Below are 114461 nucleotides of genomic sequence, written 5' to 3'. Positions count from 1 at the left end.
GATCTGCCGCACTACGTGCCCACGCAAGACGCCATGGGCACGACGATCTCGCAGAGCGAGGCCGTTCCCGGCGATCTGGTCGTCTTCGACAACGAAGAGCACGACGGTATTTACGCGGGCAATGGAATGATCCTCGACGCGCCGAAGCCCGGTGGCTTCGTGACCGTCCGTCCCATCTGGGATCAAGCGCACCACTTCGTGCGCATCGCCGGCTAGGTCCGTCGACAGGCGAATTCGGCCGTGCTTGCCTATTTCGTGGCCTGGCTGACCTCGATCGCAGGCTGACGGCCCGACGTCTCGCCCCAGCGCACGAGAGTGCAGAAAACGGCCCCCGAGCAAGACTCGGGGGCCGTTTTGTGCACTTTCGCCGGGCGGGTTAGGCCTTCGGCTCGGCGTCGGGCTCGACGTCGGCCGCATGCGAGCCGTGCGTCGTCGCGGGCGCCGCGGCATGGGCCCCATGCCCGGCGTGGACGGGCTCGGCCGGGTGCTCGGGATCGGCCGCGTGGGCGCCGTGCGCGCTAGCACTGCCGCGCGCGTCAGCACGGCCAGCCTCGCCAGCGCTGCCGGCGTTGCCAGCCGCGTCGGCACCCGGCTTGTCGCCAGTACCAGCACCAGCACCGGCCCCGGGCTTCCCGCCGGCCGGAGCTCCGCCCAATCCGACGCGCTTCGGCAGCGCGAACACCAGCACGAACGCAGCCACGGCGAAGATCGCGCTGACCATCATCGCGTGCGCCGACGCGGTGGTGAACCCGGCTGCGAACTCGGCACCGGCGTTGGGCCCCGGCTTCGGGGTGACGATGCCACCGAACAACACCGAGCCGATGATGGCGATGCCGACGGCGGAGCCGATGCGTTGGATGGCCGCGATCACGGCCGAGCCGGATCCTGCGTCTTTGCGGTCCACCGTCGCGACGATGAACTGGGCGTTCGGGGCGATGAACAGCCCGTTGCCGATACCGGCGATGGCGAGCGGCGCGAGGAGCATCCAGTGCGAGAGGTCGGTGCCGGTGACGTTCAGCAGCAGAAGCCAGATCCAGATGAGGCCGATCGCGACGAGGGCCGTTCCTACGATGAGGACGGTGCGACCGAGGCGCTGCGAGAGACGGTTGCTCTGCGAGGATCCGAGGATCGACCCGACCGCGAAGGGGATCGTAACGGCGCCGGACGCGAGCGCCGAGTGCTGGAGGCCGGTCTGCCAGAGCAGCGAGATCGTGAAGAAGATGCTAGTGAAGGCCGCGAAGTAGACCAGCGCGAGGATCAGCCCGCCGGTGAACTGGGGGTGCTTGAACAGCGACGGCGGCACGAGAGGCGAGCCGTCGCGGCGGGCGACCCGGACCTCCCAGAGGCCGAATAGAGCGAGGAGTACGACGCCGCCGGCGAGGGTGAGGTAGGTCCAGAGCGGCCAGCCGGCGTCCTGGCCCTGGATGAGCGGCACGAGGAGGGCGACGAGGGCGGCCGAGACGAGGATCACGCCGAACCAGTCGAGACCGGCCGGAGGGCGCGGGGCGCTCTTGTCGCGCTTCGGCAGCCAGATGGCCGCGAAGATCAGGGTCGCTGCGCCGATGGGCAGGTTGACGTAGAAGACAGTCCGCCAGCCATCGGTGTCGCCGAACGCCTGGATCAGCAGACCTCCGACGATCGGGCCGAGCGCCGAAGAGACGCCGATGACGCTGCCCATGATCGCGAAGGCTTTACCGCGAGACTGCGGCGGAAACAGGATCTGGATGAACGCGGTCACGGCGGGAACGTAGATGCCGCCGGCGAGCCCTTGGATCACGCGGAAGACGACGAGCTGCTCATCGGTCTGCGCGATTCCACAGGCGAACGACGCGACGGTGAAGAGAGCGATGCCGGTGAAGAACACCCACTTGTGGCCGATCCGGTCGCCGATGCGGCCGGCCGGGATCAGCGCGAGACCGAACGCGAGCGCGTAGCCCGAGATGATCCACGAGATCGTCGACTCCGAGGCGTCGAGCGAGGTGCGAATGGTGGGGAGCGCGACGTTGACGATGGTCGTATCGAGCAGGGCGATGAACATGCCCATGAGGAGGACGACGAGGGATCGCCACGCCGTCTTCGAAATGGGCGGTGCGCTGGGCTTCGAAGCCGCTGCGGTCGCGGTGGTCATGATCGGGCCTTTCGTGCCGCGGTCCGGTAGGGGTCTGAGCGGCCGGTACTGGTGCGGGGGTTGCGGGGTGTGGGGAGGGGTTATGCGGTGGCGCGGTCGGGCTCGACCCGCGCGCGTTCGTCGTCGACGATTGCCGGAAGATGCTTCTGCAGTTTGTGGAGCCAGTCGATCTCCGAGCGGAGCCGGTGCTCACCGTGGGCGATCACGAACTCCTCGCCGACCGTGAGCCACTGCCGGGCCCGCTCGTTGTTCGCGACGGTCTCGTCGAGCAGGCGCTCGTACGCGTCGACGCGCTCCTGGATCGTACGCGGCAGTTCGTCGAGGCGCTCACGGTCGAGCCGGGCGAGTGCCAGGTCGAACGGGTCGGGCTTCGGCGAGACCTCGAGAAGGGTCGACCGGTGCAACGTGGCGAGGACGTCACGGCCCCGGTCGGTGATGGCGTAGACCTGGCGCTCGGGGAAGTTGCCTTCGCGCTCGGTCCGCACCTCGGTCAGCAGCCCGTCGGCCGCCAGCCGCTTGAGGGCGCCGTAGAGTGCCCCGACGCTGATGTCGGTCCACAGCGCGATGCGCTCCTGCTCGGCCTGCAGGCGGAGCTGGTGCCCGTGCATCTCTCCGTAGCGCGCGAACGCGTCGAGGATGAACAGGCGGATGGAAGACACGCGACTACTCTCGCGTGACTAGTGCTCCTTGTCAAGCCACGCGAAACCTCAGAATCGACGTCCGCGGCTACCTGAAACCCGTCGAATTCGAGGTCTCACACCTCGTCGACGTACTCGGCAGCGACCGTGTCGAGCGCCGCACGGTTGCCGCGGATCACACCCCATGCCGCGAACACCAGGAAGAGCACGATCACCGCGACGACGAAGAGCTCGGGCGTCGCGGGCCGCAGCAACAGCACGACGCCGCCCGCGGCCATGATGACGCCGCCGATCGTCACCGGCAGCAGCGCGGCGTGGTGCCCGGCCTGCCAGGCGCTCTCGGAGGCCATGAAGTAGCGGTAGCGGATGCCGGCGATGCTGTTGATCGGCAGCAGCCCGCCGGTCGCGGCAACGGTTACGCCGACGATCAGGAGGGCGGCGACGAAGAGGACGATAGCGGCGACGATCACCCGCCAAGCCTAGAGCCGGTACGAGACGACAGTGGGCGGGTACTGTCCACCGCATGCCCGAGCACGACGCGCCTCCGGAGGCCCCCACCCGCTGGCTCTTCACAGGCCAACTCGGCTCGCTGTTCGACGACGGCGGCCGGATCCTTCTGATCGAAGCGAAGTCGCTGATCTCGGGCCGTCCGATCCACCGGGCCAAGGCGCACCTGCTGCTCTCCGCGATGCGGCACCGCGCCCGCGAGCTCGGCGATCGCTGCGAGTACCACCGCGTCGACAGCTACGACGAGGCGTTGGCCGCGCGCACCGAGGCGGGCTTCGACAACGCCGACCTCGAGGTGATCGACCCGACCTCGTACGCGGCGAGGCGCTTCGTGCGGAACGTGGGGTGCAGGATCCTGGTCTCCCGCGGCTTCGTCACCGACGAAAGCGTCTTCCGAGAGTGGGCGGATGCACGCAAGCCGGGCACCAGGATCCTGTTGGAAGATTTCTATCGGACCGTGCGGGAGCGCACCGGGCTGCTGATGGAAGGCGACCAGCCCGTCGGCGGGCAGTGGAACTACGACCACGACAACCGGGCCGCTCCGCCGAAGAATGCCGTCACGCTGGGTCTGCCCGATCCGTGGTGGCCGACCGAAGACGGCATCGACGACGAGGTGCGAAGCGACCTCGACCGCTGGCAGGCCGAGGGGAGCGTGACGCTGGTCGGTGCCGACGGGCCGCGCCGGTTCGCGGTCACCGAGGCGGAGGCGACCCTCGCGCTCGATGACTTCGTCGAGTCGCGGCTCGGCGACTTCGGGCCGTTCGAAGACGCCACGTTGACCGGCGACTGGACGATGGCGCACTCGCTGCTGAGTGCGCCGCTCAACCTGGGGCTGCTTGATCCGCGAGCCGTCGTCGAGCGGGTCGCAGCCGAGCACGCGAACGGCAATGCCCCGCTCGCGAGCGTCGAGGGGTTCGTGCGGCAGGTCGCCGGCTGGCGCGACTACGTGTGGCACCTCTACTGGTATCTCGGCGAGGGCTACACCGCCGGCAACAACGCACTCGAGGCGCACGAGCCGCTGCCGGAGGCGTTCACCACGCTCACCCCGGACGCGATCGAGGCGAACTGCCTGCACCACGCCATCGACGGGGTGCGGGAGCACGGCTGGGCGCATCACATCCAGCGACTCATGGTGCTCGGCAACTGGGCCCTGCAGCGCGGCTACGACCCGAAGGCGCTCAACGACTGGTTCGTCGACATGTTCGTCGACGGCACGCCCTGGGTGATGCCGGCCAACGTCGTGGGCATGTCGCAGCACGCCGACGGCGGCATCGTCGCGACGAAGCCGTATGCCTCGGGTGGCGCGTACATCAACCGGATGACGGACTACTGCGGCGGCTGTCGGTTCTCGCCGAAGAAGCGGCTGGGCGACGATGCGTGCCCGTTCACGGCCGGGTACTGGGCCTTCCTCGATCGGAACCAAGCGCGGTTGTCAATGAACCATCGCATGGCTCAGCCGTTGGCCGGGCTGCGGGGGCTCGCCGACCGCGAGGCCGTCGTGGCGCAGGAGCGGGAGCGGCCGCCGCTCTAGGTCGGAGTGCCGCCCCGGCCCCGCCTACTTCTTCGCCGCCACGGTGAACGACCCCGCCGCCCGATGCGCCGACCCGTATCCGGTCGCCGTCAGCAGGTGCTTGCCCGCCTTAAGACTGGCCGTCTTCGTCACCGGAAAGCGAATCGTGCCCTTCGAGCCGGCCGTGATCGTCTGCAGGACGACGCGTCCGTCGATCGTCGCCTTCACTCGCTCACCCACCCGGAACCCGGCTGCGCTGAGTGCCACCGCTTTACCGGGCGTGACCGTCGCCGGGCTCGCGCTGATCGTCGTCGCCGGGGCCTGGGCCTCCGCGCAGGGGTCGCCGGCTTTGCCGACGGCCGGGGCCGACGCGACGGGGCGACCCTTGTCGGTGATCACCCCGTCGTCTTCGCGGACGGTCAGCTGGCCGATCGAGTCGCCGATGATCACGCCCCCCTGCGTGTTGCTGAGGGTCATGCCGTAGCCGGTAAGGGGCTGATTGGATGCCTTCTTGTCACCCAGCAGAGGAATGCTGACGGCCTTGCAGGTCTGCCCGGGCTGGAACGTGACCTTCTGCATCACCGCGCCGACCCGGTCGTCGTAGGCGTAGTCGAGGTCGAAGTAGACGGCCCCGGTCGAGACAGCCGGCTTCGACAGGACGATCGCGGCTTTGGCGCTGGCGCGCCCGTTGCCCTCATCGATGGTGCGGTTCGCCAGGCTGGCTGCGACTCGCGTCGCACCGCCCGGAGTGCCGAGGGTCGGGGTGGGCAGCAGCGACAGGTCACTGAGAAGGATCCCGCCGTTCTTGGCGGGCACGTCGATGGTGACCTCGGTCACGGCGGTGAGATCGACGGCACCCGCGCCGGCGCCCGTACCAGCGATCGCGAAGGCCGAGAGGGGGATTCGCGCCTGCTGCAGCAGGGTCTTGCGCGGTGCACCGGAGCTCCCCGGCAGCACCTGGCCGGCGTCGCTGAAGTCGGAGAGGCGCCTGGTCGACACCTTTCCGGCGGCGTCGTGCAGGCTGATCGAGACGTCGGCGGCCTTGGTCGCCTTATCGTCGGGAGTGAGTCGCAGCGAGAGTGTCGAGAAGCCCGAGAAGTCGCGAGCGGCCGCGGCGACGGGCACGTGCACCTCACCGCCGGTCTTCTTCGCCTTCGAAACGACGTGCAGCGACGGGGTCGACGGCACCGACGGTGCCAGGTAGGCCTCGGTGAAGTCGGGCACCGTCGTCACGTAGCCGTCGACGCAGGCGGGCAGGGCCGGCGCTGCGCCGTAGCCCATCGCGCTCGCGCAGGTGACGGCGGTGATGTCACCAGAAGTCGTCACCGAAGGATCCTTCGTGGTGAAGAGGGCGAGATCCCGCCGGGTGGCACCCGGGAGCGAGGCCGACACTCGCAGGTCGGCGTCGCTTATGCTCGCCGGCTGGCGGTTGCTTCCGTCGAACATCGGCAGGAACCGCTGGTCGCCGCCGAGGGTGAGGCGGAAGAATCCGCTGATCAGGGTGGTGCCGACCGCCGACTGGCGATCCGCCGACAGGCGCGTGGTCGTCGCCGACTTCGCCCCGCAGACCGCGTCTTCGTCGTCGTACCAGTCGTCGGACGACGCCAGCTTGTACTTGCTGGGCGTCCAGATCGAGTTGAAGAAGTTGTGGTCGGCGCCCATGACCAGCACGGAGGAGCGCAGCACGTCGTCGCCGAAGGCCGTCCGGGAGTCGTCGTAGAAGTGCTGCCCCTGCAGATCGGAGACGTCGCCGTCGCAGTAGGGGAGCACCACGGCCATGTTCGTTGCGGGAAGGGTCATACGCCCGAAGTCGGTCGGGGCGAGGGGGAGGACGGCCTTGATCCCGAACGGGGTGGCGCGCTGCTGGTTGAGCAGCGCAGCGCGGACGACGCCGTCGCCGCCGCGCGAGTGCCCCATGAGGCCGACGTCGTTCAGGTCGAGCTTTCCGGCGAGCAGGGGCGACAGGCCGGGGGCCGTGCCGGCGTCGGCGCGCTTGAGGAGGTCGAGGTGGTCGAGCACGAGCTGGCCTCGGGCCACCGCTCCGCCGTCGTCGGCGAGCGAGCCGTCGAGGGCATTGATGGCATTCGCCGAGATCGAGACGACCACGTAGCCGTTGCTCGCCAGCGCGTTGGCCGCCGAGTTGTAGCCGAGGTAGCTCGGAATCTCGGTCTGGTGGCGTGTGCACGGCCACGCCTGCTCGCTGGGGAGACCCCCGACGCAGGCTTCGTGGCGACCGTGCAGGAAGACGACGACCGGGCGTTTGCCGGGGCCATCCGTCGGCACGAAGACCGCCGCGCGCATCTCGCCCTTGCGACCGCCGAATCCGCGGAGGGTGACGGCCTCGTCGCCGAGGTTGTAGTCGGCGCGGGCGACGGTGTACTGCCCGGTGGCCGCCGGGTCGGTCGAGAGCGGTGTCGGCTTGTTGTCGGGGGTGACGAGGGGGGTCGCGTCGGCAGCCGCGGCACCGGTAGAAGACGCGTCGGAGTCGCTCGACCAGCCGAGATCGACCGATTGCGCGCTCGCGGCGGCGGGATCGGTGGTAGTCACGGTCAGCTGACGCCGGTCGAGGCTCTCGGCCGCAATTCCGACCGTCTGACCGTCGACCTTCAGCACGGGGGCGGCACCGCGCAGGGGCACCGGCGAGTCGACGTCGAGCTTGACCTCGTAGCCACCCGCCGTCTTGGTGACCGTCCAGTCGGAGCCCTCGGCAACGGGCGCACCCGCGGCGGCATGCGCCGGAGTGGCGAGCGCGGTGCCCGCCAGGGCCAGCGCGCAGGCGACGGCGGCGGCGCCGAGAAGCCGGCCCCGCATCCGTGTGCGGATTGTCGTCGTTCGACCCATGATCGTCCCCTCGTGCAAGCAGGGGGAGCGCCAGCGCGTCCCCCGCCGGTCACACTAGGGCACCGAGCGGCAGCGGCGCGAGCACCTTTCGGTGCGGTCGAACGCCGACCGGAGAACGGAGCGCAGGATCCTGCGGTTCGCCGCTCCGGCTTCGGTCGGGGGCGCTCAGCTCCCGGCCGCGTTGCGGACGAGACGCTCGGCGTACGACGCGAACCACACGCCGGCGTCGGGCCCGCCGTTGCAGTTGCCGTCGCTGATGCCGGGGGTCTTGACCCAGAGCAGTGCGTCGAGCCCGGTGGTGCCGTCGGTGGCGTGCGGCTGCTGGCCGAGCCCAGCGCCGTCGGGGTTGCACCAGGTGCCCTTCCAGCCCTGACCGTTGCGGGAGACGTCGATGACGTAGTGCGAGTCGCCGGTCAGTGCCGACACCTTCTCGGCGAAGGCCCGTTCGTCGTCGACCCCGTAGAAGCTGGCGACGTTGGTGAAGAAGCCGCGGGCGTCTTCGATGCCGGCCTTGTCAAGCCGATCGGCGATCACGTCGGGCTGGACCCAGTTCGAGTTGCCGGCGTCGAGGTAGGCCGGGATCTTCGCGGCCTTCAACTGCTCGACGGTCTTCTTGATGAGGGGGAGTCGCCGGTCGGTCTCATCGGGGCAGTTGCTCAGCATCGCGAGCGAGTCGGGCTCGATGAGCACGGCCGCGCGGTGGCCCTCGAGGGTGTCGGCGATCGCCTGCGTCCAGATCGGGTACTCCTCGGCGCTCCAGCCGCCGGCCGAGTAGTCGCCGCAGTCGCGGTTCGGGATCGCGTAGAGCACGAACACCGGGGTGGTGCCCTCGGCCTCGGCCGCTTTCACGTTCGCGCTCACGACCTTCTTCACCTTCTCGACGCTGTACTGGTCGCCGAGCCACATCGCGACCGGCGTCTGCGCGATCTCGTCGGCGGCTGCTGCGGCACGATCGTTGCCCTTGTCGCGAAGGCTCTTCGCCGCGCGAGCCGCAAGGCTGTCCTTTTCGCGGTAGAGGCCGCCCTCGAAGATCATCGACGTGGGTTCGTTCTGGATCGTCACGGGGGCCTTCGTGCTGCGTTCCGGGGTGGGCTCGGGGCTCGGCTGGCCCGCTGTGCAGGCGCTGGCGAGAAGGGCCAGCCCCGCGGCGATCGCGGCGACTGCGAGGGAGCGTCTGCGGTGCGGGTGGCGCGAGCGGCGCGTGAGGTGCGGTCGTGCGGTGCGATGAGTCATCGGGCCCCGATCGGCGAAGAGGTTCGGTGGGCGCCCTGCTTCGCACGCGCCTCCAGTTCACCACGCCCCCTTCGCCCAGGGCAATCGTTGCCGCCCGGCGAGACCTCGAATTCGACGTCCCGCCGGGGCGAAAACCCGTCGATTCTGAGGTCTCAGCGCCGCCGAGCTGCCAGGGCGAAAGAGGCGACCGCGATCACGGCAGCGGCCACCATCACGACGGCCAGCGGCAGCGCGGTGTGCTCGCCGCCGAGCCCGACGAGCGGTGAGACGAGCGCCGCGAGGGCGAACTGGAGCGCGCCGAGCACGGCTGAGCCGGTTCCGGCTGCTCGCGGCACGGCGGAGAGGGCAAGGGCTGTGGCGTTTCCGAGCACGAGGCCGAGGCTCGTGACCGCGACGAAGAGCGGCACGGGCAGCCATGCCGTGGGGGCGCCGAGCAACACCAGCGCGAGAATGGCGAGTGTCGCCACCAGGATCAGCGCGAGACCCACCCCGACCAGCGACCGCTCGGGCCGGGTCGCGGCGAGCTTGGCCGAGATCGCGCTCATTGCGACGAGCCCGACCGCGTTGAGCCCGAACAGGAGGCCGTACTGGGGTGCCGACAGTCCGATCATGGTCTGGTAGACGAACGGCGAGGCCGAGATGTAGGCCATCATGACGGCGAACGCGAAGGCGAACGCCAGCGTGTTGCCGACGAAGACGCGCGAGCGGAGATCGCGAAGACCCGAGGATCCGGCCGCCGCCGCCGACACTGCGGCCGCTCTCCGCTCGGGCGTGTGCGACTCCCGCACCACCGCCGCGACCGCGATCGCGCTGACGGCCACGATCCCGAAGACGACCCAGAGGATCCCGCGCCACCCGATGCTCGACACCAGCAGGCTCCCGACGAGCGGTGCGACGACCGGGGCGACTCCGCCGACGATCATCATGAGGCTGAACGCCTTCGCGGCGGCCTTGCCGACGGCGAGGTCGGAGATGATCGCGCGTCCGATCACCATGCCGGCTGCACCGGTCAGGCCCTGCACGAGTCGTGCGGCGATGAGGATCCCGATGGTTGGGGCGAGAGCTGCGACCGCGCTGGCGGCGATGCAGATCACGGCGCCGATGAGGAGGGGACGGAGTCGTCCGAAGCGGTCGGAGAGGGGGCCGAAGACGAGCTGGCCGATCGCGATGCCGATCAGGAACGCGGTCAGCGAGAGCTGCACGGCCGTAGCGCTCGTGTCGAGTTCACGGGTCATCACCGGGAACGCCGAGAGGTAGAGGTCGGTGCCGAACGGGGCGAGGGCGGAGAGGAGGGCGAGGACGACGAGGAGACCCGGGGTCAATCCCCTGTGGCCCGTGGGCTGCGCGATCGTGGCGGTGGTAGTCATAGTTATAGAACTATAAGGGAACGACGGCTAGTGTGTAAGCATGACTTCCGGATCCGTCGACGCGTCCACCTGGGCGGAGATCGCCGACCGCATTCTGGTCATCGCCCGCGAGCTCCAGACCCACGGTCTTCCCGACGATGTGATTCACCTCGTCGGCTCCGAGCAGAACGTCATCCGCTTCATCCACCGCAACCCCGGGTCGAGCCCGAGTGCCGTCGCGGCCGGAACGGGGCTCCAGCGCAGCAACCTGAGCTCGGCTCTCCGTGCCCTCGAAGCGCACGGCCTGGTCGAGCGTCGAGCCGACCCGGACGACGCCCGCCGCATCCAGCTCTGGCACACGGTCAAGGCCGATGCGAACCTCGCGCGCCTGCAAGACGGTCGCGCCGAAACCATGCTCAGCGCCGTGGCCGCGGCCGACGGGTCGCACCCGACAGCTACGGATGTCGAGCGGACGCTGGCCGTGCTCGACCTCGTCGAGGAGGGCATCGCGCACCAACGGCAGGCGTCGGCCGGGTTCGAGAGCCGGCCCGACGGATCCTGAGGGCGGCCCCGCTCCGCACCCCCGCTCCGAATTTGAAGGAAAAACCTGCACCGGCCGACGGTCTCATGGCGATCGGCCGGGGTGGCATGCCGGTTTCTCCTTCGAATTTGCAGCCGGCGCCGAACGGGGCGGCTACGGCGGCCCGGTCAGCCACAGCGTCACCGCGGCCGTGATCTGCAACCCCATGCCCGAGGCCAGCATGAGTCTCCGGATCGCCCGGTGGTGGGTGACGCTGTCGACGGCGAGCACCGGGGCAAGCGGCATGATCAACCGCGGCAGACTCCACTGCGGCAGGAACACGGCGAACAGGTAGAGCGCGTACGACGTCAAGAAGGCCCTTACGTCGAGCCCGAGTCGACGGAGCGACGGCTTGTTCATTCCCCAGAACCAGAGTGCGACGATCGCCAGCGCAACGACCGCGCCGAGAATGCCGAGCCAGTGGACGGTCATGAAGAACCACGGTGTGAGAGGGATGAAGGGCGGCTTGTAGCCGATCATGTCGGTCCACCACGACATCTCCGTCTCGAGGTAGGCGTCGCCTCGACCGGTGAAGGCGGCGGCGATGAACGGCCACGCCAGACCCGCCGCGGCAATTGCCAGGCCGCTGAGCACGGCGATCACGCGTTCGGCTCTCGGGAACTCGTCGCGGTGCTTGACGAAGCGGTACACGACGACGATCAGCAGGGCGAGGGCGAGGGCGACCGCTCCGGGGCGAGTGAAGGATCCGAGCACTCCGCACCAGGTGAGGATCCCGTAGCGGCGCTTCATCAACGCCCACATCCCGGCGAACAGGAAGAACAGGAACATGCTCTCGGCGTAGCCGGTCTGCAGGATGAATCCCATTGCGCCGAAGCAGAAGAACGTCGTTCCCCAGAGAGCTCCGAGCGCGTCGACGCGGAGACGCAGAAACTTGTGGAGCATGACGGCCGCGAGCCCGCCGAAGACCGTCGCGACGAGCACGGCGACCGTGCCGGTCTCCCATCCGGTGAGCTGGGCGATGAGCCGGTTGGTCCAGGGGAAGACCGGGAGGAACGCCCACGCATTCGACTGGACGGCGCCGGTCGCATCGACGGGGAGGTGCTGCGGGTAGCCGTGCTCGGCGATGCTCGTGTAGAAGCGGGCATCCCAGACGTTAAGAAAGCCGATCAGGCCGCCCGTCGGGCCCGCGTCGACGTAGCCGTTGCCGTAGTGACCGGGGTCGGAGGCGGCGATCCGGTACAGCACGAACATCAGTGCCGTGGAGAAGACCCGAGAGATGGCGTAGATGACGACTACGGCCACCCACGACGGCATCCGCTGGGCCGCGGCCAGGAGTCGGGAGGGAGCTGCGGCGGGTGCGGTCGACGCGGCTTCGACCGCGATGGGTTCCTGTGCCAGCACAAGTGATTGTAGGCAGGTGGAGCACGCGCCTTTCACTCACGAGCGAGCGGTGCCATGCTGAAGGCCCGAGCTGAGGAGGCGCCGTGGTCGGATTCACCGGTTTTGCCAGCAGGCGTCGCGCGGATCCTGCGCTCCCGCCCGGTCAGTATCTGGAGAAGGGCTTTCCGGTTCTCGCGACCGGCCCCGACCCCCAGATCAAGCGCTGGGAGCTGCAGATCGCGACCGAGAACGGCGCGAAGTCGCTCTCGTGGGACGACTTTCTCGCTCTGCCGCAGGAGACGATCGCGACCGACATCCACTGCGTCACGAGTTGGTCGAAGCTCGGCACGAACTGGCGGGGAGTCTCGCTCGACACCCTCTTCGACGGCCTCGAGACGACGCACGAGTTCGCGATGGCCCGCAGCTATGGCGGCTACACGACCAATCTGCCGCTCGCCGACCTGCTCGGCGGCAAGGCCTGGATCGTGCACGAGTTCGAGGGGGAGCCGCTCCGCAGCGAGCACGGCGGCCCGGCCCGCCTCTTCGTGCCGCACCTGTATTTCTGGAAGAGCGCGAAGTGGGTACAGGGCATTCAGACGATGCCGGTGAATACGCCCGGTTTCTGGGAGGGGCTCGGCTACCACGCGCACGGCGACCCGTGGAAGGAAGAGCGCTACTCGTGACGGCCGAGTGACGAACGCGTGGCGCCCAGCCGTGTGCGTGGGCGCTCGTGACGAGACCTCGACGGCGCGCAGCATCCGGCTCCGGGTGGAGGGCCTCGGCCCGGTCGTTCCTGGCCAGCACGTCGACGTGCGCCTCACCGCCGACGACGGCTACCAGGCTGTGCGGTCGTATTCGCTCTCGGCCGTTCCCGGCGGGCCGCCTCTCGTCTCGCCCCTCGCCGACGACGAGGTCGAGCTCACCGTCGAAGAGCTTCCCGACGGCGAGGTCTCCCCGTACCTCGTCGGCGGACTCGAACCGGGCGACCCCCTCGAGATTCGCGGGCCGATCGGCGGCTGGTTCGTCTGGCACGAGACTCAGCCGGAGCCGGTGCAGCTGATCGCCGGCGGGTCGGGAGTCGCGCCCCTCATGGCCATGCTCCGGGCGCGCTCGGCCGGTGCCGGCACCGCGCCGTTCCGGTTGCTCTACTCGCTGCGCGATCCCGAGGCCGAGTACTACCGTGCCGAGTTGGCCGAGCGGGAGCGGTCAGGATCCTTCTCGGTCGCCCGGGTCTGGACCCGTCGCGCCCCCGAGGGCGTCACCACGACGATCGGCCGCCTCGACGCCGAGCGTCTCGCGTCGCTCGTCTTCCCGCCCAACGCTGGCGCGTCGTTCTACGTCTGCGGCCCGAACGGGTTTGTCGCCGCAGTGTCGGAGGCGCTGGTCGAGCTCGGCCACGACCCGGCAACGATCCGCACCGAGCGCTTCGGCGGGGTCTAGGTCGTGCGGTGCCCCGAGTGCCGCCAAATGCCACGGCTCTTGCGCCGCTGCCGGCAATCGGCGGCACTCGCGAAGTGGCCCCGACCCTAGCGACCGCCTTCGATCTTCCGGTTCCGCTGCGCCGCGCCGGCCACCCCGTACGGGTAGTCGTCGGCCTGTGGGGCGCTCGCCGCGCTGAGCCGTGCCACGTCGTCGTCGCTGAGCCCGAGACCGGAGGCGCCGAGGTTGTCGACGAGCTGCTCGACCGAGCGGGCTCCGAGGATCACGCTCGTGACGGTCGGCTGGGCGAGCAGCCAGGCGATCGCGACCTGCGAGGCGGTTGCTCCATGCTCCGTCGCGATCGATTGCACGGCGTCGAGCACGTCCCAGGTGCGCGGGTCGGCGTTGCGGGCCTCCCACGCCTCCATGCCCCGTGCCGGGTTCTCGCCGAGTCGCGACGCACCGGTGGGTGCCTCGTCGCGCTTGTACTTGCCCGTCAGCCAGCCGCCGCCGAGCGGCGACCACGGGAGCAGGCCGATTCCGGCGTCGGCGGATGCCGGCACGACCTCGTGCTCGATGTCGCGCACGAGCAGCGAATACTGCGGCTGCAGGGTGACGGGCGGCACGAAGCCGAGCGCCTGAGCGCGGTGGACGGCTTTGGTGAGCTGCCAGCCCAGGTAGTTCGAGAAGCCGTAGTAGCCGATCTTGCCGGCGGCGACGGCGTCGTCGAGAAAGCGCAGGGTCTCGTCGATCGGAGTCAGGGCGTCCCACGCGTGCATCTGGTAGAGGTCGACGTGGTCGACGCCGAGGCGCGTGAGCGACGCGTCGAGCGCCGTGCGCAGGTGGCGGCGCGAGAGACCGAGGTCATTCGGCCCCTCGCCCATCGGAAACCGGCCTTTGGTCGCGATGACCACCTGCTCGGCCTCGGTGGGGTGTGCCTTCAGCCAGTGCCCGATGATGGTTTCTGACACACCGGACGAATACACGTCGGCGGTGTCGATGAAGGTGCCGCCGTGTTCGACGAAGGTGTCGAGCAGGGCGTGCGAGGTGGCTTCGTCGGCTTCGGCGCCGAACGTCATCGTTCCGAGTGTCAGCTCTGACACGACGGCTCCCGAGGAGCCCAGGTTTCTATAGTCCATGCGCGTGACGCTAGTCCGTGAGCGCTCACTCGGTCAGCCACGCGGAGAACTGCGGCCAATTGAGAACTCTCAGAGTCGCCGGAACAGCCGCCGCAGCCGCCCCGTCCACTCGTCCGTCAGCCCGTTCGACAGCGCCGCGATGCCCGCCGCGCCCTCCACCGTGGTGAGCTCAGGGAGCGACCGTTGCACGTAGTAGGTGCGCGCCGTCTGAAGACTCACGAACGTCAGGTCGAGTTCGACGGCGGCGGAGCGCAGGATCCTGAGCCGCTGCTCCTCGGGCAGGTCGCCGCTCTCCGCCAGCAGCGCGACGCTCGGCGACTCCACGCCGTCCGCGAGCCACGCCTGTGCCCGCCCGGCCAGCCCGTCGACGTCGTGGATGCCGAGCATCCGGGCGGCCTCGGCGAGCCGGATGTCGTCGAGGGCGCTCATGCCCGCGAGCCTACCCACGGGGCCGGGAGGCGGCCCGGCTAGCGGGGTCGGTACTCGGCTGCCATCGGGCAGTCGAACGGTACGCGGGCGGCGAGGCCGACACGGTTCAGATACGCGATGACCGTGCCGAATGCCTGGCCGATCGTGGTGCGCGTGTAGGGCACCTGGTGCTCGGAGCAGTGCTCGCGAACGAGCTTCGACGCGGCACGGAGGTGCGGGCGGGCCATGTTCGGGAAGAGGTGGTGCTCGACCTGGTAGTCGAGGCCGCCCATTGCGATGGTCATCCAGCGACCGCCGGTGATGTTGCGCGAGGTGAGTACCTGCTTCGAGAGGAAGTCGACGCGGCTCGACTCGGGGATGATCGGCATGCCGATGTGGTTCGGGGCGAAAGCCGAGCCCATGTAGAGACCGAAGATCGCCAGCTGCACGCCGACGAAGGCGAACGCCATTCCCACCGGCAGGAACCAGAAGATGAGGCCGAGGTAGATGGTGAAGCGTGCTGTGACCATCGCGATCTCGTGCCAGCGCTTGTCGACCTTCTTGCGACCGAACAGCGTCCTGTACGAAAGGAGGTGCAGGTTGACGCCTTCGAACAGCAGGATCGGGAAGAAGATGTAGCCCTGGCGCTGCGTGAAGAGGCGAGAGAGACCGCGCTGCCTAACGGCGTCCTGCTCAAGGAACGAGACCGTGTCGTAGGCGATGTCGGTGTCGCGACCGATCGTGTTTGGGTTGCCGTGGTGCTTGGTGTGCTTCGACGTCCACCAGGCGTAGCTCATGCCGACGACGCCCGAGGCGAGGATCCGGCCGACCCGGTCGCTCGTCACACCCGATGCGAACACCTGGCGGTGAGCGGTCTCGTGCGCCAGGAACGCGTACTGCGTGAAGATGAGGCCGATGCCGGCGGCGATGAGCAGCTGGAACCAGCTGTCGCCGAGCAGGACGGATCCGGTCACGGCGGCGGCGAGCAGCAGGGTTACGCCCACGAACATGGCGACATAGAACCCGGTGCGGCGCTCGAGGAGTCCGGCATCGCGCACTTTCGCGAGCAACGCCGTGTAGGTGCTGATCGGCTTCGAGGTCTCACCCGAGGTGGTGCCGCGGAACCCCGCGGGCAGCTCGGCGTGGTTTCGGACGCGCATCGGCGCCGGGGCCTTTGCAGCGGGCGCGGCCGCGGGGGAATCGAGAACGGTCAAAGTCATCTCCCAGAGGGGATCGACTTCTCAGTCGCGGGTGCGAGCGGGCGCTCGGGTGCAGATAAGCCGACCGTAGTGGCGGTTGCTGAGAAGGCATCGGGAATGGACGGTTGCCGTGCGCTCGACTCCGAGCGACACCGTGAGGCCCCAACGGCGCGCGGGGTAAACTCGATCGTTCCCCCGACCCCGGAAGAAGACACGTGACGGCCACCCACCACGACCCCGCGCTCGACGCGCGGTACTGGCCGGTCCCCGTTCTCCGGGCGGTGCCGCTCCTCGTTCTCGGCCTCGTCACGACGTTTGTCAACGATCACTCGGCCAGTGTCGGTCTCACCGTCTTCGGGTCGACGACGATCGCGGGCGGCATTCTGCTCGCTGTCGCCTCGTGGCGGTATCTCGCCGATGCGTCGAGTCGCACATTGGCCGTCGTGCAGGGCGTCGTCGGCGTCGTCTTCGGTCTCGTCGCACTGCTTGCCCCCTCGGGCGGGCTCCCGACGCTCGTGGCCGTCGTCACCGGCTGGGCCATTATCACGGGCGCCCTCGAGCTCTTCACCGGGCTTCGTCGCCGCCGCCAGAGCCAGCTCGCCCGTGACTGGATGCTGCTCGGCGGGCTCACCCTGGCTCTGGCCCTGGTCTACCTCGTGGTGCCAACCGACTACTCGAAGCAGCTCGGCGGCATCGAAGAGATCCGCGGCACGCTGACGTCGTCAACAATCCTGGTCGGCGTCGTCGGGGCCTACGGCGCCCTCGTCGGCGTCTTCCTCATCATTCAGGGGCTCTCGCTCAAGTGGCAGACCGGCCAGCCAGAGACGTATCGCGCGCCCGGCTCCGGCGCCGCAGAACCCCGCGTCTCGGGCGAGACGCACGACTCGAGCACCGACGGAGCACATTCCTCATGACCACACCCACCAGGCGCGAGCGCGTCCGCCCCGCCGAGCTGCTCGGGCTCTCCGCCGTCTTCGGCCTCTTCACCGGCCTGATCGTCTTGCTTGCCACCCGCGAGATCAACCTCGCCGGCATCTTCCTCTGCATCGCCTTCATCGTCGGCGTGGTGATCCTCGCCATGCTGGCGCTCGCCGCGAAGCCGAACGACGCCGAGCTCCACGAGATCCGCGACGAGAACGGCCGCGTCAAGGGTCTGCTCGAGAACGACGACTTCGACGACCGGCCTTCGCACCACTGAGTCTTCTGGCGCGGCGCGCGCCGGTACGCCGGGCCTCGGACAAGCCTCGTCCATCCGGCGTTCCGGCACGCGCCACGCGGGTACGCACCGCCCCGTCTGAAACAGCAGAGACGGGGCCGAGGATCCCGCCCGACCTACTTCTGCAGGAAGTCGACGAGCGAAGCCGCCAGCCCGACGTACCCGCCCGGCGTCAGCGCGACCAGGCGTGCCTTCGCGTCGTCGCCGATGTCGAGGCCCTCGACGAACGCGATGAGCTCGGCCTGCCCGACCCGGTGGCCGCGGGTCAGTTCTTTGAGCATCGCGTAGGGATCGCTGATCGACGAGCGGCCGGCGGTGATCTCGGCGCGCATGACCGTCTGGATAGCCTCGCCGAGCACCTCCCAGTTGCCGTCGAGGTCGGCGGCCAGTGCGGTGGTGTTGATCGAAATCTCGCCGAGGCCGCGGGTGATGTTGTCGAGCGCGAGGAGCGAGTGGCCGAAGGCCACGCCGATGTTGCGCTGTGCCGACGAGTCGGTGAGGTCGCGCTGCAGGCGGCTCGTGACGAGCGTCTCGGCGAGGGAGGAGAAGAGCGCCGACGAGATCTCGAGGTTCGCCTCGGCGTTCTCGAAGCGGATCGGGTTGATCTTGTGCGGCATCGTCGAGGAGCCGGTCGCGCCGGCGACCGGGATCTGGGTGATGTAGCCCATCGAGATGTAGGTCCAGATGTCGGTGGCGACGTTGTGCAGCACGCGGTTGGCGTGGGCGACTCGGCTGTAGAGCTCGGCCTGCCAGTCGTGCGACTCGATCTGGGTGGTGAGCGGGTTCCAGGTGAGACCGAGCCCCTCGACGAACGAGCGGGAGACGCTGACCCAGTCGACCGTCGGGTCGACTGCGACGTGCGCGGAGAAGGTGCCGGTGGCGCCCGAGAACTTGCCGAGGTACTCCGACGCCGCGATCTGGGAGCGGATGCGCCCGAGGCGGTACGCGTAGACGGCGAACTCCTTGCCGACCGTCGACGGCGTCGCGGGCTGGCCGTGCGTGTGCGACAGGATCGGCGTGGTGGCGTGCTCGCGGGCGAGACCTTCGAACAGGGCGATGACTGTGTCGAACTTCGGCAGCCAGACGTCTTCGACGGCGGCCTTCACGGTCAGCGCATACGAGAGGTTGTTGATGTCTTCGCTCGTCGCGGCGAAGTGCGTCAGCTCGGCGACCCCGTCGAGGCCCAACTCGGCGAGGCGCGCCCGCACGAAGTACTCCACGGCCTTGACGTCGTGGCGGGTGGTGGCCTCGACCACGGCGAGCTCGTCGATGGCGCTCTGGCCGAAGTCGGTGACGACCCGGCGGAGAGCGGCCTTCTGCTCGTCGGACAGCGGCGCGGATCCTGCGAATCGTCGATCGGTCTGATCGATCAGCCACTCGACCTCGACATGCACGCGAGCCCGGTTGAGGCCGGCCTCGCTCAGGTGTTCCCCGAGCCCTTTGACCGCCTGGCGGTAGCGACCGTCGAGAGGGCTGAGAGGCTGCATGGGAAGGCTCATGTGGTCGATCCTTGTCGGAGTGCTGGTTCGATCTGCCGAAACAGCGCGGTCGACGCGTGCTCGACCATGTCGAGCACGGTCTCGAACATCGCGTCGTCGGAGTAGTACGGATCGGGAACGTCAGTCCCGTCGCCGGCGTGAACGGCGGAGCCGTCGCGGTCGAATTTTAGCAGGAGCTGGACTTTCGACCGGTCGTCGTCCGAGGGCGCCCAGCCCTTCAGGATCCGCTCCTGACCGCGATCGAAGACGACGAGGAGGTCGTGCCTGTCGTAGTCCGCCGCCTCGAACTGGCGGGCCCGGTGCTGCGAGCCGTCGAAGCCCCGCCCGGCGAGTGCGGCCACCGTGCGTGAGTCGGCGCGTTCGCCGACGTGCCAGTCGCCGGTGCCCCGCGACGCGACGGTCACCCGATCGCCGTAGCCGGCCTTCTCGACGAGATTGCGGAACACGACCTCGGCCATCGGTGAACGACAGATGTTTCCGGTGCAGACGAAGACGACGCGGAACAGCGTCGGCTTATGGCCGACCTCGTCGAACTCGCTGACCTCGAACGCCATGGGTCAGCGACGGCCGCGCACGTCACCGAAGAGCGGCCGCAGCACGATTCCGATGAGCCAGGCGATGATCGCCAGAACGAGGGCCCCGAGGATCCCCCACCCGAGATTGTCGACGACCAGACCGAACCCGATGAGCTCCGAGACCCAGGCCACCACGAGCAGCAGAATTCCGTTCACGACGAGCGAGATCAGCCCGAGGGTGAGGATGTACAGCGGGAAGGCCACGACGCGGACCACCGTGCCGACGATGCTGTTGACGAGGCCGAAGATGAACGCGACCAGGAGGAAGGTCAGCACGGTGGGCACCACGGTGCCGTCACCGAACGACACGACGTTGACGCCGGAGACGAGAAGCGTCGTGAGCCAGAGGGCGAGCGCGTTGATCACGAGCCGGACGAAGAATCGCATGGGCACAACTATGCCCATCCGTGGGCCCGGGTGGTAGCCCGTAGTCTGGCTTCGTGACCGTTCCCGTACGTCTTCGCCCCGAGATCGCCGCCCTCCCGCCCTACCGCCAGGGCAAACAGGCCGACCCGGACGCCTTCAAGCTGTCGAGCAACGAAAATCCATTCGAGCCTCTGCCCGCTGTCATCGAGGCGCTCCACGGGGCTCTCCAGGTCAACCGGTATCCCGATGCTTCCGCTGCCGCTCTCCGCCAGATCCTCGCCGACCGCTACGGCGTCGGCCTCGACGAGGTGCACATCGGCGCAGGATCCATCTCGGTCCTGTCCCAGCTTCTCCTCGCGGTCGCGCAGACGGGCGACGAGGTGCTCTACTCGTGGCGTTCGTTCGAGGCCTACCCCGGTCTCGTCACCGTGACCGGCGCGACCAGCGTGCAGGTGCCCAACCGCGCCGACGGCGGCCACGACCTCGTCGCGATGGCGGCGGCGCTCACCGATCGCACCCGACTCGTGATCGTCTGCTCGCCCAACAACCCGACGGGGCAGATCGTCACGACGGCCGAGTTCGAGACCTTCATGGCCTCCGTGCCCGAGTCGGTGCTCGTCGTGCTCGATGAGGCCTACGCCGAGTTCGTCACCGACGAGGCGGCAGTCGATGGGGAGTCGCTCACCGAGCGTCACCCGAACCTCGTCGTGCTCCGTACCTTCTCCAAGGCCTATGGTCTTGCGGGACTCCGGGTCGGTTATGCCATCGGCCCCGCGTACATCCTCGACGCCGCCCGCTCTACCGCCATCGCCCTCTCGGTCACGGGCCTCGGGCAGGAGGCGGCGATCGCCTCCCTCGCTCACGAGGGCGAGCTCCTCGAGCGCGTGGCCCGCATCGTGCGCCTCCGCGACGACGTCCGCCAGGCGCTCCTCGACCAGGGCTGGGAGGTGCCGCCCGCTCAGGGCAACTTCCTCTGGCTCCCCACGGGAGAGCACACGGCCCACGCCGCCGGGGTGTTCGACAAGCACGGCATCGTCGTCCGGGCATTCGCCCCCGAGGGCATCCGCGTCTCGATCGGCGAGGCCGCTTCTGTCGACAAACTCCTAGCAGCCGCCCAGGAGGTTGTTCACGCCCTCTAGCTCTCTCGGAGCGGGTCGCAGATAGGCTCGATCGCATGTCATTCGACACCACGAGTCACGCGGCGCCCTCGACGGCGCCTTCTGCTGGGGCACAGCCCGAGACGGTTCAGCTCCTCGACCCCGCCGGGGTCCTCCAGGAGAACGACCGGACCGCCGAGTTCCTCCCCACCATCGAGGCGCTCTCCGACGAGACGCTCCGTCAGTTCCACCGCGACATGGTGCTCACACGGCGCTTCGACGACGAGGCCGGCAACCTGCAGCGTCAGGGTCAGCTCGCCCTCTGGGTTCCGAGTCACGGGCAGGAGGCCGCCCAGGTCGGGTCGGCCCGCGCCAGCCGCCCGCAAGACCACCTCTTCCCCTCGTACCGCGAGCATGCCGTCGGCATGGTGCGCGGCATCGACCCGGTCGACGTCGTCCGTCTGCTCCGCGGCAATACCCACGGCGGCTGGAACCCGGCCGAGCGGCAGAACTTCCACCTCTACACGCTGGTGATCGGCTCGCAGACCCTTCACGCCACCGGGTACGCGCTGGGCATCACCCTCGACGGCGACTACGCCACGGGCGACCCTGAGCGCGACACCGCAGTCATCACGTACTTCGGTGACGGCGCCACCAGTCAGGGCGACGTCAGCGAGGCCTTCGTCTTCGCGGCGAGCTTCCAAACGCCCGAGGTCTTCTTCCTCCAGAACAACCAGTGGGCCATCTCCGTTCCGGTCGCCACCCAGTCGCGCACGTCCCTTCACCTCCGCGGTGAGGGCTTCGGCATCCCCTCGACGCAGATCGACGGCAACGACGTCCTCGCGAGCTACGCGGTCACACTCCGCGACCTCGACGCGGCGCGTTCCGGCGGAGGCCCCCGCTTCATCGAGGCCCTCACCTATCGCATCGGCGCGCACACGACCTCGGACGACCCGACGAAGTACCGCACCGACGCCGAGCTGCAGTCGTGGATCGCGCGCGATCCGATCGTGCGGTACGAGGCCTACCTGCGAGGTCGGGGCGAGTCCGACTCGTTCTTCGCCGCCGTCGAAGAGGAAGCGAACGATCTCGCGAACGACGTCCGGGTGCGCACGCTCGCCCTCGAGAAGCCCTCGACCGACCTCATTTTCGACAACGTCTACAGCGAGCCCCACCCGCGCATCGACGAGCAGAAAGAATGGCTCTCGCACTACGAGTCGTCGTTCGGAGAATCAGCATGACCAACACGCTTCCCGGTACCGCCGAGACCGCCGCGCCCTCCACTGAGACGCTGCCCCTCGGCCGTGCCCTCAACGCGGGCCTGCGCAAGGCCATGAGCGACGACCCCCGTGTCGTTCTGCTCGGCGAAGACATCGCCACGCTCGGCGGCGTGTTCCGCGTGACCGAGGGCCTCAAGACCGAGTTCGGGGCCAAGCGCGTCATCGACACGCCCCTCGCCGAGAGCGGCATCATCGGCGCCTGCATCGGTCTGGCCATGCGCGGCTTCCGCCCCGTCGCCGAGATCCAATTCGACGGGTTCATCTTCCCCGGCTTCGACCAGATCACCTCGCAGCTCGCCAAGCTCACCGCGCGGCACGAGGGCACCATGCCCTTCCCCGTCGTGATCCGGGTTCCGTACGGCGGGCACATCGGCGCCGTCGAGCACCACCAGGAGAGCCCCGAGGCCTACTTCGCCCACACGGCCGGGCTCCGGTCGGTGAGCCCGTCGACGCCGCACGACGCGTACTGGATGATCCAGGAAGCGATCCAGTCGAACGACCCGATCATGTTCTTCGAGCCGAAGAGCCGCTACTGGCCGAAGGGTCCCGTCGACTTCACGGCGCCGGGAGCCCCCCTGCACGCGAGCCGGGTCGTCCGCACGGGCACCGAGGTGACCGTCCTCGGTCACGGGGCCATGGTCTCGGTCCTCCTCCAGGCCGCCGAGATCGCCGCCGAGGAGGGCATCAGCATCGAGGTCGTCGACCTTCGTTCGCTCTCGCCGGTCGATTACGGCCCGATCCTCGAATCCGTGCGCAAGACGGGCCGTCTCGTCATCGCCCAGGAGGCCCCGCAGAACGCCAGCATCGCCTCCGAGATCGCCTCGACCGTGGCCGAGAAGGCCTTCTACTCGCTTGAGGCCCCCGTCCTCCGGGTGAGCGGCTTCGACACCCCGTTCCCGCCCGCCAAGCTCGAATCGGTCTACCTCCCCGATGCCGATCGCGTGCTCGAGGCCGTCGACCGCGCCCTCGCCTACTGAGAAAAGAAGCCCGCGTGACCACCACCACAGCCAGCAACGAATTCCATCTTCCCGACGTCGGCGAAGGTCTCACCGAAGCCGAGATCGTCGAGTGGAAGGTGGCTCCCGGCGATTCCGTCGCCCTCAACCAGGTCATCGTCGAAATCGAGACGGCGAAGTCGCTCGTCGAACTGCCCTCGCCGTTCGCAGGTGTCGTTGACGAGATCCTCGTCGAGCAGGGGCAGACCGTCGCCGTGGGTGCGCCCATCATCCGGGTGGCCGGAGGCGACGTCCCCCGCACGCCGGCCGACGAGATCCTCGAGGCCGAAGCGGACGAGGCGGCCTTCGTGACCACGACTCCGACCTCGGCGGCGTCGGCCGAGGCGGTCGCTGACGAGGGGTCGGGCTCCGTGCTCGTCGGCTACGGCATCACGGGCGGGCACGCGGCGACGCGGCGTCGACGCCCGACCAAGGGCGAAGCCGACGCCCGGGTGCAACGCGTCGCGGAGGCCAAGAAGCGCCGCCCCGAGTCGGTGCCGGCGGCATCGGCACAGCCGGTCATCGTCAAACCCCCGATTCGCAAGCTCGCCAAAGACCTCGGAGTCGACCTGGCAGTGGTCGAGGCAACCGGACTCGCTGGCGAGACCACCCGCGACGACGTCATCCGGCATGCCAAGCAGGCAAGCGTCTTCCACAACATCGAGACGCCCGAGTGGAGCGAGGAGCGCGTCGAGCGGATCCCGGTCAAGGGCGTCCGCAAGGCCATCGCGTCGGCAATGGTGTCGAGTGCCTTCACCGCCCCGCACGTCAGCCTCTTCGTCGACGTCGACGCGACCCGCACGATGGAGTTCGTCAAACGGCTGAAAAACTCCGCGCAGTTTGCCGGGGTCAAGGTCTCTCCGCTTCTGATCATGGCGAAGGCCGTCATCTGGGCCGTCCGTCGCAACCCCACGGTCAACTCGGAGTGGACCGATCGCGAGATCCTGGTCAGCCACTTCGTCAACCTCGGCATCGCGGCGGCGACCCCCCGCGGCCTCATCGTGCCCAACATTAAAGAGGCACAGGCGATGTCGCTCCTCGAGCTGGCGCAGGCCCTGGAAGAGCTCACCCTGACGGCCCGCGACGGCAAGACCCAACCGGCTGACACCGCGGGCGGCACGATCACCATCACGAACATCGGCGTCTTCGGCATGGACACGGGCACGCCGATCCTCAACCCGGGCGAGGTGGGCATCATCGCCCTCGGCACGATCAAGCAGAAGCCCTGGGTCGTCGACGGCGAGGTGCGCCCGCGCATGGTCACGACCATCGGCGCCTCGTTCGATCACCGCGTGGTCGACGGCGACGTGGCCTCCCGCTTCGTGGCAGACGTCGCGAGCGTGCTGGAAGAGCCGGCGCTGCTACTCGACTGAGCCGCGGGCCGGGTTTGCGAGGCGGTGGGCGTCAGGCGGGCTCGCGCAGCCGCTGGGCGGCTTCCGATCGGACGGAGGCGTTGAGTCGTCTGGCCGCGATGACGCCGTCGGCGATGCCGAGGGCCATCGCCGCGAGAACGATCACGGTGCCGATGCCGGCGAGGAAGCCCACCGCCGGGAATGCCATGGACGTGGCCACCAGTACGACCGAGACCGCGATGGCGAGTGCGCGGAGGACGTCGTTGGGCAGCCGGGTGTCCGCACCGGAGGGCAGGAACGCCTGCAGCACCGCGATGGTTACGAGGACGATGCCCAGGCTGATCGCCAGGCTCAAGGGCGTGCGTCCGACAGCGGCGAGAGTCACCAGCATCGCCGCGGGCACGAGGCGGTCGACGAGCGGTATGCGTCGCTCGGCCCGACCCGTCGTCGTGATGATCGAGGAGCGCCGCGAGGCGAGGAGCGTCGGCAGGCCGGTGGGCAGGATGCAGAGCCCGACCAGGGCTGCCGTGATGGCGAGCCCGAGGTACCAGCCGGCGAGCGCGAAGACCGATGCGATCACGGCGAGTCCGAGGCGGATCGCCAGCCCGGTGGTCAGTGGTCGCCGCCGAATTCGGGCGAGAGTGCTGCGGCCGGCATCGGCGGCCGTGAAGGTGTCGGTCGAGCCGTCCCGTTCGCGACGCTTCGTGAGGATCCGACGCGCGACTGCCAGGAGGACGGCGAGCGCCAGCACCCCGGCGAAGAGGTAGCCGAACGAGCTCAGGTACTTCTCGACGGCGTTCAGCGAGGAGCGCAGGAGGTAGCCGAGCCCGACGTAGAGGGCGGACCAGATGAAGGCTCCCGAGAACGATGCGGGTAGGAAGCGGGGATAGGTCGCTCCTGCCACGCCGGCCGCCGTCGGGGTGAGGATGCGGACGATCGGGACCGGCCGGGTGAAGAGGATGGCCCGGGCGCCCTGCTTCTCGAGGAGGGCGATGGCGCGATCCCAGTGGTGCGGCCCGATCCTCTGGACGAGGCGCGTCTCGCGGATCCTCGGCCCGTGTCTCCTTCCGAGAAGATAGCCGACGTGGTCGCCCGCGCAGGCGAAGACCGTGACGAGCGCGAACATGACGACCGCGCTCCCCGGGGTGGTCAGCGCGGCGGAGACGATGAGGATCGCCGTCTCACCGGGGAAGAACAGACCGAGACCGAGACCCGACTCGGCGAAGGAGAGCGCTGATCCCAGAGCCCAGATCAGCCCTAGGGGAAGGGAGGAGGTCACATCGGTGATCCAGCCGAGGAAGTCCATGTGCGCCAGTCTCGCGTTTCGGTGTCGTGGTCGTCGTCCGGCCCCGGGATGATCCCGGTGGGCCCGCGGTGGGAGCGGTCGGGGTCAGCGTCGACGGGCCAGCAGCACTGTCGCGATGGCGCCGATCAGCGCGCCGGCCGTGAGTCCGGGTTTGCCGAACACGGCTCGCAGCAGCAGCAGGACCGGCATCAGGAGGACGACGAGGGCGAGGCCGACGAGGAACAGCACCGCGAGAACCGTCGCCCAGTGGAAGAAGAGGTACACAAGGGCAGCGACGATGGCGGCGGTCATCAGCGCGGGACGGAGAGCGGCGTGGATGCGGTGAGACCGCGGAGCGGGCGCCGTAGTCTCGGTCGGGGGAGCCAGGGTGACGACGGGAAGCGGTTGGGTGACAGGGTCCATGACTCGAGTATAAATATCAGACATGACGGGTGGTAATCCTGCCGGGTGGAACCCGATGGCACCCAGGTCTCAGACGAGGCCCTGCTGGTAGGCGTAGATGACGGCCTGGACGCGATCGCGGAGAGCGAGCTTGGCGAGGACCCGGCCCACGTGCGTCTTGACTGTCGACTCCGACAGGAACAACTCGGCGGCGATCTCGGTATTCGAGAGTCCGCGGCCGATGGCGACGAGCACCTCCTGCTCGCGTTCCGAGAGCGGCGACGGAGCCGCGGGCGCCGACTCGGGCATCTTGCCGCGATACATCTCGAGCATCCGCTGAGTGATGCGCGGCGACACGATCGCCTCCCCAGCCGCTACCGTGCGGATCGCCTGGATGAGCTCGTCGGACGGAGCGTCTTTCAGCAGGAAGCCGCTCGCACCCGCGTTGAGCCCGCCGAACGCGTACTCGTCGAGATCGAAGGTCGTGAGGATGATGACGCGAACGGACGGATCGGCGGCGACGATGCGACGCGTCGCCTCGATCCCGTCGACACCCGGCATTCGGACGTCCATGAGCACCACATCGGGAGAGAGATCGGCGGCGCGGATGATGGCGTCACCCCCGTTGCTCGCCTCGCCGATCACGCGGATGCCGTCAGCGGCGCCGAGCACCATGGCCATACCTGCTCGGAGCAGATCCTGGTCGTCGACGAGGAGCAGCGTGATGTCGGTCATTTCATCCCTTCCAGAGTTGTGGGGAGGCTCATACGCACCCGCCATCCCCCACCATCCTGCCCGGTCTCGGGGTTGATGGCGGGCCCGGCCTCGACTGTCCCGCCGAAAGCGGCTGCGCGTTCGCGGAGGCCGACGAGGCCGCGTCCGCTGCCGACCGACTGCTGCGCGCCGAGGAAGATGCCGTCATCGGTGATATCGACCGTGGTGCTGACCGGGCCGTAGTCGAGGACGACGAGCACCCGTGTCGGTTCTCGGGAGTAGCGAAGCGCGTTGGTCAGCGCCTCCTGCACGCCGCGATAGACGGCGACCTGCAGCGTGGAGTCGGTGGGGGGAGTGCCTCGTTGCTGGACGGCGACGGGCAGCCCGGCGGAGCGGTAGGTCTCGATGAGGTCGTCCAGCTCGCCGAGGGTCGGTTGCGGGGAGAAGCCCACTTCGTCGTCGTCGCGGAGCACTCCCAGAAGGCGGCGCATGTCGCGCAGCGACGCGCGTCCGACGCTGCCGATCTGCCGGACCGCTTCGCGAGAGCGCTCAGGATCCGATACGGCCACGGCTTCGGCGCCATCCGAGAGCCGGATCATGACGGAGAGTCCGTGCGCCACCACGTCGTGCATCTCACGCGCGATCCTCGACCGCTCCTCGACGGCCGCCAGCTGTCCGCGCTGATCGCGCTCGCGGGCGAGCTGCGCCGCCCGATCGAGCAGGGCTTGGAGGTAACGCCGGCGGTTGCCGATGGTGGACCCGATCAGCAGGGTGATCACGAACGCGACACCCACTATTCCCACGTTGCGCGGAGGTTCGCCGGCCACGGCGTACTCGACCGCGACCAACGCGGCGAGGCCGACGAGCGCCGCGATCCAACCGTACGACGGCCGGGAGTACACGGTCGCCGCGTAGAGGGCGAGCATGGCCGGGATCGGGAACGTGGTGTTCAGGCCGGTGAGGACGACCGCGCAGGCGAGTGTGACTGCGAGTACGACGATGGGGCGATCGCGGCGCACGACGATGGCTGCTCCGGCGATGACCGGCAGGCCGAACCAGGCCGCGACGGCGACGGGGTGAGACGTGCCGAGGCCGAGCCTGCCGTTGAAGGTGTCGAGGGAGCCCGCGAGCACGGCTGCGACGGCGAGGAGCACGTCGGTGAGGCGCATGTGTCGAGCCCAGAATCGACGGATCAGACCTGGCGACCTCGGAAGCAGGAGGTCGTCGTCCTGCGGGATAGACACGGAGTAAGGGTACGCCTCGAGCGCGGCCGGCCACGGCCTTCTCCGGGGTGAAAGCCGTGGCGAGGCCGACGCGTCAGGCGTCTCGTTTCTTGATGAGCGCGAATGCGACGACCGTGGGTGCGATGAGCCAGACCATCGTCAGCAGGACGTTGAGGCCGACGTGTGGCACGCCCTCTTGCCAGAGGCTCGAGGAGACGCTCTGCGCGGCGTACCCCAGGAAGTAGTCGCTCGGGTGGACGGTTCCGAAAGCCAGGAGCTCGCCGACGACCGGGATCACGAAGAAGACGCCGGTCATGATGGCGATTCCCGCAGCGGAGTTGCGCACGATGCTTGCAACCGCCGTCGAGAAGAGCGCCACCGTCACCAGATAGAGAGCCGATCCGATCAGGGATCCCATCACCTCGGTGTCGAGCAGGGATGCGGTCACGCCGCGGCCGCCGAAGATGAGGCTGACCAGCGCGAAGCTGACGAGAGACGAGACGAGCGAGAGGAGCACCGTCGTGACGACGGCGACGACCAGCTTCGCGGCCAGCACCGGCGCGCGCTTCGGGCTCGCCGCGAATGTCGACTGGATCATGTTCGTCGTGTACTCGTTCGACACGATGAGGACGGCGAGGACTCCGATCACCAGTTGCGCGAAGCTGACCGAGGATCCGGTTGCCGAGGCGTAGGCGCCCTCCGATGAGGCGACCGCGGGGATTTCTCCCCAGGTGGCGGCGAGGAGAGCTGCGAAGCCGGCCGAGATGCCGACCATCACGATCGCGATGACGAGGGTCGAGCGCAGGGTGCGGAGTTTGGTGAACTCCGACGAGACCACGCGGCCGAACGACCAGCGCGGAGTCGCGCGCATCGCCGACGATCGGCGGAGGGAACTGGGGGCCGTGGTGCTCATCGTGCGTTCTCCGTGTCTGCGTGATTCGAGGTGCGGTACTCGACCGCATCATGGGTGAGCGCGAAGAACGCCTCTTCGAGCGATGCCCGGACGGTCGTGATCTCGAACAGCACGATTCCGTCAGCGGCCGCGATACGGGCGATCTGCTCCGCCGTGGAGCCGGTCACCTCGGCGGAGTCGGCCGAGGTGCGCGCGAGGGTCGCGCCGAGCGGGCTGAGGGCCTGGGAGAGACGGTCGAGGTCGGTGCTCCGCACCCGTATGGTCTCCCCGCCGGATCCGGCGATGATGTCGTCCATCGAGGCGTTGGCGATCACTCGACCCCGGCCGAGCACGACGACTCGATCGGCCGTCTTGGCCATCTCGTCCATCAAATGGCTCGACAGCAGCACGGCACGGCCTTCGGCGGCGAGTGATCGGCAAAGGGAGCGAACCCACTGGACACCCTCGGGGTCGAGGCCGTTGACGGGTTCGTCGAGGATGACCGTCTGCGGATCGCCGAGCAGTGCGCCGGCGATTCCGACGCGCTGACCCATGCCGAGCGAGAACTTGCCGACGCGTTTTCCGGCGACGCTGTCCAAGCCGGTCATGGAGATGACCTCGTCGACGCGGCGGTTCGAGATGCCGTGCGTGCGGGCGATGCAGCGGAGGTGGTTGCGGGCGCTGCGGGCCGGGTGGGCGGCCTTGGCGTCGAGCAGGATCCCGACCTCGGTCAGGGGCGCCGAGTGGTCGGCGTAGGGCTTGCCGTTGACGGTGACACGACCCGAGGTGGGGCGGTCGAGGCCGACGATCATGCGCATGGTGGTGGACTTGCCCGAGCCGTTGGGGCCGAGGAAGCCGGTGACGTAGCCGGGCTCGACGGTGAAGCTGATGCCGTCGACCGCGGTCTTGTCACCGTAGGTCTTGGTGAGGGAGGTTGCTTCGATCATGGGGTCAACCGTAAATCAATCTGAAATGTTACACAATTGTGCGAGGCTAGCGAGGTTGGTCGTACTCGGGTACCAGGGTGGGCTCAGGACCGAGGGGTTGGCTTCAACTCGGCGCTCTTCCAGCCGTAGACGGTGTCGCCCTTCTGGGCGATGTAGCGGAAGTCGTCGGCGCAGTAGTAGTTCTGCGCGTCGATCGACGCGGGGATCCAGTCGACCTTCAGTGCGGGCGGGGCGGCCTCTGTGACGGGCTTGCAGTGGCTCGTCGCAAGAAGCTCCGGAGTCAGCCCCGTCGCCGAGTCGAAGCGGATGTCCCATCCCGGCTTGTCAGTCGTGTCGAACCGGAGGCGGATGTCGGTGGCGTCGTCGGCCATCCAGGCGGGCTGCTTGGTGGGGAGCATCGGGCCGTCCGCCTCGCGGAACTTCTCGAAAGCGGGGATGTCGGAGGCGGTGACCTCCTTCTCGTGGGTGAGGACCTCGTCGATCACGCCCCGCAGGCTGAACGCGCCGATGCCGGCGGCGGCGACGGCGACCACGGAGAGGGAGATGAATGTGATGACGACTGGCTTCTTCATGAGGTGTGACTTTCTCTCTAGGTGGTTATCTCTGGGGTGGGGATAATTCAGGCGACGCGGAGGGCCTCGACCGGACTCACGCGGGTGGCTCGGCGAGAGGGGGCGAGCGAGGCCAGGGCGGCGAGGGCGAAGGCCCCGACGGCGAGGCCGAGAATGAGGGGGAGCGGAACGGACGGGGCGACGATGGAGCCGGTGACGGAGCCGAGGGTCGCCTGCGCCCCGCACCAGCCGTAGAACGTGCCGAGCAGAAGACCGACGCCGACGGAGGTGATCGCCATCTGCGCTGACTCGGCCAGGATCATGCGGCGGACCTGGCGCCTGGTGAAGCCGAGCGTTCGCAGCAGGCCGAGCTCGCGACGGCGCTGGTGCACGCTGAGCGAGAGCGTGTTCACCATCCCGACGGCCGCGATGATGGCCGAGAAGCCGGTGAGACACGTGAAGACGACGATGATCGGCGTGAAGCTGTCGGGCGAGGAGCCTGCGGCGATGATCGACTTCTCGAGGGAGGTCAACGTCACTGCGAATGTGGTGACGAGCGTCACTCCGACGACCATTCCGATGGTCGACCGGGCGCTGCGGTCGGGGTGGCGCACCGCGTTGGCCGCGGCCAGGCGGGCGGGTGCGCTCCGGCCCAGCAGCCGGCCGGCCGCTCGCAGGCAGGCTGGCATGACGATGTCGGCAGCGGCGACGAGGCCCGAGAACGAGAGGATCCCGCCGACCAGCCCGATCAGGACACCGCCGGGGGAGACCAGCCCGACGACGATGCCGAGGGCCAGCAGGGCGACACCGGCGACCATGGCCACGAGTGCGACGACGTGTCGTCCGCGGCGCGATGTCGTCTCCTCAGGCGACGCCTCCTGCGCACTCGAGGTCGCCTCCATCGGGCTGACTCGGAGCACGTTCCGCGAGCCCACCCGGCCGGCGAGGACCGTGGCGACCACGACGGCGACGACGGGGAAGAGCATGGCGGCGTCGACGTACGAGTACGTCGCCTCGGGGGCCAGGTCGCGGAAGACCAGGATCCTGATGAATGCGACCTCGAGGACGAGTCCTGAGACGGCGCCCAGCGCGGATCCGATCACGCCGACGGCGAGGCTCTCCCGGACGACGGCACGGCGCTGGGAGCGAGCCGTGTCGCCGAGGAGGCGCATCAGCGCGATGCGGGAGGTGCGCCCCGCGATGATCGTGGAGAAGGTGTTGGCGGTGACTATCGCGCCGACGTAGATCGACAGTGTCAGGAACACCGCCGCCATCATCTGCAGAATCGCTGTGCCGTCGTCGGACGTGCTGAGGCCGGGGTGAGTCACCCGGCTGATCTGGTTGAGAAGCGACACGGTACCGAGGAGTACGACGCCGAAGGCTGAACCGAGGGCCGTGACGAGGATCGTGGCCCGGTGGTCGCGGGCAAGGGCGGCGATCACGCGGCACGCTCCAGGCTCAGCATGATGCGCGAGATCTCTTCGGCGCTGGAGTGTCCGAGCTCCCTGACGATACGGCCGTCGGCCAGAATGAGAACGCGATCCGCGTAGCTCGCGGCGACGGGGTCGTGGGTGACCATGGCGATGCTCTGGCCGAAGTCGCGCGAGGCGGCCGACAGGAGGGTGAGCACTTCGCGGCCGGTGCGGGAGTCGAGGTTGCCCGTGGGCTCGTCGGCGAAGATGAGTTCGGGGCGGGACGCCAGGGCTCGGGCGATCGCGACGCGCTGCTGCTGGCCGCCGCTGAGCTCATGCGGTCGATGTGTCACGCGGGGTGTCAGCTCGAGGATGTCGAGGAGGCGGTCGATCCAGGCGCTCTCGTCAGCGGTGGGCTTGCGGCCGTCGAGATCGAAGGGCAGCAGGATGTTGCTGCGGACGTCGAGGGTGGGGACGAGGTTGAACGCCTGGAAGACGAAGCCGATCCGACGACGCCGGAGCAGGGTCAGTTCGTCGTCCTTCAGTCGTGTGATGTCGGTCGAGCCCAGGTGCACTGACCCGCTGGTCGCGGAGTCGAGCCCGGCGAGGATGTGCATCAGGGTGGACTTTCCCGACCCGGAGGGGCCCATGACGGCCGTGAACTCGCCTGTGCGGAAGCCGACGGTGACGTCGGAGAGGGCGTGGACGGCGTTGTCGTCCGAGCCGTAGGACTTGGTGAGGCCCGAGGTGCGGGCGATGAATTCGGATGCGTTCATGGCACCGAGGCTAGAAGCCCTGGATATGTCACATCGTCATTCTGTGGTCGCCTCCCTTTGGTACTTCGGTGCCGGCCTTTTGACAATGATTATCGTTTAGAGGTAGCGTCGGGAATGTGAAAACCCGCCGCCTTGTGCCTCTGCTCGCCCTCGCCACCACGGGAGCGCTCGCGCTCGCCGGCTGCTCCGCCTCGGGTGGTGCCGCACCGGACGACAGCACGATCAAGGTCGTCGCGTCCACGAACGTCTACGGCGACATCGCAAAGCAGATCGGAGGATCCTCGGTCACCGTCACCAGCATCCTGTCGAACCCGAACCAAGACCCGCACGGCTTCGAGGCCGACGCCCAGACGCAGCTGGCGATCTCGAAGGCCGACCTCATCATCGAGAACGGCGGCGGCTACGACGACTACGTCGACACCATGCGCTCGTCGACGAACAGCAAGGCGACGCTTCTCAACGCGGTGAAGGTCTCCGGCTTCACCTCGAGCGACGGCGAGCTCAACGAGCACGTGTTCTACGATTATCCGACCATGTCGAAGCTCGCCAACAGGATCGCCACCGACCTGTCGACGGCGAACCCCGACGAGTCGAAAACGTTCTTCAACAACGCGGTGACGTTCAATACGGCGATGGAGAAGCTCGAGGCGCAGACGGCTGCGCTGAAGAAGACCTACGACGGCGATGCCGTCGCCTACACCGAGCCGGTGCCCGGCTACCTGTTCGACGCGATCGGCCTGAAGAATGCCACGCCGGGTGCGTTCTCGGAGGCGGTCGAGGAGGGCGAAGACGTGCCGCCGTCGGCCCTCAACGACACGCTGAAGCTGATGACCGGCAAGAAGGTCGCCCTGCTCGCCTACAACGAGCAGGCCGGAAGCCCTGAGACCGAGCAGGTGCAGAAGGCGGCCGAGACCGCGGGCGTTCCCGTCGTCCCGGTGACCGAGACCTTGCCGAAGGGCGACGACTACCAGACCTGGCAGCAGAGCAACATCGACGCGGTCAAGGCGGCGCTCGCCCAGTGACAGTGACCCAGCAGTGACGCCCGTCCTCAGTCTCCGGGGCGCCAGCCTGCGCTTCGGCGACCGCGAACTCTGGTCCGGGCTCGACCTCGACGTCGAGCCCGGCGAGTTCGTCGCCGTGCTGGGCCCGAACGGTGCCGGCAAGACGACGCTGCTCAAGGCGATCCTCGGGCAGCAGGAGCTCACGGCGGGGACGGCCGAGTTCCTCGGTCGGCCGGTCCGCCGCGGGCATCGGAGGATCGGCTACATCCCGCAGCAGCGATTGATGGAGTCGGGCACTCCGCTCCGCGCACGCGACATGATCGCGCTCGGTATCACGGGCCACCGCTGGGGCCTGCGGCGTGAGTCCCGTGCCGAACGGGAGCGCGTCGACGCCCTCGTCGCCGAGGTCGGCGCAACCGACTTCGCGCTGGCCCCGGTGGCCTCGCTCTCGGGCGGAGAGCAGCAGCGGGCGCGGGTGGGGCAGGCGCTGGCTTCGGATCCTGCGCTTCTGCTCTGCGACGAGCCGCTCATCTCACTCGACCTGCGCCATCAGCGCGGCGTCACCGACCTGATCGACGAGCAACGTCGCAAGACGGGTGCCGCGGTGGTCTTCGTGACGCACGACGTGAACCCGATTCTCGACGCCGTCGATCGGGTGGTCTACATCGCCGGCGGGCGCTTCACGATCGGCACTCCCGACGAGGTGCTCCAGGCCGACGTGCTGAGCGCGCTGTACGGCACCCCGGTCGATGTCGTGCGCACGATGGGGCGCATCGTGATCGTCGGCAGCAACGACGCCGCCCACGACCACGACGGCCACGGCCACCACGCTGACCACGGCGACGACCTCGACCCAGAAGGGCCCGTGCGGTGAACGCCGACATCCTCACTCACATCCTCTCGTTCGAGAACTTCGGCGAGCTCGTCGTGCTCGTGCGCAACTCGATCATCGCCGGAGCCGTGCTCGGCATCGTCGGCGGGCTCATCGGGCCGTTCGTCATCACCCGCAACCTGCCCTTCGCCGTGCACGGCATCAGCGAGCTCTCATTCGCCGGCGCATCGATCGCTCTCCTGCTGGGCATCAACGTGGTGACCGGCTCGCTCATCGGAAGTGTGCTTGCCGCCCTCCTGATCGGCCTGCTGGGCAGTCGGGCACGGGAGCGGAACTCGATCATCGCCGTGCTCATGCCGTTCGGGTTGGGGCTCGGCATTCTCGCGCTCGCCCTCTATCAGGGGCGGTCGGCCAACAAGTTCGGTCTGCTGACCGGCCAGATCGTCTCGGTCGACAATCCACAGCTCGGCTGGTTGCTGGCGATCTCGGCGATCGTGATCGTCACGCTGATCGTCGTCTGGCGGCCGCTCACCTTCGCGAGCGTCGATCCGGACGTCGCGGCCGCAGCCGGTGTCCCGGTCCGCACCCTGTCGATCGTCTTCATGCTCGCGCTCGGGTTGTCGGTGGCCGTCTCGGTGCAGATCGTCGGCGCTCTGCTCGTGCTGTCGCTGCTCGTGACGCCGGCCGCCGCAGCCCTGCGGATCACCGTCTCTCCGTTCTGGGTGCCGGTGCTGAGCACGGTGTTCGCCGTCGTCTCGGTCGTCGGCGGCATCCTGCTCGCCCTCGGGGGCGGCCTGCCGATCTCGCCCTACGTGACGACGATCTCGTTCACGATCTGGCTGGTGTGCCGCCTCGTCGGCGGCCGACGCGAGCGTCACGGCGGGCGCAGAACGAAGGATCCGACGGCTCGGCTCGCACCTCGACCCGCCGCCGCAGTGAACGAAAGGGTGCCCTCATGAAGCGCAACACCTGGCAGCGCGAGGCCGTGCGCGAGGCCCTGTCGACATCAGCCGGATTCGTCAGCGCTCAGGCGCTGCACTCGACCCTGCGGGAGAGCGGTTCGCCGATCGGCCTCGCGACCGTCTACCGAGCGTTGTCGTCGCTGGAGTCGGAGGGCGAGGCCGACAGCCTGCAGCAGGACGGCGAGAGCCTGTTCCGCGCGTGCACCCCCGGCACGCACCACCATCACCTCATCTGCCGCAATTGCGGAACCACGGTCGAGATCTCGGCCGACCCGGTCGAGCAGTGGGCGCGTCAGGTCGCGGCCGAAAACGGGTTCACCGAGGCGAACCACGTCGTCGACGTCTTCGGGCTGTGTGCGGTGTGCTCGGCGCAGGTTGCCCAGGCCGGGCGTGTCGTCTAAGCTTGCTGTTTGGTTGGGTGCTATCTGCGCCCATGTATGCCGAATCTCCTTCGCTGTCACCTCGGTGGCGGGCCGCTCTGGTGGCGGAGACGAAGCGTGCCGACAAGTGACCTTGGGTAGAACCCGTGTGTAAACGCGGGGCTTCTACGGTATTTACGGAGGAAAACCATGGCAGCAACCTGCCAGGTGACTGGAGCCGTTCCCGGCTTCGGGCACAACATCTCGCACTCGCACCGACGCACGAAGCGTCGTTTCGACCCGAACGTGCAGAAGAAGACGTACTACGTGCCTTCGCTGCGCCGTAACGTCACGCTGACGCTGAGCGCCAAGGGCATCAAGGTCATCGATGCTCGCGGCATCGAGAAGGTCGTCAAAGACCTCCTCGCACGTGGGGAGAAAATCTAATGGCAAAGAGCCAGGACGTCCGTCCGATCATCAAGCTCCGCTCGACGGCGGGCACCGGTTTCACGTACGTGACCAAGAAGAACCGTCGTAACAACCCCGACCGTCTCGTGCTGAAGAAGTACGACCCGGTCATCCGCAAGCACGTCGAATTCCGCGAGGAGCGCTAAACATGGCCAAGAAGAGCATGGTTGCGAAGAACAACCAGCGCAAAGTGATCGTTGCTCGCTACGCGGCGAAGCGACTGGAGCTGAAGAAGGCTCTGATCGACCCGAACGGCACCGACGAGAGCCGCGAGGCCGCTCGCGTGGGCCTGCAGAAGCTCCCGCGCAACGCGTCGCCGGTCCGCGTCCGTGGCCGCGACGCCATCGACGGCCGCCCCCGCGGTTACCTCAATGAGTTCGGTGTCAGCCGTGTCCGCTTCCGCGACATGGCTCACCGTGGCGAATTGCCGGGCATCACGAAGTCTTCCTGGTAGGTTCTGAGGCGGTTCCCCAGGGGTTTTACCCCTGGGGTCCACTCAGATCCGTCGGTCGCCGCCACCGCGGCGACTGCCCCAAAGAAGTACGCGTGCCACACACAACGTGTCCGAGGAGGACAACACATGGCTGACAAGTCACTGAACCGCACCGAGCTCGTCGCAGCTGTCGCCGCCGAGTCGGGCCAGAGCCAGGCTGCAGTGAGCGGCGTCGTCGACGCTCTCTTCTCCGTCGTCTCGAAGAACGTCGCTGACGGCACCAAGGTCACCATCCCGGGATGGATCGCCTTCGAGAAGACCCACCGCGCCGCACGCACCGGCCGCAACCCGCAGACCGGCGAGGCTCTCGAGATCGCCGCCAGCGACAGCGTCAAGGTCAGCGCCGGCTCGAAGCTCAAGGCTTCGGTCAAGTAACCTCCGCGCCCGCGAAGAGCGGATCACGGCTTCGGTCGTGGTCCGCTCTTCCCGTTAACGCCGCAGCCGTCCACGTCGCACAGTCGGACGCCCTAGGCTTTCCGAGTGCCCCGCCTCTCCCGACTCGCTGCCCCGGTGCTGCTGGTCGCGGCGGGCTTGGTCGCCCTCGTCGCAGCCCTCATGTTCGGCGGGGCCGCGGCACCGCTGCCGCTGTCGGATCCTGGAGCGGTCGTCCGGTTCGGCCTGCCGATCGCGACGTTCCTCACCGAGCTCGGGGCGTCGCTCACCATCGGCACCCTGGCGCTGGCCTGCTTCGCGCTCACGCCCGTTCGACCCGAGTGGGAGCGCTCGCTCGACATCGCGTCGGTCGGAGCGCTCTTCTGGACGCTCGCGTCGACCACCGCCGGGTTCTTCACGTTCCTCAGCGTCGCGGGAGTCGCCCCGGCTCTCGACGAGAAGTTCGGCCAGTCGCTCGCCTTCTTCCTCACCGGCACCGATCTCGGTCTGGCGTGGCTGGTCTCCACTCTGACGGCGGCCACCGTCACGGTACTGTGCTTTGCCGTCCGGTCGGTCGGCGGGGTGTTCCTCGTCGCAGCGATCGCGGCCGGAGCCCTCGTGCCGATCGCGCAGCAAGGGCACGCCGCCGGCACCGCCTCGCACGCGGCGGCCGTCTCGGCGCTCGGGCTCCATGTAATCGGCGCTGCTGTCTGGCTCGGCGGACTCCTCGCCCTCGTGCTGCTGCGGCCCGTCATCGAGCGGGCCCGTCTCTCGATCGTGCTCGAGAGGTACTCGTCGATCGCTCTCGTCTGCTTCGTGATCGTCGCGGTCTCGGGTGTGGTGAGCGCGCAGATCAGGATCGGCTCGTGGCCGGAGCTCGGATCGCCGTACGGCCTGCTGGTCGTGGTGAAAGCGGTGCTTCTGATCCTCCTCGGTCTGTTCGGCGTCGTGCACCGTCGCGTCGTGATCGAGCGCGTGGCCGGATCGAACGCCGGCACCAGCGCGGGGCGGCAGACGCAGAAGCCGTTCTGGCGGTTCGTCACGGCCGAGATCACGTTCCTCGGCCTCGCCTCCGGAGTCGCCGCGGCACTGGCTCGCACGCAGACGCCCGTCTCGCAGTCGGTCGCGAACGACACGGCCCAGCTCACACCGGCCGAGGTGCTGACCGACTCCCGCCTTCCCGCCGAGTTCACGCCCCTCCGCTGGCTGACGGCAGGGAACCTCGACCTGGTGTGGCTGCTCGGCGCCGTCTTCCTCGCGGCGTTCTACCTCATCGGGGTGGCCCGGCTGCGTCGGCGCGGCGATACCTGGTCGGGCTGGCGGACGGGTGCCTGGATCCTCGGCCTCGTCGTCTTGGTCGTCGCGACGAACGGTGCTCCGGCCGTGTACTCGCCGTACCTGATGAGTGCGCATCTGGTGCAGGTCGCGCTCGTGGCTTTCGTCGTTCCGGTGCTGCTCGTGCGCGCAGCGCCCTGGACCCTGGCGCTCCTTGCCATCGTGAAACGCACCGACGGCAGCCGCGGGCCTCGCGAGTGGATGCTCGGCATCGTGCAGTCGCGCGGCTCCGCCTGGCTTACCCACCCCGTCGTCGGCGGGCCTCTGCTGGCCGTGACGATCTGGGCCGTCGTCTGGTCGCCGCTGCTGCGCTGGACGGCCACGACCGACCTCGGGCGCTTCTGCCTGATCGCAGGCCTGGTGATGGTCGGCTGGCTGTTCGCCCAGTCGATCGTCGGTCTCGACCCCGTGCCGGTGCGACCGGGGGCGAGGCTCACGATGCTGCTCGCCGCCGTCGTGCTCGTCGCCGTGGGTGCCGTGGGCGCCGCGCTCGCCCTCGGCTCCGGGCTGCGTCTTGCGAACTGGTACGGCGCGATGGGCCGCACCTGGGGCCCCGCGCCGCTGGCCGATCAGGCGTCGGGCGGAGTCGCCCTCGCCGGGATCGGAATCGTCGTCTGTGTCGGGCTGGCGCTGGCCGCGGCCCGCCGGCGCAATACGGACTGACCGCCCGCGCTGCGTGGTTCAGGCCGCTGTCGCGGAGTCCCGGTCGCCGACTGGCGGCAGATGCCGGGATGAGGGGCGCCCAGGGCGTACTCGGTGGCGCTCGGTTCTAGCGCTGCGGCTTCCCGGTAGGGTCGAGCGATGATCGTGCTCCTCGTCGCGGCCGCATTCGCGGTGCTTTATGTCGTCTTCAGGATCCGAGATGCTCGCCTCCTGAGAAACGGACTCTTTCTCGTCGCGGCCGTGTTCCTGACGGTGATCGGACTGACGCTCGTCCTGGAGCCGGTCGTGCCATGGGTCGTGGAGGTCGTCAACGTCCTGATCGTCATGGCGGTCTTGAGCGTGTTGGTGCTGGGTGTGGCACTCGTCGCGAACGGCATCACCATGCTTCGACTGGAGGGCCGCAGCCTCGGCAACCTCCTGTCTCTCGTCGTCGGGGTCGCCATCTTCGCCATGCCGGTGGTGGCGGTCGCGCTCCTCTCGGTCGGAAGCCGCGTCACCGGCAGCCTTCTCGTCTTCCTCTCGCTGGTCGGTCTCTACTTCGGCGTCGCCTTCGTCTCGTTCACCGTGTACTCGGTCGTGTACGGGCTAAAGCGCAAGAAGGGCAGGCCCGCGGCGATCGTCGTGCTCGGCTCCGGACTCATCGGCGGGAAGGTGCCTCCGCTCCTGCGCAGTCGACTCGATCGCGCACTCCGGCTCTACCGCTCGGAGCGCGAGGCGGGCCGCCATCCGGTGCTGATCCCCTCGGGAGGCCAGGGGGCCGACGAACCGCGGCCCGAGGGCGTCGCCATGGCGGAGTACCTCATCGAGCAGGGGGCGTCGCCGGACGACGTGCACGCCGAGACGCAGTCACGGAACACGCGAGAGAACCTGCTGCTCTCGCGCGCCGTGCAGGAGCGCATCGACCGACCGGGGGCCGTGACCGTCGTGACGAACGAGTACCACGTGCTCCGCACCGCCTTCCTGGCGCGCAGCATCGGCAGCGACGCTCAGGTGATCGGCTCGCGGACCGCCACCTACTACGTGCCCAGCGCGTTCCTCCGCGAGTTCATCGCGGTGATGGTGGAGCACCGGCGGCTGAACCTGCTGGCTGTCACCTCGTTCGCGATCGTCCTCGTGGGTATCGCCCTGGCCACCATCTGGCAGATCGAACCCCTGAGCTGAGCCCGCACGATTTCGGATCGGCTGTTCGGGCGACCCCGATCGCCTCGATTCGCCGGAGGGTCAGATCGCGACCGTCGCGGGCGTCTCGGCCACAAGCTCGCGCACCATCGGCGCCACCTCGCGGCCGTAGAGCTCGATGCTCTTCATCATCTGCTCGTGCGGCAGGCTGCCCATGCTGTAGCGCATGTCGAAGCGGGTCGCTCCGAGCAGGCGCATGTTGTGCGCGATCTTGCGGGCAACGGTCTCGGGCGATCCCACGTAGAGGGCACCCTCGGGGCCGGCCGTCGAGAGGTACTGCTCGCGCGAATAGGGCGGCCAGCCGCGCTCGCGTCCGAGCTGGTTCGTCTGGGCCTCCTGGTACGGGTAGAGGATCTCGAGGGCTTCGGCATCGGTGGCCGCGATAAAGCCCGGGGAGTGCATGGCGATCGGCTGAGGAGCGTGCCCGAACTGATCGAGGGCTCGACGGTAGAGGTCGGAGTAGGGCGCGAACTGGGCCGGGCTGCCGCCGATGATCGCGAGGAACAGGGGGAGGCCGTAGTGCGCCGCGCGGATGACCGACTGCGGGCTGCCGCCGACGCCGACCCAGGTCTTGATGGTGCCGCTCTCGGGGCGCGGGTAGACCCACTGGTCGGTGAGGGCGCCGCGCTTGGTGCCCTCCCAGGTGACGGGGGCGTCTTTCAGCAGCTCGGCGAAAAGGTTGATCTTCTCCTCGAAAAGCACCTCGTAGTCCTGCAGGTCGAGGCCGAACAGCGGGAACGACTCGGTGAACGATCCGCGGCCGAGGATGACCTCCGCGCGCCCGTTCGACAGGGCGTCGACGGTGGCGAAGCGCTCGTAGACGCGGACCGGATCGTCGGACGAGAGCACCGTGACTGCCGAGCCGAGTCGGATCCTCGAGGTCTTCGCCGCGATGGCCGCAAGCACGACCTCGGGGGCCGAGACTGCGAAGTCGACGCGGTGGTGCTCGCCGACGCCGATGAAGTCGAGACCGACCTCGTCGGCGAGGACGGCCTGGTCGACGAGGTTGCGGATGGTCTGGGCGTGGGTGAGCAGAGTGCCGTCGAGCGGGGTGCCCGAGGTGGTCTCGGTCACGTCGCCGAAGGTGTCGAGGCCGAGCTGGATCGCGGCGGGATCGAGGGCGGGAAGCTCGCGCTCCGGGTTGGTGGCGGTGGCCATGGTGTCCCCATTTCTATGCGTATGCATATTCAATCACGAAGGGGGTCAATTTGTTCCCGATCAGCGCAGGGACGACACTGTGCGACCCACCATTCGCGCATCTCGGACGCGCCGCTCGTACGTCGCGGCGACCACGATGAGCAGAACTCCGCCGACGCCCGCCCACAGCCACCACGGCACCGATGTCGTCACGAGCACGAGTCCCGGCCAGAGCTGAGCGATCGCGTGCAACACGGCGACGCCGCCGCCGACCAGTAGCGGCGCCTGGAGCCGGAGCCGGGCACCGGCCAGGAGGCTCGCGACGGCGAGCACTCCCACGGCGACCAGGCGCGGAGTCTGAACGTCGATGTAGTCGGCAAGGAGTCCGGGCAGGAGGAGGACCAGGAGCCCGAATCGGAGGGCGCGCCACGAGCCCACGGCCGGATCTCGACGGAGCCGCAGGATCCCGGAGACCAGGGCGGCGACTGCCACCGGCGCGGTCACCGTCTCGAACGGGACCGAGGCCGTGAGGCCGCCGAGCAGGGCTGCCGCGGCGAGGACCAACGTGGCCACGAGGGCCGCCTGACGAAGGCGAATGGCCATCCGGCTCGTCGAGAGAGCCGGGCCGCCGAGCGCGCTGGCCAGACAGCAGACGGCGAGAGCGAGGACGGCGGTCACCGGTCGCTGCCAGTCGACGGCCGCGCCGAAAAGACTCGAGAGAAGCGGAACGAGCTCGGGAAGGGCGAACACGGCCACGGCCACCACGGCGAATGCGGGAGCCACGGCCGTCAGGCGGCGCCGAGGATCCCGCACGGCGTCGACCGAGACACCCCGGTCGCGCGACCACAGCACCGCGATTCCCAGCGCGAGAAGGGCCGCTATCGACGACCAGGCGTCGGGGTGGGCTGCGCCGATCGCTGCGGGGGAGCCCAGCGCCATCGTCAGACCGGTCGCGACGATGCCCACCACGGAGCCGGAGGCCAGCGTGTTGCGGACGTCGACGCGGGTGCGGCCGAGGGTCGCGGCGGCGATGCCGGCGAGGGTAGCCGCGGCGATGACCAGAATCGGTCGAACCAGAGTCCGCTCCGGAGAGGCGACGATCGACGGCAGGAGAGCGGTGGCGACACCGACGCCGAAGAGCAGGGGGAAGACCGGGTGCGGGTGCGCGGGGTGAGGGGCCGAGCCGTGCGCGAACCGCAGGGCGAGCGCGGGGAGCCCGAGGGCCAGAAGAGCCAGGAGTGCGGCCAGGGGAAGCGAGTAGGCCTCGACGACGGTGACACCGGCATCGGCCAGTACCGCCCACAGTGCCGTGATCGCGAGCACGGGTGCCGCCCAGGCCACGTGGTGTCGGAGGTGGGCGCCGGTCAGCGCGGCAATCGGCGACGAGCCCGGTGTCGACGCGATGACCAGGGCGGCGATCGCGAGGACTGCCAGCGTCGGCCACGCGGGCGCCGAGAGCAGCGCGGCGGCCGCGGTCACCAGCCCGGCGGCCACGAGGGGGGCATCCCAGGCGAAGCGGCGCGAACGCGTGCCGTCCGTCGAGGCTCGAAAGAGGAGGCGGGAGACGAGGGCGAGGCCGAGCACCGTGGCCGCGAGGAGCAGCCAGCGCGTCTCCAACCCGAGCGGACCCGCGGTCAGCAGGCGGTCGGCGCTGGCGATCGCGGCGGCCGGCGTCACGACGGCGGCGAAGACTCGCTCCGCCTCGCGCTCCCGCGCGGGGATGACCAGCCACGCGAACGCCGCGAGGGCGACCAGGGCGAGCAGCCCCGTGGCTCCGAGGCCGGCGCTCGCGGGAGAGGCTCCGAAGACGAAGCCGGCACCTGCGAGCGCGACGACGGCGGTGCCCGAGACGACCCGCAGATCGAGCAGCGGAGTCCGGCGAAGCAGCGGGACGAGCGGCGCGGCGGCCACCACGAGGAGGCTCGCGATCGCGGTGAGGATGACGGCGGCCGTGGCGGCGCGGGCACCGGGATCGCTGGAGGTCGGAGCGAGCCAGGCCGGGATCCTGAACGCCGCAGTCGCGACCACGACCGAGACGGCCAGTGTCACGAGCGGTGCGACGACCCGGGCGGTCGACTTCGGGAGCGATCGAGTCGACAGCACGCGGAGCCCGACGAGGAGAGACACGAGCAAAAGCAGCGCGGGGATCCATAGCGGCTGCGTCAGAGGGGACTGCGCGAAGAGCACACCGGCGGTCACCACGACTGTCGTGCCGGAGACGCCGCGCGAGACGCGCCCGTCTCGGAAGGCGGCCAGTGCCAGGCCGCCCACGAGAGCGGTCAGGGCGAGGTCGCCGAGCGGCAGGGACGTCGAGAGGGCGGCGCCGACCAGTGCGAGTGCCAGAACGGCCTCCGCCGTGGTCGTCACGGCGCGCCGCACAGCCGGCCGCGGACGGAGGAGGGCCACAGCGGTCGCGGCACCGAGGGGGGCGAGCGCGAGGCCGAGCGCCGACAGCGGCAGGATGTCACCGGACGACGATGCGGGCAAGGCGGCGGCGAGGTCGGTGAGGAAGGGCTTCCCGTCGAACCAGCCGGCGAGTCGCGCGACGACACCGCCGGCGACCACGGTGCTCAGCACCGCGGCGACGACCGCGAGCACGACGAGAGCGGCCCACGACGACCGGGCGAGCGCAGCCCGGACGACCGGACGGCGGTCTGAGACGGCCCGGGAGGCGATCGCGAAGGCGAGCACGACGAGAGAGATCGACAGGGGCAGGATCCAGGTGACAGCAATCTCTAGATCGGCTCGCGCAGCCACGGCGAACGGCAGCGAGGCCAGACTCACCCCGGCCGCGGCCGACGCGAATCGACCCGGCCCCGATCGCGAGCCGGTGACTCCGCGGACGGCGAGGACGATCCACAGTCCGGCTGACACGAGCACCGGAACGACGAAACCGAGGGCGGCGTCGCTCGGAACGGCGAACGCGGCCAGGGTGGAGACGACCAGCGGGCCGGTCGAGGTGATCCGGATCCACGCGCGATCGGTGCGGTCGCGAGCGAGCCGGGCCGTGCGGGATCCTGCGCTCCGGTCGAACAGCGTCGGGACGATCCAGACGGCGGCCGCGGCGGCCCCGCCCGCCCAGAACCGGGTGGCCGAATCGGCGGCGAGGCCGGACGCGAGACCCAGAGCGGCCAGCGGCAGGGCGACGAGCGAGGCGCGGACGAGCGAGTGGAGGCCGGTCAGGCGGGAGGTGACGAGGAGCGCGACCGCGGATCCTGCGCCGAAGATCCCGACGAAGAGGAGCGGGTCGAGGCGGCCCGATCCGAAAAGCCCCTGGCTGCGGATGAGAAGGCCGTCGAGGCCGAGGAGCACTGCGGCGAGCACGCCGAGGCCCTCCGCGGTTCCCGGGAGGCGACGGTGCAGGCGGGTGGCGATGCCGAGCACGGCGGCGACCACGAGCAGCAGCAGGCCCGAGCGGACCCCCGCCGACGTGACGAGGAACGCCACGAGCGAGAAGAAGACGGCCGTCACCGAGACGAGGACGATGCCGACGGTGAGGAGGAGGACCTGGACGCCGCTTCGACCGGACGGGGTCTTCTCGAGTCGGGTGCTGCGGGGCGGCGTCGGCGGGCGAAGCGACGGTAGCGGCGATGCGGGCGACGGGGCGGCCTCCGCGTCACCGGTCTCGGCGGCGCGCAGCAGCGACGACAGCCGGGCGATCTCGTCGGCGGCCTCGGCGTCTTGACGAGCCATGTCGAGTCGCAGCTGGTCGATGAGCGCGCGCCGTTCGAGGTCGGCCGCCAGCAGGCGATCCGAGTTATCGGCGAGCCGCGCCGCGACCGGACCCACGAGGCGGAGGCCGCAGTGCGGGCAGGTCGTCCCGTCGAGCGTCGTGAAGCAGGCGGGGCACAGGGTCCGATTGCTCAGCACGGTCGCTGAGGGGGGCCAGACCGTGGTCGGATGCTCGTCGATGTCGTCCTCCGAAGTGAAGCCCCAGCGGGAGGTGGGGTGGCGCAAACGTAGTGGAGGGCGGCGGGGCATATCGAGAGGCACTGTTGCCCCTACCCGGTCGCGGTGCGGCGGCGGGCAGGATCCTGAGCGGTCGACTTCGTGAGTGACCCCACGTCTGGGTCGCACGAGGACTGGGGGGTGAGGCAGGCCCGCGCTCCCTCTAGGATCATGCTCATGTCGACCAGCGACCCGTTCGCACAGGATGGCCCCTCCGGGCGCCACGCTGAGATCGACGCTGCCGCGCGCACGATCGCCTTCTCGTTCGGTCTGTCGGGCATCACGCTTCGACGCCTGGCATCGACGGCCGGTCTGAGCCCGGGTGACATCGCCGCGCACGAGCCGTCGATGACCGCGCTCGTCGCCCGCACGTTCGAAGAGCTCGCCGGGATCGAGCTCAACGAGGCGCGGCGCGACATCGCCGGTTTCGACTCGGCACTCGAAGCCCTCCGCCTCCTCGTCGGCAGCCTGCTCGAAGACACGCACGGCAACTTCAACTCCGTCTGGGCCGACGCCTGGTCGATGGGCCGCCACAACGTCGCCCTCGCGCGGGCCGCCCGCGACAACATGACCGCCTGGCACGAGCTGATCTGCTCGGTCGTGCGTCGCGGCATGGAGGGGCGCGAATTCGAAGGATCCGACTCCGACCTCGTCGCCCTGCAGTTCTTGGCCCTGATCGACTCCATCACGGCCTACTCGCTCGTCGACTACCGCACCGCGGCCGAGCGCTCGCACCTCATGCGGCGGACGCTCGAGGTGTCGCTGGGGTTGGCTGCGGGTTCGCTCTAGCTCCGGCCCTAGCTCTCACTCCCGTGTGTGCGGGGTGCCTCGATCGCGTCTGGGGTGCCAGAACGTCGCCGAGCACCGTCCGAGTGGGACGGAACGGCATTGACGGTCTCTGGCGTCTAACGATTGGGTGGGCCAACCCGTTCTTCCCGCTGCTGTTCCCGCACCGTGATGGAGACCCCATGACCACACCGACCACGACGACGCAGCCCGTCGACACCAAGGGGCTCAAGGGCGGATCGCTCGGCCTCGTCTCGAGCGTGGTCGTCGGCATCGCGTCGACCGCTCCGGCGTACAGCCTCGCGGCGAGCCTCGGGTACATCGTCATCGGCGGCACGCTCGTCGCGGGTGTGCACGCTCCGGGCATCATCCTGCTGGCGTTCGTGCCGATGTATCTCATCGCCGTCGCCTACCAGGAGCTCAACAAGGCCGAGCCCGACTGCGGCACGACCTTCACCTGGGCGTCGCGGGCCTTCGGCCCGATCACCGGCTGGATGGGCGGCTGGGGGATCATCGTGGCCGACGTGATCGTCATGGCGAACCTCGCCTCGATCGCCGGCTCGTATTCGTTCACGTTCGTCGGCAGCTTCGGGCTGCCGGCCGTCGCCGCCCTATCGAGCAACGTGTTCTGGTCGACCGCCGCGGGCATCGCCTGGATCGTCGTCATGACGTACATCTGCTACCGCGGCATCGAGATCTCGGCGCGGCTGCAGTACTTCCTGCTGGCGTTCGAGGTGATCATCCTCATCTTCTTCGCCGTCTTCGCGCTCGTCCGCGTCTACTCCGGCAACGCCGAGTCGTACTCGCTGATGCCGTCGCTCGACTGGTTGAACCCGTTCGCGCTCGGCCCGGGCACCATCGCCCCCGCGATGCTCACGGCGATCTTCATCTACTGGGGTTGGGACACCGCAGTCTCGATCAACGAAGAAACGAAGGATCCCGAGAAGACGCCGGGTCGCGCGGCCATCATCTCGACGGTGCTCCTGCTCGTGACCTACGTGCTGGTCGCCGTGGCCACCATCGCGTTCGCCGGAGTGGGCGACCAGGGTATCGGCCTCGCCAACGAGGACAACGCGCTGGATGTCTTCTCGTCGGTCGGGCCGGCACTGTTCGGGGGAGGAGCGGTGGGCTCGATCCTGATGGCTCTGCTCGGCTTCTCGATCCTCACCAGTGCATCGGCCTCGACGCAGACGACCATTCTGCCGACCGCGCGCACCTCGCTCTCGATGGCGGTCTACAAGGCCCTGCCCGAGCAGTTCGCCCGAATCCACCCGAAGTACCTCACCCCGACCTGGTCGACCATCGGCATGGGCATCGTCTCGGTGGCCTTCTACCTGATCTTCACTCTGATCAGCGTCGACCTGCTCAGCGCCCTGATCGGCTCGATCGGCTTGATGATCGCCTTCTACTACGGCCTCACCGGCTTCGCCTGCGTCTGGTACTACCGCAGAACGCTCTTCACCTCGCCGCGGAACTTCATCATGCGCGGTCTCTTCCCTCTGCTCGGCGGGCTGTCGCTGCTCGGTGTTTTCGTCTACGGGGTCTACGCCTTCGCGGCGCCCGACTGGCTGACCGACGCCGACGGCAAGAACATCACGATCATCGGCATTGGTGCGCAGGCGGTCGTCGGCATCGGGGGCCTCCTCGTCGGAGTGGTGCTGATGCTGCTCTGGCGGTTGCGCCGCCCCGAGTTCTTCCGCGGCGAAACACTCGTCAAGCGCAGCGACTACGTGCTCGCCCCCGGGGAGGGTGTCGTCGCGAACTTCGGTCTGCCCGACTCGGGATACTTTCCGACCGTCGTCGCCTCCGACCTGTCGAACCTGCCCACCGGAGCGATCGCGATCGACACCGAGACCGGCAAGCGAGTTCGCGGCACCCGTCGCACCGGTGTCGCGCCGGCGTCACCGAGCATTCCCACGAGCCCCTCCGATCCATCCGACTCCAACGAACGGCCCTAGCTCCTCATGAAGGTACTCATCATCGGCGCCGGCGGTGTCGGCTCCGCCGCCGTGCGCATCGCCGTGCGCCGCAACTTCTTCGACACGCTCGTGGTCGCCGACTACGACCCCGCCCGCCCGGCCGCTCTGGTCGCCGCCGTCGGTGACGCGCGTCTCGTCGCCGCCCAGGTCGACGCCTCGTCGGCCGCCTCGGTCGCCGAGCTCATCCGCGCGCACGAGATCACCCACGTGCTGAACGCGGTCGATCCGCGCTTCGTCATGCCGATCTTCGACGGCTGCTTCGAGGCCGGTGCGACCTACCTCGATATGGCGATGAGCCTGTCGACCCCGCACCCGACCGACCCGCACACCCAGACCGGCAAGAAGCTCGGAGACGACCAGTTCGCCGTGGCGTCCGACTGGGCAGACAAGGGAGCGCTGGCCGTCGTGGGCATCGGCGTCGAGCCCGGTCTCTCGGACGTCTTCGCGCGCTACGCCGAAGATGAGCTCTTCAGCGAGATCGACGAGCTCGGCGTGCGCGACGGGGCGAACCTCGTCGTCGAGGGCTACGACTTCGCCCCCTCCTTCTCGATCTGGACCACCATCGAAGAGTGCCTCAACCCGCCCGTGGTGTTCGAAAAAGAGCGCGGGTGGTACACCACGGCGCCGTTCTCCGAGCCGGAGGTCTTCGACTTCCCCGACGGCATCGGGCCGGTGGAGTGCGTCAACGTCGAGCACGAAGAGGTGCTCCTGATGCCGCGGTGGACCAAAGCGAAGAAGGTGACGTTTAAGTACGGTCTCGGGAACGAATTCATCGAGGTGCTCAAGACCCTTCACATGCTGGGCTTGGATAAGACCGAGCCGCTGGAGGTCAAGGGAGTGAAGGTGGCACCGCGCGATGTGGTGGCGGCCGGGTTGCCGGATCCTGCGACCCTCGGCGACAAGATGAGCGGCAAGACCTGCGCGGGCGTGTGGGTGAAGGGCACCGGCAAAGACGGAAAGCCGCGCTCGACCTACCTCTATCACGTGGCCGACAACGAGCAGACGATGGCGGAGTACTCGTCGCAGGCTGTCGTCTGGCAGACGGCGATCAACCCGGTGATCGCGCTCGAGCTGCTGGCGACCGGGGTGTGGTCTGGGGCCGGCGTGCTCGGGCCCGAGGCATTCGACGCGCGGCCGTTCCTGTCGCTGCTCGCCGCCGATGCGCCCAAGGGCTATGGCTCGCCGTGGGGGATCGAGGAGAAGGCGCTGTAGCCGCATCCGAGCTCGCAGGCCCTCCCCGCGGTGTGGCAATTCAGGACAGGGGCAGCTAGTCGCAGTGATGCCGGCGCCAGTCAGCGGCGAGTGCGTCTCTGGCCTGAATTGCCGAATGGCGACAAGGGCCCAGGATCCGACGCATCTCCTCTGAGGGCGGCCACACATGCGTAGACCCTCGCGGCCGGCGGTCGAGGTGGTCCTAGGACCACCTCGACCGCCGAACGCGAGGGTCAGATGCTGTCAGATAGAGCGCCGGGTCAGAGCGAGTGCTGCCAGCGCAAGCGCCGTATTAGGGCAGGTAGTACGTCGGGTTCGGCAGCTTGACCGTGCGCTTGGCGTGCCCGCCGATCAGGTCGCTGAACTGGTCGCCGTAGTTCGCCACCACGGTGTACCCGCCACCGGCTGCCGACTCGACGTGAGCTCGGGTCTGCGACTTGTACTCGATGGTGGTGCACTTCGCCGCGGCGCACGTGACGTACGACGGCTGCTGCGAGGCGCCTTTGCCGGTCCACTTGGTGTAGTAGTTCTCGGCCGTGAAGCCGGAGTAGCCCACCTTGGTGAGGTTCGCCAGCGTCGCGGTCTTCTGATCGTCGTTGCGACCCGTCAGACCGATCAGCGTGCAGCCCGCGGCCTTGGCGACGCCGGCCAGGGTCGTCATGCCCGGGGTGGCGGGGAACCGCTGGTCTTGCACCCACACGTCTTGCTCGGCGGGGTCGAACGTGAAGTGCATGTCGGCCACCTCCATGTCGTACGTCCAGAGCGTCGTGTCGTCGGCGTCGAGAACGATCGCGGGCTTCTGGCCCTTGGTGGAGGCGGCGTAGCACTGCGACGCGACGCGGGGGATCTCGCGCTTGAGGATCTTCTGCATCTCGCTGATGTAGGGCGACGAGGTCTTGTTCGACAGCCCGGTGCCCGTGTCGCCGTAGTAGGCGGCGATGGTCGACTTGACGCTGTCGATGTTGGGGATGCCCTCGCCCGACTGCGTCAGACCGGAGGAGCCGTCGGCCTTCATGACGAAGTGCGTCCGGGGGGCGAGACGCGGCTCTTTGACCCCGGGCAGGTCGGTCGACGGCAGGTAGTACGTCGGATTAGGGAGCTTAAGCACGCGGTCGGCGTAGCCGCCCTGCAGGTCAGACCACTGGTCGCCCACGTTCAGTGCGATGTCGTAGCCCTGCTTCTCGATGTGCTTGCGCGTGAGCGCCTTGTACTCGACGGTCGTGCACTTGGCAGTTGCGCAGGTGACGTACGAGGGCTGCTGCGAGGTGCCCTTGCCGGTCCATTTCGTGTAGAAGTTCTTCGACGTGAAAGCGGTGTAGCCGACCTTCTTCAGGTTGCCGAGGGTCGCGGCCTTCTGATCGTCGTTGCGACCGGTGAGACCGAAGATCGTGAAGCCTATCTTTTTGGCGGTCTCGACCATCGACACCATCGACGGGGTGGCGGGGAACCGCTGGTCTTGCACCCAGACGTCTTGCTCGGCGGGGTCGAAGGTGAAGTGCATGTCGGCCACCTCCATGTCGTAGGTCATCAACGTGGTGTCGTCGGCGTCGAAGACGATCGCGGGCTTCTCGTGGTGGCGGATCGCCTTCTGGTAGATCGCCTTAAGGCTGCGCGTCTGCTTCGCCACGATGCTCGACATCTCGCTGATGTAGGGCGACGAGGTCTTCGAGGCGATGCCCGTGCCGGGGTCGCCGTAGTACTTCGCGATCGTCGACTTGACGCTGTCGATGTTGGGGATGCCCTCACCGCCCTGCGTGAGCCCGGACGACCCGTCGGCCGCCATCGTGAACTGGCTGCGCGGCGCGAGTGTCGAGCTGCTGCTGCCGCCCCCGTGCCCGCTTCTGGCCGTGTGTGCGGGCCCCGCTGCCTGAGCGGGGCCGGCGCTGATCAGAGCTGCCCCCAGTGCCAAGGCCGCGACCGCGACACCGGCCTTCAGTCGATTAGTCGAGTGGAAAAACATGTCGTCCCCTTGCGTGATCACGACCCCCCTCATCGGGGGTCACAGATCACCCTAATCAGACGGTGCGGGGTCTGCAGACTTTATCCACAAGCCTTAACGAGCGCGTTACACGAGGGGCACGCCACACCCTTACAGCCGTCGGTACGACGTCTCGATCACGTAGTCCTTGCTCGGGCCGGACGCCGCCCAGCGCATCCGCCAGCCACTCGCGTCGCCGTCGAGCCGCCCCGAATAGAGGTCGGGCGCGCAGTCGTGCACGAGTTCAGCGCCCCAGCGCCAGTCGTGGAATCCGCGGCCGTCCGCGAAATTCGTGGCCCAGGATCCCTCGGGGCCGCGTTCCAGCACACGCTCGGTCGAGATCGGAACCTCCCCGCCCGGCAGGCTCATCGTGCCCGACTCCACCCACACGATTCGGTCGGGGCCGGAACGGGAGAAGGTCGCGGTGCCGTGCACCGGGATCCTTCGGTCGTCTCTTCGGTCGTCGACCATTCGGGTGAAGTGCCACGTGCCGAGCAGCTCGTCAGGGGTCACGCTACTTGCCGACCGCCGCCGCCTGGCGCCGGGGCAGGATCGACGTCAGCGACACCTTGCGGGTGTACTCGATCGAGCCGTAGCGGAAGAGGCGCACCGCGACCTGCAGCACGATGAGACCGAGCACGAACTGCTCGGCGACGACACCGATGGCCTCGGCCGGCGACAGCGACGAGAAGCCGTTGCGCAGCAGCGCGGTGACCGGTGCCGAGTACGGGAACCAGGTGAAGATCTGCACGATGAACGAGTGCGGATCGGAGACGATGAGCGTGACCGCGTAGAACGGCACGAACATGAGGGCGATCATCACGCCGAAGATCTGGCCCGCGTCTTTCGCCGTCGGCATGATCGCACCGACCGCGACGAGGGTGCCGGTGAAGAGGATAAAGCCGCCGATCAGGAGCAGAGCCCCGATGACCATCTGGAACGGATCGATCTGCAGATTCGAGAGGTCGAACGCGGGGATGTTCAGGGAGCTCCGGAAGAAGAGGAAGCCAATCACGATCGGCAGCGCGAACACGAGCATCTGCGCGATGCCGACGACGAAGAGCGAGATCACCTTGCCGATGATGAGGGTCGTCGGGTTGAGCGTCGTCAGGATCATCTCGGTGACACGGTTCTCCTTCTCCTCCAGCGTCGAGGTCAGCATCTGATTGCCGAGCAGCAGGATCACGACGTAGAACAGCGCAAGGAACAGCAGCGGCGGGATGACGCTTCCGATGCCGCCCGAGAGGTTCCCGGAGGAGTCATAGGTGGTCGCCTCGACCGGCCCGGTGCCCTGGACGAGGCTCGACAGCTTCGCGTCGCCGACCTTCGCCTCGGCGCTCGCGGTGAGGATGCGCGTCGCGACCGACGAGTATTTGCCGTTGTCGAAGATGCCCTTGTCGACGCCGTAGACCTTGGTGGCCTGCTTCGCGGGATCGGCCGGGTAGGCGAAGTAGGCGTCGAGGTCGCCGCTCTTGACCGCGGCGATGGCATCGGCGCCGGAGGAGGCCTCGGTGCCGCCGAGCGACTTCACGATCGCCGGGTCGACCACCCCGGAGGCGTCGCTGTACGAGAAGCTGAACTTCTGGTCTTTCTGCGACGTGACGCTGTTGTCGGTCGACGTGTTGGCGGCGACGATCAGCGCGACCACGATGCCGATGATGACCGGCACGATGAGGGTGGTGATCCAGAACCGGCGCTTGGTGAGCGTGCGGGTGATCTCGAACGAGACGACCGTCGAGAGGTTGTGGCGGGCCATCAGGCAGCCACCCCCGCGGTGGGCTGGGCCGGATCCTTGGCAGTATCAGGATCCGACGCGGTGCCGGCCTCGTCGCCATACACCCGCAGGAAGATGTCGTCGAGGCTGAGCTTCGACGTCTCGAAGCCGCGCACCGCGACTCCGGCTTCGACCAGGTCGCGAAGGATCGCCGCTTCGTCGGCGCCCTCGGTCACGGTGAGCTCGGCGTAGTTGCGCTCGCGGAGCGTCACCAGGTATTTCGACGACTCGGCGATGTCACCCGAGTAGCGGAGGCGCACCATCGTGCCGCCGAACTGATCCTGCACCTCGGGGATGGTGCCGTACGCCTCGCTGCGCCCGTTCTTCAGCAGGATCACCCGATCGCAGAGCCGCTCGACCTCCTCCATCTGGTGGGTGACCATGAGCACGGTGGCGCCCTGCCGCTTCTGCTCTTCGATGATGTCCATCAGCAGACGCCGGTTGACCGGGTCGAACCCCTTCGTCGGCTCGTCGAGGATCAGCAGCTCGGGCTGGTTCATGATCGTCACCCCGAGCTGCACCTTCTGCTGCTGGCCGCCCGACAGCTTGTCGAGCCGCGTCGCAGCCTTATCGGCAAGGCTCACCCGCTCGAGGTAGTTCAGCGACCACCGCTTCGACTCCGTCTTCGACAGGCCCTTGAGGCGTCCGAAGTAGGTCATCACGTCGATCACCGACTCCTTCTTGTAGAGCCCGCGCTCCTCGGGCAGGTAGCCCAGCCGGGACCCCCGCTCGGGCGAAAACGGCCGACCGTCGATGTGCAGCGTGCCGCCGGTCGGCTGGTAGATGCCGAGCAGCGCGCGGATGGTCGTCGTCTTGCCCGACCCGTTCGATCCGAGAAAGCCGAAAGTCTCGCCGGCCTCGATGTCGAACGACAGATCGTCGATGACTGTCGTGCGGCCGAAGACCATTCGGAAGTTCTGGATGTGGACTATTGGTGAGATAGCTGCCTGATCCATGCCACGACCCTAGCGAACAGTCTCGTTTGGCCGCTTGTCCGTTGTCGAAATCGAGGTGTCAGCGGGGCGTGATGGTCAAGCCGTTGTCCGACCCGATCGTGACCAGGTACTCCACCTGGAACGGCACGTCACGGCTGATCGGCACATCGCTGCCGTCGTACAGCGACTGCGTATCGACCTCGAGGTGGGCGCGGCCGGTCGCGCGAGTCACGAGCCAGACCCCCGGCGTCGCTGTTGCTCGGAGCGCCACGGGCGGGTAGGTCGTCATGCTCCACCGAGGATCCGACGTGAGTCGATCGTCGACCTCCTCCCCGAATGGGCAGCCCGCCGGGAGCAGCACCCGCTGCGGAAGGCACGTGGTCTTCAGGTACTTGGTCACATCGACTTTGACTTTGCTGAGGAAGCTCGCCTTCGGCGCCACCGACACGGTCGCTCGCGCGACAGTGCCCGGGCTCGCCGCCACGACGGTCGTCGTCTTGGCGGTGAGGTAGGTGCTGTCGTGCGTCAGGTCGAACACGGCGGGAGCCAGCACCGTGTAACGGGTGGCCAGGTCGGCGCTCGCGGCGCGGATGTCGACGCCGTTGGCCTCGAAGCGCGGATCGTGCAGCGGAGTGACCTCGACGGAGGCGGTCGGCGCCGTGGTGAACTTCCAGCCCGAGAAGAGGCCGCCGATCGTGCCGTCGCGTTCGACCGCGAAGGTGGCCCGGCGGATCTCGCTCTGGCTGTTCTTACTGTCGTTGCTGTCTTTGCCGTCTTGTCCGCCCTCGTCGCGGCCGAGCCGAAACTCCGCCGCCACCCGGTGCACCCCACCGGACACGACGTCGCGGGTCGTGTGGAAATCGCGGACTCGGCCCTCCTCGGGCACAGCGAGCAGATCGTCTTCGGCTCCCGGCTGGATTCCCGCGAGATGCAGAGCGCTGTTCGTGTCGCCGCGATCGAGGGCACCGAGGTAGCCCCGCACAAAGCCGGAGGCGCTGTAGACGGTCGCATTGAGGATGACGACCGTTGCGATGAAAGCCACGACGACGAGAGCGAGAAGGCCGCCCCAGATGAGGAGGGCACGCTTCGTCGTCCCCCCAGGCGCCAGCATGTCCACATCCTAACTTCGTGCGGCCGTGCCCCTCGTGGGCGCCGGGTAGATTGGAGGTGTGAACGAAAGGGGTGACGCATGAGTCCAGCCCCCGAGCTGTCGGCCGAGCAGGCCGCGGTCTACGACGCGATCGAGAACACCCGCGAGCACATCTTCGTGACGGGCCGGGCCGGCACCGGCAAATCGACGTTGCTCAACCACCTGTCGTGGAACACCTCCAAGCAGATCGTCATCTGCGCCCCGACCGGTGTCGCGGCGCTCAACGTCGGCGGCCAGACGATCCACTCGCTGTTCCGACTGCCGATCGGCCTCATCGCCGACCACGACATCGAGCAGAACGCCGAGCTGCGCAAACTGCTCAACACCATCGACACCCTCGTGATCGACGAGGTCTCGATGGTGAACGCCGACCTCCTCGACGCCATCGACCGGTCGCTCCGCCAGGCTCGACAGCGACGTAATGAGGCCTTCGGCGGAGTGCAGGTGGTGCTTTTCGGCGACCCGTACCAGCTCGCGCCGGTGCCCGGCGATCCCGAAGAGCGCGCCTACTTCCGAGATCACTACCGCTCGATGTGGTTCTTCGACGCGCACGTCTGGGACGACGCGTCGCTGCGCATCCTCGAGCTTGCGTTCATCCACCGACAGAGCGACGCCGGATTCAAAGAAATGTTGAACGCCGTGCGTCACGGCCGTGTCACCGCCGAGATCGCCGGCGCACTCAACCAGGCCGGCGCCCGCGAGCTGCCCACCGACGGCGGTGCCATCACCCTCGCCACGCGCAACGACACCGTCGCGCGCATCAACAAGCTCGAGCTCTCGCGCCTCCCCGGCACCATCAAGACCGCCAAGGCCGATGTCACCGGCGACTTCGGCGGTCGTACGTTCCCGGCCGACGACGCCCTCGAACTCAAGCCCGGGGCGCAGGTCATGTTCCTCCGCAACGACTCCGAGCAGCGCTGGGTCAACGGGTCGGTGGGCGTCGTCACCCGCATCCGCGACACCGTGTTCGTCGAGCTCGACGGCGAAGAGGTCGAGGTGCAGCCCGCGGTCTGGGAGAAGTACAAGTACAGCTACTCGGCCACGACCAAAGAGCTCAAGAAAGACATCGTCGCTGAGTTCCAACAGTTTCCTCTGCGCCTGGCCTGGGCCGTGACGATCCACAAGTCGCAGGGCAAGACCTACGACCGAGCGATCGTCGACCTCGGATCGCGCGTCTTCAGCGCCGGGCAGACCTACGTCGCGCTCAGCCGCATCACCTCGCTCGACGGCCTCTACCTGTCGCGGCCTCTCCGGCCGGCCGACATCATCGTCGACCTCGACGTACGGCGGTTCATGTCGCAGGCGACGAGGGTGCCGGCGATCCAGGCGGAGACGATAGCGAAGTCGTAGCGGCGCGGGGGTGGCCGGATCCTTATGGGCTGGCCTGCTCTGGTGTGGTTTGATCTGGACTGGCCCGCTCCGGCGTGCGGTGCTTGCCGGGCGTCGCTTCAGGCGGCGCGGACAGCCCGACCGTCGAGCTCGGCGAAGAGACTCTCGGTCAGGTCGTGCGCCGTCTGCGCCTCGTCGATGACGAGCTGCTGCTCGTTCGCCGACCATCCGACATTGTCGAGCTGGCGACGGTAGGTCGACTTGAATTCCTTCGGCTTGGCGATATCGGCGAAGACGTAGAAGCCGATGCCGTTCGTGTCGAAGCCGAACTGCCGCTGCATGATCGAGCGGATGATCGCGCAACCCGACAGATCGCCGAGATAGCGGGTGTAGTGGTGGGCGACGAAACCGCCGGTGCTCACGGCCGCAACGCGCTCGATTCGGTCGACGTACCGGAGAGTCGTCGGCATGGGTGCGATCTCGCTCTGCCAGCCCTCGCCGAGCAGGAAGCGAAGGTCTTCGCGGATCGCCGGCAACCGGGTCAGCGACGGCGACATGAACATCGCCGCGACCGGATCGGAACGCCTGGCCTCCGCCGCGCGCTCGAGGGCGCCGTAAACGAAGAAGTTCTGAGCGACCATCGCGATGTAGTCATCGCGGGTACGGCGGCCGGTGAGCAGATCGGACATGAAGCGCTCGGATGCCCCGGGGCCGGACGCTCCCACCCCGGACACGGGGCGCGTGCCACGATCGCGCAGCGCCTGGGAGAACGGGATGGTCGACATGGGCCCTCCTCGGTCGGGGTTAGGTGACCCTAACCTTAGCCCGAGTGGACGTGTGGCACCAGACCTCAGAACCGAGCGTTTCAGGCCTTCGCGACAGCGGCGGACGGGGCCCGCAGAATCACCTTGTCGGCACCGAGACCGGCAGCGAGGAGGGCAAGGCCGACGACCAGGTGGAGCAGGATCGTCGGGGTGTTCAGCGCGAAGATGTTGGCACCCGTGTGAGCGATGCCGAAGCCGACCAGCGCGAAGACGACCAGGCCGAGGCCAAACAAGATGTTGAAGACCTTCGCCGGACGGACCCCGCCGAGACCCGCGAGGAGAAGGACTGCCCCGAGGAGCACGTGGATCAGGCTAAGGAAGCCGTTCGCGGCGAAGAGGCCGATCAGAACGCCGCCCTCTGCGGTAGCGAACGGGTACGGCGTCGCCAGGAAGAATCCGAACAGCCCGACCAGCAGGAGGACGATACCGAAGATCGTGCTGAGCAGGCGGTTGGGCGAGTGGATCATTGGTCCTCCAGAAAGCGGTGTGGGGAAAGCCTACTTGGCGGGGTCGGCGTCAGGCGACGCCTGGGGTCGACGTGCGCGGCGCCGGTGGTTGCCGTGCCACGGCGCCTCGGGTCGGCGTCAAGCGACGCCCTCGCCGCGCGGGGTCTTGGCCCAGTCACGGCGACGGGTTGTCATGTAGCCGACCATGACGGATCCTGCGATTGCCAGCAACGCCGGCACCAGAATCGCCTGGCCCTGACCGGTGAACTCGACGACCAGAACGAGGGCGGTCAGAGGAGCCCGCATCGACCCGGCCAGAAATGCGGCTGCCGCGACGAACGCGAACGCCGAGATGCTCGAACCCGGCCAGAGCAGCAGCCAGAAGCCGCCCAGCCCGGCGCCGAGACCCGCGCCGAGAGCCAGTGACGGCGTGAGGGTGCCGCCGGCCGCGCCCGCGCCGATCGTGCTGATGGTCGAGATGAACTTGAGCGCGACGACCAGCAGGATCAGCAGCAACGGAGCCGTGCCGGTGAAGCCCAGCTGGCCGAGAGCCCGACCGTTGCCGAGGATCTCGGGGAACCAGATCGAGAGCACGCCGACCAGGGTGAAGATCACGGGCATGACGATGAGGATCAGCCAGTTCTTCGGGCGGATGGCTCCGGCCCACTTCGCCAGGACGACGAAACCCAGAGCGGCGAAACCGACCACCGGGCCCGCGATGATCGACCAGACGATGAGGCTCGGGCTGAGCTCGAGAGGCGGAACGGTATAAAGCGGCGCCGGACTGGTGACCAGTCGAGCGACCAGCGCTGCGATGGCCGACGTCGCGATCGCGGGGAGGACGGTCGCGATACTGAGCTCGGCCAGAAGGATCTCGACGGCGAAGACGGCCCCGCCCAACGGCACGTCGTAGACCGCTGCGAGTCCCGCGCCCGCGCCGCACGCCACCAGGATCTTCGCTTCGCGGGCCGTCACGCCCGTCTTGCGCGTGATCCACTGCGCCACCAGGGCGGCGAGCTCGCGCGGCGCCACCTCGCGCCCGATGCTCGCACCCAAGCCGACGATGATGATCTGCAACGAGATGTTGCCCAGGCTCGACCACAGGGGCATGCGCTTGCCGGTGACTGCATCTTCGACGCTGACCACCTTCGTGCCCCACTTGCGGAGGGCCCACCAGCCGAAACCGCCGATCGTGCCCGCGAGGAAGAGCGCGAACACCTTGAGCTCGCTGCTGGGCGTGGGCAGCTCGTCGAGAAACGAGCCCTCGCCGAAGCCGTAGGTCACGTGCTCCAGCAGATGTAGCAGCCAGCTGACGACCATGCCGCTCAGGCCGCTGCCGATGCCGACGAGGACGGTGACGAGGGCCAGGCGGAGCAGCCAGCGCGAGGGGGAGGTCACCAGACGATGGTAGCGATGCGCGAGGGTGCGCTCCGCCGCGAGCGGCCGGGGCGGCTGGTGCCTGTGCCAGCACCCGCGCTGGCGCCCGGCGGCAATTCAGGCTTGGGGCGCCTCCGGCAAGGCAGGGCCCAGAGGCGCGGGCCTCTGCGAGGCGGCCGCGGCCCCGGGCCTGAATTGCCGACGCCGACGCGAGCACCACTCTCGCGGTGGTTCGAGGCCGCTGTCTCGACGGCGAGCAGCACGCGCTCCCACCCGTGACGGACCATCCGGTAGCTGGCGCGGATGGCCGCCCGCCCCTCGATGATGATCTCGAGATCTTTGCAGCGATCCTTCTCGAACGAGTCCTGATGGAACGACCGGCCATCCAATTCGAGGCCGACGACACCGTCGACCACGATGTCGATGGCCTTGTTCCGGTCGACGGGCACCTGGGTCTCGACGTCATGGCCGGCTCGGCGAAACCGAGTGCGGCTGATGCTCTCGATGATGCTCTGGCACTTCTCGTCGACCCAGTCGACGATTCCCTGCACGTCTCGCGGGAGCCCCTCGACCAGCGCAGAAATCTCGCCGATGCCGAGATGCTCGGTGTACAACGCCCAGTCGAGAACGGCGACTACCTCCTCGAAGGGCAGCTCGAGAAGGGCCTCACGCAGGGCATCCCGCAGCCCCACGGAGTGGTTGGTGCCTCGCTCGGCGACCTCGGGGGGATCCCACACCACCCGAACCCGACTCGCCCGACGCAGGCGACTCGCGTTCTTCGGCACCGACACCGTGATGCGGGGCTCGTGCCACAGCCAGGCGCCCATCGATTGAAGAGCTGATGCGCCGGTCAGGCGACCACCGACCTGCACCGCGATGAACCTCGGGTCGTGAGGGGGCCAGGTCGAGTACCAGCCGCGCCTCGGCCGTCGCACCTCACCCTTACGGACGGCCCAGGTGAGGTGCCGATCGTGAGCGCCCTTCTCGACGAGTTGACGTTTGTGCAGGAGGCCGCCGTGCAAGTGGACGAGCCCGGAGATGGAAGTCATGCATCCACGGTGTGGGAACGGCGTCCTTCTGTGCCGCGGTGACGTTGATCTGGGGAGAACGGCGTCGAGGGAGGGCCCTGGGGAGGCGAGGATGAGGCCGCCCCGACGCGGCCCCGGCTGGGTGGCCCGTTGGCAAATCAGGCCATAAGCGCGCCGCTGCGGAGGCGGGCCCAGGCTCGCGGGGGTGTGAGGGCGGCACGCTGCATATGGCCTGATTTGCCGACGACGGGGGTGAGGGCTGAGGTGCCACGGGGCTGACAACGGACGCGAGGCGGGAGGCGCGAGGTGCCGCTGGGCGGTGTGTCGCGGGGCCGACGAGACGAGGGGCCGCGATTGGCGAGGGGGCGTGTCAGGGCCAAGGCCCACGGCGCGCGGTCCCCCGAAGTGCGGCTACCCGGCCCCCTCGCATAGTGCTGAGGTGAGCTCACCAACTTGGCCTTTACACGATGCGGACCCCCATGCCACGCCTGATCGCAGCTCTCGCCGCACTCGCGCTTCTCGCCGTGGCCGCTGCCACCCCGGCGAACGCCGCCACCAGCATCCAGACCGCGCCGAACACCGTCGTCCTCGCCGGAGGCCTCTACAACCAGGTCGACAGCGTCGCCGCAAAGCGTGCCGCGGAGCTCCGAGCGGCGGGCAACTCGGCCGACGCCGCATCGGCCGCCTACATCGCCCGGCGTCCCGTCGCCATCTGGCTGGGCGACTGGTACACCGGCGACAAATTGGCCGCGTACGTCCTGAAGAATGCACGGGCGGCCGATGCAGCAGGCAAGACGGCCGTCTTCGTCACCTACGCGATTCCAGGGCGCGACTGCGGTGGCTACTCCGCCGGAGGCCTTTCACCGAGCGCCTACGCCGAGTGGAACACCACCATCGCCACGACTCTGAAGGGCCACCACGCCGTCGTGCTGATCGAGCCCGATTCGCTCGGGCACGCCACCACGTGTGCCACGGTCGGCGAGGAGCGCTTCACCCAGCTCAAGTCGGCGGCGGAGCAGTTCGCGGCGAACGGCGTGCCGGCGTACCTCGACGGCGGCAATTCGCGGTGGCTGGCTCCGAGCGTCATGGCCGGCCTGCTGACCAAGGCAGGAATCGCCTCCGCCAGAGGTTTCTACACGAACGTCGCCAACTACGTCGATGTCACGAGCGAGCGCGCCTACGCCGACCAGATCAGCGCGCTGACGGGCGATTCGCACTACGTCATCGACGTGTCGCGCAACGGCCGAGGCTACAGGGGCACGTGGTGCAACGCGCCGGGTGCGGGTCTCGGTCAGGACCCGCACGTGACCGCCGGATCCTCGAATCTCGATGCCCTTCTCTGGGTCAAAACCCCAGGATCCAGCGACGGCACCTGCAACGGAGGCCCCGCGGCCGGCCAGTGGTTCGCGTCGTACGCCACCGCGTTGGTGACGCGCAAGAAGTAGGCGGTAGCGTGCGGCCATGGTCCGTATCGATCCTGTGAGCGAGGCCGTGCTCCTGTTGGGTGCGGGCCGCGCGATTCTGCTGCAGCTGGCGCGACCCGATGTCGGGCACGGTGTCGCGCGGCACAGCGACTTCGCGCGCAATCCGATGGGGCGGCTGCACGGCACGCTCATGTACGTGTATGCGGTGATGGCGGGCACGGAGGCCGACCGCGAGGCAGCCGCCGGGTTCGTCAGCCGCATGCACACGCCCGTGAGGGGGACGGATGAGGGCGTGGTGTACGACGCGCGCGATCCGGAGGCGCAGTTGTGGGTTGCGGCGACGCTGTACGACACGGCGATGAGGATTCATGCGCGCGTGCTGGGGCATCTGCCTGAGGCGGAGGCCGATCGGCTCTACGAGCGGTACGCGGCACTCGGCACCGCGCTCGACGTACCGCCGGGCATGTGGCCGGAGAGTCGCGCGGCGTTTCGGCAGTACTGGGACGACTCCTGCGCGCGGCTCGAGGTCGATGGCACGGTGCGTGAGCAGGCCGAGGCGCTCTGGCGGGCCAGCGAGGCGCCGTGGTGGGTTCGGCGCGTGATGCCGCTGGTGCGTTTCGTGACCGCGGGACTTCTGCCGCCGAGGGTGCGGGCCGAATTCGAGTTGCCGTGGTCGGTCCGGCGTGAGCGCCGGGCCGATCTGCTCTGGCGTGGTGTGGGGGTGGTGTATCCGAGGGTGCCGGGCGTGGTGCGGACGTGGCCTCAGCGGTACTACCTCGGCAGGCTGCGGGGGATCGTGGCTGCGGCGCAGGAGCCGCCGGAGGCTTAGGGGAGGGCATGCCGGGCTGGGGCCCGGTGCCTGGGGCCCGGTGCCTGGGGCCCGGCGCCCAGGGCCCGGCGCCCAGGGCCCGGTGCCTGGCTCCCGGCGCCGTGCGCCGCTCGAGCGCTCTATCACGTCGGCAAATCAGGCCAGAGCCGCGCCGGGTGGGCGGGCGGCTGGACGGGGCGCGGCGTGATCCCGACCGGGACGCCTATAGCCTGAATTGCCAAACCGGCGGAGCGGAGCAAGACCGAGCGGCCCGGAGCAGCGCGAGCACCAGGAGCTGCCCAGGCAACCAGGAGCAGCGCGAGCAACCCGGAGCTGCGCGAGCACCAGGAGCTGCCCGAGCGGCCCACAGCAGCCGGAGCGGCGCAACCAGCCAGCCAGCAGCCCGGTCAGCCCACCTCAGCGAAGAGCCGCCGCAGCTCGTCCGCGGCCCCGGGCCCGACCCGCGCCAACCGCTGCACCTCGGCGTTTAGCGGCGCCGTACGGCCGTGCAGCCGCGCGAGCAGCGCGATCTCGCCGTTCAGGTAGTCGGTCTCGATGGATCCGCCGCGCTGGACGGACTGCCACGAGGAGCCGCCAAGCTCATCGGGTGCGCCCGGCACCGGCCGGATGTCAAAGGCGTTGCCGCGCCGCTCGGCTTCTGCGGCGTCGGACGGCCACGAGATGCCGAGCGAGTGGTAGAGCTCGACGGCCTCGGCCTCGAGGGCGCCGTGGATGGCGCCAGCTGACGGATCGGACGGACCGAGAATCGCCTGGACGGCGTTGCCGAGGTTCGACAGGAGCTTGCGGTGCTTCCAGCGCATCACGTCGTCGTCGATGAAGACGCGGAAGCCGGCCGCCTCCCAGTCGGCCTCGAGGGTCGCCAGTAGGTCGAGGTCAGCGTTGGATGCCACTGCGCCGAACCGCCCGATGATGAAGGTGCCGCTCGACGGCGCGATGCGGACCAGCACCTCTCCCGGCACGAGGTGCACGCCTGGCAGCCATACGCACACCCCGAAGACGCGATCGAAGTAGCGGGAAGCGATGCGTTCGCCTTCGAGTCCGTTGAGGGCGACCAGCAGCGGCAGTGACGAGCCGGCGGTTCCGGCCACGGCGTCGCCCGAGTAGACGGGCCGATCGACCCAGTCGCGCAGTGCCTCGTCGAGCGACTGCGTCTTGGTTGCGACCACGAGTACGTCGTCGGCCTCCAGGCGTACTTCACCGGGCGAGGCCGCCACCGGCACTCGCACGACGACGTCGCTCTCGGGCGAGCGAATCCGCAACCCATCGGCCGCGATGAGCGCGCCGTGGTCCCCTCTCGCAATGAGCAGGGGCTCGTGGGGCGACCCGTGCTGCGCCAGCCGCGCACCGAGGACTCCGCCGATGGCACCCGCACCGATGATCACGTATCGCATACCCCCACGAAACCACCCGCGCCTGAGCCCGGCGAGAAACGGCCGCTACGAGTGGACGATCAGCCAGGTGGCGACAGCGTCGACCGTGCCGGTGTTGCCCATCCGGTGGGGCAGCGCGCACGGGAACGTGATCGAGTCGCCCGCACGCAGCACCACCCGCTCGTCGGGGAAGTCGATCGTGAGCTCGCCGGCCGTGACCGTGCCGACTTCGTAGCCCTCGTGCGTGATGAGCGTGTCGAGGTCGGTCGCGACCGACCCCGCCGGGTACGTGGACTCGAAGAAGTCGACGCCCGTGGTGGTCGCGGGCGACAGCCGGCGGAACACCACGCCGGTGCCGAGCGTCACCGGCTTCGAGGCGCCGGAGCGGGCGAGCACATACCCCGAAGGATCCGACGGCGCAGCCCCGGCCTCAGGCTCCCCGGTCTCGTCGAACACGTCTGCCAGCGGTCGGCCGAGAACCTGCACGATAGCGAGCAGCCGGCTCACGGACGGTCGTCTGACGCCGCGTTCGATCTGCGAGACGGCGCTCGCCGAGATGTCGAGGGCGTCGGCGAGCTCGCGGAGGGTCAGCCCCGCACCCTTTCGCAGCACCCGGAGCCGTGCGCCGAGGGCCTCGGCATCGAGCTGGCCGACGGACGACATTTCGTCGGTCATGCTCCCCCTTGGGTCGAGAGGGTGTGAAGCAGTTGCTGTCACACGCTTGTTACAAAGGTGAAACGAGGGCGAAAAAGTGAAGCAATAGGTTCATTTTCGAAGGAACATGAACGCCTGCCGGTGCCGAGCATCGGGATCACCAGCACGTCTCTTCCGCCCTCGAAGGGTACCAGCCGCACAGGAGGTTGCTTTGGCAACGAACGTCGTTCCACCCACCACGTCCGCCGATCCGCGCGAGCAGGCGAACGCGCAGGCAAGCCACCAGCCGGGTACGAAGGCAGGCCACCAGACGGGCCTGCAGGCAAGCCAGCAGCCGGGCACGCAGCCCCCGCTCACCGGCCCCCACGACGTCGTCGAAGCCGCCGGTCACCCGGCAGGCAGCGGCCTCGTCAAGCCCGAGTACGACCCCCGCCTCACCAACGAAGACCTGGCTCCCCTCCGCAAGCAGACCTGGGGCGGCTACAACTTCTTCGCCTTCTGGATGTCGGACGTCCACTCGGTCGGAGGCTACGTCACGGCCGGAAGCCTGTTCGCCCTCGGTATCGCGAGCTGGCAGGTGCTGATTTCCCTGGTCGTCGGGATCCTCATCGTCATGGTCTTTACGAACCTCGTGGCGAAGCCGAGTCAGAAGACCGGCGTGCCGTTCCCGGTGATCAACCGTGCGGTGTTCGGCGTGCTCGGGGCGAACATCCCCGCCATCATCCGCGGGCTGATCGCGATGGCCTGGTACGGCGTGCAGACGTTCCTCGCCGCGCAGTCGCTGAACATCATCTTCTTGAAGTTCATCCCGTCGTCGGCCGCTCTTCTCGACCATTCGTTCCTTGGGCTGAACGCTCTCGGCTGGATCTCGTACGCGATCCTCTGGGTCGCCCAGGCGGCGCTGTTCTGGCGCGGAATGGAGACGATCCGCAAGTTCATCGACTTTGCCGGCCCGGCCGTCTACGTGATCATGATCGCGCTGGCGATCTGCCTCGTGGCGAAGGCCGGATGGGGCAATATCAGCTTGAACCTGTCGGTCGGCGAGCCGCTGCCGCTGAGCGCAGCGATCCCCGTGATGATCTCGGCCGTGGCGATCGTGGTCAGCTACTTCTCGGGCCCGATGCTCAACTTCGGCGACTTCTCGCGCTACGGCAAGAGTTTCACAGCGGTCAAGCGCGGCAACTTCCTGGGGCTCCCGGTGAACTTCCTGTTCTTCTCCATTCTCACGGTGCTCTGCGCTTCGGCGACCGTTCCAGTCTTCGGCCGGCTCATCACTGACCCGATCGAGACGGTGCAGGCGATCGGTGCCCCGTTCGCGATCCTCCTCGGCGGGCTCACCTTCGTCACCGCGACGGTCGGCATCAACATCGTCGCGAACTTCATCTCGCCGGCCTTCGACTTCTCGAACGTGGCGCCGCGAAAGATCTCGTGGCGCATGGGCGGCATGATCGCGGCCGTCGGCTCCGTGCTCCTCACACCGTGGAACTGGTACGGCAACCCCCAGGCCATCCAGTACACGCTGGGAGTGCTTGGCGCTCTGATCGGCCCGCTGTTCGGCCTCCTCATCGCCGGCTACTACCTCGTCGGCAAGCAGCGCGTGGCGGTCGACGACCTCTTCTCGATGGAGCCGACCGGTCGGTACTGGTTCAAGCGCGGCTTCAACCCCAACGCCGTGTGGACCATGGTCATCGCCGGAGGCATCTCGGTCGCCGCGGCGCTCGTGCCGACGATCACCGAGGACCTCGGCGGCCCCGACTTCACCTGGCTCGGCAACTACGGCTGGTTCATCGGCTGTGCTCTCGGCCTTGCCCTGTTCTGGCTCTTCGAGACGCTCTCGCCCCGGATGCCCGAGCTCTCCGCCACCGACGAGACAGTCAACGACGGCACCTTGGAGGAGGCCATCTGATGCTGATCCGCGTCGTCAACCCCAACACCACCGCGAGCATGACCGAGTCGATCGGCCGATGCGCTCGCGAGGTGGCCGGCCCCTCCACCCTGGTCGAGGCGGTGAATCCGAGCATGGGTCCCGCGTCGATCGAGAGCCACTACGAGGAGTCACTCGCCGTTCCGGGCCTGCTTGAGCAGGTGCGCGAGGGGGAGGCCGGCGGCGTGGATGCCTTCGTCGTCGCGTGCTTCGGCGACCCGGGCCTGGACGCGGCGCGCGAGATCGCGTCGGGCCCCGTGCTCGGGATCGCCGAGGCCGCGATGCACGCCGCGGCGATGCTCGGGCGAACGTTCGGCATCGTCACGACCCTCGGTCGCACGACCGGCCGCGCTCACGAGTTGGTCCAGCGCTACGGCTTTGCCGACGTGTGCGTCGCTGTCCGGGCCTGCGAGATCCCGGTGCTGGAACTCGACGACCCCGCCTCCGACGCGTACGGGAAGGTCGTCGCCGAGTGCCGCGAGGTGCTGGCGCTCGGGGCCGACGCCGTCGTGCTCGGCTGCGCCGGGATGGCCGACCTCTGCCACCGTCTCTCCGACGAGATCGGCGCTCCGGTGGTCGACGGGGTCTCGGCCGCGACCGTCTTCGCCGAGTCGCTCGTGCGCCTCCGACTCGCGACCGGCAAGCGCGGCGAGTACGCCACGCCGCCGCTCAAGCCGATGGCGGGGTTGCTGGCCGAATTCGAGCTCGGGGCGCGGGTCTAGCAGGCGCCGCGGGCTAGCAACGACAGAAGCGCAGGATCCGGCGGCTCGCAGTGGGGGCCGCCGGATCCTGCGCTCTCGTGGTCTTCGAACCCGCCGCCTACGGGCTGATCGCCAGGAAGACGAACGCCGCCAGGATGATCAGGTGGATGATGCCCTGCAGCCGGGTCGACCGGCCGGGGGCGACGGTAAGCACGCTTACGAGCAGAGTCAGGGCGAGGAGCACGAGCTGGACCGGGCCGAGGCCGAGCACCAGCGGGCCGTCGAGCCAGATGCTGGCCACCGCGATCGCGGGGATCGTGAGGCCGATGCTGGCGATGGCTGATCCGTAGCCGAGGTTGAGGCTCGTCTGGAGGCGGTTGCCGAGGGCGGCGCGCGAGGCGGCGATGCCCTCGGGCAGCAGCACGATGAACGCGATCACGACACCGACGAAGGTGCTGGGGATTCCGGCGGCGGCGAGGCCCGACTCGATGTTCGGCTGCACGGCATGGCCCAGCTGAACGACGGAGAGCAGCGACACGACCAGGAGAACGAGGCTGATGATCGTGGCCCGGTTCGTCGGCGGGTCGGCGTGGTCGCCCGAGTCGGTGGAATCGAGGCGGGCGTCGGACGGCGGCTTGATCGGCAGGAAGAAGTCGCGGTGACGACCCGTCTGCGTCGACACGAAGGCGAGCCACAGCGCCAGGGCGATGACGGCGACGAATGCCAGCTGGACGCCGGTGAACCGGCCGCCCGAGGCTCCGGTGGTGAACGCGGGCAGCACGAGGGCCGCGCCGGCGAGAGTCGCCACGACGCTGAGCGCCGCGCCGGTGCCCTCGCGATTAAACCGCGGCAGACCGTGCTTCAGCGAGCCGAGGAAGAGCGAGAGGCCCACGATGCCGTTGCAGGTGATCATCACCGCGGCGAAGGCGGTGTCGCGAGCGAGGGTCTCGGTACCGCTGCCGCCCGCGAGCATCAGCGTGATGATGAGGCCGACCTCGATCACGGTCACGGCGACAGCGAGCACGATCGAGCCCAGCGGTTCGCCGACGCGGTGGGCGACGACCTCGGCGTGGTGCACCGCCGAGAGCACGGCGCCGATCAGGATTGCGCCGACGAGAATCGCCACCCCCGTCGACAGATAACGGTGGTACGTCGCGACGACGGCGATCAGTGCGAGTACGGGCATCGCAATTGGTGCGTACGTGCGGATTTTGGCGGCCATGGAACTCCCCTCCAGGTCGGGCTCTCAGCTTACTGGGGGTCGGCTGAGAGGACCCGGGCGGCCGGGGCGGTCTACCGTGTCGACAAACTGCGGGCAGATCGCTCGGAGCAACGCTCGGGAGGGCATCATGGCGGGATTCGACGACATCGCGAAGAAGGCGCAGCAGTTCTTGAACAACGACAAGGTCAAGGGCGCGCTCACGAACGAGAAGGCCGAAGGGGTCAGCGACAAGCTGCTCGACGCCGTGGCAGGGGCGGCCGACAAGGCCACCGGCGGCAAGCACACCGACAAGATCCAGAAGGCGCGCGACGAGGCCGACAAGAAGGTCGGCGACCAGTAGGGCTCTCGGCGGCTGTGCGGCGGGGCGGGCCGTGTGGGCGACTCGGGCCGCGCGGCCGCGTCGGCAACCCGGGCCGCGCGCGGGTGTCGGCAATTCAGGCCATAAGCAGCCCGCCGAGGCTGAGCCCCGCGGCCTTGGGGCGCTCCACGGCGGTGCGTGGCTATGGCCTGAATTGCCGAACCGAACGAGCGCCCCAACCCCGCCGTAGGCTGAACCCGTGAGCACAGAAGCCGTCGAGTCGCCCCCGCGCGAGCCCGGCGTCTTCAGCAGGCAGTACCTCCTGGCCACCCTCGGCATGTGCGCCCTGATCGGCATCGCGGCCTTCGAGGCCCTTGCCGTGACCACCGTGATGCCGACCGTCAGCCGCGAGCTGAACGGCGAGAGCCTCTATTCCCTCGCCTTCGCGGCGCCGCTCGCCACCAGCCTCGTCGGCATGGTCGTCGCCGGCAACTGGGCCGACCGCGCCGGACCGCGCCGGGTCGTGATCACGTCCACGCTGCTCTTCGGCGTTGGCCTGCTGGTCGTGGGGCTCGCGCCGACCATGCTCGTCCTGCTGCTGGGTCGCCTCGTGCAGGGGCTCGGCTCGGGCGCGGTGATCGTCGGCTTGTACGTGCTCGTGTCGCGCGTCTTTCCGGAGCGCCTGCACGCGTCGGTGTTCGCGGGGTTCGCTGCGGCGTGGGTGATTCCGGGGCTGGTCGGCCCGGTGATCGCGGGCACGCTCACCGAGACGGTGGGCTGGCACTGGGTGTTCCTCGGGGCGTTGCTGGCCTCGGTGCCCGCATTCTGCATGGTCGTGCCGACCCTGAAGGGGGTGGTGGGGCCGGCGGGGGAGCCGGTGGCGTGGAGCGTCTCCCGGATCCTGTGGTCCGTTGCCGCGGCGGTCGCCGTCGTCGGCCTCAACCTTTTGTCGGAGGTGCCTCCCGTGGTGGCCGGCCTCGTGACGATCGCCGCGGTCGTGGTGCTCGCCGTGGCGCTGCGGCCGCTGCTGCCGAAGGGCACGCTCGGGGCCCGCGCCGGGGTGCCGACGCTCGTGCTGCTGCGGGGGCTGGCCGGGGCGGCGTTCCTCGGGGGCGACGTGTTCATCCCGTATTTGCTGAGCGCGCAGTACGGCTTCTCGCCGGCCGCGTCTGGCATCACGCTGACGCTCGGTGCCGTGAGCTGGGCGTTCGCGAGCTGGCTGGTCGGCAGGCTGGGCGAGCGGGTGTCGCAGCGGACGGGGATCCAGCTCGGCCTGGTGCTGATCGTCGCCGGAGTGCTCTCGGCGGTTGCAACACCCCTCTGGCATCTCACCCCGGCCGTGATCGTGGTGGGCTGGACGATCACCGGCTTCGGCATGGGGTTCGTCTATCCGCGCTTCTCGGTGCTGGTGCTGCGGTATTCGCACGACGACGAGCGGGGCTTCAACAGCAGTGCGCTCACGATCGCCGACTCGGCGGGGGCCGCGGTGGTGCTCGGTTTGAACGGCGCCGTGTTCGGGCTGCTCGGCGGGTCGAGTGAGCCGGCCGCGTTCGTGGCGTGCTTCGCGGTGGCAGCGGCCGTGGCGGTGCTGGGGCTCGCCGTGAGCGGGCGGGCCGTGCCTCGGCGGACTGCCTGAAGCACGATGCCGATCCGGTCGACGTCGAGGTGGCTCGAGGTCGGTCGGTCGTGAGGCGAGGCGTACGGCGCGACTGAGCCCTGACGTCGGCCCGAATTCCGACGTCATGAGCTCAGCCGCGCCACGCGGCCCGCTGCGAGACCTCGGGTGTCCCACCACCCGTGTTCTCTTGGTTTGATCCAACCAAAGTGAGCGCTCCACCGCAGCCCCCAAGGTGGGTGTCGGCCATGAGGGGGACTCCCGGGGGACGCCGGCGTTCGGCTCTCGGCCAGGTGCACCGAGGGGCCAAGGATCCGGCCGCCGCCGCTCGACCTGCCGCCGAGGTAGGGCTACCCCTACTCGAACCGGGCGGGCAGCCCCGTCGTGCGCTCGCGAGGCCGTCCGTAGCGTCGTCGGTGTCGTGAAAACCAACAGATCGGATCCGACGTGGACGCCCTCACCTCTCTTCTTCTCGCCGGAGCAGCCTCGCCGCTGATCCTGCTCGCCCTCTTCGTGCTGGTGGCCATCGACGGCTTCTTCCCGCCGGTTCCGAGCGAGACCCTGGTGGTCGCGCTGGCGTCGATCGGCTTCGCGACCGGCGCCCCGAACCCGTGGCTGGTACTCCTCGCCGCGGCGGCCGGATCGTTCGTCGGCGACAACATCGCGTTCTGGCTCGGGCGGCGCCTCGGCATCGATCGGTTCGGGTTCACGAGGCGGCCTCGCATGGCCCGGCTGCTGGCACGGGTGCGGGTCACTCTGCGGGAGCGCTCCGCGTCGACGATCCTCACCGCCCGGTTCGTGCCGATCGGACGGGTGGCGGTCAATGTGCTGGCGGGGTCGAGTGGCTTCTCGCGGCGTCGGTTCATGGTGCTGAGCGCGATCTCGGGCGCCCTCTGGGCCGGATACTCGATCGGCATCGGGATCCTCGCCGGTGCGTGGCTGCACGAGCAGCCCCTTCTCGGCGCGGCGGTCGCGGCCGTGGCGGCGCTGGGTATCGGCTTCGTGGTCGACGCCGTCTCGCGTCGCGTCGCTCGCGCGACCGAGGCGCGTCGAGCTCGGCAGGTGCCGCGAACGCCCGCCGTGCGACCGGCCCCGATCGCTCTCGAGATGCCCGCGCCCCCGATGGCGTATCTTCTTGTGCACACACCCCCGAACATCGACCGTTCGCCGATCGTCTCCACTTCGCGAAGGCCCGTCGATGGCGGGCTCAGCCACGGGAGGCACCGCGATGCGGCAGGAGAAGCTCGGGATCCGCGCCGTCGCCGAGGCGGCCGGCGTCTCGGTCACGACCGTCTCGCACGCCCTGAACGGCCGCGGCAAGGTGAGCGACAAGACCCGCGTGCGAGTGCAGCAGATCGCCGCGGAGCTCGGCTACGCCCCCAACCGCATCGCGAGCGCGCTCCGGTCGAGCCGTACGAACCTGATCGGCTTCGTCAGCGAGGAGATCGCGACGACGCCGTACGCCGGCCTGATCCTGGTCGGGGCGCAGGAGGCGGCGGCAGAGCTCGGCCTCATGCTCATGATCATCAACGTCAATCGCGACACCGTCGAAGACGCCCAGATCGACGCGCTTCTGGCCCAGCAGGTCGACGGGCTCATCTTCGCATCGTCGTCGCACCGCATCGTGACGCTCCCGAAGAAGTTCGACCCGGCGCGCACGGTGCTGGTCGACGCGTACGACCCGGGCACGACGAGCCCGACCGTGGTGCCCGACGAGGTGGGGATCGGCGTGTTGGCGACGCGGCATCTCGTCGAAGCGGGGCACCGCAGGATCCTGCACCTCACCGTCGAGGAGGACGTCCCGGCCGTCGGTGGTCGCGAGGAAGGCTACCGGCAGGTGATGGAGGCCGAGGGGCTCGAGTGCGAGATCGTGCGCGTTCCCGGGCCGGCCGATGCCGCTGCGGGGGCGTTCGCGATCGCCCAGGCCAGGCGGGGCCCCGACCGGGCGACCGCCGTGTTCGCCTTCAACGACGAGATGGCGATGGGGGTCTACCAGGAGGTCGTGCTGGCACCGGGCATCACCATTCCCCACGACGTCTCGATCGTCGGCGTCGACGACCTCCGCATCGTCGCGGCCGCCCTGCGCCCCGGGCTCACGACGGTGGCTCTGCCGCACGCCGCGATGGGGCGTCGCGCCGTCGAGCTCTCGGTGCGCCAGTTCCAGCAGGATGCACCCATGGAGGCCTCGGTCGAGCGTCTTCCCGGTCGTCTGGTGGAGCGCGGGTCGGTGGCGGCTCCTGCCGTTACCTTTTCGTGACGTATCGGGACTGGTGGAAAGCTCGTTCGGGGCGTAGCGTCACGGCCAGCGAAATCGTTTTGGTTCTGCACCACTTTCATTGACGAAAGGTCGAAGCAATGAGGCTTCAGAAAAAAATCCTGTCAGCGGTCGCCCTCTCGGCGGCGGCGGCTCTTGCTCTCAGCGGCTGCTCCGGCGGCGGCGGTAGCTCGGCCGGCAGCAACACGGTCACCATCTCGGGCGCCTTCACCGGTGCCCAGGCCACCGCCTTCCAGGCCGACCTGACCAAGTGGGGCAAGACCCAGGGCATCACGGTCAAGTACAGCGGCAGCAACAGCTTCCAGACCGGCATCGTGACGCAGGTCAAGGGCGGGCAGGCTCCCGACCTCGCGATCTTCCCGCAGCCCGGTGTGCTCAAGTCGCTCATCAGCAACAGCATGGTCCCCCTCGACGACCTCGTCGACGTCAAGAGCGTCACGGCCGACGAAGCGCAGGGCCTCCCCGACATCGCGAAGGTCAACGGCAAGACCTACGGTCTTCCCTACTCGATCAACGTGAAGTCGCTGGTCTGGTACAACCCCGCAGCCTTCAAGAAAGCCGGCTACAAGGTGCCCACCACCGACGCCGAACTGCAGGCGCTGCAGTCCAAGATCATCTCGAGCGGCGCCGGCTACCCGTGGTGCGTCGGCATCGCGTCGCAGGGCTCCAACGGCTGGCCGATGACCGACTGGCTCGAAGAGTACGTGCTCCGCTACGGCGGACTGACCCAGTACAACGACTGGATCACGCACAAGGTGAAGTTCGACTCACCGCTGGTCAAGAAGGCCGCGACCAAGGTCGAGTCGATGATCTTCGCCGACGGCGCGGTCAACGGCGGCGGCAAGGCCATGGCCTCGACCGACTTCGGCGCAGCGGGCAACAACCTGTTCGTCTCCGGCGGCAAGGCCAAGGGCCAATGCTTCATGATGCGTCAGGGAACCTTCATCACCGGCTTCTTCCCGAAGGCCATCCAGGCCGAGATCGCCAAGGGCGACACGTCGAACGTCAACGCGTTCACGCTGCCCACCCCGTCTGACGCCGCCACCTCCGGAACCCTCGGCGGCGGTGACCTCGTGTCGGCTTTCAAGAACACGCCCCAGATCAAGAAGGTCGCCAATTACCTCGTCGGCAAGGAGTTCGGCACGAACGGCTACGCGAAAGACTGGTCGGCCTACCTCTCGGCGCATAACGACTTCCCGACCGCGTCGTACGACAGCCCCTTCCAGACCGTCGCCCAGAAGGCTGTCGCCGACTCCAAGGTCTTCGGCTTCGACGCGTCCGACCAGATGCCCGGTGCTGTCGGCGCCGGAACCGAATGGACGAACCTCACCCAGTGGACTGCCGGTCAAGAGAGCCTCGACGACGCTCTGAAGGCGATCGACGCCTCGTGGCCCGCCACTAGCTGATCCACCAGCGGACGGCCGGTGATCGTATCCCTACAGCGATCGCCGGTCGTCCTTAACCCCCGCACTCTTCCGCACCCTCACAACGTCGTCAGGTGGTCACCCGTGCAGATCCTCAGCGTGTTCATATCCGTCGTCGGCGGTCTCGCCGTCTCGTTCCTCATCTATCTGGGGCTCAACTTCATCGTCGCCAAGACGAACACAAGGTGGAACGCGAGGCTCCTGCCCTACGTGTTCCTCGGGCCGGTCCTGCTCCTCATCATCGTCTTCCTGCTCGTTCCGACGGGTCTCACCGTCTATCAGAGCCTTCTGAAGACCGACCAGTACGGCTTGCAGTCGTTCGGCGGACTGTCGAACTACGTCTCGCTCTTCACGACGCCGTCGTTCATCCAGACGCTCATCAACAACCTGCTCTGGATCATCGTCGTTCCCGCGGTCACGGTGATCATCGGCCTCGGCGTCGCGACCCTCGCCGACCGCATGGGCCCCAAGCGCGAGAAGACGTTCAAGTCGATCATCTTCCTGCCGATGGCCATCAGCGCGATCGCCGCCTCGTCGATCTGGCAGTTCGTCTACTACTACACGGCGCCGGGCCAGCCCGTCGTGGGTCTGCTGAACGGCATCTGGACCGGCCTCACCAAGGCCGACCCGGTGGCGTGGCTGCAGAACGACACCGCCCACGTCAACAGCCTGCTGCTCATGGTCGTCGTGATCTGGCTCAACGCTGGCTACGCGATGGTGCTGCTCTCGGCCGCCATCAAGGGCGTGCCCGAGGAGACCATCGAGGCTGCCCGCATCGACGGCGCCAATGAGCGCCAGGCGTTCTTCCGGGTCGTGGCCCCGCAGATCCGCGCCACGATCGTCGCGGTCTTCATCACGGTGCTCATCACGGTCATGAAGCTCTTCGACATCGTCTTCGCGATGACGAGCGGCCAGTTCAACACGAACGTGCTGGGCATGGAGTTCTACAACCAGTTCTTCTCGTTCAACAACCCGGGGAAGGCGTCGGCCGTCGTCGTCATCCTCATCATCGCGGTCATCCCGGTCATCATCTACCAGGTCCGCACCTACCGTCAGCAGGAGGTCCTCCGATGACCGAGATCGTCCCCACCGTCGTTACACAGAAGACCAAGACGGGCACCCGCGCCGCGCGGATGACCAAGACGTCCGCCCCCAAGAAGCGCCCCACGCTGACGATCATCCTGGGTCTCGTCGCCGTGCTCTGGATGGTCCCCGCCATCGGCCTGTTCGTGACGAGCTTCCGCAGCACCACCGACGCCCAGACAACCGGCTGGTGGAGTGCGCTCCTCAAGCCGTTCACCTCGGCCTGGACCTTCGACAACTACGTCAACGCCTTCAACGGCGCCGGCGCGGGAACGGGCCAGAGCCTCGGTGGCGAGTTCTTGAACAGCCTCGCCGTCGCGATCCCGGCGACCGTCCTCCCGATCATGTTCGCCGCCTTCGCCGCCTACGCCTTCACCTTCTTGGAGTTCCGCGGCAAAGAGCTCTACTTCGCCGTGATCGTCGGCCTCCTCGTGGTGCCGGTGCAGATCGCGCTGATCCCCGTGCTGCAGACCTACAAGGCGATCACCCAGGCGACGGGCATCCAGATCACGGGCACCTACCCGGCGGCCTGGATCGTCCACTCCGCCTTCGCACTGCCGCTGTGCATCTTCATCCTGCGCAACTACATGTCGACCCTGCCGAACGCGCTCATCGAGGCCGCTCGCGTGGACGGCGCCTCGCACTTCCAGATCTTCTGGCGCCTCGTCATGCCGATGTCGATCCCGGCGCTCGCCTCGTTCGCGATCTTCCAGTTCCTCTGGGTGTGGAACGACTTCCTCGTCGCCTACATCTTCCTGGGCAACGGTTCGCCAGTGCTCCAGCAAGGGCTCCTCGGCCTCCTCGGCCAGTACAACCAGGGATGGAACCTCGTCGCGGCCGGCGCCTTCATCGTGCTGCTCGTGCCGCTCGTCGTGTTCCTGTCGCTGCAGCGGTTCTTCGTGCGGGGCCTGACCGCCGGATCGGTGAAGTAGAGGCCGGCCGGGCGCGGATCCTGGGCTTCCGATGACGATCCACAACGACGTGGCCGCCACCCAGCGACAGGGGTTCACAGAACGGGTCGAGGTCGAGGAGCTCCGGCTCCGCGAGCTGCTCGGGCGTCTTTACGGAGGCGACCCGCGGCTCGCCGAGACCCTTCGCGGGCTGCTGGGCGACGTGCGCGAGGCCTGGTACTCGCGGCCCGACGAGCTGAAGGAGCTCGACGAGCAGCGCCAGCGTGACCCGCGCTGGTTTGAGTCGACCAGGATCCTGGCCGGCGTCTGCTACGTCGACCTCTACGCCGGAACCTTCGCCGATCTCATCGAGCGCATCCCGTACTTCGAGGAGCTCGGGCTGACGGTGCTGCACCTGATGCCGGTGTACGACGCGCCCGAGCCGAATTCCGACGGCGGGTATGCCGTGTCGAGCTACCGGGCGACGAAGCCCGCGCTCGGCTCGATCGAGCAGCTCCGCGACCTGGCGACGAAGCTGCGCGAAGCAGGCATCTCTCTGGCACTCGACTTCGTCTTCAACCACACCTCCGACGAGCACGAGTGGGCGCAACGGGCACTCGAGGGCGACCCCGAGTACGAGGACTACTACTGGATCTACCCCGACCGCGAGATGCCCGACGCGTTCGAGCGCACCACGCGCGAGATCTTCCCCGACAACCACCCGGGCAATTTCGTGCCGGTGCAGGGCGATCGGTGGGCGTGGGCGACGTTCCATTCGTTCCAGCTCGACCTCAACTACTCGAACCCCCGCGTCTTCCGGGCCATGGCGCGCGAGATGCTCTTTCTCGCGAATCTCGGCGTCGAGATCCTGCGCATGGACGCGGTGGCCTTCATCTGGAAGCGACTCGGCACCTCGAGCGAGAACCTCCCCGAGGCGCACCTGCTGTTGCAGGCGTTCAACGCGGTGGTGCGGATGGTCGCCCCCGGCGTGCTGTTCCTCTCGGAGGCGATCGTCCACCCCGACGACGTCGTCGACTACATCAGCCCCGACGAGTGCCAGCTCAGCTACAACCCGCTGCAGATGGCGCTGCTCTGGAGCACCCTCGCCACCCGCGACGTCGGCCTCCTCTCCCAGGCGCTCGCCCACCGGCACGCCCTGCCTTCGGGCACCGCGTGGGTCAACTACCTCCGCAGCCACGACGACATCGGCTGGACCTTCGCCGACGAAGACGCGCGCCAGCTCGGCATCGACCCCGACGCGCACCGGCAGTTCTTGAACCGCTTCTACGTCGGTCGCTTCGAGGGCAGCTTCGCGCACGGCACCCCGTTTCAGACCAACCCGAAGACCGGCGACAGTCGGGTGTCGGGGGCGACGGCGTCACTGGCCGGCATCGAGGTCGACCCCGAGGGGGCGATCCGGCGGATCCTTCTGGCTCAGTCGATCGTGCTCTCGACCGTCGGGATCCCGCTGCTCTACCTGGGCGACGAGGTCGGGCAGACGAACGATTCGAGCTACCTCGAGGATCCCGGAAAAGCCGCTGACAGCCGGTGGTCGGGCCGACCTCCCTACCCCGGGGCGCGGTACGCCGAGCGACACGATCTCGCGAGCGCTTCCGGCCGGATCTACGCCGGGGTGCGGTGGCTCCTCGCGGTGAGGGCTGAGCTGCCCGCGATGGCCGGCGGGGCGCTCGTGCCGTTCGAGACGCACGACTCGCGGGTGCTGGGGTTCATGCGGCCGGGGGGTGGTGTTGGGGCTGGTGCTGCGTCTGTGCTCGTCTTGGCGAATTTCGGGGACGACGCTGCGACCGTCTCGGCGCTGACCCTGTCGGGCATGCCCGCCTCGGCCATCGACGCGGTGTCGGGCGAGACGTACGATCTGCGGCAGCCGCTGGTGCTCGGGCCGCAGCGGTTCGTCTGGCTTCTGGTGTAGCGGTGGGCGGCGTGGTCTCCGGCGGTTCGGCGGAGGAGCATCGGGCCGAGCTCGAGCGTGCCGCCTACTCGCCGGGCGCCTCACCCGAGGAGGCCCGCCTGGCGCTCGCGCGGCTCAAGGCGTGGGATGCGGCGGCTTCTCTGCCCTCCGCGCCGCTTTCCGCTCCTGCTGATGCCGGGACTCCGTCTTCCTCCTCTCCTCCGGTAGCGTCGCGCCCTCGGACCTCGCGTCGCCGAATGGCCCTCGTCGCCGGCATCGGCGTGCTGCTCGTCGCAGGCGGCGTCACCGCCGGGATGCAGCTAGCTCAGCACAACGCCGTCACTACCTCCGCCACCGCGCTGGCTCGCGCCGAAGCCGACTCCGACCTCGGTCGTGCGCTCGCCCGCCCCCAGCAGCCGTCCGACCTTCCGCTGGGGTACCAGTCGGGCTCGGGCTCGGCCTACCCCGGCGACTCCTATCGCCTGGTGTTCGATGGGCAGCCGCGCGCCGGCTCGGCCGTGCTCCGCTGGCGCGTCTGGATCGGCCAGGGCATCGACTCGGGCCACCTCTGCCTCGTCGCCGCGTACAACTCGGCGCGCAGCGTGTCGACCTGCCTGCCCCGAGCCGAGATGCTCACCTCAATGGTCACGCTGACGAGCCCTGTCGGCGTGCAGCCGCTCTCGGTCACGGTCACTTCAGGTCGGGTCGTCGTCGACGTCGGGTGAGTGCCGGTCGCTCACCACTGCGCCCGGCCCCGGCCCCGGCCCCGGGTGACAATTCAGGCCATAGCCGTCAGCCTGGGCCGGTCGCGGCCGGTTTTGCGGGGCGCAGATGCTTGTGGCCTGAATTGCCGCACCCACGTGAGCGGTGGCCGGGCCGGGGTCGGAGCTGGCCGGCTGTTGCGGTAATTCAGGTCATAGACGTGCGGCTTCGCTGAGCGCGGCTGGTCTCACGGGGTTGGGCCGCTTGTGGCCTGAATTGCCGCACCCACGTGAGCGGTGGCCGGGCCGGGGTCGGAGCTGGCCGGCTGTTGCGGTAATTCAGGTCATAGACGCGCGGATGGGCTGAGCGCCGCTGGTCTATGGGTGCCGGGCTGCTTGTGGCCTGAATTGCCGAACGGAGCGAACGCCGGGGGCTCGGCGGCAATGCTGACCGCTCCTCAGAGGGCCAGTCGATATCCGCGCTTGATGACCGTCTCCACGAGCCCCGGCACCTTCACCGTCTGCCGGAGGCGGCTCAGGGCTACCTCCAGCGCGTGGTCGTCGAGGAGTGCGGGGGTCGAGGCGGCCAGTTGGGCCCGTGAGACGACGTCTCCGCCAGCGGTGACGAGGGTGCGGAGCAGCGCGAGGGCCGTCGGAGGGAGGACGGCGCGCTTGCCGTCGATGCGGACGACGGCGCCGCGGAGCTCGAGTGGCCCGTGACGGGTATTGATCCGGGTGACTCGCTGCTGTTCGAGTTCGTCGCAGACGAGTTTGATGAGAGCCCCGAGGCGGAACCGATCGGGTTGTATGACGGGGATCCCCAGGCTGATCAATGGGCTGGCGGTGACGGGCCCGACGGCTGCGGCGAGGACCGCGGAGCGGAATCCCTCGGCGACCTCGGATAGCCGTCCGAGCGCTTCGGCCGTGCTGAAGAGAGCGTCGACGGCTGGCGCGCTCGTGAATGTGACCGCGTCGAGCTGCTGGCCGGAGATGGCCTCGATGAGCCGCTCGACACGGGCGTCGGAGGTGTCCGGGCTCAGCCAGCGGTAGGGGGCGACCGTCAGGACGCGGTGGCCAGCGGCGCGAAGCCGGTCGAGCTGGTGCTCGTCGGTGTAGCCGTGAAGCTGAATGGCGACGGTCTTCGGCTCCGGGAAGTCCGCAAGCGTCTTCGTGACGAGGCTCGCGGTCGTCTCCTGGTCGCTCATGCCGGTGTCGTTGAGTCCGGCGGCTCGGATCCCGCCTCGGGCTTTGGGGCCACGTACGAGGATGGTGGTGTCGGCGAGGCCCTCGACGAGCTCGTCGCCGAGACCCCCCGCATCGGCGACCTCGAACCAGCGGCGTATTCCGTACGAGGTCGTGGCAAGGAGAACGTCCGGTCGGGTGTCGATCATCGCTCGGGTGTCAGCGAGGATGGGGTCGTCGTCGACCTTGTCGGCCATCGTCAGGGTCGGTGCGTGGAGGACCGTCGCTCCACGTCGCTTGAGCGCGTCGATGAGATCGGCCGACCGGCGGTCGCTGGTGACGCCGATGCGGAAGCCGTCGAGCTGGTCGGAGCGGAAGCCGACCGAGGCCGATTCGCCGCCGGAGGGGACATCGTTCATGGCCGCTATTCCAGTGGAGCGAGCGATGTCGCCGCGTCGAGGACGAACGTGCAGTTCGGGTCGTCCCGGTTCGCCAAAGCGACCACTTCGCCGATCACGAGCACGGCAGGCGAGGTGACTCCGGCTGCCGCGGCGTCGTAGACGATCCGGTCGAGCGAGGAGAAGAGCGAGCGTTGTTCGGTGGTGTAGCCGCGTTCGATGACGGCGATAGGAGTGGCCGCCGACAGTCCGTGCCTCATGAGTCCCTGGGTGATCTGCGGCAGGTTGGACACGCCCATGAGGACCACGATCGTGCTGGCGAGCCCCGCGAGTCCTCTGAGCTCGGTCTCGTTGAGGGGCGCGTGGCCCGAGACGACCGTGAACATCCGGCTGACCTCGCGGTGGGTGACCGCGATACCGGCGGCGGCGGGCACGGCCACGGCGCTCGAGACGCCTGGGATCACCGACACCTCGATCCCGGCCCGGCGGCAGGCCAGAACCTCCTCACCACCGCGACCGAAGACAAACGGGTCGCCGCCCTTGAGGCGGACCACGCAGGATCCTGCGCCCGCGTGGTCGACCAGCAGCTTCTCGATCTGAGCCTGGGGTATGGGGTGGTGCCCCGGTGTCTTGCCGACATCGATGAGAACGGCATGAGGGGCAAGCTCGGCGAGACGTCGATGGGGCGCGAGACGGTCGAACAGCACCACATCGGCCTGGGCGAGGGCTTTGACGGCGCCGAGGGTCAGGAGGTCGTCGTCGCCGGGGCCGCCGCCGACGAGGATGACGCGGCCGAGCGTCACAGGTCGGACCGCATCGGGATGCGGGGGCCGGAGAGGAGGACTCCCTGGCCGTCGGCCTTCTCGGCGTCGCTGGCCGGCCGGACCTGGCCGCGGGTCGGCACGCGAACGTGGCTCGGGTCGGGTTCGTGAGGGGCGTTCACGAAGGTGCGGAAGCGGCGGAGGCGCTCGGGGTCGCGGAGGGTGGCGGCCCACTCGTCTTCGTAGTTGTCGACGTGTTTCGCCATGGCCGACTCGAGTTCGGCGGCCAATCCGAGCGAGTCGTCGACGACTACCTCGCGGACGTGGTCGAGGCCGCCGTCCATCTCCTCGATCCAGCGGGCGGTGCGCTGGAGGCGGTCGCCGGTCCTGATGTAGTACATCATGTAGCGGTCGATGTACTTGATGAGCGTCTCGTCGTCGAGGTCGGCGACGAGTAGCTGCCCGTGGGCCGGCTGGTAGCCGCCGTTGCCGCCCACGTACATGTTCCAGCCCTTGTCGGTGGCGATGATGCCGACGTCTTTGCCGCGGGCTTCGGCGCACTCGCGGGCGCAGCCCGAGACCCCGAACTTGAACTTGTGCGGTGCGCGGAGGCCGCGGTAGCGCAGTTCCAGGCGAACCGCCATCGCGACGGCATCCTGGACGCCGAACCGGCACCAGGTCGAGCCGACGCAGCTCTTCACGTTGCGGAGGGCCTTGCCGTACGCCTGCCCCGACTCGAAGCCGGCGTCGACGAGCCGACGCCAGATGTCCGGCAGCTGGTCGAGGCGCGCCCCGAACATGTCGATCCGCTGTCCGCCGGTGATCTTCGTGTAGAGGCCGTAGTCGATGGCCACCTGAGCGATCACGGCGAGCTTCTGCGGCGTCACCTCGCCGCCTGGCATTCGAGGCACGACCGAGTAGGAGCCGTCGCGTTGGAGATTCGCCAGGGCGCGGTCGTTGGTGTCCTGGAGGCCGGCCCGACCTTCGCCGAGGATGTAGCCCTGATGCTGGCTGGCGATGATGGAGGCGATGACCGGCTTGCAGATGTCGCAGCCGCGGCCCGACCCGTAGGTGGAGATGATCTCGTCGAAGGAGGTCAGCCCGGTGACGCGAACGGTCTCGTAGAGCTCCTGGCGCGAGAGCGGGAAGTGCTCGCAGAGCGCCTTGGACACGGCGAGGCCCGACTTCGCCAGCTCCGTCTCGAGGATCTTCTTCACCAGCGGCACGCAGGATCCGCACTGCGTCCCGGCCCGTGAGCAGGTCTTCAGGGGGCCGAGCTCGGTGCAGGCGTCGCCGTCGGGTGTGCCGATGCCGTGGACGGCGTCGCGGATGGTGTGGGCCGCGACGTTGTTGCACGAGCAGACGAGGGCGTCGTCGGGAAGTTCCGTGTTCGCCGGCCCGTCGCCGCCGGCCGCGGAGAGGTAGGCGCCGGGTTCGTCGGCGAGCTCGGTTCCGAGCAGCGGCCGCAGAAGCGAGTACGGGCTGGCGTCGCCCACGAAGATACCGCCGAGGAGCGTCTTGGCGTCGTCGGTCACGACGAGCTTCTGGTAGACGCCGCGCACAGGATCCGCGTAGACGACCTCGAGCGCTCCCTCTGTCGCTCCCAGCGCATCCCCGAAGCTGGCGACGTCGACGCCGGCGAGCTTGAGCTTCGTCGCGTCGTCGATGCTGGTGAACTCGGCGGTGCCGCCCAGCAGCCGGTCGGCGACGACTTCGGCCATCGCGTTGGCGGGCGCGACGAGCCCGGTGCAGCGACCCTCGAACGACGCCACCTCGCCGACGGCGAAGACGTCGGCGACGGAGGTGCGGCAGTCGGTTCCGATGGCGATGCCGCCGCGGGGTCCGAGGTCGAGGCCGGCGGCGCGGGCGAGTTCGTCGCGAGGGCTGATGCCGATGGCGAAGACGACGAGGTCGGCGTCGAGCTTCTGCCCGTTGTTCAGCCGCACGCCGGTGACTGTGACGCCGTCGGCGGCGAGTTGCAGGTCGCGGGGCCGGGTGCCGAGGTGCAGGGCGATCCCCTTCGCGGAGATCACCCGGCCGAGTGCCTGACCGGCGCCCTGGTCGAGTTGCGCCGACATCAGCCATGGTCCGGAGTGGACGAGTGCGGATTCGGCGCCCCGGGCAGCGAGACCGCCTGCGGCCTCGAGCCCGAGCAGGCCGCCGCCCGCGACGACGACCCGGGGGGCGCGGCCGAGTGCCGCCGCGAGGCGATCGACCTCGTCACGGAGCCAGTCGACGTCGTCGATGGTCCGGTAGACGCGGATCTGCTCGGATCCGGCGATGTCGGGAACCGGAGCCGAGGATCCCGTCGCCAGCACGAGCTCGTCGTAGGGCAGGCGTCGCCCGTCATCCGTCTCGACGACGTGCCCGACCGTGTCGATCGCTGTCGCTCGCACACCGGAGAGGACGGCGACATGGTCGGGGTGCCACTCGCTCTGCGGCCGGAGCGACAGATCGACCGCCTCGTGCAGGCGCTGACTCAGGGCGACCCGATCGTAGGGCGCATGCGTCTCCTCGGAGACGACGGTGATGCGGGTGGTCAGCTCGGGATCGCGAGCGCGGAGGGCGTCGGCCGTGCGGTGCCCGGCCGGGCCTCCTCCGATGATGAGGATCTCGCGAGGGGTGGTCATGTCAGCAGACGTTACGGCGTGGCCGTGACGCCGTCGTTTCTGTCGTGTGTCGAGATCTTTACGACCACCCCACAGCAGGTGATGGGCGTTGTGAGGCTGGTTTCACGCGCGCGTAACCAGACTCTGCCGCTGGCTGAAACACGGTCCACGTAGCGTCATCCCATGACCTGGACGACCGCCTGCGCCGCCGCCGAGCTGGAGCCCCTCTGGGGCGAGACCGTGCTGCTCGACGGCCATCAGATCGCTCTCATCAAAGTGTCGGACGACGAGCTGTACGCGGTCGGAAATCAGGATCCGCACACCGGCGCCTTCGTGATGGCGCGCGGCATCGTGGGCTCCCGCGGCGATGCACCGACGCTCGCTTCGCCCCTCCACAAGGAGGTCTACGACCTCCGCACCGGCGCGGGTCTCTCGCATCCGGGCCTCAGCATCGACAGCTATCCGAGCCGCATCGTCGACGGCATGGTCGAGGTGCAGCTGCCGTGACTCTCTCGCTCGCTGCGAGCCCGCCCGCCCTGCTCGCCATCTCGCACGGGACCTCCTCGCCCGCCGGCCAGCTCGCCGTCGAGAACCTCGTGGCGGCGGTCGCCGAGGTCGCCACCGCATCGGTCCGGGGTGGTCACGTCGACGTGCAGATGCCCGACGTGCCCGCCGTCCTGTCGTCGCTTCCACCGGACGCCGACGCCGTCATCGTCCCCCTCCTGCTCAGCGCCGGCTTCCACGTCCACGTCGACCTCGTGAACGAGGCCGACAAGGTCGACCGCGACGTGGCGATCGCCCGCGCACTCGGGCCCGACGACCGCATCGCCCGGCTCCTCGCCCGACGGCTGGGCGAAGCGCGCCTCCGCCGGGCCGATCGCGTCGTGCTCGCTTGCGCCGGCTCGACCGACGCCCGGGCCGTCGAGGACTGCTTCGAGATGGCACGGCGCCTCGGGGTGCTGATCCACCGGGAGGTGAGTGTCGGGTTCATCAGCGCGGCTCAGCCGCCGTTGGCGGACGCCATCAGGAACTCCCGGGAGGGGGATCCTGACGCTCGCGTGGTCGTGAGCACTTACCTGCTCGCGCCCGGCTACTTCAACGACCTCGCCCACGCGATGAACGCCGACCTGATATGCGACCCCCTCCTCATCACGGAGGGGCCAGCCCCGCGCGAACTCGTCGAGGTCGTACTCGATCGCTACGCCGACGCCGCCGCCCGCCACGACGACACCCGCGCGCACCGACCTCTCACCCGTCGTCAGCGGGCGTGAGCAGAAAGTTACCGCTCGGCAACGGCCGCGTAATCGCCGCGGGCACATGCCGATGGTCCACTGATCTCACTCCCACCCCCGCCCCCTCGAAAGGATCCCGATGCCGAACCTGTTCACGCCCTACACGCTGAAGGGCGTCACGCTGCGAAACCGCATCGCGATGTCCCCGATGACCATGTACCGCTCGACCGACGGCAAGTTGGACGACTTCCACCTCATGTACCTCGGCGCCCGCGCCGCCGGCGGATTCGGCCTCGTGTTCCCCGAGCAGATCGCGATCACCCCCGACGGCCGCACCACCACGCATTGCGCCGGCCTCTACGACGACGACCAGATCGAAGGCCATAAGCGCGTCGTCGACATGATCAAGTCGATGGGCGGCGTCGCGGGCATCCAGCTCGGCCACACCGGCCGCAAGGGCAGCCTCGTCACCCCGTGGGAGGGCGGCCACATGCTTCCCCCGGAGCACGAGGCCGGCTGGCAGACCCGCGCTCCCTCCGCCATCGCCTACGGCGGGTCGATGCCGTACGTGCCGCGCGCGCTCACCGTCGAGGAGATCGCACAGCTCATGCAGGATTACGCCGACACGGCTCGCCGTGCCGTCGAGGCCGGCTACGAGTGGGTCGAGATGCACTTCGCTCACGGCTACCTCGGCAGCGAGTTCTTCTCGCCGCTCGCCAACCAGCGCACCGACCAGTACGGCGGCAGCCTCGAGAACCGCACCCGATTCCACCTGGAGGCGCTCGACGCCGTCCGCGCCGTTCTACCCGACCACATCCCGCTGACGATGCGGCTCGGCATCGACGACCTGCACCCGGGCGGCGCCACCGTCGACGAGTCGATCATTGCCATCGGCTGGATGAAGGAGCACGGCCTCGACCTCGCCGACCTCAGCATCGGCTTTAACACCGACGACATGCGCGGGGACATCCCCATCGGCACCCTCGGCGGCATGGTCAAGAACGCCACCCGCGTGAAGGAGGAGGTGGGTATCCCGGTCGCCACGAGCTGGAACCTCGGCCAGCCCGAGATCGCCAACCGCGTGATCGAAGGCGAACTGCTCGACCTGGTCTACCTCGGCCGCCCGGCCCTCGCGAATGCCCACTGGCCCGTGTACGCCGCGCGCCTCCTCGGCTACGCCGACCCGTTCAGCCTCGTTCCCGAGGACTGGGCCTGGTGGCTGCGCAACCTCCGCGGCGCAGACGAGGCCATCGGCTGGCCCGCCGCTACCGACGGCGCGTCGCTCACACAGGTCGCCGGGGTCGCCGCCGCGGCGCCGATCGTCGACGAGACGGTCGCGGAGCCTGCCGAGGCTCTCGCCGAGGATGCTGTAGAGGAGCGCGAGCTCGAAGTCGCCTGACCGCCCCCGCGCCGAAGCCCCGATCCGTTCGCTGTTCGGGGCTTCGGTGTGCCCGAGGACGGTAATAGTGCGAGCCGCGCGGCCGGTGCGGTAATTCAGGATTGAGACACGAGACGGGGCGCGGCGGCCCGATCGTGCCTGGCCCTGCCAGACCCAGGAACGCCGGGGCACTGCCGCCCGCGCTCCACCGGGCGCACGATGGATGCATGACCAACACGACTCTCCCCGGCGGCGTCTTCTCGGCCGCGCCCGACCTCCAGCTCACCCGCGTCGGATACGGCGCCATGCAACTCGCCGGCCCCCACGTCTTCGGCCCGCCTGCCGACCGCGACGAGGCGCTCGCCGTGCTGCGCGAGGTCGTCGAGCTCGGCATCACGCACATCGACACCGCCGACTTCTACGGCCCCTTCGTCACGAACGAGCTGATCAAGGAGGCGCTGCACCCGTATGCGAGCGACCTCCGCATCGTCACGAAGGTCGGTTCGCAGCGCGATGACGAGGGCAACTGGATCCCGTCGACCACTCCCGAGTCGCTGACGAAGCAGGTGCACGACAACCTTGGCCGCCTCGGCGTGGAGGCGCTCGATGTGGTGAACCTCCGTGTGGGCGGGTTCGACGCCCCCGAGCCGGGCTCGATCGCGACCGAGTTCGAGGCGCTCGTCGCCCTGCAGAAAGAAGGACTCATCAAGCACCTCGGGCTCAGCACCGTCAACGCCGAGCAGATCGCCGAGGCCCAGGCCATCGCGCCCATCGTGACCGTACAGAACTTCTACAACATCGCCAACCGCCGAGACGACGCGCTGATCGACTCGCTCGCGGAGCAGGGCGTGTCGTATGTGCCGTACTTCCCGCTGGGCGGCTTCACTCCGCTCCAGTCAGAAACTCTAGGATCCGTCGCGGCCGAACTCGACACCACCCCGATGTCCGTGGCCCTCGCCTGGCTCCTTCAGCGGTCTCCTAACCTGCTGCTGATTCCGGGTACCTCGTCGCGCGCGCACCTCCGCGAGAACGTGGCCGGCGCCGGGCTCGAGCTGTCGGCCGATGTCGTCGCGCGCTTGGATGCGATCGGCGCCTGACCCCGGCGCCCGCGTGATCGCAGGCGGGGCGGCGGATCAGCCGCCCCGCCCGAGAAAGGGCGATCAGGCGGTCGGCAACCACACCCGCATGGTCGACGGGCCCTCGTTCGCCCAGGTGGCATAGGGGCGAAGGATCCCCTCCGACGCCCCCCGACCCTCATCGGCAGGGGCTTCGCCGTACGGCCACCCCGCCCGTCCGAGGCCGTCCGTGCCCGCAGTTCCGGCCGTTCCGGGCGCGGCAGGTGTCACCAACGTCACGCCGGCCCCGGTGTCGGTCGTCACCAGCGGTGCCGAGGTGTCGACCCGAACGTCGTTGACGGTGCGCTCGGACGCCTGCTCCTCGAGGCAGAGCACGAGCGGCCCGCGCTCCACGGCGACGGTGCCGCGAACGGCGTCGATCCGCGGGTCAGGTGTGACCCAGCGCGCCTTCATCGGCAGGTCGAGCACGACGGTGTCGCCGGGGGCGAACCGGCGCGTGACGCTGACCGTCTCGCCGTCGACCCGCTCGGGATCGTTGGAACCGACGGTGACGTCGGCATGGCCGGCCCAGGCGGGGATCCTCAGGGTCAACGTGACCTCGCTGGTCGTCTGCTCGCGCGAGGTGACCACGATGCGGCCCTCGGCCGGGTAGCCGCTGACGACCGAGAACGAGACCGGGGTGCCCGAGTCGAGCGTCGTGTCGATGTCGTAGCTGCCGTACTGGTGCAGCTGCAGGCCGTCGTGGGTCTTGGTCGCGAAGTAGAGCTCGACGCTGGCGAGAGTGCGGGCGACGTTCGTCGGGCAGCACGAGACCTCGAACCAGGGTGCGCGGAGGCTCGACAGGGCCCGGGCGTTCAGCTCGCCTTCGTCGGGCACGCTGCCCGGCACGCGCTGGTGCAGCGTGTTCGTGTAGAAGAACGCCCGACCGTCTTCGCGCGGCGAGGCCATCACGTTGTTCAGCAGCGTCCGCTCGAGCAGGTCGGCGTACTTCGTGTCACCGTGCTGCAGCAGCAGCCGCCACGACAGCATGTTCGAGCCGATGCCCGCGCAGGTCTCGGAGTAGGCGCGGTCGGGCGGCAGCTCGAAGTCGGCGCCGAAGGCCTCGTCTTGGTGGTGCGATCCCATTCCGCCGGTGATGTAGGTGCGAGTCGCGACGGTGTGGCTCCACTGCCGCTCGACGGCCGCGGCGAGGGCCTCGTCGCCCAACTCGACCGCAACGTCGAGGGCCCCGGAGGCGAGGTAGAGGGCACGGACGGCGTGACCGCGGAGGGTCTCCGCTTCGCGCACCGGCTGGTCGTCCTGGAAGTACTCCTGGCCGTACTCGATCGGCTTCAGTAGACCGTGGCCGCGACGCTCGACGAACAGCGCCGCGAGCTCGAGGTAGCGGGCGTCGCCGGTCGCGCGACCGAGCTCGGCGAGGGCGGGTTCGATCTCGGGGTGTCCGCACACGGCCTCGCGTCCGGACGGGCCGAAGGTGGCATAGAGGTGGTCCGCCAGGCGGATGGCGACCTCGACGAGGCGGCCGGATCCTGCGGTTCGGATTCGCGCGACGGCCGCCTGGATCAGGTGCCCGAAGCAGTACAGCTCGTGACCCCACTCGAGGTTCGAGTAGCGGGCGGGCTGGCCGGGTCGGCCGAAGCTGGTGTGCAGGTAGCCGTCGGCCTCCTGCGCTGAGGCGACGCGGTCGACGAGGGAGTCGTAGCGCTGCTGCAGGTCAGGGTTCTCGCCGTGGCCGAGATCCCACGCCATCGCCTCGAGCAGCTTGTAGATCTCGGAGTCGACGAACTCGATGCCGGAGTGCTCCCAACCGGTGTCGCCGCTGGCCGCCCGGTCGAAGTTACCGATCCAGCCGATCCGCTCCATCCACGCCTCGCAGTGGGCGAGGACGACGTCGGAGTTCTTTTGCTGCCACGAGCGCCAGTAGCCCTGGGTCAGCCGGATCTCGGTGGAGTCGAGCGGGGTGAGCTTCGAGGTGGACGGGGCAACGGGGCCGCCTCGGAAGGCGGGGTGCGTCTGTGGGTCGGAGGGGATGGGGGTGTCGACGAGCTGGGTCATGGGTCAGTCCTTCACGGCGCCGGCGGTGACACCGGCGGCGACATAGCGTTGGGCAACGACGAGGAGGATCGTCGCGGGGATGGAGGCGACGACGGCGGTGGCCATGATCGCGTTCCAGTCCTGGTTGTTGTTGCCGATGTAGCGGTAGATGCCGAGCGTGATCGTCTGCGACGTGCCGCCCGAGTTGAGGGTCGACGAGAAGACGAAGTCCGACCAGGCCCAGAGGAACGCGAAGAGGCTGAGCGTGACGACCGAGTTGCGGCTGACCGGCAGCACCACCGAGGTGAACGTGCGCCAGGTGCTGGCGCCGTCGAGCTTCGCGGCCGACATCAGCTCGTCGGGGATGCCCGACATGAACGCGGTGAAGATCAGCACGCCGAACGGCACCGCGAGGGTCGAGTCAGCGATGATGAGCCCGCCGGCCTGGTTCAAGATGCCGAGGTTGAGGTAGATCGCGTAGAAGCCCATCGCGATGATCACCTGCGGGATCATCTGCGCGACGATCAAGATGAACGACAGCGCGCCACCGCCCCGGGGGCGGAGCTTGGCCAGCGCGAACGCGGCCGGTGCCGACACGGCGACCGTCAGCACGACCGTGCCGAGGCCGACCAGCAGGCTGGTGCCGAGGTAGGGCAGCTGCTGCTGGATCACCTGGGTGTAGCCGTCGAAGGTCGCGTTGAAGGGGAACCACGACGGCGGGGTGCTGCGCATCTCGGAGGCCGGCGTCAGCGAGACGTTGACCATCCAGTAGACGGGGAACAGCATGATGGCGGTGAAGAGCACGCCGAGGGCGGTCTTCCACATCGTGCGCGGGCCGCGGTTGCGTTTGGGCGCGTTCGCCGATGCTGTTGCCGGACGGGCGCCGGCGGGTCGGGTGAGGGTGGCGGACATTACTGAGCCTGCTTTCTCTGCACGCGCAGGTACAAGAACCCGAAGATCAGGGCGATGACGATGAGGAGATTGCCGACGGCCGCGGCCGGGCTGAAGTTCGGCAGGGTCGAGCCGAAGCCGAGCTGGTACGACCAGATGGCGAAGGTGGTCGACGCGTTGCCGGGGCCGCCCTTGGTCATGATCCAGATGATGTCGAAGACCTTCAGCGTGTAGACGAGGCCGAGCAGGATCGTGATCGCCGAGACCGGCTTGAGCAGCGGGAAGGTGATGCGCCAGAACTTCTGCCAGGCGTTCGCCCCGTCGAGCGAGGCGGCCTCGTAGATGTCGGTCGAGATGTTCTGCAGCCCCGAGTAGAGAATGACGAGGTTGAACGGGATCCCGATCCAGATGTTTGCGATGATGACCGCGATCAGCGCCCACTGAGGTGACGTGAGCCAGTTGATGCCGGTGCCACCGAACGATGTGATGACCGAGTTGATGACGCCCGAGTCGCTGTTCATCATCCACGACCAGGTCGAGGCCGAGACGATCAGCGGCAGCAGCCACGGCACCAGGAACAGCGCGCGAAGGGTCGACGAGAGACGGAAGTTCTGGAAGAAGAACACCGCCAGCGCCATCCCGATCGAGAACTGGAAGGCGATCGACACCCCGGTGAAGAGGAGCGTGTTGCGAAGGGCCGGGCCGAACGTAGGATCCTGGAACACGGCTACGAAATTGGCCAACCCGACGAAGGGCGCTGTGCCGTCGATGAACGACCGCACCGTGTAGTCGCGCACCGCCAGGTCGACGTTCTTGATCAGCGGGTAGGCGTAGAAGATCACCAGGTACGCCACGACGGGCAGGATGAACGCCCACGCGGTGAGCTGGTCGGCGCGGAAGCGCCTCTTCAGCGAGGGGCGGACCGGGGGCCCGGCGTCCACGGCCGGGCTCCCGGCCGGCGGAGCGGCCTCGGGGCGTTCGATGATGGTGTTGCTCATGGTGCGTGCTCCTTCGAGGCCGCTGGTACTACTTGGTGGCTGCAGCCGCAGCCGTTTGGGCCTGCTTCAGTGCGTCCTCGGCCGACTGCGAGCCGCTGAGGCTGTTCTGCACGGCCTTCCACATCTGCTCCGAGATCTTCGGGTACTTCGTGCCGAGGTTGTCGCTGGTGCGGCCCTTGGCATCGCCGACCGCAGTCACCCACGGCTCGAGGTCGGGGTTGTCAGCGACCTGCTTCTCTTGCGCGGCCTTCGTCGGAGCGACGTACGAGAGCGTGTTGTCGGTCGAGACGACGTTCGCCGTGCTCGTGAGGCACGACTGGATCTTCGCCGAGACGGCGTAGCGGGCGGAGTCTTTCTGCACGGGGATCGTGAGGAACTCGCCGCCGGTCGGAGCGGGAGCAGCTCCGCCGTCTTTGGCCGGGATCGAGATGATGCCGTAGTCGATCTTCGAGGCCTTCACTCCGGCGAGCTGCCAGGTGCCGTTCTCGCTGAAGGCGAAGTCGCCGGTGAGGAACTCCTGCCACGACGTGGTCTGGGTGTTGTTGATCACCGAGTTGGGGGCGTAGCCCTTGTTGACCCAGTCGGTCCAGAGCGACAGGGCTGAGACGGCGTCGGCCGAGTCGAGCTGGTCGAGGTTCGCGCCCGATCCCCAGTACCAGGGCAAGAACTGGAAGCTGCCCTCTTCGGTGCCGATCCCGGCGAAGGTGATGCCCTTGTCTCCCTTGGCCTTGACCTTGGCGAGTGCGTCGGTCAGCGACGTCCAGTCGGTGATCTTCGCGGGGTCGACGCCCGCTGCCGACAGGATCTTCTTGTTGTAGTAGAGGGCGAGGGTGTTGGCGCCGATGGGCACGCCGTACGTCTTGCCGTCGACCTGGCCGGCGGCGAGGATGTTCTTCTCGATGTCGCTGGTGCTCGTCTTCGTCTCGGCGGTGTCGGTGAGCAGACCGGCGTCGGCGAGCGTCGACACGACGGGGTTGTCAACGAGCAGCAGGTCGGGGGAGTTGCCCTGCTGGCCGGCGAGGAGGGCCTTGCTGGTCAGGTCGGAGGTGTCGTAGCCGGTCCGCTTGACGGTGACGCCGGCTTCGGTGCCGCATTTCTCGACGAGCTTGGTCCAGGCCGACGAGGCGTCGAACTGGGGGTACGGATCCCAGAACGTGTAGGTGCCGGACGCAGCCGAGCCGCTGCCGGCGCCGGTCGAGCAGCCGGTGAGCGCGGCGGAGGCGGTGGCGATGCCGACGACCGCGGCGAAGGCGCGCTTGCGGCGAGGGGTGAAGATCACAGTGATTCCTCTCTGAATGCAGAGTGTCTGCAGGTTGCCTAGGTCAAGAGAGGCCCGCTGTGAGGGTGATCTCTCCGTTGAAATCGAAACCGAAACTGGTTTCGGTAGGAACCTAATAGCCGATTAGTTTGCTTGTCAACGACTTCGTGAACTAATTTCGGAACATGGCCGAACAGCAGCGGGGCGACACGGGCTCCCTCCCGAAGTCGACGCTCGCCGACGTCGCCCGCCTGGCTGGCGTCTCGATCGCCACGGCGTCGAAGGCGCTCAACAAGAAGACCCACGTGCGCGAAGAGACCCGCCAGCGCGTCGAAGAGGCCGCCAGCTCGCTCGACTTCACCCCGAACTTCTTCGCCAAGGCCCTGAATTCGACGCGCACCAACACCATCGGCATGATCACGAGCGACCTCGACAACCGCTTCGTGCTGCCGATCCTGCTCGGCGCCGAAGACGCCTTCGGTTCGGGCTCCCTCTCGGTGCTGCTGGCCGATGCTCGTGACGACGTTCTGCGCGAGCAGCTCCTGGTGCAGACCCTGCTCACCCGCAGGGTCGACGGCCTGCTCATCGTGGGTCGCACCACGAACTCCCGCCCGCCAGCGACCGTGCCCGGCGATGTGCCGGTCGTCTACGTCTACGCCCCCTCCGACGACGACGCCGACACCTCCTTCACTCCCGACAACGTGATGGCGGGCCGCCTGGCCGCCGAGCGCCTGCTCAAGGCGGGCCGCACCCGCATCGCCCTCGTCAACGGCGAGGCCTCGTACGCCGCCGCCCGCGATCGCGCAGAGGGCGTCGCCCAGGCGATGCAAGAGGCAAGGATCCCACTGGTCGGCGGCAAGGCACTCTTCGGTCAGTGGGGCGAGGGCTGGGGTCGCGACTGTGCGCGGCTCCTCGCTTCGGCGCACTCCGACCTCGATGGCATCGTCGCCGGCAGCGACCACATCGCCCGAGGTGTCATCGACGCCCTCCGCGAGGAGGGCCGCCGTGTGCCCGACGACGTCTCGGTGGTCGGCTTCGACAACTGGGACATCCTCGTGCGCGAATCCCGCCCACCCCTCACCAGCGTCGACATGAACCTCGACGACCTCGGCCGCTCCGCTGCCCAGGCCCTCGTCGATGCGATCGACGGTCGGCCGCGCACCGGACGGCACGTGGAGCCGGTGCGGTTGGTGGTGCGGGAGTCGTAGGGATTTCGGACCGATCGGCTAGCTGCCGCGGGCGGCATTGGAGGAGTCCTCGTGCTTACTTTGCTCAGACCCGGGGTGCCCGCCGCCGTATCACGATGACCCCGACCAGCCACAGCACACCCGTCGCCACGTGGAGGGGGCCGAGGAAATAGCTGTGTCGCGCCACGAGCTCGATGACTCCGAGTACGAGGAAGGTCGCACCGAAGACGGTCAGAACGACCGTCACTACTAGGCGAGTTGTTTTATCCACGAGACCCCCTCAGACGTGCTCGCGCTGTACGGCGTTCAGCTGCACTGTCAGTGCTCGGAAGCCGTCGTCGGTCGGTAGCTGAGACAAGAGAACTCCGTCGTTCGGGCAGCAGTCTGATGTGGAGCACATCGGCAGGCTGTGCTGGCGTGTCTACCGTATGCGCTCTTGCAGGCTTCCGAAAGAAAGACGTCACGCTCGTGCAGCGGACTATCGCCCCAAACTGGTGGCAGCGATGCGAAACCCTCTGCTCCTACGGTGGGAGACGGGGGCTCGACTGTTGACGCCCCAGCAAAAGGGGGCCCACATGTCCAATTCGACACTTGCAAATCGCGTTCCGGGAGAGTCGCTGATGACAGCGCTCCATGATGCCGTGGGGCCCGAGGGTCCGACCTCCTTCGCGTCGCGGCTCTTCGGGCATAGCCGTATTCCTCCAGCGGCGCGCAGTTGGTACGTCGGTCTGCTCGGCGAGCAGGCAGTCGCAGAGCGGCTTCGTCGCCTTCCCGAGGGGTGGCTCGTTCTCCATTCGGTTCCGGTAGGGGATCGGGGCAGCGACATCGATCACGTGCTTGTGAGCCCGTCCGGTTGTGTGCTCACTCTGAACACAAAACACAGCCCCGGCGGCAAAGTGTGGGTTTCGTCGAAGGCATTCCTGGTGAACGGGCAGCGGCAGCCGTATCTGCGCAACTCCAGCCACGAGGCCGCGCGCGCCGCGAAGCTGCTCTCCGCGGCGACCGGTGGAACCGTCGATGCCCTGGCCGTCATCGTGGTCGTCGGCGCCACTGTGACCAACAAGGGTGAACCGAAGGATGTCGCCGTCGTCACGATCGATCAGCTCCTACGGTTTCTCACACGAACTGTCTCAGCCTCGAGCGGCTCCGTCTCGCCGGGTGCTGTTCGCCAAGCAGCCCTCCAGCCCGGCACGTGGGCTCGAAGCCAGACATCGCCCACGCCATCAACGAATTACATCCAGTGGTTCAAAAATTTGAGAGAGCGCGAGCGGCGAGCCGCCAGGCGCCGCAAAGCCTGGGTCCTTGGATCGCTCGCCGTCATCGTGGGCTTGCCGGCTGCCGTCGGTGTGGTCACCGTGGTGGGTGCGACCCTGCACGGTTGAGTCTGTGCGGGCGTCTGGTGCGCATGGCTCTGTCGGGTCTGCACTTCTAAGGTGTCTGTCATGGGCACTCGCGTCGAAGCATCGTATTCGCGGCGGGCCAAGGAATATACGCAACGACTCGGGTCCTTGTCGGTCGTCCACGCGTCGGACAGGCAGCTCATCACTTCGTGGGCTGAGGGAGTCGACGGCCCCCTGCTCGATGCAGGATGCGGCCCGGGGCAGTGGACCGGTTATCTCGCCGAGCGCGGCCTCGATGCGAGGGGCATCGACCAGGTCCGTGAGTTCATCGAGCACGCCCGGGCGACCCACCCCCGAGCGCGTTTCGATGTCGGAAGCATCGACGCGTTGCCCGACGCGACCGGCAGCCTCGCGGGAGTGCTCGCCTGGTACTCGCTCATTCACCATGAGCCGGCCTCGATTCGGCAGCCGCTCGCGGAGTTCGCTCGTGTCTTGCGGGCGGACGGCGAGCTCCTCGTTGGTTTCTTCACGGGACCGGAAGTTGAACCCTTCGACCATGCCATAGCCACCGCGTACCGGTGGCCGCCCGAGGCCCTCGCGGACGTGCTTCGCCAATCAGGGTTCGAGGTCATCGAGACCCATACGCGCACGGCCGCCACTTCGACGCCTCGACCCCACGGGGCGATGCTCGCTCGGTTGAGTCGCGAGCAGTAGGTCTCACCGGCGGAATGGTGCGGGGAATGCCCGGGTGTTTAGTCCGCGAGGACAGTGCGCAAGGCGCCTATCCACTGGTCGAACGCGTCGAGGTGTGCGTCGTGGGAGGCGTCGGTCACGTCGATGCTTCGAGTATTTCGGCCTCGGCGGACGAACTCCGACTTCTGCTCCTCCGAGAACATGCCGCCGTCGGCGTAGATCACCAGGGTTGGTGTCTCGACCGCCTCCCACTCGTTCCAGCGCGGTTCACCCAGCGCCCGCACACACCATGAGTTGTCCCGTCGCACGGCTAGGGAGAAGTCTTCACGGTGCGCGAGTCGAAAAAGGCCTTTATGGCGGTGGGCTCGACTTGAGCGCGACCGTAAAGGATGTCGTTTACGAGAACCTCATCGATGCGGTCGTAAATGGAGATACGGGCGAGGCGAACGAGGCCCGCGGCCGCCGAGGCATCCTTCATGGCGTCGTATAAGGCTCGCTGGCGCCAACGGGGAGAGCCGTGGAAATCGAAGATGCCGTCTGGATCCGCCGGGCCGAACATTCGCTCGGCCGACGGGTTGGTCCATCGTTTCCCTCCCGTACCAGCACGCTTTTCGAACGAGGCCGCGAAGACTCGGTAGTTGTCGGTCCAAGGGAGCCGAGCAGCCCACGGCGCATTCAGCGTCAATGCCCTGTATCTGTGGAAATGCATTTCCTCGTCGAGCTCGACCACCAGTCCGTCAAAGGCCAGGTCCCACGAGCCTGGTGCTAGGCGTGGTTCTACTAAGACGCCGCCAAGACGGTGGTACATGGCAGTAATACCTTCTGCGACATCGGTTGGGAAGTGCTCGAGGCGTGGTGCGGATGGCTTGGACGCCGATTCAACGGCACCTGAGGTCAAGAGAATCTGTCGAAGCGTCCGTGCTCGAGCACCAGTACGAACCATGTCTGCAGTATCGCAGCCGGTCCAAGTCGGCGCACCGTTGCGGGGACGTGGGGCGGGTTCTCGGGCAATACGCACTCGCCGGTCCGTTGGCGGCCGGCACGGGGCTCCTCGTGACACGCTTCGTCGGTGTGCTGCGGCGGCAGGTCGCCGGGATTGGCGACGTGCGCCTACCTCCTTTTAGGGCAGATGTACTGTTCGCCTCTCCCGTGCCCGTCACCCGTGGGCCGGACGTCTGCCATGCAGGTGATGCTGTCCCAGGTCTCGTCATTCGTTATGGCGAAGTCAAGATCTCGTATGTATTTGAGAATTATCGGCACGAACAACCCGTCGACGAAAGTGGTGCGGGCGGCGAGTTCTGCAAAGGATCGCCGGACGTCGCACAGACCCACTGGCATAGCTGTCCCCGTCCTGGCCTAGTTCGTCGGTCTCAAACCGCAGGAATCTGACCAACCTTCATATCCAAGTGCTCGGTGTCGCTTGGTCGAGCTAGGTTGATCCCATGGCGTGCCTGAACGTCAAGACGGCGACTTGGGGGTCACGGATGTCTGGAGAAATCGAGCTCGTTCAAGATGGGGACGGACTGACGATCATCGGGAGCGATACCGACATAGATCGTTTTCTCGTGTCTGCGCAGTTAGGCCATGCCAAGGCGGAGAAACTTAGCCTGCACCGGGTTTGGTCGGCGTCGACCACCGCCGGCGCCGCGGCGCAGGTGGGTGCGGATATCGCGGCGAACTCGGGACGCTGGGTGAAGCTCACGGCCGAGTCGGCAAACGCGGTCAAGGCGTATGGCCTGATGCCGACGAAGATCCCAGGCGTGAGCCACGCCATGGTGGGCGATCCCGGCAACATCAAGCAGTGGCTTCAGATCGCGCGTGCCCCGTCAGCTCTTCTTAGTGGCCCGTTCGCGTTCACCGCTCTGGCCACGATGATGCAGCAGCGCGCCATGCAGCAGCAGATGGACGAGATCGTCGAATATCTCGAGGAGATCAACGAGAAGGTCGATGACATCCTCCGCTCTCAGACCGATGCCGTTCTCGCCGACATGATCGGCGTCGACCTGATCATCGAGGACGCCATGACTCTTCGGGAGCACGCCGGCCGGGTGTCGGAGGTGACCTGGTCGAAGGTGCAGGGTGCGGGTTTCACGATTGCTCGAACTCAGGCCTATGCGATACGTCAGCTCGACGCTGTCGCTGAGAAGCTTGCGAAAAAGTCGGATCTAGGCGACATGGCGAAGGCGATTCGGGCCACCGATCCCCGGGTTCGGGAATGGCTCGCTGTGCTTGCGCGCACCATGCAGCTGCAGGATGCCGTTTCGGTGCTGGAGCTTGATCGGGTTCTCGACGGCTCATCGGAAGATATCGAGAAGCACCGAACGGGCTTGACCGCAGCGCGAAAGAAGCGAGTGGAGCTCGTGGGGCGCACTACCGCTCGCTTGCTCGTGCAGATGGACGAGACGATCGCTCGGGCCAATTCCCGGGTCCTGCTGAACCCATTCGACTCGCCTGCTGCGGTGAAGTCGAGCAACGAGCTTTCAGACGGCCTGACAGAGTTCCGCGGTCGCGTCGGCATCGCGTCGGACTACGAACATGCAGATGCACGCCGTTGGCGTCGGGCCGTCACGGAAACTGGCGGGAAGGTTGTGACAACGGGTGTGACCGGAGCCCAGGCGGCCAAACGGATCGGCGTCAGGGGGCTGGAACAGGCTTCGGAAGCGTTCCGCGCGGTCGACTCCGATGGCGATGGTGTTGCCGATCGGCCACGGGCCAGAGTGGCCGCGGAGGAAGCCGGTGAGGCGCTAAAGGGTGCAGCCGCGGGTGTTTCGGATGCGTTGGGCACGCTGTTTAAGCGCGATCGGCGACGGTCTGAGGATGCCTCTGGTGAAAACGACCAGCCGGCTTAGCTAGGCCGTGATCGGATTTCCTACACGCATCGGATGAGCAGCGTCCAATTTATGTCGCCCGGGCGCTAAAAGGCAGAGTGTGTCGCAACGCATGCGTTTTGGCGCACTTGGGTTAGGAGGCCGATTCTTGGCCTCTCAGGGGTCCGAAGGCGACTGCGTCGTAAATGCAGACGGCCTTCGCCCATAGCGTTGTTGGCTTACCGTCCGGAGTCTCCTCGTAGTTGCGGCGGAGGTATCCACGTAGGTGCTCGTCCTGGACCTTGGAAAGGTCGATCACTTGAAGCACTTGTAAACAGGTCTGGTGATCCAAGTCGGTCGTCATTGCCTCAAACGACTCGTACTGCCCGGCGAGCAACGCGTATTTTTTGGGGAAGTTTGTTGGGAACCGCAGGTGAGATATCGCGGTGTCCACGCGGTTGGTCACTCTCGCGTGCAGGCCCGTTGGGTCGGCGAGCGTTCCTGAAGATCCAAGGCGTCCTGCGCCAAGGAGGTAGTAGAAGACTGAGCAGTTCGTCGATCCCGACAGATGCTGGGGAAGCACTTCTCGGGCGACCGTTTGCATGGCGTCCTGATTCCCCATCAGATTGTGCTCAAGCGTTTCGAACATGACCTGTTTCCGATTCCAGCCTACGAGACCCTCGAGAGCGAGCTTTTGCCGCACGCCGACACCGATCACGATTTCGACCTGGGAAGGATCGACGTCGTCGTTCAAATCTCGAACAAGCAAGGTGCCCTTGGACTCGCTGGTGGAGACAAGGTCGTAGACCTGCTCCTTGACCCGCCGAAGAACACCCGCTGGAATTCTGGGCTTAAGACGGCCTAGCGCTCGGAAAACGTCCTCAAAACTATTAACCGGAATGGAGATAATCGGGATGGCATTGCCATTCACAGAGTGGAACGTATGCGTCATCTCGCTCGAAATGGCTTCTGGGGACCATTGAATGAAGATCAACCGGTCTTGCAGCTTGCTGAAGTTCTCCGCGGTCAACACTTCCGCGATGTTCAGAAGAATCTCCTGAATATTCGGGTCCGACAGGGAGTACCCGAGAAAGACGATGGGGTGCTCCACAAAGATCGTCAGCAGCTTGGCCGCGAGATATTTGTTGCGGTCGTTGAATCTCGAGAAGTCTTCCGCGGTCAAGATGATGCTCTCCGGCACGTCTGAACTGCCGTGAATTTTGAAGATCTCACCAATTCCAAACGAGTTATTGAAGAGCAACTCGTCTTGGCCGGCGTAGACGGTGAAATGCGGGAAAAGCGTTTCCAGCAAGGTGTCGTAATTGGTCGTGATAATTCCTTCGACGACCGCGCTCTTCAGCCATTCCAATTCTTGGGCCAGGGGCCCGGCTTGCGGTGCACTCTTTGCCGCCTCGCCCAAGTACTTCGCAACCTCGATTTTAAGAGGCGATTGTCCGGATTCGGGATCGGGGAATGCCTCCCTGCTCGTCTGGTAGTCGCCGGACTCCCACCAGATGGAGCTAAACCGAGCAGCTATCGCGGAGGCCATCTTCCCTGTGTCTTTACTCGCATCCGCGCGGTACCTCTCAAACGAGTAATCCGTCTTCTCGGCGAACCTCCGGAGTAGGCCCATCCAGTCGTCCGTCGAAAGATATCTTCGCGACAGGCCACTTCCAACGAACAAGAAGGGTGCTGTCTCGAATTTTGCCAGATGTGCGAGGAGGTCATCTTCTACGGGCATGCATCGCATCCTTTCATGCATGGTTGACGATGCCTCGTCCCCCTCCCCAATATCCATGGTCGGGTGGGGTCTCGAAGCCATAGGGATATGAGCTGTGCCACGTCGGCGTGCGTTCCGTGGGGCTCCCGCCCGGATTTCGGCCACACCTAACTTTCCGTATCTATGTGCCAAAAGTGTCTGCTTGAATTCGCGTAGCCATCGATAGTTTTGGGACACCTTAGAGGTCCGGTGGGCAAGTTGATCGGTTACGCGCGAGTCTCGACCAAGCAACAGGTAACGGACCGGCAAGAGGTGGATCTTCTGGCTGCCGGCGTTCGCAGAGATGACCTGTATGTCGACCAGGGAGTTTCCGGTGCTCGATCGTCCCGCCCGGAATTTGATCGAGCACTGGGCGCAATCTATGAGGGTGACACCCTGGTCGTGACGACGCTGGATCGTCTGGGTCGGTCAACGCAGAACATGCTGTCTTTCGCCGAAGCTCTTCGGGCACGGTCCGCAGGTCTTCGCGTGTTGAACCTTGGGGGAGGGGACGTGGACACTTCGACGCCAATGGGATCGATGGTGTTCACGGTGATGTCGGCTCTCGCTCAGATGGAGCTTGATATCAAAAAGGAGCGGATCACCGATTCGGTGACCAAGCGTCGAGCTATCGGGGGAGACCTTGGTGGCCGCCCTCGAAAGGTGACTGACCGGCAGATCCGGAGCGCCGTCCACCTGATCGATGGGGGAGAGGCGGCCTCGCAGGTACTGCGCGATCTAGGCCACTCTCGTTCGACGTTCTACCGTCGTGCCCGAGCGCTCAAGTCCTGAGGGAAAATCGCAATATGTAAAAGTCGCTATTGACATGGACAATCGCGGCGACTAGCTTTAGATGGTCGCGCCCCTTGGGTGTGTTTGCTTCGACTCTGAAATTTGTTCAGAGGACCCTATGGGTACTGGAGACGAATGAACTGCCATCCATATGGCTGGTTTTTTCGGTCGAGAGTTCGGACCAAGCCCGCATGAAGGAGACGCAGCGCAGACAATGAATTCCCCTGTGTCCCGTAAGGGCAGGACGTCGACGACAAGGTTGGCAGTTCCAGGGAATCGGATACGAGGTATCCCATGAGTAACAACGTGCCACAGTTCCTGGCCCCTAGCTCACCTGCTCGAGCGGCTACGCCTGCAATTTCGGAGGCACCTCCGACGGCAAGGCAGCCGCAGCTTGATCTCAAGGGAGATGAGCAGCCTCTTGTCATCTCTAACTTCTCGTTCGACTTGCCTGGGCCCACCGCGGCGAGAGATCGCATCAAGTTCGTCAGGGATGCGCTTGCCGCTGGAGTGCCGCTCTCAGAGGACGGGCTTCATGCAGTCGCCAAGGGGATGGTCTATCCCGAGGTCGCTGCATCGATGGTCAAAAACAATCTCTTTACCAACGAGATCGTCGAGGCTGCGACGCTGCATTCGCTTCCGGCCATCCTCTACACGACGGAGTTGTTTCCGTTGCTTCAGCCAAGAACTGGAGCTTCAGCTCAGTCGACGGCAGCTCCCGTGATCTCAGGCGAAACGGGTAGTGATGGAGGGCCAACTGCCGCCCTGGAACTCTCATTCCAGTCCGTACGGCACTTGGCCGATTACCTTCGCCAGACAGTGAGGGAAACACGTCGAACGGGCAAGCGCTACGACGAAAGCATCCTTGCTCGCCGGGTGTCCCGACCGATCATCGCTCACGAGGCACACCTGACTTTCCAAGATGGTTCGGAAGCGATTGATGTGCTCGTAGTTCGCGATGGTTTGACGCGTCTCGTGAGTGCTACGGCCGCGCGGATGAAGGGCAAACCCACTCCGGAGGAGATTGCGGAGGAAATGGTGACCACACTTCTGACTCGAAAATCTTCGGCTCGGACGAAGGACCTCACCGTTTCACAGCAGTACGCACGGGGCAGGGACGACGCAGCGACGACCCTCAGAAGCCGCTTCACCCTGGGCATCGCTGGTGGTGAACCTGATGAGGACGCGATCCGTGTTGGGCAGACTTTTACACTGCCGGCGCAGGTCTATGTCGGCATCGACCCCCTTCCTGGGAACCCTCTGCCCTCAGACCAGCAATTCGACGATGCAATTCGTGCTGTCGTGTCCTCGATCCACGTCGAGTTCAAGGGTTGGGACGAGGCGGCCGAGTTTGCCGAGGTAGCGGACCGGGCCATGCATCGTGTTCGTCACTCTGGGGAACTTCTTGAGGACGTGGCCGACCTGGCGACAGGAATTATCGACGAGTCCAAATTGGGCTCGATCTTCGGTGACACCTCGATTCCGCCGACGCCGCTCTGGAGGGGTGTGTACGTCGTGGCCACTCTCTGCAACCCTGAGGTCTACAAGGGTATGAAGCGAGAGTTGCGCGCCATTTTGGGGTTGACGCGAATTGCGGATAGCCGATACGTCAGTCTGATGGCCCCCGTGGTGGACCGTCCGTGGCGGGGGGTTAAAGCTGCCACGCTGGCACAGTCACGCTCGGCGTGGGGTGATGGTGCTCCAATTCCTAAAGGGGCCCTCGGGCTGTCCTGGAAGCCGGTACCCGTTGCCGACTTCACTGAGCTCATCGCCCCTGCTCTCGCAGGCGACGTCAACGCTCGCCTGACGCTGCAAGTCGCGGGAGGAATCGCTCTTGTGACCGACAAGCTGCTCACAGCCAACGTCGGTAGCAAATTGTCGATGGATCTCGTTCCTTTCCGAGCATCAGTCAGCGATGTCGTGAGTGGCCTCGGAACGAACGAATACGGGCTCTGGATTCTGGCTCGAGCGGCCAACGCTTTCGACGCAAGTGGCGTTGCCGCGAATAGCTTCACTGAACGCGACCTGCAATCGAACTCGAACGCGTCGCAGATCGCAAGCTCTTACCGCGTCGGAATGGTTGATCCAGAGCATCCGAATCAGTTCCTGGTCGACAACTCCGGTCAGCCCAGGCTCATGCGGGAGCGCGAGGTTGTTACGGCGAGCAATCCGCAGAGAGCGGCCAAACCTAAGCAGGATCTCGCGGGAGGTGCGTCTTCCCCGACGCAGGAGACGGATGCCGCTCGTGCGGCTCGACTTCGCGTTGCGATTCGCACGGGATTGACGCACGTTGACGACCAGATCACCGAGCTCACCACCATTCCCTCCGGAGCGGGCATCGGTCAGCCCTTCAGCACCTTGGAGGAGTGGCAGGAGCTGACCTTCATTGTCAACAAGATCACGGCCGGTCTCTACCAGAACGTTCCGGCAGCGGGTCAAGCCAGTTCTTCTGGAAGCGATAGCGACGCAAAATCGGAGGCGGACGGTGAGTGACGGTGGGGATGGTTTCAGCGCCACCCGCCTCACCCGCATGTCGGACCTAGGGGTGCGTTGGGCCGGGGTGATACGCGTTGCGGAGCCCCTTACTCGCAGTGGTGCAGATCCTTGGACTCTTTATCCCGTGAATTTGCGGGAGGGCTCGCTGCCCACTGAGTTGCCCGACGGCCAGGCAATCTACGCCGCCATGGCGTACGGCAGGTGGCAGTACGTAGGCAAAACGGCCGCTGGTATTCGCCGCCGGTTGGCCGGCCATGCGAGAGATTCACGTGCAGGCGACTCGTTCAAGGCCGACTGGGACGCTCTTGTTGTGCTGCCGCTAGACGACGACGTGAGTGCACGGTACTTGTCGACGTTGGAGAAGACAGCTCGAGAGTTGTTGAATCCCACCTTTGGATCTCGCTGGGGCTAGTGGTGGAGGTTCTCAGTGGCCCTGGTCGAGACGGCCAGGGCCACTGCCCTATTGACCAGCAATTCAGGTTGCGAAGCTTGGTAGCAGAGGTCGAGTACCAGTTAGCCATGAACCTTGCGCCGAAGTAGGTCTGCCACCCTGTCTTTTTCGCTAGCGGAAAGGCGCCGAATCCGATCGTAAACGCTATCGACTTTGTCTCTTCCCCTTGTGCCGGCGAGAACCCAGGACTCTAGTTTCTGAGCTTCGTCTCGGCTGAGATTGATGAGATCCGGTCGTAGTTGCTCGAGCGTTTCCGGCGAGCGGAGGGCGTCTCGCACTGGCTCGTTGCATCGGGCGCATTCGGTTTGCAGGTTGTCGACGTCTTTGCTGCTTCCACCGAGTGCATTGGGAATACGGTGGCCGATAGTAAGTGCGGCTGCCGTCTCGGGTTCCCCCGGATATGGCTCCGTCGAGCCGACGCCGCATACGACGCATCGCCAGTGGTCACGTTCGAAAACCCTGCGGCGTGCTCCCATCGACACCGTATTTGAAGAGGGCCTCTCGCCTTCTCCAGGGTGCCAGCCAATTGCGTCCAATCGATACGTCCCTGTCGGAATCGACCGATCGTCTTTGTTTGTTGGTAGTTCCCAACCACTCTCACGGAGCTTTCGGAGGCGACGATTTAGATGTTCTGCCTCGTTAGGAACAACGCCGTCTCCTAAGGCTTCTCGGATCTCGGGCATGGTGAAGTGCTCTCCGAGTTCCAAATTGAACGCCATCCAGGCGGCCAATTTCCTCTCCGCTCCATATTTCTGCTTTGGCCTGTCGGGCCAGGTGGTCAACTCCCACCACAGCGTCGTTCCGTCGGGGGCGTAGGCCCCCGGTGGGTACTGCGAAAACCGGTCGCTCACACGGCATGTCTAGCCGGCTCTGGTGGCACTCACCTACTAGTCCGGGTCGCGCCACTCATGAAGCACGTGAACGGATACGGGCGACCTAGCGATTGATCTTTTTCTGCTGTGGTCTTAAGAAGTCAGTGTGTGAACGCACACCTGACACACGAGCTGGGGCCCTGAATTAGAGTGTCGGTAGCTTCGTGCACCATGGAGCACGCCATGACGAACGGACCCGGTATGACTAACGCCCCCCTGAGTGCCCTCGAAATTTGCGCGGGAGCCGGTGGGCAATCGTTGGGGCTCGAAAAGGCAGGTTTTGGACATGAACTCGCCGTCGAAATTGACCGCGACGCAGCAGCAACATTGCGAGCTAACCGGCCTGATTGGAACGTACACGAGGGCGACGTCCGTGAAATTGATGGCAAGTCCTTCCGTGGAATCGATCTTCTCGCCGGCGGCGTCCCATGCCCTCCATTTAGCTTCGCAGGTCACCAACTCGGTGCTGACGACGAACGCGACCTGTTCCCGGAAGCTCTTCGGCTGGTGCGAGAAGCCCGGCCATCCGCGGTCATGCTCGAGAACGTTCGCGGTTTAGCTTCTGCCCGATTTACGGTCTACCGGCAGTCGATCCTTACTGAGCTTGAGCGTCTTGGTTACACCGCCGACTGGCAACTCCTTTTCAGCTCCGAATTTGGTGTCCCTCAGCTGCGGCCCCGGTTCATCCTGGTCGCCTTCCGTGGCGCCAAAATGAAAAAGTTCCATTGGCCGAGCGCTGTCGGCTCACCGCGACTGGTCGGAGAGACGCTGCACCCGCTGATGGCGGCAAACGGCTGGGAAGGCGCGGACGCGTGGGCACGCGGAGCTGCGGGAATTGCCCCGACCATAGTTGGCGGCTCCAAAAAGCACGGTGGAGCCGACCTTGGGCCCACTCGCGCCAAAAAAGCGTGGCTGGAGCTCGGTGTAGATGGGCGCGGTGTCGCTGACGAAGCGCCCACGGCCGAACACCCCCTCGACCACATCCCCAAGCTGACGAACCCGATGGTTGCGCGCATTCAGGGTTTTGAAACGGATTGGCAGTTCACGGGTCGAAAGACAGCCGTGTATCGACAGATCGGGAACGCGTTCCCGCCGCCCGTTGCCGAGCGGGTGGGAACCTCCATCCGGACAGCACTCGGTGCGACAGCGACACGCAAGCCGTCGCTCAGCATCGTCGCATGACCGGCTCAGGCACCTCCGCTTTCGCCGAAGCCCGACGCCAGTTCCACGCCGGCCTTCTTGCCGGAGGCGTCCTCGGCATCAACGACAAAGGCGTGCCTAGCAATGCGGACAGCAGCAACCGCACCAGCATCAGTTACGCGCGAGCGATCGCGGATACGTTGAAGGTCGAGACCGTCAGCGAGCGCCTGGCGGGGCAGACATCTGGGGGCGAGTTCGAGCAGGCGACGGCGAATTTTCTCGCCGACACTTTTCCGCAGCTAGGCATGCTCCGGCCAGGTGATTGGGAGATTCGAAAAGTCAGTGGTCGTGGCGCCGCGGCTCAGGCATCTGTCTTCGAGCAGTATGCCCACCTTGTCGATTTGGATCGGGCGGTCAAAGCGAATCCGCAACTGCAAGCAGTGCTGGGCAACGGATACACCATCGCTCCAGACATCGTGATCTCTCGCGGTTCTGTTGACGATGACTTTATCAACCAAGGCGGTGAGATCGTCGACAACACAATCGGTCTGCACGCACCTATCCGACGTCGCAACAACCCTGACTTGCGGATCCTTCACGCCGTCGTGTCGTGCAAATGGACCATCCGGAGCGATCGTGCTCAAAACTCCCGCTCGGAAGCCCTCAATCTCATCCGCAACCGGAAGGGCCGCTTGCCCCACATTGCTGTCGTTACGGCTGAACCGTTGCCGTCACGAATTGCGTCAGTCGCTCTTGGCACTGGCGACATTGACTGCGTCTACCACTTCGCTCTTCCGGAGCTACTTGCAGCCGTAGACAGTGAAGGTCACGGCGATGCCACCGAATCTCTCCACATGATGATCGAAGGCAAACGGCTCAAAGACATCTCCGACCTGCCCTTGGACCTCGCCGTTTAGCTGGCATCCACGAGGAGTCACGGTGGCTCCGAAATCCGACAGCAGCGATGGCTACGTTCGATCTGCCGTCTGCTCATCTTCTTCGGCCGCCGCTTGGAGATGACGCCTGCCCGCAGGGGGAGGTGTCGGAGGCTGCTCGTAGCGTTCGGCCACAGATCGTCCGAATACTTTTCGGTGTCGTCAGGAATCCTCGCCCGAAGCTGCGGGCACTTTTCTAGCCGGTTAGATCTGCCGTGCTCCTCAGCTGGTATACAGACGTGGGCTTAGCGGCTAAAGACATTACTGCCCATCTCGGGACGGGGTCAGAATGCGCCCGTCGCCCTCGGCGTACTCATCGACCGCGGCGAACCCTCGTCCAAGGTCGTTGAGAACAAGTTCTAGTCGCCAGAAGTCGACTTCCCCGGCACCGTTTGCGTACGGGCGCAACCCGACCCCATCGAACTGAAGCCGCCAATCGTCGAAGGACTCTGACCAGTGCGTGTCGCCCTCACGGTCCTGCCATACGCATTCGCTCGTCCATCGATCGCGATCGGCTTCGTCGTAAGTTTCCTCGTGTAAAACGACGTCAGCCCACGGCACGAGCGTCGGCAATACATCCTCGTAAGGCCGACTCCCCAGCATGATTAGCCAGCTGCCCAGCGCCTGACGATCCTCACCGGCATCATCGGTTGAGACAATTTGTAGGTCGCCTCGACCCGACGTCTTATTAACCCATTCGTTTGCTTCCAGCAGTATTCGCCGACCATTAGAGAGCTCACGCATCCACGGCAACGCCAGCCGAAGCCGACGGATACGTAGTTCGTAAGGATTTCCCTCCGCAACCTGTTGCAGCCGTCCTTTCGATTTCGCGTCGAGCGTTTGAGACTGGGGGACCAAGATCTTTTTCCCACCGCGCTTGCCGGTCGTGACGGTCCTTTTCGTCACCACCTGCCAATACGCCTGATCCGTGGACGGGTCATAAAGGACGACCACCACCGGCAGTGCGTGGTCGAGCCAGTACGTTAGGTCGTCCCTGTCAAGTTGAAACCACCACCCGTCACCGTCTGCGTGGGGTTTTCGAAAGTAGGACGGACCGGACTTGATCTGGGCAGCGAGCAGCCGACCCGTGGCCTCGTCATCAGCCACAATTTCGATCTGCGCGTCAATCCCGTAGTCGTCGGTGGGCTGCTCGCGAAAAATCCAATCAAGATCTCTGACGGTTTTACCCTGGACCGCAGCAATTCCTTTGCGATCCTGTTTGGCAGAACCTTTGACCTTTTTCGGCACCTCGTCATGATAGCTACTTGCTTGGCGGGACGGGAGGTTCAGTTGTGCGGATGTGACTATGTCAAGGTTTTGTGGCGGACGATTCTTGGACCTTGGCGCCATGGTGGTTGTTCACTCTGTGCCGGCGGACTATATTCCTTTGTCCGATAGCCGAAGGGCTGTCGGGTCAGCTGCCGAGCGCAGCGACAAACCAAGAGGGAACGTGGCCTCATTACTTTCGACGTCGCCTACTGAGGATCGATCCAATGACCAGGGCTACGGCCATTGCGGGAAGAAAAACGAGCAGAAGAACTCGATCGTCCCATGCGCGTGTTGATTGTAGACATAGTCCTCTCGAACGGAGAGGGACAGGAATGCCATTCGATGAATGTAACCCCGAGCGCCCCAAGCACGCGATCAGCTCACACCTTCTCGATGCGCGCTCGACACGGTCCCGATAGCCGATCGGCTATCGAGACGGGTTAGACCGTTGCCGAAGCCGACCAGTCGTGCCAGGCTCGGGGTCATGAGCCTCTGACAGCGCGTTCGAGAACCGTCGCACTCTCGCGACGGGTCAGTTCACCCTGCAACCAAAGGCTCACCTGTGGCTCTCACGCCTCAAATGCTCAACCCGCACGTCTGGACCGAAGCAGTCGCTCGCGACTACGACCGGTCCTCAGCGTCGATGTACGACCCTTCCGTACTTGACCCCGCCGTCGACTTTTTGGCCCACCTGGCTGATGGCGGCCGCGTCGCAGAGTTCGCGATCGGCACGGGACGCGTCGCGCTCCCGCTCGCCGCTCGCGGCCTGGAGGTCGCCGGCATCGAGTTCCCCGCTCCGATGATCGACGAGTTGCGCCGGAAGGATGGCGGCGCGGACCTCGAAATCGTCATCGGCGACATGGCTACGACCCGGCTTTTCGGAGACTTCGCCGTCGTGTTCTTGGCGTACAACGCGATCACCTGCCTCCTGACGCAGGAGGCGCAGCTCCGATGCTTCGAGAATGCTGCTGCACACCTGGCCCCAGGGGGAGCGGTGGTCATGGAGGTTTTCGTACCGCCGCTGCGTGGGCTCATCCCCGGCGAGACCTACAAGCCCTTCCACGTCTCCGCCGATCACCTCGGCTTCGACGAGTTCGACACTGTGAACCAGCTCCTGGTCTCGCACCACTACGACTTCTTTCACGGCGTCGACGGTGCAACCCGGTTCGACTCGCCCCAACGGTATGTCTGGCCCAGCGAGCTGGACCTGATGGCGCTGCACGCCGGTCTCGCGCTCGACGGTCGATGGGCCGACTGGGGACGCGCCCCGTTCACCGCTGACAGTGCCTCACACGTCTCCGTGTGGCGGGCCCCCTCGCGGTAGGCCCGCAAGCCGATCGGCTATTGAGACGAGTCGCTGTCCCTTACCGACATGCCGCCCTGCCCACATTCGTGAGTCAACCGGTCTGGGCAAGCAAGGTCGAAGCGCTACTCATGTAGACCCTCTTTGCGGGCCTCTGACCAGACAAGTCCGAGGTAGATTTCGTTCCTTGCATCACTGTCGCATCGTTCGAGAATGGCGCGCGCGCTTTCTGCTGTGCCCTCCAGCTCGTATTGGGCATCGAGGTCGAGGAGGTCGTAGAACGCGAGATAGTTGTCTGCGAGGCCACGTGCGATCGCATGGATGGGCCAGCGCTCTCGTCGGTCCCGCGCTTCCGTCAGATGCATGAGCTGCTTGTCCATTCGATCGCGGTCTGCCGTGGCAAGAAAACCGCCGCCCTTCCAGCGGGGCGCGAAGCGAGTCGCCAACACATCGTCCTTGCGGGGATACTTCCGGCCACCCAGGAACTCATCCATCAACCGCGCGTGCGCAATGAAGGACTCGACGAGAGTCACCAACATTCCCGTGGATAAGGACTTGTTGTCACTCCAAGCGGCTTCCGACAACTGAATGTGTGTGAACTCGGCCATTCCGAGCTCGTAGCGAAGTTCACGAGCGATTTCCACCGGAATGGTCATTGGTCTTGGCCTTCGAGTCGTAAGCAAAACTGGCTTGGGCCACTAAGTATCGTCCGCCAGGATCGGAGCGACTGACGGTGGCACGCCGTACGGTCCCGCTTGTGGGAGTTCAAGGGTCAGGTCAGGCAGCGGCGAAGATTCTGCGCCGGCCGACTCCCTCCCACCCTCTCGCCGTCCCGCCGGCACCCGGCACGTTCGGGGTGTGGCAGGTGCGCCGCGTGCGTGACGCGCCGCTCGGCTACGTCCTCAGTCGCACCGAGCACGGCGTCGTGGTCTATCACTTCTACGCCTACGGCCGGATGATGCCGGCGGCGGCCCGTGGCTCCGCCGCACGGACAGCCTGAATAGCGCCGTCGCGTGGATGATCCAGCACGAGGACGAGCTGTCAGCCCTCAGCAGCTCCCTGCATCCCGAGCCTGACAAGTGGCCGGTATGAGCGCGGGTAACGTCGACGTCGTGACCTGGTTCGTGCGACACCGCCCCAAGGGCGACACCACCGCCGAGGCGGCCGTCATCGAGGTACAGGCGGTAACCCTGGCCGCCGCGATCGAGAAAGTGCGCCCAACTCTCCCTGAGGGCCACGTCGTGACCTCCGTCGGGCCCTACTGATCTCTCCCGCCGTTTAGCGTGAGCCTCACCGTTCTGCCCCCAGGACGGTAGGGAGCCGCCAGTGACCCCCCTCATCCGGCGGCTTGTAGCCCCCGACTCGTAGCCCCCGGGCTCGTCGGGGGCTTCTCTCTGCCCGGGACCGCGCTCGAGGCGGGTTTTCCACAGCAGGCCGGCGGGGCCGGCAGGTGGAGTGGAGCCGCACGCGTGCGTCCGCTAAGACTCAGTAGCTTTGGGCAATTCCCGTGGCAATAGCGCATCCAATACCCACCACGATTACGGCGCCCGTCGCGATAAGCGGTATTCGCAGAAGCCATTTCCCTTTGACCGCGTAGATCGTAGCAATGATGACGGATGCAACTGCCGTGCCCCAGATCGCAAACTGCATGATCACCGGGACAGCGTTCTCGACGCTGTAGTTGCAGCGATCGGGATCTGTCACGACTGGACACCCTGCGACGCCCATCCCGCTGACGTTGACAAGCCAACCAACTAGTAGCGAAACGAGGACTTGAGCCACCAGCAGCCCGAGAAGGGGCAGAAGCTTGTGGCGGGTGGCGTCCGTGTCTCTGACGCCGGTAGATCGTGAACGTGTGTCCATTGCTTGGCTGGCCTTTACTTGGTCACGAACTGCTTGAGGAAGGGAACAACGTGACCAACCGTCGTCCTGTTCCCGTAGCTGTTGTGCACATCAAGCGACTGACCGTTCTGGCAGTACTTGTCATTCTTGTAGCAGAAAGACTTGACCGCATTAACATCTGATACGCCGTACACGTTGTTCCGCGTTATGCCGTCGAGGGCTTTGTTGGCACGATACTGCCAAAAAACACCGTTGTTAGGTCCATTTCCAGCCGCATCAATGAGTTCATTTGCGCGGTAGGTCGGATTGCCGAAGAGCACCGCCCCGTTGAAATTGGCCTTCGCGGTCTTGTTGAGAAGGCTGTAGTACCTCAGCGCGCGCGAGATCACGTCGGCTCCTTGTGAATGCCCAACCAGCCAAATTTTGGAATTTGGGCAGGTGTTGGCGACGTCATTCATTGCACCCCGCAAGTTGCTACCGCCGGTGTCCGCGCTAATGCTGTAAGCGGGGCCCACAATGGTAGCTGGGTAATGCAAGGCCTCCGTTGAGACACTGAGACCCTTGATGTTGGCCAGGCCGCCGAGGTCATTGAGGATCACGTCGCCGTAGCCACCGGTCCCAAATTTATAGACATTGTCCGACTGCTTCACCAGCTTGCCTGCGGGGGCATTGCTCCCTCGCACATCGATGATGACGACAGCTGTACAGGAGGGTTTTTGCCCGATTCCTCCGCGGCTGGCCGAGGCTGATGTTTTGGCCGACGTGGAGCTGGAGCTTGAGCTTGAGGTGGAATCCGGGGTAGTAGTCAGCGAAGGGTCCGCAGTTGCGATGAAAGACCAAATCGGGCTCGTCGCCGAAACCTGCGTTCCGTCATAGTTATCCGGCCCTTCCGCGCTTACCCTCCAGAAATAGGTCGAGCCCGTGGCGAGGAGCCCCTCAGGGAGCACGTAGCTATCAAGTGCCCAAGAAGAGGTAGCAATCGGGTTCGACATGTCTGCGTTTGCAGAGACCTGGTACTGGAGAAGACTCCCAGCTGTGAGCAGTGCTCCGTCAGTGACGACGGACAGCTCGGGCTGGTCGGCGTCCGTGTTGTCTCCGTCTGCGATGTTCGGCACGAAGTTGAAGTTTTGCCAAAGTCCAGAACCGAAATCGAAGGTTGAATTGCGCGAAGGCCCAAGATCGTCGCCGAAAACCCGAGTGGCGATTGAATGTGCGCCGGCGCCAGCGTCAAGAGAAACAGAGACTGCCGTCGAGCTGGAAGTGCTCAATGGGGTGATGGTCTCGGCGGCACCGTCGACGCTGATGCTGACCTGGCCTGCACCCGACATGCTTTTTGGGGCGGTCACCGTGCAGGTGCTCGCCGGGAGAGGCGATTTCTGCCACTGGCCGGACTGAATGCCATTCACTCGTCCAGCTCGATCACCAGCGGCGCCGGCAGGCGGCCGCCGGAGCGTTGCGCGAGACGTTCCCCGGTTTTGCAGATCGCGCGCACGAGGGAGGTCAGGATCGCGCCGGCCGATCCCACGCCGTCCTTCGACAACAGGATCAGCAGGTCCTCGGACTGCACGAACGCGTCGACGTCGAATCGGCGCACCGCCTCGGCCGACATCCATTCCAGCAGCTCGTCGTAGGCGAGTGCCCCGGCCATGCGCTGCGCGGTCGCGCAGACGCTCTGCCGCGTCTTGTCGGCCCAGTTCTCCATGCCGACGAGGGCGGTCGCTGGCCCCTTCTTGCCGTTGGCGTTCAGGATGCCGACCCCCACGTCCGCGTCTTCAGTGCTGAGCCACCGGTACACGCGCGACCGTGGCAGCCCGTAGAGAGTCGGGGCGAGGAGGAAGCGCGCGAGACTGTCGCGGCCGGGCAAGGAACCTCACGTGGTCGCGTGCCTGCTGAAAAATAGACATTGGCTGGAAGTAAAAGAGAGCGAGTGACGGGAATCGAACCCGCGCTATCAGCTTGGGAAGCTGAAGTTCTGCCATTGAACTACACTCGCGCACCGCCCCCGGGGGAGCAGCAGGCCTAGCGTAGCAAAGTCGCACCGAGAGCACGCCGAGGTGAGCGGCGGCCACGGAAGAGGGCGCCGGGTGCGGTGGCCGCGTAACTCGGAGCGGCGGCGGTTGAGATGCGGAGGGGACGCGAGTCGGATCCTGAACTGGCGTTTCTCCACGAGCATGCCGCTACGCCGCGGCCCGCGCTCTGAGCTTGTTCTTTCGCCTCGCCCACAGGACCGCGGCGGCGATCGTGAGGGCGCTGATGAGGGCGGCGATTCCTGCGAGGACTGCCTCCGTCGATGTCGGCGAACGGTCGTCGCCGCCGAAATTGATGTACGACGCGAAGACGATGAGAGCGCCGCTGATGAGGACGAAGGCGGCGGCCAGAGCGACCTCGGCTGTGTTCGGTGTCGGACGGCGGGCCGGGTGCGGATCGCCGTCGGCCATTCGCTTCCGTTCCAGCTTGCGGGACTCCTGGAAACCAGCCACGATGACCGAACCCCAAAGAATGAGCGCCGCCCCGCCGTACGTGCCGTAGTACGAGCCGATGAATCCGACGAGAACTGACGACACGACGAGGCCGACCACGTAGATCCAGGGCACGTGGCGCCAGAAGCCGACGGGGACCTTGTCGGTGGGCTCCTCTGGCCTAGGGGAACTGTAGTGGGCGACGCTTCAGCGCGCGGACAACTACATCGACAGATCTGTGCAGGCTGAGGCATCCACGCCGAGGCCGACGGTTGCCCGGATCATCTGGGTGTGGAACGTGCCGAAAGGGCCTTTCGATGTCAGCTCGAAGTCACCGGCACTCCCGGCCCTCGCGCCATCGGCCAGCGTCATGCTCGTGATGATCGTTGCGAACGAGTGCGGGGCGATTGTGGTGCCGTCGGCTGCGACCGGCGAGCTGTGAGCCACTTCCGTAGCTGGAACGCCTATTGATGCTGCCACCTCGTAGCCGTCCGTCTTTTTGTCGTCGGCTCCTCGGGCGAGCGTCACCGTCGCAGAGGCGA

Annotated in this window: 107 protein-coding genes, 1 tRNA gene and 1 pseudogene (2 of these 109 only partly in view); 53 read left to right on the top strand and 56 right to left on the bottom strand. The window is 67.2% G+C overall.

The window, feature by feature from the left end; all coding sequences use genetic code 11:
• A protein-coding gene (locus ITJ49_RS13840; protein ID WP_194606192.1) for a C40 family peptidase crosses the window boundary here: on the top strand, positions 1–216 show its 3' portion. It extends 966 nt beyond the left edge of the window; 216 of the gene's 1182 nt are visible here — the last part of the coding sequence; its start codon lies off the left edge, out of view; the stop codon is at positions 214–216.
• 160 nt (positions 217–376) lie between these two features.
• Here the strand turns inward: ITJ49_RS13840 and ITJ49_RS13835 are convergent, their stop codons facing one another.
• The 3 genes from ITJ49_RS13835 to ITJ49_RS13825 all read right to left on the bottom strand — a co-directional run bounded on the left by ITJ49_RS13835 (position 377) and on the right by ITJ49_RS13825 (position 3236).
• Positions 377–2128: an MFS transporter gene (locus tag ITJ49_RS13835; RefSeq protein WP_228514487.1), complete on the bottom strand. Its 1752-nt coding sequence runs from the start codon at positions 2126–2128 to the stop codon at positions 377–379.
• 80 nt (positions 2129–2208) lie between these two features.
• Positions 2209–2787: a PadR family transcriptional regulator gene (locus tag ITJ49_RS13830; RefSeq protein ID WP_194606191.1), complete on the bottom strand. Its 579-nt coding sequence runs from the start codon at positions 2785–2787 to the stop codon at positions 2209–2211.
• Between the two features lie 95 nt (positions 2788–2882).
• Complete coding sequence (locus tag ITJ49_RS13825; protein ID WP_194606190.1) at positions 2883–3236, bottom strand: SdpI family protein; 354 nt, start codon at positions 3234–3236, stop codon at positions 2883–2885.
• 53 nt (positions 3237–3289) lie between these two features.
• Here ITJ49_RS13825 and ITJ49_RS13820 point away from each other — a divergent pair, with 53 nt between their 5' ends.
• On the top strand, positions 3290–4804 hold the full coding sequence (locus ITJ49_RS13820) for a cryptochrome/photolyase family protein (protein WP_194606189.1): 1515 nt from the start codon (positions 3290–3292) through the stop codon (positions 4802–4804).
• Between the two features lie 24 nt (positions 4805–4828).
• Here ITJ49_RS13820 and ITJ49_RS13815 read toward each other — a convergent pair whose 3' ends face one another.
• The 3 genes from ITJ49_RS13815 to ITJ49_RS13805 all read right to left on the bottom strand — a co-directional run bounded on the left by ITJ49_RS13815 (position 4829) and on the right by ITJ49_RS13805 (position 10224).
• Positions 4829–7624, bottom strand: a complete 2796-nt coding sequence (locus tag ITJ49_RS13815) for a hypothetical protein (RefSeq protein WP_194606188.1) — start codon at positions 7622–7624, stop codon at positions 4829–4831.
• A gap of 165 nt (positions 7625–7789) precedes the next feature.
• The gene (locus ITJ49_RS13810) at positions 7790–8857 is read right to left on the bottom strand and encodes a glycoside hydrolase family 6 protein (protein WP_194606187.1); all 1068 of its coding nucleotides are present in this window, start codon (positions 8855–8857) and stop codon (positions 7790–7792) included.
• 152 nt (positions 8858–9009) lie between these two features.
• On the bottom strand, positions 9010–10224 hold the full coding sequence (locus ITJ49_RS13805; protein ID WP_194606186.1) for a multidrug effflux MFS transporter: 1215 nt from the start codon (positions 10222–10224) through the stop codon (positions 9010–9012).
• 40 nt (positions 10225–10264) lie between these two features.
• Between ITJ49_RS13805 and ITJ49_RS13800 the strand changes: the two genes are divergently transcribed.
• Positions 10265–10765: a MarR family winged helix-turn-helix transcriptional regulator gene (locus ITJ49_RS13800; RefSeq protein WP_194606185.1), complete on the top strand. Its 501-nt coding sequence runs from the start codon at positions 10265–10267 to the stop codon at positions 10763–10765.
• 132 nt (positions 10766–10897) lie between these two features.
• Here the strand turns inward: ITJ49_RS13800 and ITJ49_RS13795 are convergent, their stop codons facing one another.
• A complete protein-coding gene (locus ITJ49_RS13795; RefSeq protein WP_194606184.1) occupies positions 10898–12145 on the bottom strand; it encodes a mannosyltransferase family protein in 1248 nt (415 codons plus the stop codon).
• Between the two features lie 83 nt (positions 12146–12228).
• Between ITJ49_RS13795 and ITJ49_RS13790 the strand changes: the two genes are divergently transcribed.
• Both ITJ49_RS13790 and ITJ49_RS13785 read left to right on the top strand, forming a co-directional pair.
• Positions 12229–12807, top strand: a complete 579-nt coding sequence (locus ITJ49_RS13790; RefSeq protein WP_055961509.1) for a molybdopterin-dependent oxidoreductase — start codon at positions 12229–12231, stop codon at positions 12805–12807.
• Positions 12808–12844: 37 nt separating this feature from the next.
• On the top strand, positions 12845–13564 hold the full coding sequence (locus ITJ49_RS13785) for an FAD-binding oxidoreductase (protein WP_370544524.1): 720 nt from the start codon (positions 12845–12847) through the stop codon (positions 13562–13564).
• A gap of 86 nt (positions 13565–13650) precedes the next feature.
• On the opposite strand, the gene ITJ49_RS13780 is transcribed toward ITJ49_RS13785, so the two are convergent.
• The 3 genes from ITJ49_RS13780 to ITJ49_RS13770 form a co-directional block, all read right to left on the bottom strand.
• The gene (locus ITJ49_RS13780) at positions 13651–14682 is read right to left on the bottom strand and encodes an aldo/keto reductase (RefSeq protein WP_194606182.1); all 1032 of its coding nucleotides are present in this window, start codon (positions 14680–14682) and stop codon (positions 13651–13653) included.
• A 69-nt stretch (positions 14683–14751) separates the two neighbouring features.
• A complete protein-coding gene (locus ITJ49_RS13775) occupies positions 14752–15111 on the bottom strand; it encodes a hypothetical protein (protein ID WP_194606181.1) in 360 nt (119 codons plus the stop codon).
• Positions 15112–15149: 38 nt separating this feature from the next.
• Positions 15150–16310 (bottom strand): acyl-CoA desaturase, encoded by a 1161-nt coding sequence (locus ITJ49_RS13770; protein WP_194606180.1) that lies wholly within the window; start codon positions 16308–16310, stop codon positions 15150–15152.
• Positions 16311–16504: 194 nt separating this feature from the next.
• On the opposite strand from ITJ49_RS13770, the gene ITJ49_RS13765 reads away from it, so the two are divergent.
• On the top strand, positions 16505–17203 hold the full coding sequence (locus tag ITJ49_RS13765; RefSeq protein ID WP_194606179.1) for a DUF308 domain-containing protein: 699 nt from the start codon (positions 16505–16507) through the stop codon (positions 17201–17203).
• Positions 17200–17487: a hypothetical protein gene (locus ITJ49_RS13760; RefSeq protein WP_199726129.1), complete on the top strand. Its 288-nt coding sequence runs from the start codon at positions 17200–17202 to the stop codon at positions 17485–17487. Before ITJ49_RS13765 ends, ITJ49_RS13760 begins: the two co-directional genes overlap by 4 nt.
• Positions 17488–17621: 134 nt before the next feature.
• Here ITJ49_RS13760 and purB read toward each other — a convergent pair whose 3' ends face one another.
• The 3 genes from purB to ITJ49_RS13745 are packed head-to-tail and all read right to left on the bottom strand — an operon-like array spanning position 17622 to position 19966.
• A complete protein-coding gene (gene purB, locus ITJ49_RS13755; protein WP_194606178.1) occupies positions 17622–19004 on the bottom strand; it encodes an adenylosuccinate lyase in 1383 nt (460 codons plus the stop codon).
• Complete coding sequence (locus tag ITJ49_RS13750) at positions 19001–19558, bottom strand: low molecular weight protein-tyrosine-phosphatase (RefSeq protein WP_194606177.1); 558 nt, start codon at positions 19556–19558, stop codon at positions 19001–19003. Before ITJ49_RS13750 ends, purB begins: the two co-directional genes overlap by 4 nt.
• A gap of 3 nt (positions 19559–19561) precedes the next feature.
• Entirely contained in the window at positions 19562–19966 is a 405-nt protein-coding gene (locus ITJ49_RS13745; RefSeq protein WP_055961492.1) for a phage holin family protein, read from the bottom strand.
• A 53-nt stretch (positions 19967–20019) separates the two neighbouring features.
• Here ITJ49_RS13745 and ITJ49_RS13740 point away from each other — a divergent pair, with 53 nt between their 5' ends.
• From ITJ49_RS13740 to ITJ49_RS13725, 4 genes are read left to right on the top strand one after another with little or no spacing between them, the layout of a single operon-like run.
• Positions 20020–21084, top strand: coding sequence for a histidinol-phosphate transaminase (locus ITJ49_RS13740; RefSeq protein ID WP_194606176.1), 1065 nt, complete (start codon positions 20020–20022; stop codon positions 21082–21084).
• A gap of 35 nt (positions 21085–21119) precedes the next feature.
• On the top strand, positions 21120–22283 hold the full coding sequence (locus ITJ49_RS13735) for a thiamine pyrophosphate-dependent dehydrogenase E1 component subunit alpha (protein ID WP_055961487.1): 1164 nt from the start codon (positions 21120–21122) through the stop codon (positions 22281–22283).
• Complete coding sequence (locus ITJ49_RS13730) at positions 22280–23299, top strand: alpha-ketoacid dehydrogenase subunit beta (protein WP_194606175.1); 1020 nt, start codon at positions 22280–22282, stop codon at positions 23297–23299. The genes ITJ49_RS13735 and ITJ49_RS13730 overlap by 4 nt, the downstream gene beginning before the upstream one ends.
• A gap of 14 nt (positions 23300–23313) precedes the next feature.
• The gene (locus tag ITJ49_RS13725; RefSeq protein WP_194606174.1) at positions 23314–24690 is read left to right on the top strand and encodes a dihydrolipoamide acetyltransferase family protein; all 1377 of its coding nucleotides are present in this window, start codon (positions 23314–23316) and stop codon (positions 24688–24690) included.
• A 31-nt stretch (positions 24691–24721) separates the two neighbouring features.
• Here the strand turns inward: ITJ49_RS13725 and ITJ49_RS13720 are convergent, their stop codons facing one another.
• The 9 genes from ITJ49_RS13720 to ITJ49_RS13680 form a co-directional block, all read right to left on the bottom strand.
• The gene (locus tag ITJ49_RS13720; protein WP_194606173.1) at positions 24722–25975 is read right to left on the bottom strand and encodes a DedA family protein; all 1254 of its coding nucleotides are present in this window, start codon (positions 25973–25975) and stop codon (positions 24722–24724) included.
• 84 nt (positions 25976–26059) lie between these two features.
• Positions 26060–26377, bottom strand: a complete 318-nt coding sequence (locus tag ITJ49_RS13715; protein WP_194606172.1) for a hypothetical protein — start codon at positions 26375–26377, stop codon at positions 26060–26062.
• A 69-nt stretch (positions 26378–26446) separates the two neighbouring features.
• Positions 26447–27091 carry a response regulator transcription factor gene (locus ITJ49_RS13710; protein ID WP_194606171.1) on the bottom strand — a complete coding sequence of 215 codons (645 nt, stop codon included), beginning with the start codon at positions 27089–27091 and terminating at the stop codon, positions 26447–26449.
• Positions 27088–28314, bottom strand: a complete 1227-nt coding sequence (locus ITJ49_RS13705) for a histidine kinase (RefSeq protein WP_194606170.1) — start codon at positions 28312–28314, stop codon at positions 27088–27090. The genes ITJ49_RS13710 and ITJ49_RS13705 overlap by 4 nt, the downstream gene beginning before the upstream one ends.
• Before the next feature lie 73 nt (positions 28315–28387).
• The gene (locus ITJ49_RS13700; protein WP_194606169.1) at positions 28388–29206 is read right to left on the bottom strand and encodes an ABC transporter permease; all 819 of its coding nucleotides are present in this window, start codon (positions 29204–29206) and stop codon (positions 28388–28390) included.
• Positions 29203–30132, bottom strand: a complete 930-nt coding sequence (locus ITJ49_RS13695; RefSeq protein ID WP_194606168.1) for an ABC transporter ATP-binding protein — start codon at positions 30130–30132, stop codon at positions 29203–29205. The genes ITJ49_RS13700 and ITJ49_RS13695 overlap by 4 nt, the downstream gene beginning before the upstream one ends.
• A gap of 83 nt (positions 30133–30215) precedes the next feature.
• Positions 30216–30704 (bottom strand): hypothetical protein, encoded by a 489-nt coding sequence (locus ITJ49_RS13690; protein WP_194606167.1) that lies wholly within the window; start codon positions 30702–30704, stop codon positions 30216–30218.
• Positions 30705–30751: 47 nt separating this feature from the next.
• Complete coding sequence (locus tag ITJ49_RS13685) at positions 30752–32125, bottom strand: ABC transporter permease (RefSeq protein WP_194606166.1); 1374 nt, start codon at positions 32123–32125, stop codon at positions 30752–30754.
• Positions 32122–32871, bottom strand: coding sequence for an ABC transporter ATP-binding protein (locus ITJ49_RS13680; protein WP_194606165.1), 750 nt, complete (start codon positions 32869–32871; stop codon positions 32122–32124). The genes ITJ49_RS13685 and ITJ49_RS13680 overlap by 4 nt, the downstream gene beginning before the upstream one ends.
• A gap of 116 nt (positions 32872–32987) precedes the next feature.
• Between ITJ49_RS13680 and ITJ49_RS13675 the strand changes: the two genes are divergently transcribed.
• From ITJ49_RS13675 to ITJ49_RS13630, 10 genes are all read left to right on the top strand, one after another.
• Positions 32988–33893: a metal ABC transporter solute-binding protein, Zn/Mn family gene (locus tag ITJ49_RS13675; protein ID WP_194606164.1), complete on the top strand. Its 906-nt coding sequence runs from the start codon at positions 32988–32990 to the stop codon at positions 33891–33893.
• Between the two features lie 13 nt (positions 33894–33906).
• Positions 33907–34746, top strand: a complete 840-nt coding sequence (locus ITJ49_RS13670) for a metal ABC transporter ATP-binding protein (protein ID WP_194606163.1) — start codon at positions 33907–33909, stop codon at positions 34744–34746.
• Positions 34743–35663 (top strand): metal ABC transporter permease, encoded by a 921-nt coding sequence (locus ITJ49_RS13665; protein WP_194606162.1) that lies wholly within the window; start codon positions 34743–34745, stop codon positions 35661–35663. The genes ITJ49_RS13670 and ITJ49_RS13665 overlap by 4 nt, the downstream gene beginning before the upstream one ends.
• A complete protein-coding gene (locus ITJ49_RS13660; protein WP_055961464.1) occupies positions 35660–36067 on the top strand; it encodes a Fur family transcriptional regulator in 408 nt (135 codons plus the stop codon). The genes ITJ49_RS13665 and ITJ49_RS13660 overlap by 4 nt, the downstream gene beginning before the upstream one ends.
• A 168-nt stretch (positions 36068–36235) precedes the next feature.
• Positions 36236–36472: a 50S ribosomal protein L28 gene (gene rpmB / locus ITJ49_RS13655; RefSeq protein WP_055961461.1), complete on the top strand. Its 237-nt coding sequence runs from the start codon at positions 36236–36238 to the stop codon at positions 36470–36472.
• Positions 36472–36639 (top strand): 50S ribosomal protein L33, encoded by a 168-nt coding sequence (gene rpmG, locus ITJ49_RS13650; RefSeq protein WP_055961458.1) that lies wholly within the window; start codon positions 36472–36474, stop codon positions 36637–36639. The genes rpmB and rpmG overlap by 1 nt, the downstream gene beginning before the upstream one ends.
• A 2-nt stretch (positions 36640–36641) precedes the next feature.
• Positions 36642–36947, top strand: a complete 306-nt coding sequence (rpsN, locus tag ITJ49_RS13645; protein WP_194606161.1) for a 30S ribosomal protein S14 — start codon at positions 36642–36644, stop codon at positions 36945–36947.
• A 126-nt stretch (positions 36948–37073) separates the two neighbouring features.
• Positions 37074–37361 carry an HU family DNA-binding protein gene (locus tag ITJ49_RS13640; RefSeq protein WP_055961452.1) on the top strand — a complete coding sequence of 96 codons (288 nt, stop codon included), beginning with the start codon at positions 37074–37076 and terminating at the stop codon, positions 37359–37361.
• Positions 37362–37466: 105 nt separating this feature from the next.
• Positions 37467–39356 (top strand): cytochrome c oxidase assembly protein, encoded by a 1890-nt coding sequence (locus ITJ49_RS13635; protein WP_194606160.1) that lies wholly within the window; start codon positions 37467–37469, stop codon positions 39354–39356.
• Between the two features lie 138 nt (positions 39357–39494).
• A complete protein-coding gene (locus tag ITJ49_RS13630; protein ID WP_194606159.1) occupies positions 39495–40517 on the top strand; it encodes a YdcF family protein in 1023 nt (340 codons plus the stop codon).
• A gap of 60 nt (positions 40518–40577) precedes the next feature.
• On the opposite strand, the gene ITJ49_RS13625 is transcribed toward ITJ49_RS13630, so the two are convergent.
• Both ITJ49_RS13625 and ITJ49_RS13620 read right to left on the bottom strand, forming a co-directional pair.
• Complete coding sequence (locus ITJ49_RS13625; protein WP_194606158.1) at positions 40578–41693, bottom strand: LLM class flavin-dependent oxidoreductase; 1116 nt, start codon at positions 41691–41693, stop codon at positions 40578–40580.
• Positions 41694–41753: 60 nt separating this feature from the next.
• Positions 41754–45665, bottom strand: coding sequence for an SCO7613 C-terminal domain-containing membrane protein (locus tag ITJ49_RS13620; protein WP_194606157.1), 3912 nt, complete (start codon positions 45663–45665; stop codon positions 41754–41756).
• A 132-nt stretch (positions 45666–45797) separates the two neighbouring features.
• Here ITJ49_RS13620 and ITJ49_RS13615 point away from each other — a divergent pair, with 132 nt between their 5' ends.
• The 3 genes from ITJ49_RS13615 to ITJ49_RS13605 all read left to right on the top strand — a co-directional run bounded on the left by ITJ49_RS13615 (position 45798) and on the right by ITJ49_RS13605 (position 49597).
• The gene (locus tag ITJ49_RS13615) at positions 45798–46409 is read left to right on the top strand and encodes a TetR family transcriptional regulator C-terminal domain-containing protein (protein WP_194606156.1); all 612 of its coding nucleotides are present in this window, start codon (positions 45798–45800) and stop codon (positions 46407–46409) included.
• Between the two features lie 179 nt (positions 46410–46588).
• On the top strand, positions 46589–48364 hold the full coding sequence (locus ITJ49_RS13610) for an APC family permease (protein ID WP_194606155.1): 1776 nt from the start codon (positions 46589–46591) through the stop codon (positions 48362–48364).
• 6 nt (positions 48365–48370) lie between these two features.
• On the top strand, positions 48371–49597 hold the full coding sequence (locus ITJ49_RS13605) for a saccharopine dehydrogenase family protein (protein ID WP_194606154.1): 1227 nt from the start codon (positions 48371–48373) through the stop codon (positions 49595–49597).
• A 292-nt stretch (positions 49598–49889) separates the two neighbouring features.
• On the opposite strand, the gene ITJ49_RS13600 is transcribed toward ITJ49_RS13605, so the two are convergent.
• The 5 genes from ITJ49_RS13600 to ITJ49_RS13580 all read right to left on the bottom strand — a co-directional run bounded on the left by ITJ49_RS13600 (position 49890) and on the right by ITJ49_RS13580 (position 55395).
• Positions 49890–51557 (bottom strand): HAD family acid phosphatase, encoded by a 1668-nt coding sequence (locus ITJ49_RS13600; RefSeq protein ID WP_194606153.1) that lies wholly within the window; start codon positions 51555–51557, stop codon positions 49890–49892.
• A gap of 129 nt (positions 51558–51686) precedes the next feature.
• Complete coding sequence (locus ITJ49_RS13595; RefSeq protein WP_194606152.1) at positions 51687–52088, bottom strand: DUF6314 family protein; 402 nt, start codon at positions 52086–52088, stop codon at positions 51687–51689.
• Position 52089: 1 nt separating this feature from the next.
• On the bottom strand, positions 52090–53331 hold the full coding sequence (locus ITJ49_RS13590) for an ABC transporter permease (RefSeq protein WP_194606151.1): 1242 nt from the start codon (positions 53329–53331) through the stop codon (positions 52090–52092).
• Positions 53331–54305 carry an ABC transporter ATP-binding protein gene (locus ITJ49_RS13585; RefSeq protein ID WP_228514486.1) on the bottom strand — a complete coding sequence of 325 codons (975 nt, stop codon included), beginning with the start codon at positions 54303–54305 and terminating at the stop codon, positions 53331–53333. Before ITJ49_RS13585 ends, ITJ49_RS13590 begins: the two co-directional genes overlap by 1 nt.
• A 58-nt stretch (positions 54306–54363) precedes the next feature.
• Entirely contained in the window at positions 54364–55395 is a 1032-nt protein-coding gene (locus tag ITJ49_RS13580) for a hypothetical protein (RefSeq protein ID WP_194606150.1), read from the bottom strand.
• A 78-nt stretch (positions 55396–55473) separates the two neighbouring features.
• Here ITJ49_RS13580 and ITJ49_RS13575 point away from each other — a divergent pair, with 78 nt between their 5' ends.
• Positions 55474–56784, top strand: coding sequence for an ATP-dependent RecD-like DNA helicase (locus ITJ49_RS13575; protein ID WP_055961427.1), 1311 nt, complete (start codon positions 55474–55476; stop codon positions 56782–56784).
• A gap of 98 nt (positions 56785–56882) precedes the next feature.
• Here the strand turns inward: ITJ49_RS13575 and ITJ49_RS13570 are convergent, their stop codons facing one another.
• From ITJ49_RS13570 to ITJ49_RS13555, 4 genes are all read right to left on the bottom strand, one after another.
• Entirely contained in the window at positions 56883–57548 is a 666-nt protein-coding gene (locus ITJ49_RS13570; RefSeq protein ID WP_194606149.1) for a heme oxygenase (biliverdin-producing), read from the bottom strand.
• 80 nt (positions 57549–57628) lie between these two features.
• Complete coding sequence (locus tag ITJ49_RS13565) at positions 57629–58054, bottom strand: DUF4383 domain-containing protein (protein WP_055961421.1); 426 nt, start codon at positions 58052–58054, stop codon at positions 57629–57631.
• Between the two features lie 117 nt (positions 58055–58171).
• Complete coding sequence (locus ITJ49_RS13560; protein ID WP_370544523.1) at positions 58172–59431, bottom strand: chloride channel protein; 1260 nt, start codon at positions 59429–59431, stop codon at positions 58172–58174.
• A complete protein-coding gene (locus tag ITJ49_RS13555; RefSeq protein WP_194606148.1) occupies positions 59428–60459 on the bottom strand; it encodes a type IV toxin-antitoxin system AbiEi family antitoxin domain-containing protein in 1032 nt (343 codons plus the stop codon). The genes ITJ49_RS13560 and ITJ49_RS13555 overlap by 4 nt, the downstream gene beginning before the upstream one ends.
• Positions 60460–60917: 458 nt before the next feature.
• On the opposite strand from ITJ49_RS13555, the gene ITJ49_RS13550 reads away from it, so the two are divergent.
• Positions 60918–61883: a glycoside hydrolase family 6 protein gene (locus tag ITJ49_RS13550; protein ID WP_228514485.1), complete on the top strand. Its 966-nt coding sequence runs from the start codon at positions 60918–60920 to the stop codon at positions 61881–61883.
• 16 nt (positions 61884–61899) lie between these two features.
• Positions 61900–62691 (top strand): oxygenase MpaB family protein, encoded by a 792-nt coding sequence (locus ITJ49_RS13545; protein ID WP_194606146.1) that lies wholly within the window; start codon positions 61900–61902, stop codon positions 62689–62691.
• A gap of 386 nt (positions 62692–63077) precedes the next feature.
• On the opposite strand, the gene ITJ49_RS13540 is transcribed toward ITJ49_RS13545, so the two are convergent.
• Together ITJ49_RS13540 and ITJ49_RS13535 are read right to left on the bottom strand one after the other, a co-directional pair.
• Entirely contained in the window at positions 63078–64082 is a 1005-nt protein-coding gene (locus ITJ49_RS13540; protein WP_194606145.1) for a ketopantoate reductase family protein, read from the bottom strand.
• Positions 64083–64127: 45 nt separating this feature from the next.
• Positions 64128–64736 (bottom strand): helix-turn-helix domain-containing protein, encoded by a 609-nt coding sequence (locus ITJ49_RS13535; RefSeq protein ID WP_055961404.1) that lies wholly within the window; start codon positions 64734–64736, stop codon positions 64128–64130.
• Between the two features lie 190 nt (positions 64737–64926).
• On the opposite strand from ITJ49_RS13535, the gene ITJ49_RS13530 reads away from it, so the two are divergent.
• Both ITJ49_RS13530 and ITJ49_RS13525 read left to right on the top strand, forming a co-directional pair.
• A complete protein-coding gene (locus ITJ49_RS13530) occupies positions 64927–66621 on the top strand; it encodes an NCS1 family nucleobase:cation symporter-1 (protein ID WP_228514484.1) in 1695 nt (564 codons plus the stop codon).
• Positions 66621–67361 carry an aspartate/glutamate racemase family protein gene (locus tag ITJ49_RS13525; RefSeq protein ID WP_194606144.1) on the top strand — a complete coding sequence of 247 codons (741 nt, stop codon included), beginning with the start codon at positions 66621–66623 and terminating at the stop codon, positions 67359–67361. The genes ITJ49_RS13530 and ITJ49_RS13525 overlap by 1 nt, the downstream gene beginning before the upstream one ends.
• 97 nt (positions 67362–67458) lie before the next feature.
• Here ITJ49_RS13525 and ITJ49_RS13520 read toward each other — a convergent pair whose 3' ends face one another.
• Positions 67459–68562, bottom strand: coding sequence for a calcium:proton antiporter (locus ITJ49_RS13520; RefSeq protein ID WP_194606142.1), 1104 nt, complete (start codon positions 68560–68562; stop codon positions 67459–67461).
• A 76-nt stretch (positions 68563–68638) separates the two neighbouring features.
• Between ITJ49_RS13520 and ITJ49_RS13515 the strand changes: the two genes are divergently transcribed.
• From ITJ49_RS13515 to ITJ49_RS13475, 9 genes and pseudogenes are all read left to right on the top strand, one after another.
• Positions 68639–68902, top strand: coding sequence for an antitoxin (locus tag ITJ49_RS13515; protein ID WP_370544522.1), 264 nt, complete (start codon positions 68639–68641; stop codon positions 68900–68902).
• Positions 68903–69119: 217 nt separating this feature from the next.
• Entirely contained in the window at positions 69120–70496 is a 1377-nt protein-coding gene (locus tag ITJ49_RS13510; RefSeq protein WP_370544521.1) for an MFS transporter, read from the top strand.
• Between the two features lie 426 nt (positions 70497–70922).
• Positions 70923–71336 (top strand): annotated as a pseudogene (locus ITJ49_RS13505) (DedA family protein); the annotation flags it as partial.
• Positions 71337–71673: 337 nt separating this feature from the next.
• Entirely contained in the window at positions 71674–72732 is a 1059-nt protein-coding gene (locus tag ITJ49_RS13500; RefSeq protein WP_194606140.1) for a LacI family DNA-binding transcriptional regulator, read from the top strand.
• Between the two features lie 98 nt (positions 72733–72830).
• On the top strand, positions 72831–74156 hold the full coding sequence (locus ITJ49_RS13495) for an ABC transporter substrate-binding protein (RefSeq protein ID WP_194606138.1): 1326 nt from the start codon (positions 72831–72833) through the stop codon (positions 74154–74156).
• A 102-nt stretch (positions 74157–74258) separates the two neighbouring features.
• Entirely contained in the window at positions 74259–75248 is a 990-nt protein-coding gene (locus ITJ49_RS13490) for a carbohydrate ABC transporter permease (RefSeq protein WP_194606136.1), read from the top strand.
• Complete coding sequence (locus tag ITJ49_RS13485; protein WP_084816076.1) at positions 75245–76189, top strand: carbohydrate ABC transporter permease; 945 nt, start codon at positions 75245–75247, stop codon at positions 76187–76189. Before ITJ49_RS13490 ends, ITJ49_RS13485 begins: the two co-directional genes overlap by 4 nt.
• A 31-nt stretch (positions 76190–76220) precedes the next feature.
• Complete coding sequence (locus ITJ49_RS13480; RefSeq protein WP_194606134.1) at positions 76221–78077, top strand: alpha-amylase family protein; 1857 nt, start codon at positions 76221–76223, stop codon at positions 78075–78077.
• A gap of 236 nt (positions 78078–78313) precedes the next feature.
• The gene (locus ITJ49_RS13475; RefSeq protein WP_194606132.1) at positions 78314–78781 is read left to right on the top strand and encodes a hypothetical protein; all 468 of its coding nucleotides are present in this window, start codon (positions 78314–78316) and stop codon (positions 78779–78781) included.
• Positions 78782–79215: 434 nt separating this feature from the next.
• On the opposite strand, the gene ITJ49_RS13470 is transcribed toward ITJ49_RS13475, so the two are convergent.
• From ITJ49_RS13470 to nirB, 3 genes are read right to left on the bottom strand one after another with little or no spacing between them, the layout of a single operon-like run.
• Positions 79216–80358: a uroporphyrinogen-III synthase gene (locus ITJ49_RS13470; protein ID WP_194606130.1), complete on the bottom strand. Its 1143-nt coding sequence runs from the start codon at positions 80356–80358 to the stop codon at positions 79216–79218.
• 5 nt (positions 80359–80363) lie between these two features.
• Positions 80364–81140: a uroporphyrinogen-III C-methyltransferase gene (gene cobA / locus ITJ49_RS13465; RefSeq protein ID WP_194606128.1), complete on the bottom strand. Its 777-nt coding sequence runs from the start codon at positions 81138–81140 to the stop codon at positions 80364–80366.
• The gene (gene nirB / locus ITJ49_RS13460; protein ID WP_194606126.1) at positions 81137–83728 is read right to left on the bottom strand and encodes a nitrite reductase large subunit NirB; all 2592 of its coding nucleotides are present in this window, start codon (positions 83726–83728) and stop codon (positions 81137–81139) included. Before nirB ends, cobA begins: the two co-directional genes overlap by 4 nt.
• Positions 83729–83890: 162 nt before the next feature.
• Here nirB and nirD point away from each other — a divergent pair, with 162 nt between their 5' ends.
• From nirD to ITJ49_RS13440, 4 genes are all read left to right on the top strand, one after another.
• Positions 83891–84214 carry a nitrite reductase small subunit NirD gene (nirD, locus tag ITJ49_RS13455; protein ID WP_123940572.1) on the top strand — a complete coding sequence of 108 codons (324 nt, stop codon included), beginning with the start codon at positions 83891–83893 and terminating at the stop codon, positions 84212–84214.
• Positions 84211–84978, top strand: a complete 768-nt coding sequence (locus ITJ49_RS13450) for a CbiX/SirB N-terminal domain-containing protein (RefSeq protein WP_194606124.1) — start codon at positions 84211–84213, stop codon at positions 84976–84978. The genes nirD and ITJ49_RS13450 overlap by 4 nt, the downstream gene beginning before the upstream one ends.
• Before the next feature lie 100 nt (positions 84979–85078).
• Positions 85079–86338 carry an NADH:flavin oxidoreductase/NADH oxidase gene (locus ITJ49_RS13445; protein WP_194606122.1) on the top strand — a complete coding sequence of 420 codons (1260 nt, stop codon included), beginning with the start codon at positions 85079–85081 and terminating at the stop codon, positions 86336–86338.
• Between the two features lie 206 nt (positions 86339–86544).
• Complete coding sequence (locus tag ITJ49_RS13440) at positions 86545–87414, top strand: oxidoreductase (RefSeq protein ID WP_194606119.1); 870 nt, start codon at positions 86545–86547, stop codon at positions 87412–87414.
• A gap of 63 nt (positions 87415–87477) precedes the next feature.
• Here ITJ49_RS13440 and ITJ49_RS13435 read toward each other — a convergent pair whose 3' ends face one another.
• The 4 genes from ITJ49_RS13435 to ITJ49_RS13420 are packed head-to-tail and all read right to left on the bottom strand — an operon-like array spanning position 87478 to position 92595.
• Entirely contained in the window at positions 87478–89448 is a 1971-nt protein-coding gene (locus ITJ49_RS13435; RefSeq protein ID WP_194606117.1) for a glycoside hydrolase family 127 protein, read from the bottom strand.
• Positions 89449–89451: 3 nt separating this feature from the next.
• A complete protein-coding gene (locus tag ITJ49_RS13430; RefSeq protein ID WP_194606115.1) occupies positions 89452–90339 on the bottom strand; it encodes a carbohydrate ABC transporter permease in 888 nt (295 codons plus the stop codon).
• Positions 90339–91316 (bottom strand): carbohydrate ABC transporter permease, encoded by a 978-nt coding sequence (locus ITJ49_RS13425; protein WP_084816075.1) that lies wholly within the window; start codon positions 91314–91316, stop codon positions 90339–90341. The genes ITJ49_RS13430 and ITJ49_RS13425 overlap by 1 nt, the downstream gene beginning before the upstream one ends.
• A gap of 28 nt (positions 91317–91344) precedes the next feature.
• Positions 91345–92595: an extracellular solute-binding protein gene (locus ITJ49_RS13420; RefSeq protein ID WP_370544520.1), complete on the bottom strand. Its 1251-nt coding sequence runs from the start codon at positions 92593–92595 to the stop codon at positions 91345–91347.
• A gap of 164 nt (positions 92596–92759) precedes the next feature.
• Here ITJ49_RS13420 and ITJ49_RS13415 point away from each other — a divergent pair, with 164 nt between their 5' ends.
• Positions 92760–93782 (top strand): LacI family DNA-binding transcriptional regulator, encoded by a 1023-nt coding sequence (locus ITJ49_RS13415; RefSeq protein ID WP_194606113.1) that lies wholly within the window; start codon positions 92760–92762, stop codon positions 93780–93782.
• Positions 93783–93846: 64 nt separating this feature from the next.
• Here ITJ49_RS13415 and ITJ49_RS13410 read toward each other — a convergent pair whose 3' ends face one another.
• Positions 93847–94032: a hypothetical protein gene (locus ITJ49_RS13410; protein WP_194606111.1), complete on the bottom strand. Its 186-nt coding sequence runs from the start codon at positions 94030–94032 to the stop codon at positions 93847–93849.
• 304 nt (positions 94033–94336) lie between these two features.
• Here ITJ49_RS13410 and ITJ49_RS13405 point away from each other — a divergent pair, with 304 nt between their 5' ends.
• On the top strand, positions 94337–95143 hold the full coding sequence (locus ITJ49_RS13405) for a nuclease-related domain-containing protein (protein WP_194606109.1): 807 nt from the start codon (positions 94337–94339) through the stop codon (positions 95141–95143).
• A gap of 60 nt (positions 95144–95203) precedes the next feature.
• A complete protein-coding gene (locus ITJ49_RS13400) occupies positions 95204–95815 on the top strand; it encodes a class I SAM-dependent methyltransferase (protein WP_194606107.1) in 612 nt (203 codons plus the stop codon).
• 38 nt (positions 95816–95853) lie between these two features.
• On the opposite strand, the gene ITJ49_RS13395 is transcribed toward ITJ49_RS13400, so the two are convergent.
• Positions 95854–96078: an alpha/beta fold hydrolase gene (locus tag ITJ49_RS13395; protein WP_194606105.1), complete on the bottom strand. Its 225-nt coding sequence runs from the start codon at positions 96076–96078 to the stop codon at positions 95854–95856.
• 26 nt (positions 96079–96104) lie between these two features.
• Entirely contained in the window at positions 96105–96737 is a 633-nt protein-coding gene (locus ITJ49_RS13390) for a hypothetical protein (RefSeq protein WP_194606103.1), read from the bottom strand.
• Positions 96738–97236: 499 nt separating this feature from the next.
• Between ITJ49_RS13390 and ITJ49_RS13385 the strand changes: the two genes are divergently transcribed.
• Complete coding sequence (locus ITJ49_RS13385; RefSeq protein WP_194606101.1) at positions 97237–98643, top strand: hypothetical protein; 1407 nt, start codon at positions 97237–97239, stop codon at positions 98641–98643.
• A 112-nt stretch (positions 98644–98755) separates the two neighbouring features.
• Here the strand turns inward: ITJ49_RS13385 and ITJ49_RS13380 are convergent, their stop codons facing one another.
• A complete protein-coding gene (locus ITJ49_RS13380) occupies positions 98756–100342 on the bottom strand; it encodes an SIR2 family protein (protein ID WP_194606098.1) in 1587 nt (528 codons plus the stop codon).
• Positions 100343–100570: 228 nt separating this feature from the next.
• Here ITJ49_RS13380 and ITJ49_RS13375 point away from each other — a divergent pair, with 228 nt between their 5' ends.
• Positions 100571–101152, top strand: a complete 582-nt coding sequence (locus ITJ49_RS13375) for a recombinase family protein (RefSeq protein ID WP_194606096.1) — start codon at positions 100571–100573, stop codon at positions 101150–101152.
• Between the two features lie 294 nt (positions 101153–101446).
• Positions 101447–103645 carry a hypothetical protein gene (locus ITJ49_RS13370; protein WP_194606094.1) on the top strand — a complete coding sequence of 733 codons (2199 nt, stop codon included), beginning with the start codon at positions 101447–101449 and terminating at the stop codon, positions 103643–103645.
• A 516-nt stretch (positions 103646–104161) separates the two neighbouring features.
• Here ITJ49_RS13370 and ITJ49_RS18245 read toward each other — a convergent pair.
• Positions 104162–104575, bottom strand: a complete 414-nt coding sequence (locus ITJ49_RS18245; RefSeq protein WP_370544531.1) for an HNH endonuclease — start codon at positions 104573–104575, stop codon at positions 104162–104164.
• 579 nt (positions 104576–105154) lie between these two features.
• Here ITJ49_RS18245 and ITJ49_RS13365 point away from each other — a divergent pair.
• Together ITJ49_RS13365 and ITJ49_RS13360 are read left to right on the top strand one after the other, a co-directional pair.
• Entirely contained in the window at positions 105155–106153 is a 999-nt protein-coding gene (locus ITJ49_RS13365) for a DNA cytosine methyltransferase (RefSeq protein ID WP_228514483.1), read from the top strand.
• On the top strand, positions 106150–107028 hold the full coding sequence (locus ITJ49_RS13360; protein ID WP_194606092.1) for an NgoMIV family type II restriction endonuclease: 879 nt from the start codon (positions 106150–106152) through the stop codon (positions 107026–107028). The genes ITJ49_RS13365 and ITJ49_RS13360 overlap by 4 nt, the downstream gene beginning before the upstream one ends.
• Positions 107029–107307: 279 nt before the next feature.
• On the opposite strand, the gene ITJ49_RS13355 is transcribed toward ITJ49_RS13360, so the two are convergent.
• A complete protein-coding gene (locus ITJ49_RS13355) occupies positions 107308–108294 on the bottom strand; it encodes a DUF4365 domain-containing protein (RefSeq protein ID WP_194606090.1) in 987 nt (328 codons plus the stop codon).
• A 583-nt stretch (positions 108295–108877) separates the two neighbouring features.
• On the opposite strand from ITJ49_RS13355, the gene ITJ49_RS13350 reads away from it, so the two are divergent.
• The gene (locus tag ITJ49_RS13350) at positions 108878–109639 is read left to right on the top strand and encodes a class I SAM-dependent methyltransferase (RefSeq protein WP_370544519.1); all 762 of its coding nucleotides are present in this window, start codon (positions 108878–108880) and stop codon (positions 109637–109639) included.
• Positions 109640–109743: 104 nt separating this feature from the next.
• On the opposite strand, the gene ITJ49_RS13345 is transcribed toward ITJ49_RS13350, so the two are convergent.
• Positions 109744–110274 (bottom strand): hypothetical protein, encoded by a 531-nt coding sequence (locus ITJ49_RS13345; RefSeq protein WP_194606088.1) that lies wholly within the window; start codon positions 110272–110274, stop codon positions 109744–109746.
• Between the two features lie 218 nt (positions 110275–110492).
• Between ITJ49_RS13345 and ITJ49_RS17890 the strand changes: the two genes are divergently transcribed.
• Together ITJ49_RS17890 and ITJ49_RS13340 are read left to right on the top strand one after the other, a co-directional pair.
• A complete protein-coding gene (locus ITJ49_RS17890; RefSeq protein ID WP_255521757.1) occupies positions 110493–110618 on the top strand; it encodes a hypothetical protein in 126 nt (41 codons plus the stop codon).
• Between the two features lie 79 nt (positions 110619–110697).
• Positions 110698–110883: a hypothetical protein gene (locus ITJ49_RS13340; protein ID WP_194606086.1), complete on the top strand. Its 186-nt coding sequence runs from the start codon at positions 110698–110700 to the stop codon at positions 110881–110883.
• 220 nt (positions 110884–111103) lie between these two features.
• Here ITJ49_RS13340 and ITJ49_RS13335 read toward each other — a convergent pair whose 3' ends face one another.
• The 6 genes from ITJ49_RS13335 to ITJ49_RS13310 form a co-directional block, all read right to left on the bottom strand.
• Positions 111104–111322 (bottom strand): hypothetical protein, encoded by a 219-nt coding sequence (locus ITJ49_RS13335; RefSeq protein WP_194606084.1) that lies wholly within the window; start codon positions 111320–111322, stop codon positions 111104–111106.
• Between the two features lie 173 nt (positions 111323–111495).
• The gene (locus ITJ49_RS13330; protein ID WP_194606082.1) at positions 111496–112866 is read right to left on the bottom strand and encodes a cutinase family protein; all 1371 of its coding nucleotides are present in this window, start codon (positions 112864–112866) and stop codon (positions 111496–111498) included.
• Positions 112863–113222: a hypothetical protein gene (locus ITJ49_RS13325; RefSeq protein ID WP_228514481.1), complete on the bottom strand. Its 360-nt coding sequence runs from the start codon at positions 113220–113222 to the stop codon at positions 112863–112865. Before ITJ49_RS13325 ends, ITJ49_RS13330 begins: the two co-directional genes overlap by 4 nt.
• 160 nt (positions 113223–113382) lie before the next feature.
• A tRNA-Gly gene (locus ITJ49_RS13320) sits at positions 113383–113453 on the bottom strand.
• Positions 113454–113637: 184 nt separating this feature from the next.
• Complete coding sequence (locus ITJ49_RS13315) at positions 113638–114054, bottom strand: hypothetical protein (RefSeq protein WP_194606078.1); 417 nt, start codon at positions 114052–114054, stop codon at positions 113638–113640.
• 87 nt (positions 114055–114141) lie between these two features.
• Positions 114142–114461 carry the 3' portion of a hypothetical protein gene (locus ITJ49_RS13310; protein WP_194606076.1) on the bottom strand. It continues 259 nt past the right edge of the window, so the window shows 320 of its 579 coding nt (coding positions 260–579); its start codon lies off the right edge, out of view; the stop codon is at positions 114142–114144.

The organism is Frondihabitans sp. VKM Ac-2883 (assembly GCF_015350875.1).
GTDB lineage: Bacteria > Actinomycetota > Actinomycetes > Actinomycetales > Microbacteriaceae > Frondihabitans.
The sequence above is the reverse complement of the archived record's forward strand: the minus strand, read 5'-3'. Positions and strand labels throughout refer to the sequence as shown.

Coding starts and splice junctions, on each gene's coding strand:
- ITJ49_RS13835 (WP_228514487.1), bottom strand. CDS start 2,128: ATGACCACCGCGACCGCAGCGGCTTCGAAGCCCAGCGCACCGCCCATT.
- ITJ49_RS13820 (WP_194606189.1), top strand. CDS start 3,290: ATGCCCGAGCACGACGCGCCTCCGGAGGCCCCCACCCGCTGGCTCTTC.
- ITJ49_RS13815 (WP_194606188.1), bottom strand. CDS start 7,624: ATGGGTCGAACGACGACAATCCGCACACGGATGCGGGGCCGGCTTCTC.
- ITJ49_RS13810 (WP_194606187.1), bottom strand. CDS start 8,857: ATGACTCATCGCACCGCACGACCGCACCTCACGCGCCGCTCGCGCCAC.
- ITJ49_RS13805 (WP_194606186.1), bottom strand. CDS start 10,224: ATGACTACCACCGCCACGATCGCGCAGCCCACGGGCCACAGGGGATTG.
- ITJ49_RS13800 (WP_194606185.1), top strand. CDS start 10,265: ATGACTTCCGGATCCGTCGACGCGTCCACCTGGGCGGAGATCGCCGAC.
- ITJ49_RS13780 (WP_194606182.1), bottom strand. CDS start 14,682: ATGGACTATAGAAACCTGGGCTCCTCGGGAGCCGTCGTGTCAGAGCTG.
- ITJ49_RS13775 (WP_194606181.1), bottom strand. CDS start 15,111: ATGAGCGCCCTCGACGACATCCGGCTCGCCGAGGCCGCCCGGATGCTC.
- ITJ49_RS13770 (WP_194606180.1), bottom strand. CDS start 16,310: ATGACTTTGACCGTTCTCGATTCCCCCGCGGCCGCGCCCGCTGCAAAG.
- ITJ49_RS13760 (WP_199726129.1), top strand. CDS start 17,200: ATGACCACACCCACCAGGCGCGAGCGCGTCCGCCCCGCCGAGCTGCTC.
- purB (WP_194606178.1), bottom strand. CDS start 19,004: ATGAGCCTTCCCATGCAGCCTCTCAGCCCTCTCGACGGTCGCTACCGC.
- ITJ49_RS13750 (WP_194606177.1), bottom strand. CDS start 19,558: ATGGCGTTCGAGGTCAGCGAGTTCGACGAGGTCGGCCATAAGCCGACG.
- ITJ49_RS13745 (WP_055961492.1), bottom strand. CDS start 19,966: ATGCGATTCTTCGTCCGGCTCGTGATCAACGCGCTCGCCCTCTGGCTC.
- ITJ49_RS13735 (WP_055961487.1), top strand. CDS start 21,120: ATGTCATTCGACACCACGAGTCACGCGGCGCCCTCGACGGCGCCTTCT.
- ITJ49_RS13730 (WP_194606175.1), top strand. CDS start 22,280: ATGACCAACACGCTTCCCGGTACCGCCGAGACCGCCGCGCCCTCCACT.
- ITJ49_RS13720 (WP_194606173.1), bottom strand. CDS start 25,975: ATGGACTTCCTCGGCTGGATCACCGATGTGACCTCCTCCCTTCCCCTA.
- ITJ49_RS13715 (WP_194606172.1), bottom strand. CDS start 26,377: ATGGACCCTGTCACCCAACCGCTTCCCGTCGTCACCCTGGCTCCCCCG.
- ITJ49_RS13710 (WP_194606171.1), bottom strand. CDS start 27,091: ATGACCGACATCACGCTGCTCCTCGTCGACGACCAGGATCTGCTCCGA.
- ITJ49_RS13700 (WP_194606169.1), bottom strand. CDS start 29,206: ATGAGCACCACGGCCCCCAGTTCCCTCCGCCGATCGTCGGCGATGCGC.
- ITJ49_RS13695 (WP_194606168.1), bottom strand. CDS start 30,132: ATGATCGAAGCAACCTCCCTCACCAAGACCTACGGTGACAAGACCGCG.
- ITJ49_RS13690 (WP_194606167.1), bottom strand. CDS start 30,704: ATGAAGAAGCCAGTCGTCATCACATTCATCTCCCTCTCCGTGGTCGCC.
- ITJ49_RS13680 (WP_194606165.1), bottom strand. CDS start 32,871: ATGAACGCATCCGAATTCATCGCCCGCACCTCGGGCCTCACCAAGTCC.
- ITJ49_RS13660 (WP_055961464.1), top strand. CDS start 35,660: ATGAAGCGCAACACCTGGCAGCGCGAGGCCGTGCGCGAGGCCCTGTCG.
- rpmB (WP_055961461.1), top strand. CDS start 36,236: ATGGCAGCAACCTGCCAGGTGACTGGAGCCGTTCCCGGCTTCGGGCAC.
- rpmG (WP_055961458.1), top strand. CDS start 36,472: ATGGCAAAGAGCCAGGACGTCCGTCCGATCATCAAGCTCCGCTCGACG.
- rpsN (WP_194606161.1), top strand. CDS start 36,642: ATGGCCAAGAAGAGCATGGTTGCGAAGAACAACCAGCGCAAAGTGATC.
- ITJ49_RS13640 (WP_055961452.1), top strand. CDS start 37,074: ATGGCTGACAAGTCACTGAACCGCACCGAGCTCGTCGCAGCTGTCGCC.
- ITJ49_RS13630 (WP_194606159.1), top strand. CDS start 39,495: ATGATCGTGCTCCTCGTCGCGGCCGCATTCGCGGTGCTTTATGTCGTC.
- ITJ49_RS13625 (WP_194606158.1), bottom strand. CDS start 41,693: ATGGCCACCGCCACCAACCCGGAGCGCGAGCTTCCCGCCCTCGATCCC.
- ITJ49_RS13615 (WP_194606156.1), top strand. CDS start 45,798: ATGTCGACCAGCGACCCGTTCGCACAGGATGGCCCCTCCGGGCGCCAC.
- ITJ49_RS13610 (WP_194606155.1), top strand. CDS start 46,589: ATGACCACACCGACCACGACGACGCAGCCCGTCGACACCAAGGGGCTC.
- ITJ49_RS13605 (WP_194606154.1), top strand. CDS start 48,371: ATGAAGGTACTCATCATCGGCGCCGGCGGTGTCGGCTCCGCCGCCGTG.
- ITJ49_RS13600 (WP_194606153.1), bottom strand. CDS start 51,557: ATGTTTTTCCACTCGACTAATCGACTGAAGGCCGGTGTCGCGGTCGCG.
- ITJ49_RS13590 (WP_194606151.1), bottom strand. CDS start 53,331: ATGGCCCGCCACAACCTCTCGACGGTCGTCTCGTTCGAGATCACCCGC.
- ITJ49_RS13585 (WP_228514486.1), bottom strand. CDS start 54,305: ATGGATCAGGCAGCTATCTCACCAATAGTCCACATCCAGAACTTCCGA.
- ITJ49_RS13580 (WP_194606150.1), bottom strand. CDS start 55,395: ATGCTGGCGCCTGGGGGGACGACGAAGCGTGCCCTCCTCATCTGGGGC.
- ITJ49_RS13575 (WP_055961427.1), top strand. CDS start 55,474: ATGAGTCCAGCCCCCGAGCTGTCGGCCGAGCAGGCCGCGGTCTACGAC.
- ITJ49_RS13570 (WP_194606149.1), bottom strand. CDS start 57,548: ATGTCGACCATCCCGTTCTCCCAGGCGCTGCGCGATCGTGGCACGCGC.
- ITJ49_RS13565 (WP_055961421.1), bottom strand. CDS start 58,054: ATGATCCACTCGCCCAACCGCCTGCTCAGCACGATCTTCGGTATCGTC.
- ITJ49_RS13555 (WP_194606148.1), bottom strand. CDS start 60,459: ATGACTTCCATCTCCGGGCTCGTCCACTTGCACGGCGGCCTCCTGCAC.
- ITJ49_RS13550 (WP_228514485.1), top strand. CDS start 60,918: ATGCCACGCCTGATCGCAGCTCTCGCCGCACTCGCGCTTCTCGCCGTG.
- ITJ49_RS13545 (WP_194606146.1), top strand. CDS start 61,900: ATGGTCCGTATCGATCCTGTGAGCGAGGCCGTGCTCCTGTTGGGTGCG.
- ITJ49_RS13540 (WP_194606145.1), bottom strand. CDS start 64,082: ATGCGATACGTGATCATCGGTGCGGGTGCCATCGGCGGAGTCCTCGGT.
- ITJ49_RS13535 (WP_055961404.1), bottom strand. CDS start 64,736: ATGACCGACGAAATGTCGTCCGTCGGCCAGCTCGATGCCGAGGCCCTC.
- ITJ49_RS13525 (WP_194606144.1), top strand. CDS start 66,621: ATGCTGATCCGCGTCGTCAACCCCAACACCACCGCGAGCATGACCGAG.
- ITJ49_RS13520 (WP_194606142.1), bottom strand. CDS start 68,562: ATGGCCGCCAAAATCCGCACGTACGCACCAATTGCGATGCCCGTACTC.
- ITJ49_RS13500 (WP_194606140.1), top strand. CDS start 71,674: ATGGCGGGCTCAGCCACGGGAGGCACCGCGATGCGGCAGGAGAAGCTC.
- ITJ49_RS13495 (WP_194606138.1), top strand. CDS start 72,831: ATGAGGCTTCAGAAAAAAATCCTGTCAGCGGTCGCCCTCTCGGCGGCG.
- ITJ49_RS13485 (WP_084816076.1), top strand. CDS start 75,245: ATGACCGAGATCGTCCCCACCGTCGTTACACAGAAGACCAAGACGGGC.
- ITJ49_RS13480 (WP_194606134.1), top strand. CDS start 76,221: ATGACGATCCACAACGACGTGGCCGCCACCCAGCGACAGGGGTTCACA.
- ITJ49_RS13475 (WP_194606132.1), top strand. CDS start 78,314: ATGGCCCTCGTCGCCGGCATCGGCGTGCTGCTCGTCGCAGGCGGCGTC.
- ITJ49_RS13470 (WP_194606130.1), bottom strand. CDS start 80,358: ATGAACGATGTCCCCTCCGGCGGCGAATCGGCCTCGGTCGGCTTCCGC.
- nirB (WP_194606126.1), bottom strand. CDS start 83,728: ATGACCACCCCTCGCGAGATCCTCATCATCGGAGGAGGCCCGGCCGGG.
- nirD (WP_123940572.1), top strand. CDS start 83,891: ATGACCTGGACGACCGCCTGCGCCGCCGCCGAGCTGGAGCCCCTCTGG.
- ITJ49_RS13445 (WP_194606122.1), top strand. CDS start 85,079: ATGCCGAACCTGTTCACGCCCTACACGCTGAAGGGCGTCACGCTGCGA.
- ITJ49_RS13440 (WP_194606119.1), top strand. CDS start 86,545: ATGACCAACACGACTCTCCCCGGCGGCGTCTTCTCGGCCGCGCCCGAC.
- ITJ49_RS13435 (WP_194606117.1), bottom strand. CDS start 89,448: ATGACCCAGCTCGTCGACACCCCCATCCCCTCCGACCCACAGACGCAC.
- ITJ49_RS13430 (WP_194606115.1), bottom strand. CDS start 90,339: ATGTCCGCCACCCTCACCCGACCCGCCGGCGCCCGTCCGGCAACAGCA.
- ITJ49_RS13425 (WP_084816075.1), bottom strand. CDS start 91,316: ATGAGCAACACCATCATCGAACGCCCCGAGGCCGCTCCGCCGGCCGGG.
- ITJ49_RS13415 (WP_194606113.1), top strand. CDS start 92,760: ATGGCCGAACAGCAGCGGGGCGACACGGGCTCCCTCCCGAAGTCGACG.
- ITJ49_RS13405 (WP_194606109.1), top strand. CDS start 94,337: ATGTCCAATTCGACACTTGCAAATCGCGTTCCGGGAGAGTCGCTGATG.
- ITJ49_RS13400 (WP_194606107.1), top strand. CDS start 95,204: ATGGGCACTCGCGTCGAAGCATCGTATTCGCGGCGGGCCAAGGAATAT.
- ITJ49_RS13390 (WP_194606103.1), bottom strand. CDS start 96,737: ATGGTTCGTACTGGTGCTCGAGCACGGACGCTTCGACAGATTCTCTTG.
- ITJ49_RS13385 (WP_194606101.1), top strand. CDS start 97,237: ATGGCGTGCCTGAACGTCAAGACGGCGACTTGGGGGTCACGGATGTCT.
- ITJ49_RS13380 (WP_194606098.1), bottom strand. CDS start 100,342: ATGCCCGTAGAAGATGACCTCCTCGCACATCTGGCAAAATTCGAGACA.
- ITJ49_RS13370 (WP_194606094.1), top strand. CDS start 101,447: ATGAGTAACAACGTGCCACAGTTCCTGGCCCCTAGCTCACCTGCTCGA.
- ITJ49_RS18245 (WP_370544531.1), bottom strand. CDS start 104,575: ATGGGAGCACGCCGCAGGGTTTTCGAACGTGACCACTGGCGATGCGTC.
- ITJ49_RS13365 (WP_228514483.1), top strand. CDS start 105,155: ATGACGAACGGACCCGGTATGACTAACGCCCCCCTGAGTGCCCTCGAA.
- ITJ49_RS13360 (WP_194606092.1), top strand. CDS start 106,150: ATGACCGGCTCAGGCACCTCCGCTTTCGCCGAAGCCCGACGCCAGTTC.
- ITJ49_RS13345 (WP_194606088.1), bottom strand. CDS start 110,274: ATGACCATTCCGGTGGAAATCGCTCGTGAACTTCGCTACGAGCTCGGA.